Annotated in this window: 96 protein-coding genes, 9 pseudogenes and 2 other annotated features (1 of these 107 only partly in view); of the genes and pseudogenes, 50 read left to right on the top strand and 55 right to left on the bottom strand. The window is 61.4% G+C overall.

Annotated features, from left to right (window positions below):
• The 4 genes from FOB47_RS24370 to FOB47_RS24355 form a co-directional block, all read right to left on the bottom strand.
• Positions 1–1,056, bottom strand: partial view of a TolC family protein gene (locus FOB47_RS24370; RefSeq protein ID WP_151023068.1) — the 5' portion only. 252 nt of this gene lie to the left of the window's left edge; 1,056 of the gene's 1,308 nt are visible here — the first part of the coding sequence; it begins with the start codon at positions 1,054–1,056; its stop codon lies off the left edge, out of view.
• Positions 1,057–1,128: 72 nt separating this feature from the next.
• Positions 1,129–1,527, bottom strand: coding sequence for a copper resistance protein (locus tag FOB47_RS24365; protein WP_115737209.1), 399 nt, complete (start codon positions 1,525–1,527; stop codon positions 1,129–1,131).
• 161 nt (positions 1,528–1,688) lie between these two features.
• Positions 1,689–1,910 (bottom strand): hypothetical protein, encoded by a 222-nt coding sequence (locus tag FOB47_RS24360; protein ID WP_062799422.1) that lies wholly within the window; start codon positions 1,908–1,910, stop codon positions 1,689–1,691.
• Positions 1,911–2,504: 594 nt separating this feature from the next.
• Positions 2,505–2,753 (bottom strand): hypothetical protein, encoded by a 249-nt coding sequence (locus tag FOB47_RS24355; RefSeq protein ID WP_151023066.1) that lies wholly within the window; start codon positions 2,751–2,753, stop codon positions 2,505–2,507.
• Positions 2,754–3,706: 953 nt separating this feature from the next.
• On the opposite strand from FOB47_RS24355, the gene FOB47_RS24350 reads away from it, so the two are divergent.
• The 7 genes from FOB47_RS24350 (at position 3,707) to FOB47_RS24320 (ending at position 9,756) form a co-directional block, all read left to right on the top strand.
• Positions 3,707–4,009 (top strand): hypothetical protein, encoded by a 303-nt coding sequence (locus FOB47_RS24350; protein ID WP_115737208.1) that lies wholly within the window; start codon positions 3,707–3,709, stop codon positions 4,007–4,009.
• A 249-nt stretch (positions 4,010–4,258) separates the two neighbouring features.
• A complete protein-coding gene (locus FOB47_RS24345; RefSeq protein WP_115737207.1) occupies positions 4,259–4,657 on the top strand; it encodes a hypothetical protein in 399 nt (132 codons plus the stop codon).
• 274 nt (positions 4,658–4,931) lie between these two features.
• The gene (locus FOB47_RS24340) at positions 4,932–5,699 is read left to right on the top strand and encodes a class I SAM-dependent methyltransferase (RefSeq protein ID WP_232348068.1); all 768 of its coding nucleotides are present in this window, start codon (positions 4,932–4,934) and stop codon (positions 5,697–5,699) included.
• Between the two features lie 347 nt (positions 5,700–6,046).
• Positions 6,047–6,532 carry a CzcE family metal-binding protein gene (locus FOB47_RS24335; protein WP_115737295.1) on the top strand — a complete coding sequence of 162 codons (486 nt, stop codon included), beginning with the start codon at positions 6,047–6,049 and terminating at the stop codon, positions 6,530–6,532.
• A gap of 129 nt (positions 6,533–6,661) precedes the next feature.
• Positions 6,662–6,898, top strand: coding sequence for a hypothetical protein (locus FOB47_RS24330; RefSeq protein ID WP_115737205.1), 237 nt, complete (start codon positions 6,662–6,664; stop codon positions 6,896–6,898).
• A 301-nt stretch (positions 6,899–7,199) separates the two neighbouring features.
• Positions 7,200–8,936 carry a phosphoethanolamine transferase gene (locus FOB47_RS24325; RefSeq protein ID WP_151023064.1) on the top strand — a complete coding sequence of 579 codons (1,737 nt, stop codon included), beginning with the start codon at positions 7,200–7,202 and terminating at the stop codon, positions 8,934–8,936.
• A 7-nt stretch (positions 8,937–8,943) separates the two neighbouring features.
• Positions 8,944–9,756 carry a phosphatase PAP2 family protein gene (locus tag FOB47_RS24320; RefSeq protein ID WP_082371458.1) on the top strand — a complete coding sequence of 271 codons (813 nt, stop codon included), beginning with the start codon at positions 8,944–8,946 and terminating at the stop codon, positions 9,754–9,756.
• On the opposite strand, the gene FOB47_RS24315 is transcribed toward FOB47_RS24320, so the two are convergent.
• Entirely contained in the window at positions 9,721–10,986 is a 1,266-nt protein-coding gene (locus FOB47_RS24315; protein ID WP_151023062.1) for a type II restriction endonuclease, read from the bottom strand. The genes FOB47_RS24320 and FOB47_RS24315 overlap by 36 nt on opposite strands.
• Positions 10,987–11,155: 169 nt before the next feature.
• Between FOB47_RS24315 and FOB47_RS24310 the strand changes: the two genes are divergently transcribed.
• From FOB47_RS24310 to FOB47_RS24290, 5 genes are all read left to right on the top strand, one after another.
• Positions 11,156–11,431 (top strand): DUF2933 domain-containing protein, encoded by a 276-nt coding sequence (locus tag FOB47_RS24310; RefSeq protein ID WP_115737203.1) that lies wholly within the window; start codon positions 11,156–11,158, stop codon positions 11,429–11,431.
• Positions 11,432–11,612: 181 nt separating this feature from the next.
• Positions 11,613–13,886 (top strand): heavy metal translocating P-type ATPase, encoded by a 2,274-nt coding sequence (locus FOB47_RS24305; RefSeq protein ID WP_244258754.1) that lies wholly within the window; start codon positions 11,613–11,615, stop codon positions 13,884–13,886.
• 64 nt (positions 13,887–13,950) lie between these two features.
• The gene (locus tag FOB47_RS24300) at positions 13,951–14,367 is read left to right on the top strand and encodes a DUF411 domain-containing protein (protein ID WP_053823085.1); all 417 of its coding nucleotides are present in this window, start codon (positions 13,951–13,953) and stop codon (positions 14,365–14,367) included.
• A 61-nt stretch (positions 14,368–14,428) separates the two neighbouring features.
• On the top strand, positions 14,429–14,959 hold the full coding sequence (locus tag FOB47_RS24295) for a c-type cytochrome (RefSeq protein ID WP_053821772.1): 531 nt from the start codon (positions 14,429–14,431) through the stop codon (positions 14,957–14,959).
• 620 nt (positions 14,960–15,579) lie between these two features.
• Entirely contained in the window at positions 15,580–15,777 is a 198-nt protein-coding gene (locus FOB47_RS24290) for a hypothetical protein (protein ID WP_082371627.1), read from the top strand.
• Positions 15,778–15,991: 214 nt separating this feature from the next.
• On the opposite strand, the gene FOB47_RS24285 is transcribed toward FOB47_RS24290, so the two are convergent.
• The 6 genes from FOB47_RS24285 to FOB47_RS24260 all read right to left on the bottom strand — a co-directional run bounded on the left by FOB47_RS24285 (position 15,992) and on the right by FOB47_RS24260 (position 21,852).
• Positions 15,992–16,339, bottom strand: a complete 348-nt coding sequence (locus FOB47_RS24285) for a CzcE family metal-binding protein (RefSeq protein WP_174782258.1) — start codon at positions 16,337–16,339, stop codon at positions 15,992–15,994.
• A gap of 385 nt (positions 16,340–16,724) precedes the next feature.
• On the bottom strand, positions 16,725–17,201 hold the full coding sequence (locus FOB47_RS24280; RefSeq protein WP_053821774.1) for a cupredoxin domain-containing protein: 477 nt from the start codon (positions 17,199–17,201) through the stop codon (positions 16,725–16,727).
• Between the two features lie 68 nt (positions 17,202–17,269).
• A complete protein-coding gene (gene copD / locus FOB47_RS24275; protein WP_174782257.1) occupies positions 17,270–18,187 on the bottom strand; it encodes a copper homeostasis membrane protein CopD in 918 nt (305 codons plus the stop codon).
• A 7-nt stretch (positions 18,188–18,194) separates the two neighbouring features.
• Positions 18,195–18,581 (bottom strand): copper homeostasis periplasmic binding protein CopC, encoded by a 387-nt coding sequence (gene copC / locus FOB47_RS24270; protein ID WP_053823086.1) that lies wholly within the window; start codon positions 18,579–18,581, stop codon positions 18,195–18,197.
• A 38-nt stretch (positions 18,582–18,619) separates the two neighbouring features.
• A complete protein-coding gene (locus FOB47_RS24265) occupies positions 18,620–19,948 on the bottom strand; it encodes a copper resistance protein B (protein ID WP_455550984.1) in 1,329 nt (442 codons plus the stop codon).
• Positions 19,949–19,965: 17 nt separating this feature from the next.
• The gene (locus FOB47_RS24260) at positions 19,966–21,852 is read right to left on the bottom strand and encodes a copper resistance system multicopper oxidase (RefSeq protein WP_053821776.1); all 1,887 of its coding nucleotides are present in this window, start codon (positions 21,850–21,852) and stop codon (positions 19,966–19,968) included.
• A gap of 202 nt (positions 21,853–22,054) precedes the next feature.
• Between FOB47_RS24260 and FOB47_RS24255 the strand changes: the two genes are divergently transcribed.
• Positions 22,055–22,741, top strand: coding sequence for a heavy metal response regulator transcription factor (locus tag FOB47_RS24255; RefSeq protein WP_053821777.1), 687 nt, complete (start codon positions 22,055–22,057; stop codon positions 22,739–22,741).
• Entirely contained in the window at positions 22,738–24,132 is a 1,395-nt protein-coding gene (locus FOB47_RS24250; protein WP_151023058.1) for a heavy metal sensor histidine kinase, read from the top strand. Before FOB47_RS24255 ends, FOB47_RS24250 begins: the two co-directional genes overlap by 4 nt.
• Positions 24,133–24,250: 118 nt before the next feature.
• Here FOB47_RS24250 and FOB47_RS24245 read toward each other — a convergent pair.
• The 6 genes and pseudogenes from FOB47_RS24245 to FOB47_RS24220 form a co-directional block, all read right to left on the bottom strand.
• A pseudogene (locus FOB47_RS24245) lies at positions 24,251–25,287 on the bottom strand (IS630 family transposase).
• A gap of 70 nt (positions 25,288–25,357) precedes the next feature.
• Entirely contained in the window at positions 25,358–26,431 is a 1,074-nt protein-coding gene (locus FOB47_RS24240) for a porin (protein ID WP_053821779.1), read from the bottom strand.
• Positions 26,432–27,349: 918 nt separating this feature from the next.
• Positions 27,350–27,634, bottom strand: coding sequence for a periplasmic Cu(I)/Cu(II)-binding protein CopK (copK, locus tag FOB47_RS24235; protein WP_053821780.1), 285 nt, complete (start codon positions 27,632–27,634; stop codon positions 27,350–27,352).
• 89 nt (positions 27,635–27,723) lie between these two features.
• A complete protein-coding gene (locus FOB47_RS24230; RefSeq protein ID WP_116322066.1) occupies positions 27,724–28,110 on the bottom strand; it encodes a hypothetical protein in 387 nt (128 codons plus the stop codon).
• Positions 28,111–28,348: 238 nt separating this feature from the next.
• The gene (locus FOB47_RS24225; RefSeq protein ID WP_223819835.1) at positions 28,349–29,341 is read right to left on the bottom strand and encodes a copper resistance protein B; all 993 of its coding nucleotides are present in this window, start codon (positions 29,339–29,341) and stop codon (positions 28,349–28,351) included.
• Entirely contained in the window at positions 29,338–31,275 is a 1,938-nt protein-coding gene (locus tag FOB47_RS24220; RefSeq protein WP_053821781.1) for a copper resistance system multicopper oxidase, read from the bottom strand. The genes FOB47_RS24225 and FOB47_RS24220 overlap by 4 nt, the downstream gene beginning before the upstream one ends.
• A 265-nt stretch (positions 31,276–31,540) precedes the next feature.
• On the opposite strand from FOB47_RS24220, the gene FOB47_RS24215 reads away from it, so the two are divergent.
• The 5 genes and pseudogenes from FOB47_RS24215 to FOB47_RS24195 all read left to right on the top strand — a co-directional run.
• Complete coding sequence (locus FOB47_RS24215) at positions 31,541–31,867, top strand: four-helix bundle copper-binding protein (RefSeq protein WP_062799392.1); 327 nt, start codon at positions 31,541–31,543, stop codon at positions 31,865–31,867.
• Positions 31,868–32,064: 197 nt separating this feature from the next.
• The gene (locus FOB47_RS24210; protein WP_053821782.1) at positions 32,065–33,879 is read left to right on the top strand and encodes a glycoside hydrolase family 15 protein; all 1,815 of its coding nucleotides are present in this window, start codon (positions 32,065–32,067) and stop codon (positions 33,877–33,879) included.
• Positions 33,880–34,875, top strand: a complete 996-nt coding sequence (locus FOB47_RS24205) for an SDR family oxidoreductase (RefSeq protein ID WP_062799390.1) — start codon at positions 33,880–33,882, stop codon at positions 34,873–34,875.
• Positions 34,876–34,896: 21 nt separating this feature from the next.
• Positions 34,897–37,575, top strand: coding sequence for a vitamin K epoxide reductase family protein (locus FOB47_RS24200; RefSeq protein WP_174782256.1), 2,679 nt, complete (start codon positions 34,897–34,899; stop codon positions 37,573–37,575).
• Positions 37,576–37,824: 249 nt separating this feature from the next.
• Positions 37,825–39,576 (top strand): annotated as a pseudogene (locus tag FOB47_RS24195) (Tn3 family transposase); the annotation flags it as partial.
• A gap of 346 nt (positions 39,577–39,922) precedes the next feature.
• On the opposite strand, the gene merR reads toward FOB47_RS24195, so the two are convergent.
• Entirely contained in the window at positions 39,923–40,330 is a 408-nt protein-coding gene (gene merR / locus FOB47_RS24190; protein WP_062799388.1) for an Hg(II)-responsive transcriptional regulator, read from the bottom strand.
• A gap of 71 nt (positions 40,331–40,401) precedes the next feature.
• Here merR and merT point away from each other — a divergent pair, with 71 nt between their 5' ends.
• From merT to FOB47_RS24160, 6 genes and pseudogenes are all read left to right on the top strand, one after another.
• On the top strand, positions 40,402–40,752 hold the full coding sequence (merT, locus tag FOB47_RS24185; protein WP_062799386.1) for a mercuric ion transporter MerT: 351 nt from the start codon (positions 40,402–40,404) through the stop codon (positions 40,750–40,752).
• Between the two features lie 13 nt (positions 40,753–40,765).
• The gene (gene merP, locus FOB47_RS24180) at positions 40,766–41,038 is read left to right on the top strand and encodes a mercury resistance system periplasmic binding protein MerP (RefSeq protein WP_062799383.1); all 273 of its coding nucleotides are present in this window, start codon (positions 40,766–40,768) and stop codon (positions 41,036–41,038) included.
• A gap of 28 nt (positions 41,039–41,066) precedes the next feature.
• Positions 41,067–41,486 (top strand): organomercurial transporter MerC, encoded by a 420-nt coding sequence (merC, locus tag FOB47_RS24175; RefSeq protein ID WP_062799381.1) that lies wholly within the window; start codon positions 41,067–41,069, stop codon positions 41,484–41,486.
• A 40-nt stretch (positions 41,487–41,526) separates the two neighbouring features.
• The gene (gene merA, locus FOB47_RS24170; protein WP_062799379.1) at positions 41,527–43,212 is read left to right on the top strand and encodes a mercury(II) reductase; all 1,686 of its coding nucleotides are present in this window, start codon (positions 41,527–41,529) and stop codon (positions 43,210–43,212) included.
• Positions 43,172–43,435: pseudogene (locus tag FOB47_RS24165) on the top strand (DoxX family membrane protein); the annotation flags it as partial. The gene merA and the pseudogene FOB47_RS24165, both read left to right, overlap by 41 nt.
• Before the next feature lie 218 nt (positions 43,436–43,653).
• Positions 43,654–46,591: pseudogene (locus tag FOB47_RS24160) on the top strand (Tn3 family transposase).
• A gap of 58 nt (positions 46,592–46,649) precedes the next feature.
• Here the strand turns inward: FOB47_RS24160 and dsbD are convergent.
• The 8 genes and pseudogenes from dsbD to cueR form a co-directional block, all read right to left on the bottom strand.
• A pseudogene (dsbD, locus tag FOB47_RS24155) lies at positions 46,650–48,586 on the bottom strand (protein-disulfide reductase DsbD).
• A 580-nt stretch (positions 48,587–49,166) separates the two neighbouring features.
• Positions 49,167–49,772, bottom strand: a complete 606-nt coding sequence (petA, locus tag FOB47_RS24145) for a ubiquinol-cytochrome c reductase iron-sulfur subunit (RefSeq protein ID WP_062799377.1) — start codon at positions 49,770–49,772, stop codon at positions 49,167–49,169.
• A 494-nt stretch (positions 49,773–50,266) separates the two neighbouring features.
• Positions 50,267–50,515 carry a DUF2933 domain-containing protein gene (locus FOB47_RS24140; RefSeq protein WP_062799375.1) on the bottom strand — a complete coding sequence of 83 codons (249 nt, stop codon included), beginning with the start codon at positions 50,513–50,515 and terminating at the stop codon, positions 50,267–50,269.
• A 45-nt stretch (positions 50,516–50,560) separates the two neighbouring features.
• On the bottom strand, positions 50,561–50,863 hold the full coding sequence (locus tag FOB47_RS24135) for a hypothetical protein (protein WP_062799373.1): 303 nt from the start codon (positions 50,861–50,863) through the stop codon (positions 50,561–50,563).
• 155 nt (positions 50,864–51,018) lie between these two features.
• Positions 51,019–51,261, bottom strand: a complete 243-nt coding sequence (locus FOB47_RS24130; protein WP_116359830.1) for a hypothetical protein — start codon at positions 51,259–51,261, stop codon at positions 51,019–51,021.
• A gap of 120 nt (positions 51,262–51,381) precedes the next feature.
• Positions 51,382–51,639: a hypothetical protein gene (locus FOB47_RS24125; protein WP_062799371.1), complete on the bottom strand. Its 258-nt coding sequence runs from the start codon at positions 51,637–51,639 to the stop codon at positions 51,382–51,384.
• Between the two features lie 96 nt (positions 51,640–51,735).
• A complete protein-coding gene (locus tag FOB47_RS24120) occupies positions 51,736–53,979 on the bottom strand; it encodes a heavy metal translocating P-type ATPase (RefSeq protein ID WP_420839248.1) in 2,244 nt (747 codons plus the stop codon).
• 197 nt (positions 53,980–54,176) lie between these two features.
• Entirely contained in the window at positions 54,177–54,605 is a 429-nt protein-coding gene (gene cueR / locus FOB47_RS24115; protein ID WP_062799367.1) for a Cu(I)-responsive transcriptional regulator, read from the bottom strand.
• Positions 54,606–54,843: 238 nt separating this feature from the next.
• On the opposite strand from cueR, the pseudogene FOB47_RS26245 reads away from it, so the two are divergent.
• The 3 genes and pseudogenes from FOB47_RS26245 (at position 54,844) to FOB47_RS24100 (ending at position 56,547) form a co-directional block, all read left to right on the top strand.
• Positions 54,844–55,244: pseudogene (locus FOB47_RS26245) on the top strand (hypothetical protein).
• Positions 55,245–55,314: 70 nt separating this feature from the next.
• Positions 55,315–55,632, top strand: coding sequence for a hypothetical protein (locus FOB47_RS24105; RefSeq protein ID WP_276512690.1), 318 nt, complete (start codon positions 55,315–55,317; stop codon positions 55,630–55,632).
• 339 nt (positions 55,633–55,971) lie between these two features.
• Positions 55,972–56,547: a hypothetical protein gene (locus FOB47_RS24100; RefSeq protein ID WP_174782254.1), complete on the top strand. Its 576-nt coding sequence runs from the start codon at positions 55,972–55,974 to the stop codon at positions 56,545–56,547.
• 42 nt (positions 56,548–56,589) lie between these two features.
• Here FOB47_RS24100 and FOB47_RS24095 read toward each other — a convergent pair whose 3' ends face one another.
• The 6 genes from FOB47_RS24095 to FOB47_RS24070 form a co-directional block, all read right to left on the bottom strand.
• Positions 56,590–57,210, bottom strand: a complete 621-nt coding sequence (locus tag FOB47_RS24095; protein ID WP_174782253.1) for a hypothetical protein — start codon at positions 57,208–57,210, stop codon at positions 56,590–56,592.
• A gap of 279 nt (positions 57,211–57,489) precedes the next feature.
• Positions 57,490–57,666 (bottom strand): DoxX family protein, encoded by a 177-nt coding sequence (locus FOB47_RS24090; protein WP_338031319.1) that lies wholly within the window; start codon positions 57,664–57,666, stop codon positions 57,490–57,492.
• Between the two features lie 751 nt (positions 57,667–58,417).
• The gene (locus tag FOB47_RS24085) at positions 58,418–58,624 is read right to left on the bottom strand and encodes a DUF6494 family protein (RefSeq protein WP_174782252.1); all 207 of its coding nucleotides are present in this window, start codon (positions 58,622–58,624) and stop codon (positions 58,418–58,420) included.
• A gap of 444 nt (positions 58,625–59,068) precedes the next feature.
• On the bottom strand, positions 59,069–59,446 hold the full coding sequence (locus FOB47_RS24080; RefSeq protein WP_244959379.1) for a hypothetical protein: 378 nt from the start codon (positions 59,444–59,446) through the stop codon (positions 59,069–59,071).
• A 24-nt stretch (positions 59,447–59,470) separates the two neighbouring features.
• Positions 59,471–60,148: a hypothetical protein gene (locus FOB47_RS24075; RefSeq protein WP_244959378.1), complete on the bottom strand. Its 678-nt coding sequence runs from the start codon at positions 60,146–60,148 to the stop codon at positions 59,471–59,473.
• A gap of 51 nt (positions 60,149–60,199) precedes the next feature.
• Positions 60,200–60,910: a TetR/AcrR family transcriptional regulator gene (locus FOB47_RS24070; protein ID WP_105793860.1), complete on the bottom strand. Its 711-nt coding sequence runs from the start codon at positions 60,908–60,910 to the stop codon at positions 60,200–60,202.
• 358 nt (positions 60,911–61,268) lie between these two features.
• Between FOB47_RS24070 and FOB47_RS24065 the strand changes: the two genes are divergently transcribed.
• A complete protein-coding gene (locus FOB47_RS24065) occupies positions 61,269–62,213 on the top strand; it encodes an NAD(P)H-dependent flavin oxidoreductase (RefSeq protein ID WP_012248129.1) in 945 nt (314 codons plus the stop codon).
• 22 nt (positions 62,214–62,235) lie between these two features.
• On the opposite strand, the gene FOB47_RS24060 is transcribed toward FOB47_RS24065, so the two are convergent.
• From FOB47_RS24060 to FOB47_RS24005, 12 genes are all read right to left on the bottom strand, one after another.
• Entirely contained in the window at positions 62,236–63,000 is a 765-nt protein-coding gene (locus FOB47_RS24060) for an SDR family NAD(P)-dependent oxidoreductase (protein ID WP_105793861.1), read from the bottom strand.
• Between the two features lie 54 nt (positions 63,001–63,054).
• The gene (locus FOB47_RS24055) at positions 63,055–63,852 is read right to left on the bottom strand and encodes an enoyl-CoA hydratase (RefSeq protein ID WP_041862737.1); all 798 of its coding nucleotides are present in this window, start codon (positions 63,850–63,852) and stop codon (positions 63,055–63,057) included.
• 26 nt (positions 63,853–63,878) lie between these two features.
• Positions 63,879–64,667 (bottom strand): ABC transporter ATP-binding protein, encoded by a 789-nt coding sequence (locus FOB47_RS24050; protein ID WP_041862736.1) that lies wholly within the window; start codon positions 64,665–64,667, stop codon positions 63,879–63,881.
• 57 nt (positions 64,668–64,724) lie between these two features.
• Entirely contained in the window at positions 64,725–65,987 is a 1,263-nt protein-coding gene (locus tag FOB47_RS24045) for an ABC transporter substrate-binding protein (protein WP_012248125.1), read from the bottom strand.
• A 74-nt stretch (positions 65,988–66,061) separates the two neighbouring features.
• Positions 66,062–67,114: a branched-chain amino acid ABC transporter permease gene (locus FOB47_RS24040; protein ID WP_012248124.1), complete on the bottom strand. Its 1,053-nt coding sequence runs from the start codon at positions 67,112–67,114 to the stop codon at positions 66,062–66,064.
• A gap of 3 nt (positions 67,115–67,117) precedes the next feature.
• Positions 67,118–68,002: a branched-chain amino acid ABC transporter permease gene (locus tag FOB47_RS24035; protein WP_012248123.1), complete on the bottom strand. Its 885-nt coding sequence runs from the start codon at positions 68,000–68,002 to the stop codon at positions 67,118–67,120.
• On the bottom strand, positions 67,999–69,954 hold the full coding sequence (locus tag FOB47_RS24030; RefSeq protein ID WP_205609868.1) for an AMP-dependent synthetase/ligase: 1,956 nt from the start codon (positions 69,952–69,954) through the stop codon (positions 67,999–68,001). Before FOB47_RS24030 ends, FOB47_RS24035 begins: the two co-directional genes overlap by 4 nt.
• A gap of 8 nt (positions 69,955–69,962) precedes the next feature.
• Complete coding sequence (locus FOB47_RS24025) at positions 69,963–70,763, bottom strand: ABC transporter ATP-binding protein (protein WP_012248120.1); 801 nt, start codon at positions 70,761–70,763, stop codon at positions 69,963–69,965.
• 134 nt (positions 70,764–70,897) lie between these two features.
• Positions 70,898–71,659 (bottom strand): SDR family NAD(P)-dependent oxidoreductase, encoded by a 762-nt coding sequence (locus FOB47_RS24020; RefSeq protein ID WP_105793864.1) that lies wholly within the window; start codon positions 71,657–71,659, stop codon positions 70,898–70,900.
• 90 nt (positions 71,660–71,749) lie between these two features.
• Entirely contained in the window at positions 71,750–73,303 is a 1,554-nt protein-coding gene (locus FOB47_RS24015) for a class I adenylate-forming enzyme family protein (protein WP_012248118.1), read from the bottom strand.
• Between the two features lie 64 nt (positions 73,304–73,367).
• Positions 73,368–74,606: a thiolase family protein gene (locus tag FOB47_RS24010; RefSeq protein ID WP_105793865.1), complete on the bottom strand. Its 1,239-nt coding sequence runs from the start codon at positions 74,604–74,606 to the stop codon at positions 73,368–73,370.
• A 123-nt stretch (positions 74,607–74,729) separates the two neighbouring features.
• Positions 74,730–75,827: a CaiB/BaiF CoA transferase family protein gene (locus FOB47_RS24005; protein WP_105793866.1), complete on the bottom strand. Its 1,098-nt coding sequence runs from the start codon at positions 75,825–75,827 to the stop codon at positions 74,730–74,732.
• A 185-nt stretch (positions 75,828–76,012) separates the two neighbouring features.
• Here FOB47_RS24005 and FOB47_RS24000 point away from each other — a divergent pair, with 185 nt between their 5' ends.
• Both FOB47_RS24000 and FOB47_RS23995 read left to right on the top strand, forming a co-directional pair.
• Positions 76,013–76,801 (top strand): enoyl-CoA hydratase/isomerase family protein, encoded by a 789-nt coding sequence (locus tag FOB47_RS24000; RefSeq protein WP_012248115.1) that lies wholly within the window; start codon positions 76,013–76,015, stop codon positions 76,799–76,801.
• A gap of 27 nt (positions 76,802–76,828) precedes the next feature.
• Positions 76,829–78,049 carry a phenylacetate--CoA ligase family protein gene (locus FOB47_RS23995; protein WP_105793867.1) on the top strand — a complete coding sequence of 407 codons (1,221 nt, stop codon included), beginning with the start codon at positions 76,829–76,831 and terminating at the stop codon, positions 78,047–78,049.
• Positions 78,050–78,059: 10 nt separating this feature from the next.
• Here FOB47_RS23995 and FOB47_RS23990 read toward each other — a convergent pair whose 3' ends face one another.
• From FOB47_RS23990 to FOB47_RS23960, 7 genes are all read right to left on the bottom strand, one after another.
• Positions 78,060–79,127: an MBL fold metallo-hydrolase gene (locus FOB47_RS23990; protein ID WP_105793868.1), complete on the bottom strand. Its 1,068-nt coding sequence runs from the start codon at positions 79,125–79,127 to the stop codon at positions 78,060–78,062.
• A 51-nt stretch (positions 79,128–79,178) separates the two neighbouring features.
• Positions 79,179–80,324 carry an acyl-CoA dehydrogenase family protein gene (locus tag FOB47_RS23985; RefSeq protein ID WP_041863569.1) on the bottom strand — a complete coding sequence of 382 codons (1,146 nt, stop codon included), beginning with the start codon at positions 80,322–80,324 and terminating at the stop codon, positions 79,179–79,181.
• Positions 80,325–81,680: 1,356 nt separating this feature from the next.
• Positions 81,681–82,184 carry a hypothetical protein gene (locus FOB47_RS23980; protein ID WP_105793869.1) on the bottom strand — a complete coding sequence of 168 codons (504 nt, stop codon included), beginning with the start codon at positions 82,182–82,184 and terminating at the stop codon, positions 81,681–81,683.
• 162 nt (positions 82,185–82,346) lie between these two features.
• Positions 82,347–84,191 (bottom strand): TniQ family protein, encoded by a 1,845-nt coding sequence (locus FOB47_RS23975; RefSeq protein ID WP_105793870.1) that lies wholly within the window; start codon positions 84,189–84,191, stop codon positions 82,347–82,349.
• Positions 84,188–85,174: a TniB family NTP-binding protein gene (locus FOB47_RS23970; RefSeq protein ID WP_244959377.1), complete on the bottom strand. Its 987-nt coding sequence runs from the start codon at positions 85,172–85,174 to the stop codon at positions 84,188–84,190. Before FOB47_RS23970 ends, FOB47_RS23975 begins: the two co-directional genes overlap by 4 nt.
• Positions 85,171–87,198, bottom strand: coding sequence for a transposase (locus tag FOB47_RS23965; RefSeq protein WP_174782251.1), 2,028 nt, complete (start codon positions 87,196–87,198; stop codon positions 85,171–85,173). The genes FOB47_RS23970 and FOB47_RS23965 overlap by 4 nt, the downstream gene beginning before the upstream one ends.
• The gene (locus FOB47_RS23960; RefSeq protein WP_174782250.1) at positions 87,195–87,965 is read right to left on the bottom strand and encodes a hypothetical protein; all 771 of its coding nucleotides are present in this window, start codon (positions 87,963–87,965) and stop codon (positions 87,195–87,197) included. The genes FOB47_RS23965 and FOB47_RS23960 overlap by 4 nt, the downstream gene beginning before the upstream one ends.
• A 242-nt stretch (positions 87,966–88,207) precedes the next feature.
• On the opposite strand from FOB47_RS23960, the gene FOB47_RS23955 reads away from it, so the two are divergent.
• Entirely contained in the window at positions 88,208–88,465 is a 258-nt protein-coding gene (locus FOB47_RS23955; protein WP_174782249.1) for a DUF6471 domain-containing protein, read from the top strand.
• A gap of 785 nt (positions 88,466–89,250) precedes the next feature.
• Here FOB47_RS23955 and FOB47_RS23950 read toward each other — a convergent pair.
• Together FOB47_RS23950 and FOB47_RS23945 are read right to left on the bottom strand one after the other, a co-directional pair.
• Positions 89,251–90,132 (bottom strand): IS3 family transposase, encoded by an 882-nt coding sequence (locus FOB47_RS23950; protein WP_174782248.1) that lies wholly within the window; start codon positions 90,130–90,132, stop codon positions 89,251–89,253.
• Positions 90,129–90,422: a transposase gene (locus tag FOB47_RS23945; protein ID WP_174782247.1), complete on the bottom strand. Its 294-nt coding sequence runs from the start codon at positions 90,420–90,422 to the stop codon at positions 90,129–90,131. Before FOB47_RS23945 ends, FOB47_RS23950 begins: the two co-directional genes overlap by 4 nt.
• A 394-nt stretch (positions 90,423–90,816) precedes the next feature.
• Here FOB47_RS23945 and qatA point away from each other — a divergent pair, with 394 nt between their 5' ends.
• The 10 genes from qatA to FOB47_RS23895 all read left to right on the top strand — a co-directional run bounded on the left by qatA (position 90,817) and on the right by FOB47_RS23895 (position 104,945).
• Positions 90,817–92,787 (top strand): Qat anti-phage system ATPase QatA, encoded by a 1,971-nt coding sequence (qatA, locus tag FOB47_RS23940; protein ID WP_174782246.1) that lies wholly within the window; start codon positions 90,817–90,819, stop codon positions 92,785–92,787.
• Positions 92,788–92,794: 7 nt separating this feature from the next.
• A complete protein-coding gene (gene qatB / locus FOB47_RS26335) occupies positions 92,795–93,670 on the top strand; it encodes a Qat anti-phage system associated protein QatB (RefSeq protein WP_315904125.1) in 876 nt (291 codons plus the stop codon).
• Positions 93,667–95,040 (top strand): Qat anti-phage system QueC-like protein QatC, encoded by a 1,374-nt coding sequence (gene qatC / locus FOB47_RS23930; RefSeq protein ID WP_174782244.1) that lies wholly within the window; start codon positions 93,667–93,669, stop codon positions 95,038–95,040. The genes qatB and qatC overlap by 4 nt, the downstream gene beginning before the upstream one ends.
• Positions 95,037–95,801 (top strand): Qat anti-phage system TatD family nuclease QatD, encoded by a 765-nt coding sequence (gene qatD, locus FOB47_RS23925; protein WP_174782243.1) that lies wholly within the window; start codon positions 95,037–95,039, stop codon positions 95,799–95,801. The genes qatC and qatD overlap by 4 nt, the downstream gene beginning before the upstream one ends.
• A gap of 959 nt (positions 95,802–96,760) precedes the next feature.
• The gene (locus FOB47_RS23920) at positions 96,761–97,141 is read left to right on the top strand and encodes an HIT family protein (RefSeq protein ID WP_244959376.1); all 381 of its coding nucleotides are present in this window, start codon (positions 96,761–96,763) and stop codon (positions 97,139–97,141) included.
• Between the two features lie 2 nt (positions 97,142–97,143).
• Positions 97,144–98,187: an HNH endonuclease gene (locus tag FOB47_RS23915; RefSeq protein WP_174782241.1), complete on the top strand. Its 1,044-nt coding sequence runs from the start codon at positions 97,144–97,146 to the stop codon at positions 98,185–98,187.
• Positions 98,188–98,771: 584 nt separating this feature from the next.
• Positions 98,772–99,890: a TolC family protein gene (locus FOB47_RS23910; protein WP_244959375.1), complete on the top strand. Its 1,119-nt coding sequence runs from the start codon at positions 98,772–98,774 to the stop codon at positions 99,888–99,890.
• Complete coding sequence (locus FOB47_RS23905; protein WP_062799361.1) at positions 99,887–101,428, top strand: efflux RND transporter periplasmic adaptor subunit; 1,542 nt, start codon at positions 99,887–99,889, stop codon at positions 101,426–101,428. The genes FOB47_RS23910 and FOB47_RS23905 overlap by 4 nt, the downstream gene beginning before the upstream one ends.
• Positions 101,425–104,595 (top strand): efflux RND transporter permease subunit, encoded by a 3,171-nt coding sequence (locus FOB47_RS23900; protein ID WP_062799358.1) that lies wholly within the window; start codon positions 101,425–101,427, stop codon positions 104,593–104,595. The genes FOB47_RS23905 and FOB47_RS23900 overlap by 4 nt, the downstream gene beginning before the upstream one ends.
• Positions 104,592–104,945 carry a copper-binding protein gene (locus FOB47_RS23895; RefSeq protein ID WP_053821791.1) on the top strand — a complete coding sequence of 118 codons (354 nt, stop codon included), beginning with the start codon at positions 104,592–104,594 and terminating at the stop codon, positions 104,943–104,945. The genes FOB47_RS23900 and FOB47_RS23895 overlap by 4 nt, the downstream gene beginning before the upstream one ends.
• 399 nt (positions 104,946–105,344) lie before the next feature.
• Here the strand turns inward: FOB47_RS23895 and FOB47_RS23890 are convergent, their stop codons facing one another.
• The gene (locus tag FOB47_RS23890; RefSeq protein ID WP_082371464.1) at positions 105,345–106,241 is read right to left on the bottom strand and encodes a sterol desaturase family protein; all 897 of its coding nucleotides are present in this window, start codon (positions 106,239–106,241) and stop codon (positions 105,345–105,347) included.
• A gap of 160 nt (positions 106,242–106,401) precedes the next feature.
• Here FOB47_RS23890 and FOB47_RS23885 point away from each other — a divergent pair, with 160 nt between their 5' ends.
• The 7 genes and pseudogenes from FOB47_RS23885 to FOB47_RS23855 form a co-directional block, all read left to right on the top strand.
• Positions 106,402–107,034 carry a cation efflux transmembrane domain-containing protein gene (locus FOB47_RS23885; RefSeq protein ID WP_053821792.1) on the top strand — a complete coding sequence of 211 codons (633 nt, stop codon included), beginning with the start codon at positions 106,402–106,404 and terminating at the stop codon, positions 107,032–107,034.
• Positions 107,035–107,112: 78 nt separating this feature from the next.
• Positions 107,113–110,148 (top strand): heavy metal translocating P-type ATPase, encoded by a 3,036-nt coding sequence (locus FOB47_RS23880; protein ID WP_170265910.1) that lies wholly within the window; start codon positions 107,113–107,115, stop codon positions 110,146–110,148.
• Positions 110,138–110,632 carry a signal peptidase II gene (lspA, locus tag FOB47_RS23875; RefSeq protein ID WP_053821794.1) on the top strand — a complete coding sequence of 165 codons (495 nt, stop codon included), beginning with the start codon at positions 110,138–110,140 and terminating at the stop codon, positions 110,630–110,632. Before FOB47_RS23880 ends, lspA begins: the two co-directional genes overlap by 11 nt.
• Positions 110,589–111,452, top strand: coding sequence for a helix-turn-helix transcriptional regulator (locus FOB47_RS23870; RefSeq protein ID WP_082371465.1), 864 nt, complete (start codon positions 110,589–110,591; stop codon positions 111,450–111,452). The genes lspA and FOB47_RS23870 overlap by 44 nt, the downstream gene beginning before the upstream one ends.
• On the top strand, positions 111,449–111,874 hold the full coding sequence (cadR, locus tag FOB47_RS23865) for a Cd(II)/Pb(II)-responsive transcriptional regulator (protein ID WP_053821795.1): 426 nt from the start codon (positions 111,449–111,451) through the stop codon (positions 111,872–111,874). Before FOB47_RS23870 ends, cadR begins: the two co-directional genes overlap by 4 nt.
• Positions 111,875–112,554: 680 nt before the next feature.
• Positions 112,555–112,932 (top strand): annotated as a pseudogene (locus tag FOB47_RS23860) (OmpH/Skp family outer membrane protein); the annotation flags it as partial.
• A gap of 40 nt (positions 112,933–112,972) precedes the next feature.
• Positions 112,973–113,673: pseudogene (locus FOB47_RS23855) on the top strand (IS3-like element ISRme15 family transposase); the annotation flags it as partial.
• Positions 113,266–113,382, top strand: a sequence feature (AL1L pseudoknot). (Overlaps the previous pseudogene by 117 nt.)
• Before the next feature lie 40 nt (positions 113,674–113,713).
• On the opposite strand, the gene FOB47_RS23850 reads toward FOB47_RS23855, so the two are convergent.
• A protein-coding gene (locus FOB47_RS23850; protein ID WP_109842673.1) for an IS3 family transposase occupies positions 113,714–114,939 on the bottom strand; the annotation gives its coding sequence in 2 pieces (ribosomal slippage) (positions 113,714–114,654 and positions 114,654–114,939; 1,227 coding nt in all).
• Positions 114,545–114,661, bottom strand: a sequence feature (AL1L pseudoknot). (Overlaps the previous gene by 117 nt.)
• 38 nt (positions 114,940–114,977) lie before the next feature.
• Here FOB47_RS23850 and FOB47_RS23845 point away from each other — a divergent pair.
• A pseudogene (locus tag FOB47_RS23845) lies at positions 114,978–115,139 on the top strand (OmpH family outer membrane protein); the annotation flags it as partial.
• Between the last annotated feature and the right edge of the window lie 204 nt (positions 115,140–115,343).

Here is a 115,343-nt window from a genome sequence, read left to right as displayed (position 1 = left end):
CTGGCTGAGCGCCAGCTCTGCCTGCTTGCCGCGCAACTGCCCGAGCAAGCCGCGGCGTACGACTTCGGCTTGCGCGCGCGCGGCGTCGGCCTGCGCAAGCTTTGCGGCCAGTTCCCGATCCTGGCGATGCTTCTGGTCCCAGGGAAGCGGCAGTGAGACGTTGAGCGAAACCATGTTGGAGTAGGCGGGGCCGCGCTGGCTGTACATCAGTTCCACGCTCACATCCGGGATCTTGTTCTCCCGAGCGACCCGGCTTTCCGCCTCGGCGACGCCAACCTGTGCCTCGGCCGCCGCCACCTCCGGCAGTTGCGCCACGCCGCCGGCATCCAAGGTATTGAGCCAGGCCGGCGCCTCAAAGCCAGGGCGTTCGGCCAGGGGAAGTTCTGCAGCCTCGCCCACCCAGCGTCGCAGCATCGCTCGGGCTGATACCAGTGCGGCGCGGGCCTCGTCTTCGCGATCTTGCAGTTGACGGAGCTCCAGTTCGGCGGCCAGGATGTCGGCACGGGAGCCGCGGTTGCCGCGATAGGCGGCCTGCGCCGCGTCTACCATCAACTGGATGGAGTGCGCCTGTTCGGAGAGCACACTGTAGGCGCGCTCGGCATACCAGCGGTCCAGCCAGGCCGTCGCGGCGCCGCGCTGCACCGTGGCGAGCGCCGCCGTACGCTGGGCCTCGGCCGACGACGCCTCGGCTTCGAAGCGCTGGGCGCGAGCCTCACGCTTGGCCGATCTCGTGAACTCCTGCATCAGGCTGATCGAGCGCATCGTCATCGATTCCGTGCCGAGGGAAAACCGGTCGGGTCCGTTCGCCGGTACGTTATTGACACCGACTTTGAGCACCGGATCCGGCAATTGCCGGCCAACGACCGCCATCTCGATGGCGGACTGGACCGCCGAGCGCGATGTTTCGGCGTCCGACGAGCCGGAAGACGCGAGGGCTACCGCTTCCTGCAAGGAGAGTGCGGCCGCCGGTTGTGCCCATCCGGGATGGGCAGCGGCCAACAGCGTAAGGGCGAGCGTCAGCCGGCACCCATACGCAAAGGGAGAACGCAAATGCATAAAGCCTCCGCAAAGCAACGACCACCCTGAACACCATGGTTCAGGGCACGATAGTAGGCGTTGCTGCGGAGGCTAGTTTCGGAAACAGCAGTGGAGGATGGGCAGCGGGCGAGGGGGCCCGCGTGGCACCGCGTCGGCGTAGGCGGCTCGCTGGCTGACGACTACCGGCACCAACGCCGGCTCAACCAGATTGACGAGCACGGGCTGGAACGCTGGAATCTGCGGGCTGGGGTGGTCGGCCGATTTGGAGCCAAGCTGGCAGTGCTCCAGGCACAAGCCGTCATGGGCAGCCGGCGCTTCGGCCTTCTGCGTCATGTCGGGACAGGACTCGGTCATACTGGCCATGTCCGTCATACCGTCCATCGAATACCGGCTGCCCGCGCAGGCGTAGGCCGCCGCTGCCAGCTGAACTGTCAGGAAGGTACTCAGCAGGAAGGCGGCAAGGCAAAGCCGGCGAAAGCGGATACGCACGTGGGAAACTCGGTTTGAGCCAAATGGTAGCAGCGTTTGGCCGCTTTCGGCACTTTGCCCTCGCGGCCGTTTGCCACAGATCAAATGCGACCCACTTGTGGCATCGCCCAATCGAGGCGCTCCGATGCGCCACGCCAACGCAGCGCATCGGAGTATGCCGGTTACTTGGGCTGACCCATCATTTCGCGGCACTTTTGCATCATGGCGGCATGGTCACGCCTCATCGCGGTGTGGTCCTCTGCCTGCTGCGCCTTCAATTGTTGCGCCTCAGCCCGCTTGGCGTTGCGAGCCTTTTCGATCACATACCAGTCCGGACCGGCGACTGCTGACAGCGAGAGCCCAAGGGCGACGGCGCCCCCTAGCGCGTGAAAAAAGAATTTCATGATGTTCCTCGTTCTGGGTATGCAGCGCGCGGCCTAAACCCACCAGCGAGCGGCAGGCGACACTGCAAATGTCGAAATCAGACGAGCACGTTGGTGCGATGGCACCAAGTGCGGCACCCTCGCCGTGCGAGACCGCCCTACAGACAGTACCGTTTGGGCGGGCGCTCGAGGCGAGGCGGAACGACGGAGCGATATGCGAACTCCGGATGCGCGACCAACACGCTGGTCCATGCATCCGTGGGGGCGGCGGTGGCCAACGGCGTGCCCGCGAGGATTGCACAAGCGGAAATCGTGCAGGGAAGACGAGACGGGCCGCTGACATGTCGGTCACCGGCGCAACCGAATTGACTGACGCAGTCATGGGGACTGCCGGTCTCGACACTGGCTTGCGCCGCTTGAGCAGGTCCGTGTGCTGGCATTTGAGCGATGCCAGCGATACAGCAGTTGTCCAACGGTCCGGCCTGAGCTCGTAGAGGCAAAGCCAGCGCCAGGGTCAGGAGCACGACGAGACGCCAAAGGCGATTCATAGGCTTACGCATTGGACCTCTCCGAGCCGAGTAGCGCCGTCGCGGGAACCATATTGAGTATAGAACTTCATCTTGCGCGCGGCACGGTTGAGTCCGACAGCGCGTTGCCTGCAGGGCAGGTCGACGCGAACGACAGGTAGACCTCGTCGAGCATGCGATGGTTGTCGCCGGCCAATTGTTCCAGGGCAGCCAGCAGGTGCTCGGCCACGCTGTACTGCTGCTGTGCGCAGGCCAGACGGAACGCAGCGAACACGTCATCAAATAACGTGGCGTTGCAGTCGTCATGCTTTCCCCGCTGGATGCGTGGTACGGCCAAGGCGTGATCGCCGCGATGCCGTCCTCATTTGCACTATGGACCTTCCCACGGGGGTAAGGTCAAGCAGTGCGCAGGCTGGCGTCGCGCTTCGATTGAAAACGACCGGTAAGCGCCACCCATCCGCAGCCGCTAGGCGTCGGGTGTAGAGAACGAACTCGCCGCGAATTGCCCCGCCATACGCGGGGCATGCGTTTCAAAACCGTCGATGCATACACGGTCCACTTCCGGCACTGAGGCGTAACACGCAGTCACGCCACGGATCCGAGTCTTTCTGATAGCCGAGCTTTTCGCAAGCGGGGCCCTCAACGCGTAATGAGGTCTCCATATCGCGCTCGGCGTGCGCGGTACGTTCTGCGACGGTCGCGCACCCGGCCAACATGACGGTAATGAGTAATAAGACACGCATGATTTCTCCTTTGCCCTAGATGACGAGAGTCCGTTGCGGTGGTTCAGGGCGCGACACGACCGGGAAGCCAGCGAAGCGGTGTGCAAACGGCAATGCCGTTATCGTGAATCTAGGTTCTGATTGCTTTTGCACCAAGATCTGCCTTTGCAGAAGGGCCCCGCAGCGTGCCATCTTTCAGCGACCTTACTTCACATTGCTATGCGATGACCCAACCATTACATGCTGGCCATCCATGTTCGGTTGGGCTTTCGTCCTAGTGATGTTCATCGGCAGGAGATTGCGACATTCACGACCAGCTAGTATTACGCGACCATTACGTGCAGGAATTTTTTCTGTGTTGTCTTGGCCCGGGAATGGCAGCAAGCGTTCCCGTTTGGAAATTGCCGCCATCATTACCCAACCATTACGCGGCAGTCATCGAGTTCGACTCGCGCGTCATTGCTGGGGTAATGCCGTTACAACCGCTCACATTTGTAGGGAAACGCGAACACTGCCGGCAATGTAGAAGTCGTATGCTCCCACCCTCTACGCACGCAAAGGAGAAAATATGAAAAAGCTTCCCATCCTAGTCGGCACCGCGCTGGTCATCGGGTTCAGTTACGCCAATGCGCAGACGCATGGCTACACGCATGAGGGCTATGGTCGGGCAGGCCTCTACCCGTCACGGCCGGCGCCTGCCGCTGTGCACGTCGTGCCCGCGGTTGCGGTGGTACATGATGCGCAGCCCTCGTACGGGCATGGCACTGCGCCGCGCGAGTCGCATCGCCAGCCGCGCCACGGCATCGAACATGGGCGACGTGAGCCTGAGCGCCGCTGGCACAATGCCGCTCACGGTTCACGCGACCACTGACGCACTCGCCTGTTATTGATTGCCCGCTGGCGTGCCGACACCGGTAGCCGGAGCGGGGGACTCCCGCATGATACGGATGCTTTCATCAGAGGCATCGCTTCTAGGCTTTGTTCGTTACCGTGACGCCGGCGTCCGTTGAAAAAATCAGGAGAAGCGCCGCGTCTGTCATGTCCACGTCATTCTACTGACAGGCGGCTCGTATAGACTCCCGACTCAATTGATGCTTGATGCCGCCGGATGAGAAGGCTGTTGCGCCACCTATCGCTTTGGCTCGTTGTATTGGTATTGCCGATTCAGAACGTTGGCGCAGCGGCTACTCTTTCGTGCGGCGAGCTGACCGAGTTGCGGCAGGGCGCCGGTCTCTTCGCCATCCTTGCCACCATCGACGTCGCTGACGAGGCGAGCGCCGACCAGGCCGACGCACACTGCGATCCGAGGTCGCATCACTGTCCGGCAAGCAAAGAGCGCGGCAAGGGGCGCGGTTGTCATGCGTGTTCTGCCTGCTCGGCCGCCTCGACACTTGCCATCTTTGCCTTCTCGGGGACCCAAGCATTGTCCATGAACAGCATGCTACCGGCGTCTCTGCTGTGGATATTTGCCAGCACAACGCCTGAAACGCTGCTGCGCCCGCCTTCCCCCCATCTCTGACGCCGCCCAAGCAACTCCTGGGCTGGCTACCTCCACCTTCCTAGATCTCGTCCTTGACCGAAGACGAAACAAGCCTGCCTGCGCTCGTTCCTGTGCGAGAGCAAGGTAGGGCAATTATGGTGCGGCGTGCGATGTCGCGCGCGCGCACATATTGGAGACAGCGATGCGCATCTGTAATCAATGTAAGGCCCCGCTCAAAATTGACGTGTGGGCGTGCAGCGCGTGCGGTTGGCAGCCCCGTGTTCTGGCTGGCGTGCTCTGCCTAGCACCTGCCATGATGGTCGACCATGATGGCTTTCACGAACCGCTCTTTGTCGAGTACGAGAAGCTCGAAGCGACGCACTTCTGGTTCGTCTATCGCCGCAAACTGATCCTGGACGCGCTGCAGCGCTACTTTCCGGCCTTGCGCTCTTTCATGGACGTCGGTTGCGGAACCGCGGAGAACCTGCGCGCGATCCAGGCCCGCTTCCCGCGTGCACGCTTGGTCGGCGGCGAGGCATCGTTGCGCGCCCTGATGCAGGGACAGCGCAAATGCAAAGCTCAATTGTTGCAAATGGATGCCCGTGCCATTCCCTTTGCCCAAGCCTTCGATGTCATGGGGGCGTTTGACGTCATCGAACACGTCGACGACGACGCTCAAGTATTAGCGGAGATGTACCGGGCCTGCAGGAATGATGGGGGAATCGTATTGACAGTGCCCCAGCATCCGTCGCTGTGGAGCCATATGGACGATGCGGCCAAGCATAAGCGGCGCTATACGCGCCAAGAACTGGTGAAGAAAGTGGAGGCGGCCGGGTTCGAAATCGTGGACGTCACCTCCTTCATGACGCTGCTGCTGCCTGCGATGGCCATCTCCCGGGTGTGGCAGCGCGCCAAGCCGCCCGGCGATGCCATGGACGACGGGTTTCGCATTGGGGCGGCCATGAACGGCATGCTCGGGGGTGTTTGCACCCTCGAGCACAACCTAATACGGGCCGGTTTGCGTTTCCCGGCAGGCGGCTCGCTGCTGCTGGTGGCCAGGAAGAAGGGCTGGACTTTGTAGAGGACGCAGTCACGCGTGGGCCCATCGCGGCGTTTAACGTCAATGACGAGGACGCCGCGGGCCGCGTCTCAAGCCTTCGCCAGGCTCGTCTGTGGCGCAAGAGCGGACGCGTCGGCTTGGGTTCTTCCCAAATGCCTCGGTTCGCGCGGCCGTCAGGGCAGCGTCGCAGGCGCGGCCCTCGCGCCTGGCTATCCAGGTCGTTCACCTCGCCGAAGTACCCATTTCTGCGGCGCAGATGGATGCGGGAAAGCTTACGGGGATGTAATTCGCGAGTAACGTCCGCGTGAGTGCCGGTTGCCTACCATGACACTTAAGAGGTTACGCCTCGAAACGTTATGGAGCGCATCATGAACACCAAGAAGACCGCTTTGACCGCTTTGACCGCATTGGCGCTGGCGGCCGTTTCCGTCCTATCCAGTTCACCGGCGTGGAGTGCGGACCAGACCAGAACCAATGCGGGCGACAACTGGGCGGAGCACGTGCGGCGGCAAGCCGCCGACCAAGCCAGCTCATCGGCATCGCTCACAGTGCCCAGCGCAATGGCTACGGCGCAGGCTGCTACCCCATTGGGGCCGCAGGCGACGCTCTTCGGTAGCCTGGCGCCGGCGAACACGGCCGCACGCGCGGTGACTCTCGCTCCCGGCCTGAAGTCTGTCAATGTGGCCTCCGGCGACACCGTTACCTTCCGCAGCGGCGCGCAGCAGGCCACCTGGACGTTCGCCGAATTTGTTCAAGGAAAATCCGTGGATCTTGGCGTCCTATTCCCGGCAATGCCCAACGCCCAAGGCGTGCGCGTCTATATCGAGCGCAGCAAGCTCTTTACCGGTGGCTAAGAATGGCCGGTTTGCCGGGAGTGACAACATGACACATTTGTAATTTTGTCGTCAGGCCCTGGTGGGGTACATCTTTCTACACTGCAAATGCAGGCTCACTGAGCCACTATCGAAACAAGGAGAAATAGAATGCGTACATTGAAGAAGACTGCCTTGGTGGCATTGACCGTGGCAACCCTTGGTGGCGTCGCGGGCATCGCGAACGCTGGCGTCAATTCGCCGCGCGATCCCTTTACCGATGGAGCGCATGCCATGGGCACGCGCGATCCGTTCACCGATGGCAGTCACGCCATGGGCACGCGGGACCCGTTCACAGACGGTAGCCACGCCGTAGGCCCTCGCGACACGTTCAGCGACGGCGCCTAAATCTCGGCAACGCGCCGACTCGCCGGGGCGATGGGCCGCTCGGTGGGCCGGTGCGTTGACGCGGGGCGGGTATCGGGGAAACTGTCCCGATACCCGTTATCGTGCTTGCGCACGCGCCGAGATTCAGCCTTGCCGATGCGCCGGCTCGGGTCGGACCAGGCCCTGATCTAGGCAGACGGCATAGGCTGCAGCGGTCGGACCGCACCCAGCCCAGCGAGTCATCATCGCGCCTTCGGCGCGATTCTTTTTGTCCACCACTGGCTCAACACAGCGTTGCGTACTGCAACGCCTGGGGCTGGTAATGTCCCGCCTTTCGCGCCATGCGCCAATGATGGAACCGAATCTAAACCGGTCGCGCCGTGACCCGGCTTCGCCCGACACACCACCAAGCGGCGCGCGCGCAAAGGTGGGTCGCCCCTGGCGTCTGGAGGTCGGCGTCGAGACCTTGCTACTCGGCTTCTGCCTATACTTTGTTCTCGTCCTGAACGGTCCGTTCTGGCGGGCGCTATTCGCCGAACGGACGTTGAGCGGGCTCCGTGATCTGGGCTACGGCGTGGCAGTGGGCACCGCGCTGGTCACGGCGCATTTTGTGCTGCTGGCGCCGTTCATAAACCGCTGGACGGCCAAACCGTTGCTGACAATTTTGGTCGTAGTGGCCGCCGGTGCCAGCTATTTCATGGGTCAATACGGCATCTACCTTGACCCCAGCATGGCCCGCAATGTGCTGCGCACCGACGTGGCGGAAGCTCGCGAGTTGCTAACGCTGCGTATGATGTGCAGCATCGCGCTCTTGGCACTACCACCATTGTTGTTGTTGCCCTGGGTGACGCTGCGCCAGCGTTCACTGACGCGAAGCGTTGGCCTGCGCGTGGTCGCGATGTTGGTGGCCGTTGTTGTCGGCGTGGGGACGCTGTCCTTGGTGTTTAAGGATTTCGCAGCCCAGATGCGCAATCATAAGGAGATCCGCTATCTGCTCGCGCCGGTCAATGTAGTGTACGCCTTTAGCGGGGCGCTGGCACGCGATGCCAGTATCGCGAACCGGCCGCGCCAGCCGGTGGGCACCGATGCCCGGCTCGGCGCTAGCTGGGGCGAGCACAACAAGCCCCTGCTCTTCGTGATGGTCGTGGGAGAAACCGCACGAGCGGCGAACTGGGGGCTCAGTGGCAGGTCGCCTCATGACACGACGCCGAACCTGGCGCAGCGCGCTGTGATCAATTTCGCTCAAGTCACCAGTTGCGGCACCAATACCGAGGTCTCTCTGCCCTGTATGTTCTCGTCCCAGGGACGTCGCAATTACGACGAAGATGCCATCAAGGCCAGCGAGTCATTGCTACACGTCATCGGACGAGCGGGACTGAAGGTGGGGTGGGCAGACAATCAATCGGGATGCAAAGGCGTCTGTGCAGGCCTGCCCACGTGGCAGCCGGATCCTCAGGCTATGTCGGCGTTATGCGATCGCGACCGCTGCCTGGATGAAGTGTTGTTAGCCGGGGCGGAAGCATTGCGGCACCAGCTACCTGGCAGCTTGGTCGTGGTCCTGCACCAACTTGGCAATCATGGTCCCGCGTACTACCGGCGGTATCCGGCCCGATTCGCGCAGTTCGGTCCGACTTGCGACACCGATGATCTCTCGCGCTGTACCCCAGAGCAAATTCGCAACGCGTACGACAATGCATTGCTGTACACCGATCATGTGCTCGCACGCACCATCGACTGGCTCGAACAACTCGAGGCGCGCTATGACACGGCCATGATCTATGTATCAGACCATGGCGAGTCGCTGGGAGAGCGCGGACTGTTCTTGCATGGCATGCCTTACGCGATTGCTCCGCGGGAGCAGACCGAGGTACCGATGGTGATGTGGTTCTCCGCCTCATTCGCCCAGCGCATGCGGCTCGATGTCTCCTGCCTGCGGGCGCGTGCGCGCGAACCCGCCACGCATGACCACTTATTCTCCACGGTCTTGGGCCTGCTGGATATCCGCACCCAGACCCGGGATGCCACCATGGATTTGTCGGCACGCTGCCGCAACGGATAATGCCCCCATGAGAGAAATGCCGTTGGTTCAGACGCCCGCCAGTCAGCGTTGGCTGCGCCAGCAATGGTGGATGCTGGCATCGGCCGCGCTGGTGCTGGCCTACGTGTTCCAGCGCACCGAACTCGACCTCTGGCTCGAGGGCCGTTTCTACGATGTCGGTCGGACGGTCTTCCCGTTGCGCCAGCACTGGCTATTTGAAGCGGTGCTCCACAAGGGCGCGAAGTGGCTCACTTACGTCGCCGTAGCCGCGGCCATGGGTGTCTGCTGGCTGGGCTGGCGGGGGCGTCTGCCTTGGCTGCCGCGTCGCAATGCGTTGCTTGCCGGTGCGGGCATGGTGGTGATCCCGTTGAGCGTCACGCTCCTGAAGCTCATGACGGGACGCCACTGTCCCTGGGACATGGCTCAATTCGGCGGCAGCTTGCCCTATATGCGGTTGCTGGATCCGCTGCCGGCAGACGTCAAGCCGGGACAATGCTTTCCTGCCGGTCATGCGGCCACCGGCTTTCTCTGGGTCGTCTGGGGGATCGCATTGCGTCCTGCCGGCCGTCGCTGGGCGTGGGTTGGGCTGGCTGGCGGACTGCTGCTGGGCGGCACGCTTGGCGCGGCGCGCATGGCGCAGGGCGCGCACTTCCTGTCGCACACGCTCGCAACCCTCTGGGTGGCGTGGGCGGTCAGCTTGCTACTCGCGTGGGGGCTGCGGGCCGACGTGCGGCTAGGCAGCGCCGCGCCGCACCAGGGCCCGAAAGCTTGCTCGCGCCGTCGCCGACCACCGCCAGGACCGGACTCACAACTGTCTCGCGATGGCCTCGATCGGCTTTAAGCCACTGCCAAAGCGCGCAATGCTTTCGCGATGCTCGCGCAGGCTGGAATAGGGGACATAGCGGATATTGAGTGCCGAGACGCGGCTAAAAGCCGGGCGGCTCAATTGCGCGCGCACGTCGTCTTCGCGATCATCCGGCGCGACCAGGAACAGATGCTTGCGGGCGGACGGGTCGGAGCCGAGGGCCAGATCCAGCAAGCGCACGATACCGGAATAGATCGAGGTGGTATGTTCGACTTCAAAGGCGGCTTCGACCTCAAGGGTGGTGGCATTTAGCCAGACGGTGTCAATCCATGGAACGGTATCGCCTCCCGCCACCAGCAGCGCCGGCGGCAACGTTGAGAGACAGCCCTGGCTCAAGGGCTCGCCGTTGTACAGCCGACTTCGGTCGTTGGTGGCAATCCAAACGGCAAAGCCGAGCGACTTGCCGAGATCGCGCAGCCATCCCTGCACTTCGGTATGGGTGGCGTCTTCGGCCTGCCCCAGCTGAATCTGCCTGGCAAGCGCGGCAGCCTGCTCGCGCACCTTGGCCAGTTCCTGCTGCCAGACGGCCACATCGTGGGCCTGCGCTTGCCGCGGTGGCAGCGGATAGCGCTGCATGCCGATGTCAAACAGCAGGCCCGCGATCGCGCCAAGGTCATTGGAGAGCAAATCCCGATAACGCTGATTCAGGGCGAGCACCCCCTCGCGCATCGCCAGATAGTGATCCCATTTGCCAAGCTTGACCGACGAGCCTGTCAGGGCGTTATAGCCATTGACAATCGCGGTATTGAATGGCATCACCAGCGTGGGATGAATGAAATACAGCAGGTTGGCCGCCGCCGGCCCGAGACCCTTGATGCCGAGGCTGCTCAGCTGGCGAATCGCATCAAGGACTTCGGATTCGGTGTCACAGCAGTTGCAGGTATGGAGCAGTCTGGCAAAAGCACGCTGATTGTCGGCATGCTCATAGATATCTGGAATGCGCAGTTTTGGCTTCCACAGAAAGGCGTGATCCGCGCCTTTGAAAATCTGCCGTTGCTCTGCGATTGAAGACACCACGGTCTCGAGCGATGAGCCCCGATACGCGTTGCCGAATGTACCGGCCTGGATCTCGTCGACCACCGCGCCGATGCCACGCCGAATCGAGCGGAAATTCTTCAGCCGCTCCGGCCAAAGAAACCAGGTTTGATAGGCGCCGGCGGGATCGGTCTTCCAGCGCTCAATGAGGATGCGGATGGTGTCGGTCATGGTGTGCATTTTGCCGGGCAGTGTATCACCGTGAGGCCTTTTGACCTGGCGCATTGTTGACGCGAACCGGCTTGACCTTCCCATTATCGGAAGCTCTACCGTTATCACAAGAAAGCTGAGTGCGGCGATTGGCTGCCGGTCAGCTTCCCGTCATGGTAAGGAGTCTGTCATGAAAGCATGTCATGCCCAATCGACGCATCATGGCGCCAACGCCGGCCAAATCCGTCGGTTTCGCTGGTCGCTGCGTTGGGGGATCGTCCTTGCCGCCGTGGCGATCGTCATCGCCATCGCGCTCGGGATGCCGCGTTGGAGTGCGGTTGCTTCCTGGCTGCCATTTGCGCTAGTGTTATTGTGCCCGTTGATGCATCTATTCCATGGCGGCCACGGGCGCAGCGCGCCTTCAAAAGAAGGCGGCGACCCGGTGGACGGACAGCGCCACGACTAACAGGAGGCCTTCCATGAATGAACCCAGCAGCCAGCGCCACCCACCGAAAGCGGGGCACCCTGACAAGGCAACAAGCCCCGGTCCTGGCGCGCATGCTGACCAGCACCATTCCCATCGCCACGGTGCGCCGCACGACAGCCCAGTGTCGGGCGTCGGCACCGCCAAAGATCCGGTTTGTGGCATGGTGGTGTCGGCCGACTCGGCATTCCAGACCCAACACGCTGGCATTCCCTATTACTTTTGCAGTGCATCGTGTCAGCGCAAGTTCGAGGCGGACCCGGCCAAGCACGCCGCGGCTGCGGCAGCTCCTGCCGCGGCCCCTTCAGCCGCCCCGGATGCGGAATCGGGGCCGCCGGGCACGATCTACACCTGTCCGATGCACCCCGAGATCCGGCAGGATCATCCCGGCAACTGCCCGAAATGCGGCATGGCGCTGGAGCCGCTGTTGCCAGACCTGGACGAGACCGAGAATCCGGAGCTGGTGGATTTTCGGCACCGTTTTTGGTGGACGCTGCCGTTGACGGTGGTGACCACGGTGTTGGCCATGCTCGGCCATCGATTCGGGTGGATGCAGGCGGCGACGCAGAGCTGGGTCGAATTGGTCCTGTCGACGCCGGTGGTGCTTTGGGCGGGTTGGCCTTTTTTCGTGCGGTGCGCCCAGTCGTTCCTGCATCGCAGCCCCAATATGTGGACGCTGATCGGTCTGGGGACCGGTGCGGCCTATGCCTATAGCGTGGTGGCAACCGTGGCACCGGATGCGTTCCCTCAGACCTTTGCCGCCCACGGCCGCATCGGCGTGTACTTTGAGGCCGCGGCCGTCATCATCTCGTTGACGCTGCTCGGCCAGCTGCTTGAACTCAAGGCGCGATCGCAAACCTCCGCGGCGATCAAATCGTTGCTCGGGCTCGCGCCCAAGACGGCGCGCCGCATCGGGCGCGATGGCGCCGAGGAGGATGTGCCTCTCACTCATGTGCATGTCGGCGATTTATTGCGCGTCAGGCCCGGGGAAAAGGTGCCAGTCGACGGCATCGTGACCGAAGGCAGCAGTTCGGTGGACGAATCGATGATCACCGGTGAACCGATGCCGGTCACCAAGCGCGAAGGCGACCGCGTTATTGGCGCCACCATGAATACCTCAGGCAGCCTGATCATCCGGTCGGAGAAGGTTGGCGCACAAACGGTGCTCTCCCAGATCGTGCAGATGGTGGCGCAGGCGCAGCGCTCAAAGGCGCCGATGCAACGCATGGCCGATAAGGTCGCGGGCGTGTTCGTGCTCGGCGTCATCGGCGTCGCCGTGGTGACGTTCTTTGCCTGGGGCCTGTTCGGTCCACCGCCGAGTTGGGTGTTCGGTCTGATCAATGCAGTTGCGGTCTTGATTATCGCCTGTCCCTGTGCATTGGGGCTGGCCACGCCGATGTCGATCATGGTTGCCAGCGGCAAGGGCGCCACCAACGGCGTGCTGTTCCGCGATGCCGCCGCGATCGAGAACCTGCGCAAGGTCGACACCCTGATCGTCGACAAGACCGGTACGCTGACCGAGGGGCGGCCAGCCTTCGAGCGTGCAATTGGCGCCAATGGCTATGCCGACGACGAGGTCCTGCGGCTGGCGGCGAGCCTGGACCAGGGCAGCGAACATCCGCTGGCCGCGGCGCTGGTGGAGGCGGCCCGCATTCGTGGCTTGGCGCTGGAGAAGCCACAGGACTTTGAATCGAGCACGGGCATCGGTGTGCGCGGTACGGTCGGTGGGAAGACACTCGCCATTGGGAACACGGCGCTGATGCAAGCCGACGGCATCGACACCGAGGCGCTGCGCGCCCAAGCCGATACGCTGCGCGTACAAGGCGCGAGCGTTATGTATCTTGGCGTCGATGGCCGTCTGGCCGGGCTGCTGGCGGTGTCGGATCCCGTCAAAGGCTCAACGCCCGAAGCGCTGGCGGCCCTGAAGGCCGAGGGCATCCGCGTGGTCATGGCCACCGGCGACGGCGTGGCCACGGCAAAGGCGGTGGCCGCAAGGCTGGACATTGCGGAGTTCCACGGCGAAGTGAAGCCTGCGGACAAGCTTCAGCTGGTGAGCCAACTGCAGCAAAGCGGGGCGGTGGTCGCCATGGCCGGTGACGGCATCAATGATGCCCCGGCGCTGGCCAAGTCGGATGTGGGCATCGCCATGGGCACGGGCACCGATGTGGCGATGAACAGTGCTCAGGTGACGCTGGTCAAAGGCGACCTGCGTGGCATTGCGCGCGCACGCGAGCTATCCGAGGCAACCATTCGCAACATGAAACAAAACCTTGGCTTCGCGTTTATCTATAACGCGCTCGGGGTACCGTTAGCGGCAGGGGTGCTGTACCCGTTCACCGGTTTGCTGCTTTCGCCTATGATTGCCGCGTTGGCAATGAGCCTGAGCTCGGCCTCGGTGATCTCCAATGCGCTACGCCTGCGGCAGGCAGAGATTTAAGCTGGCGATGAGGCACTCGACCGGTGCTGACTTGTCTATTGACATGATGTTTTTCGGAGAATCCATGAAGTATTTCTTGGCCACTGCCGCATTGCTCGCGGCCGCCACCGGCGCGCAAGCGGCCTCGCCGACGCTAACGGTGTACAAGGATCCCAGTTGTGGCTGCTGTGCAGAATGGGTCAAACACGTGAACCAGGCCGGCATCCAGACCAAGGTCATTGATTCGTCCGACATGACGGCGGTCAAAGCCAGGCTCGGCGTCCCGACCCAGTTCGGCTCCTGCCATACCGCGGTGATCGATGGCAGCGCGCAGGTGGTGGAGGGGCACGTGCCGGCAGCAGCGGTGCGCAAGCTCGCTGCGAAGCCGACCTTGAAAGGGGTCGCAGTGCCCGGCATGCCGGCAAACTCGCCAGGCATGGGGCAGATGGACGGAAAGCTTGTGACAGTGGATTTTAGCGGCAAGCCATTCTCGAAAGACTAGGACTGCAGCGGGGCTGCGCGGGTAAGCGTTGCCAGAACTTCAGAACTGCCAGACAAAGGACATGGAAGAGTCAACTCAGTCGCGCTGGATCGTGGCCTGCGTGTTGGTGGTGGCCGCCGCGGCGGCCACCGGGGTCGCGCTCAAGGCGAAACGCTATCTGGAGCCACCCTCCGGTGGACCGCAGACGCTCAGGGAAGGGCGCCAACTGCGCATCGATGCCACGGATGCCGCGCAGCTCGGTCGCGGCAGGCAGCTGTACGCACAGGCCTGCGCGTCGTGCCATGGCGTCAAGCTCGAAGGCCAGCCTAACTGGCGCGAGCGGCTCGCAAATGGCCGGATGCCGGCGCCCCCGCATGATGCATCGGGTCATACCTGGCACCATGCGGACGCGGTGCTGTTTGCCATCACCAAGAACGGGCTCGTTGCCGGCGTGACCGCGCCGAGAGGCTATGTCAGTGACATGCCAGCCTTCGGCCAGTCGATGTCGGATGACGACATCATTGCCGTGCTCGCGTACATCAAGAGCACTTGGCCTGAGAAAATGGCAGTAGCGCAGCGCGAAGCGACCGCGCAGTATGCGAGCCCGAAGTAGCGACCCAAGCAAACACCGCAAGCAGGCGCTCCGGTCAGCGATGGCGCCTACGTCCGTTTCGAGCCTAGCCTGGGCTGCTGCAGTGACCCTGCACGAGCTGTCGCGGTGTGTACGCCACAGCTGACGAACATGTCGCGTTGAGCGGCCGGCTTGCTGGTATTCAGGCGCTTGGATCGCGCCTGGTAATTTCTGTCTCTTGCCTGCCTGCCCGCTCGCGCGTGGCACACAGCTGTATGCGAGCAGCGGTCGCGCGCCGTCGAAACGGCTCGAACACGCGTGCCGCTACGCCGATGACTCGTCGTGGGCGAAGATCGGCGAACGCTGCGCCGCACTAATCCCCTTACGTCGTCCAGAAGAGATACAAAAGCCCAAGCACGACCAGCGCCGCCCCAATGATCGAGTAGTAGCGCATGCCATGCAGGGGCTGGTCTGGATGGCCTCGCCGGTGAAAGACGAGTCTCATAGCCGTTATGGAAAGTCGAGCATTGCCATATGGTAGACCCAGCGCCGGTGATTTACCTTGACGTGTCTGCACGGCGGTCATTGAATGAATGCTGAAACGCGTCGCCACGAGAGCGGAACCATCCGCCGATTCACTTCTAGGGGTCCTGGAGACTACGATGCTGACACCACATGAAGTGGCCACCCTTATGCTGATCGACGACGCAGCCCCCAATCTCGCCGACCTCGATCACGCGTCGATCGAGGCATTGATTGAGCGGCAGCTGGTGCATCTGGAAAAATTGGCTTACGGCGATCGTCTGCACATCACGCCGCGGGGCAGTGACTTTTTGCATGCTCTCGCTAAATTGCATTAGGCTGGTCTGCAAACGCACTTGCGCACTGAAGGCTATGCGTTGCGCGTTGCGCAGTATGCCGCGATATGGCTAGACCCGGCGGTGCCCCTCGGGTCTGCAAGCGCCAAGTCAGCGGACCAAGGCGGACGTTCCACCGCCTACTGGTCCGGATGCGGCGTGGGGGAGGGCTGTCGAAGTGGTCGTCTGGCACAGCGTCCAGTAAGCAACCAATACGTCATGAGCTGCCCCGATAGAGCGGGCTTGGCGCGATGATGGCCGTGATGCCTTTGGCTTCCGGCAGATCCGGCAAAAGGAAGTTCAGCGCAACTGCCGATCGTCCACTACTTGTGGTCATAAAGGTCCAAGCCACCGTGCGGTTGGCGCCCCGGAAAGCAACGGTTTCTCCAGAGGTGACATTAACGTATCGCGCACCTGGCCGCAGCGTGATCGACCGAGTCGCCGTCTCGCCGGCAGCGACGGTACCATACAAATCGGCCCTAGCAGGTGGCAAAGGCGCACACGCCGACGCCATGCCGAAGGCAGAGAGTGCCAGTGCGATCCGTAAAGCCTGCGTGGTAGTCATAATGAGACTCCCTGTCGATGTGCGGCAAGGTCTAACGGACCCGCCTTTGCGACAACCCGACTTCCACCCGCGCCAAGGACGCACGCAGCTTGGTGCTGCGCTGATCTGTGGGCAACTGGCAAGGCTACCGGCACCCAAACGCGAGTTGCCGCACGATCTAGTCTAATCAGGGCATTCCAACGATAACGTTGCCCAAACGTTACATTCTGGACAGGTAACAATGTGGTCCACGTCATGCCCCACAAGTCAACGCTTCCAAGTGGGGAGGATCACGCGCAAGAAAACGGGTCCGCCACGGCGGCACCATGACCCAACCTACGCTGTCGAACCCTCAGCATCGGTGCGCCGTTTTGTTCGCCGCCGGACGCACCCGTCGTCGCGCTTTTTACTTGACGGCCACCTTGCCGACCATGCCGGCTTCGAAATGGCCCGGCACCAGACAAGCGAAGTCGACGGTCCCAGGACCGTCGAACTGCCACACCAGTGTGCCTTGTTTGCCAGGTGCGAGCATAATCTGGTTCGGGATAGAGTGCTTAGCATCAGGCATGCTGCGCATCATCTGCGCGTGCTCTTTCAACTCAGCGGCGGTACCGATCACCATTTCGTGCTCCACTTTGCCGACATTCCGCACGACAAAACGCACGGTTTCACCGCGCTTGACCTGAATCGAGTCGGGCGCGAACCGCATCGTGTCGCTCATGGTCACGTTAACCGTGCGTGAGACCTTGGCCGGCTTGCCCGGCTGACCGGCAGCGGACTTACTGGCGCTAGCTGGGCTCGCATGCCCCTCCATGCTGCCGGCAGCCCACACCAGCATTGGCGACAGCCCCAACACCAGCAGCAACGACTTGAGCGTCTTCATGGCATCTCCTTGGCGGTTGTTTGAGAGCAAAACAAGCGCAGCCTAGCTGCGCGGTTCGTGAAACGTGGCTACATGCCCGCGGGGGATAGGATGCCGAGCGAGGCGACAAGAGCCAGAATGAGCGTTGCCGCACTGGTCTCGAACATCAGGCTGCGCCGCAAGGTACGAACGGCGACGGCATAGTCGCTCGTCCGTACGGCATGCTCCAGGCGCGGGCTCAGATGAAAACGGTTAGCCGCGGCAAGGGCGAGCATGGTACCGAACAGCGCCAGCTTGGACGCCAGCAGTCCACCGTATGAGTTCAGCGACAGTTCTGGCAAGACCGGACCGACAATCAACCAATAGTTCACTGCGCCGGTAATGACCAAGGTTACGACAACGATCGTACCCACCTGAGCGAAGCCGTTCGAGGTGCGGCTCAGTAGGGCAACCTTGGCAGGTGTGGCAGAGGGATGCGACAACAACACGAACGCGAGCAGAGCGCCGACCCATGCGCCGGCGGCCATTAGATGCGCGATATCCGAGGCAAGGTGAATGTAGCGTCGAATGCCATCATCCATGGCGCCATGGCCGCCCCAGGCAAGCGTGGACAGCGCGACGCCGCCCGCTGCAGCCAGAACCCAGAATTGAAGTTCTGGCCGTTTGCGGACAAACAACGCGACCAGCACGCAGAGGACCAGGGCAACGAGTCGCACGACCCAGGCCGCGCCAAACGCGGTGCCTGTCACAATCATTTCGAAGACATGGCCTTGCAGTTCGGCGTAGGATGCGGCACCGGTCATGCCCTTGGCCATGATGGTGATATTGGCCAGCGACAGGACGATGCCCAGGGCCGCGACCGCCGCGCCAAGCGTCAAAAAGCGCGCACCCGTTGGCGACGCCATTTCCTCACGGCGCAGTGCGTACAAGCCAAACAGCGGCAGACCAAACAGTGCAGTCAGGTCGAAATAGAGTGCGAAACGCACTGCAACAGTTGCCCAGTCCATCGGCGGATCACTTCACGGTGAACGCGATGTTGCCATTAATCGGGTGCGTGTCGGACGACACTGCACGCCAATCGACGCGGTAGCTGCCAGGCGCCAGCGTCTGGGCCGGGGTGATCACCATGGTCTTGGGGTCGTCGCTGCCGGCAACCTTGGCGGCAATTTTCATCGGCGCATGGTTGGCCATGCCGGGCATGCTGGTCATGACGAGGCTGGCCCCGGAGAATTGGGTCGCGAGGTTCTCTGAAAACTTCAGCTCGATCTTCTGCGGCGCCGCCACCTCGGCCTTGTCGGCGGGCATGGACGATACCAGCTTTGGATGGGCGAAGGCTGCAGTACTAGCCAGCACAGCGGCGGCTGCCAGAGCGGCACGAATGGTGAAGCGGGGCGCTTGCATGGTGAACTCCAAATATGAGTGTGGATTGAAATACGTGGTTAGAACCACATGCGAACACCCGCTACAAAACGGGTTTCGCCACTTCGGCCGCCGGCGGTGCGAACCATGTCGGCGGTATTGCCAAAGGTTTGGTACCGTTCAATGCCGATATAGGGAGCGAACTGACGGCTGAACTCATAGCGCAGGCGCAGACCCACGGCACCGCTGGAAAGCCCGCTGCCCACGCCGACCTCGGGATCGTTCTTGCCATAAAGATTGGCCTCGATTCGGGGTTGCAGGATCAGGCGCTGGGTAATTAGCAATTCATACTCGGCTGACAGGCGCAGCGCAGTGCGACCTTCGGTGCCGATATAGCCAGTAGCGTCGACCTCGAACCAGTATGGCGCCAGGCCCTGGATACCGAAGGCCAGCCAGTTTCGGGTTGGCCGGCCATAGCCGGCATCGTTGCGGATACCCAGCTGCGTGTCCCAATAGGTGGCAATGGCATGACCCCACAGCAATTCGGTCCGCGCCTCGTGGATCTTGCGCCTCTCGGATTCGCCTTCGGCCTTGATCACGAGGCGGTTAAAGCTGCTGCCAATCCACGCTTGCGCCTCATAGGCAGCGGCATTGCTCTCATTTCCCTTGACCCATTCCAGCCGGTCAACGAGTACCGAGGCAAATAGGTGTTCGTCTGCCATGTGCAGCGAACGGTGCGGACCAATGGCGTATTGACCCACGCCGAGCTGATAGCCCCCTGAGTAACCGTGCGGGTCGCGCGCATCCGCGGGCGCGCTCCCCCCTTGCATCTGCATGTCGCCATGATCCATGCCTTGCATCGAACCCGTGCCTTGCATCTGGCTGTGGTCCATGCCCTGCATCGAACCCATGCCCTGCATCTGGCTGTGGTCCATGCCCTGCATCGAACCCATGCCCTGCATCTGGCTGTGGTCCATGCCCTGCATCGAACCCATGCCCTGCATCTGGCTGTGGTCCATGCCCTGCATCGAGTCCATGCCCTGCATCTGGCTGTGGTCCATGCCCTGCATCGAGTCCATGCCTTGCATCTGGCTGTGGTCCATGCCCTGCATCGAGTCCATGCCTTGCATCTGGCTGTGGTCCATGCCCTGCATCGAGTCCATGCCTTGCATCTGGCTGTGGTCCATGCCCTGCATCGAGTCCATGCCTTGCATCTGGCCGTCGGTGGCAGCGGTGCCGCCAACCTTGCCCGAAGACTTTGCTTTCGGAATGGACTTCGCCTTTTCCGCGACGGCGGGCGACGAAGTTTGCGTTGGAACCGCTTCGGTGTGGGCGTGCTGGGCCCAAGCTGCGCTCATGCCAGCGGAAGCAAGCACGGCGGCAAGTACTGTTCTTGTTGGTTTTTCCATGTGCATATCGGTTAGGGTCAGGCCACCACCACTTCGCGGAACATCCCGGCGTCCATGTGCAACATCAGGTGGCAATGCCAGGCCCACCGGCCCAAGGCGTCGGCGGTGACGAGGAAGCTGATGCGTTGCGCCGGTTGCACCGCGATCGTGTGTCGACGCGCGAGGAAGGCGCCATCCGGCGATTCGAGTTCGCTCCACATGCCATGCATGTGCATTGGGTGCGTCATCATGGTGTCGTTGTGCAAAATGACGCGCAGCCGCTCGCCATACTTAAAGTGCACCGGCGTCGAATTTCCGAACTCCACCCCGTCGATGGACCACGAGTAACGCTCCATATTACCGGTCAAGTGCAGTTCCACTTCGCGCCCGGGACCGCGTTTGTCCAACGGACCGCCAATGGTGTGCTGATCGGCCAGTGTCAGGACGCGGCGCCCGGTGTCGCGCAAACCGATGCCCGGGTCGTCCAAGTTGGTGCGCGCCATGTCAACGCGCATATCGGTGGTGGCGCCATACTCGGTCTTGGCGTGGCGCGCCTTGGTGCTGGGCACCTTCAGCGACGCATCGGTCGCCATGCCCCCCGACATGCTACCCATGGCATGCTGGCTGTGATCCATGGCCATAGCGCCATGGTTCATGCCTTGCATGCCCATCGAGCCGTGGTCCATGCCTTGCATGGCCATGCCGCCATGGCTCATTCCGCCCATGGCGCTGTGATCCATGCCGCCCATGCCTCCCATACTGCCCATCATGTCGGCCATGGTGAGCCACTGCGGCTTATCCACGGCGGGCACCGGTGCCGCCAGCCCGGCTCGAGTTGCCAGGGTGCCGCGGGCATAGCCGGTGCGATCCATCGACTGCGAGAAAATGGTATAGGCCTCGTCGCGCGGCTCGACCAGCACGTCACAGGTCTCGCCCGGGCCGAAGCGGAACTCATCGACGGTTACCGGTTCGATGTTCTGTCCATCGACTTGGATGACCTTAAGCTTGAGGCCGGGAATGCGCACATCGTAGAACGTGTTGCCTGCGCCGTTGATAAACCGCAGACGAACCTTCTCGCCCGGCTTAAACACGCCGGTCCAGTTGCCGGCCGGTGTGACGCCGTTCATCAAGTAAGTCAGCGTGGCGCCCGAGAGATCCGCCAGATCGGTCGGGCTCATCCGCATCTCGTTCCACATCTTGCGCTTAGCGAGCGCGCTCTTCATCCCTTCACTGGAGACGTCGCGGAAAAAATCGATAACCGTCGGCTGGTTATAGTTGTAGTAGTCGCTCTGAACCTTCAGTTTCGAGAGCACGCGCATCGGATCTTCGTCGGTCCAATCCGAGAGCAGCACGGTATAATCGCGATCGGCTCGCACGCCATCCACGCCGGTGGCTGGATCGATGACAATGCCGCCATACACGCCGGTCATCTCCTGGAAGCCCGAATGCGAGTGATACCAATAGCTACCAATCTGGTCGACCTTGAAGCGGTAGGTGAAGGTCTCGCCCGGCGCAATGCCCGCAAAGCTGATCCCCGGCACGCCGTCCATCTCGAACGGCAGAATGATCCCGTGCCAATGAATCGACGTGTGCTCGCGCAACCGGTTCGTGACCCGAATCGTCACCGTTTCGCCTTGACGCCAGCGCAGCGTCGGCCCCGGCAACATGCCATTGATGGTGGTCGCGACGCGTGGCGTCCCGGTGAAGTTGACCACCGACTCGCCGATCACGAGGTCGAAGTCGGTCCCGCGCAGCACTGGTGCTGTGCCGGATAAGACATCTGCCGGTCGGCCTGACGGCTGAGCCCAGGCCGCACCGCCCAAGCCAGACAGCCCCGCCATCACGCCACCGGCGGCCAGACCCTGTACAAAACGGCGGCGCGGCAGATTAGGCAGCACAAGGCCAGACGGTCGATCACGTCGCATGAAATAGTCCTTTTTGCTTGAATGGCCGCGTCGGAAGGCGGCAGCAAGAGAGTAACGACAGCGAGGCTACCGTCAACTTACCCAAACATTACATTCCGGTAAGGTCTGGGTTACCCACAGAGCGTCTCGGTAGACTACCCCGTATTAGAGCCGGTCCAACAGGCGGGCACATAATCCGAAAGACGAGGGGGAGGGCACGAAGATGAAGCTGCTGGTGGTAGAAGATGAATCCAAGACCGGCGAGTACCTGCGCCAGGGGCTGACCGAGGCAGGATTCGTGGTCGACTTGGTCGCCAACGGGCTGGACGGACAGCACTTGGCGCTTAACGAAGCGTACGACCTGATTATCCTCGACGTCATGCTACCCGATCTCGATGGCTGGCGTATTTTGCAGACGATCCGCGCCGCGGACAACCCGGTTCCGGTGTTATTTCTGACCGCCCGCGACAGCGTGGCCGATCGGGTCAGGGGGTTGGAGTTGGGCGCTGACGACTATCTGGTCAAGCCATTCGCGTTCTCGGAACTACTGGCGCGCGTACGTACGCTATTGCGGCGCGGTACTGTACAGCTAGCGATGGACCGCATTCAGGTGGGCGATCTGGTGCTGGATTTGGGCAGGCGCCGGGCGTCGCGGGCCGGGCGCCGCATCACGCTGACCAGCAAGGAGTTTGCGCTGCTGGAGTTGCTCGCTCGCCGGCGCGGCGAGGTGCTGCCACGCTCGTTGATTGCCTCCCAGGTCTGGGACATGAACTTTGACAGCGATAGCAACGTGATCGATGTGGCCATTCGCCGCTTGCGGGCGAAGATCGACGATGACTTTGATATTAAGCTGATTCAGACCGTGCGCGGCATGGGCTACGTGCTGGAAGCGCCGGAGGAGCAGGCATGACGCATCGCCTGTCCCTGACGATGCGTCTGACCATCCTGTTTTCGCTCTGCTCTGCCGTGGTGCTGCTGGGCTTGGGCGTTCTCATCTGGCTGGCGATGGACCGCCACTTCGCCACCGAGGATTATGTGGTGCTCGGCGACAATATTCGCCTGATCGAAAAGATCGCGCAGGAAACGCCGGCCGAGCGCTTGCCCCAGCGGCTTCGGGAAATGGTCGATCACCATCCTGGCTTCGTCGCGCAGGTGCAGACCGCACAAGGCCACAAGCTGTATGCGACCAAGGACTTCGATTTTGCGATTGCTTTCGAGGCGATTCCGCGCGAATTGGCGCGTGACAATACCTTCGTCTGGCAGCAAGGCGAGCAGGAGTATCGCGGCATGCGCGCGCAGGTTGGTGCGGCTGACCCGCGCATTGCACCTTTGCGCGTCGTGGTCGGCATGGACACGGAAATCCACGCGCACTTCATGCATGCATTTCGTCGTTCGCTGGCCTTCTATACCACATTGGCGGTGCTCGCCAGCGGTCTCTTTGGTTGGTGGGCGGCGCGACGCGGGCTCGCACCCCTGCGCATGATGGTCTCACGCGCCAAGGGCGTCACCGCGAACAAACTGGATGCGCGCATGCCGGTCGAAGCCGTGCCGGTCGAGATGGCAGATCTGGCGATCACGTTAAACGCGATGCTGGAGCGACTGCAGGATGATTTTCGGCGGCTCTCGGAATTCTCCTCCGATTTGGCGCATGAGCTGCGCACGCCCATCACCAACCTGATGACGCAGACGCATGTCGTGCTATCGCAGCCGCGAGATGCCGCCAAATATCGAGAGGTCCTGGCCTCGAATGCCGAGGAATTGCAGCGGCTTGGGCGCATGGTGTCCGATATGCTGTACTTGGCCAAGATGGAGCACGGCATCACACTGCCGAATGAGGAAGCGATCAACGTGGCTGATGAAGTACAGGCGCTGTTCGAATTCTACGACGCGCTGGCAGAGGACAAGGGCGTCAATCTACGGCTTGATGGGCAGGCGAAAATTACCGGCGACCGTCTGATGTTACGCCGAGCGCTCAGCAATCTGCTCTCGAACGCTCTACGCTATACGCCGTCCGGCAAAGAGATCCGGGTCGAGACGCGCGAGCAGGGCGGCAGCACGTCGATCGTAGTCGAGAATGAGGGCGAGGAAATCAGTCCCGAGTTGCTGCCATCGCTATTCGACCGCTTTTTCCGTGCCGACAAATCAAGGACCCGTGCGGAGTCCGAAAGCGTGGGACTGGGTCTCTCCATCACGCAAGCCATCATGTTTGCGCACGGGGGCCAGATTTCGGCGGAATCGTCGGAAGGCACTACGCGCTTCATTTTGACGTTTCCCCGCCAGCGAAACGCCGCCCGGAGCTAGACGGTTGGCCTCCAGCGCGTCGCCGCATAAAAATAGCCACGGCGTTGCGGCGCCGTGGCTAGTGGTCCTTCGGTAAAAGGACCGTTCAACCTATTGATCCGGCATTGTATCTAGAATCTCATGCGGCATCACGAAGCGGTTTGGGCTCGAAACTCGCTTTTGGTCCGCTCGGGCTGTCGTTGACACCTTCACAGGTACATGGACGTCGCCTTGACCAGTTGCAGCTTGGTGCGCGCCGGCGCCAGCGTTGTGACGGCCGGCTTGAGGTCGGCGAAGGCCCTCTCGTCCGGGGTTGAGTTCGGGTCTGTAGCTTGGCCGGTAGAAGACTTCGATTTCGTGCTTGTGCTCGGCCAACCACGCCTTTACGGGCTTGCTGTGATGCACGCGCAGATTGTCCAGGATCAGGTAGACCTTGCGCTTAATACCCTTGACCAGCCGTTTCACGAACTTGATCAGGATGTCGGAATTGAGCGCGCCGTCGAATATCTTCCAGCGCATCGTTCCCTGGTTGGTAACGCTGGAGATGACCGACAAGCCATGGCACTCGTTGTTCGCCCGTACCACCGCCGCCTGGCCTTGCGCAGCATGGCCGCGCATGCGTACGTCGTTGCTGCGCAAGCCGGTCTCATCGCCCCAATGGATCTCGGCGCCTTCTGCCTTGGCGCTCGCTAAAATGACCGGATACTCCTCATCGAGCCACTTCTTCACTGCCGCTGGCGGCTCGTAGGCCTTCTGGATCGGCCTCTGCGGCGTGAAGCCCCAGCGTTCGTGGTAAAGACCTAGGGTGCGTGCAGCGAGTTCGATGCCGTAGCGATCGCGGATCAGTTTTGCCACCGCCTGGCGCTGCCACAGCGGGTACCCCATCTTCATCTGATCGGGCGTACGGTCGCGAATCAGGCGCAGCACTTCACTCTCCTGCTCGGCCGTCAGCGTGCGTCCAATGCCGCGGGGTCGTCCCGGCCGCGTAGTGTCCACCGCCTTCCAGCCGCCCGCTTCATACGCCTTGAATGCCGCACTCACCGTCGCGCGCGTCAGCTCGCACTGCGCCGCCGCCTCGTTCACGCTCACGCCTTGAAGCCGCATTCTCACCGCTCGCCGTCGCCGCTCGTTCAACGCGTCGACCGACAGCGTCCTCGAGTCGATTTTGTCATGCATCATCTGACTAACCCTCTCGAGAACGTCCCCTATTTGTGTGCCGGATCAACAGGTATTCAGGCGGCTTTGCTTAAAACTTATGGCGTAGACCCAGCACGACACCGGTCTGGTTGTCGCCCGGCACGACATTGACCGGCGCGCCACTGCTGGCGTTAAAGCCGTTCAAGCCCAACTGTGAGCCACCTTTGTTACGGACATAGCCGACATTGAAGTACATGTCGGTGCGTTTGGAAAACGCGTAATCGGTCGAGGCCACGAACATCAGCGGATCGGCGCCGGAACCCCGCACATCGGTATAGTACGCTGCGCCGGTGAGCGACAGCGCCGAGGTCAGCTGATAACGCAGGCCTGCCCAATACAAGTTGGAGCGCATTGCGCTTACCGCGCTCGAGATATTTCCGTTGAGCCAACGATATCCGGCATACAGCTTTGCTGGTCCGATCCCATAGCTGATCCCCACTAACGCGCGCCGGTCCTTTTGCCCCTGCGATGCAACGGTTGACCCCTGGTACTCGTCGTACAGGGCGCCCAGGGAAAGCGGTCCAGTCGAATACACCAGACCCGCACTCATCTCCCGGTCCACCTTCAGCTCGCCGGGGACTTCGCCGCCGCCAGTGCGGCCGAAGCTGTACAGTGCCATGGCGGTCACGCCGCCAAACGTGCCCTTGTACTTGACGGAATTGTCCGCGCGACCGGCAATGGTATCGTCGCTCTTGAAAAGCGAGTATCGCGGCGCGAAACCCATCGGATCAAACTGAATGGCGGTGTCGTATAGCACCGTGGTCTGGCGACCAAGGGTCAGCTGACCATATGGGCTGGACAGCCCGACCAGTGCGCCCCGGTCAAATAACCGGCCGGCGCTACTCGACTGCGCGGTATCAAGGGCGAAGCCGCTCTCCAGTTCGAACACCGCTTTGAGGCCACCGCCGAGATCTTCCGTACCCCGCAAGCCCCAACGCGAGGTCGACATATTGCCGGCCGACATGCGCACCTGGTTGGTGCCGCCGCTCGACGATGGCACATTCGATAAATATTCGATGCCGACATCGGCGACGCCGTATAGCGTGACACTCGTCTGCGCATAAGCCCCCAATGACAGCGACCCCAGCAGCATGCCAGCGGCGGTCATCTTTCTTCTTTTCATAGCGTCTCCAGTTCGCCACGTTATTGGTATTCGATAGGCACTGAAGTCTAGTGAGACCAAGCTTACTGCGACATTGCAAGCCGGTTACATTGTTGGGGCGGATGCAACTTGTGCAGCGCGCAGCGGTCGCCCATTCCCACGGAGTTAGCAGGCATGCGCTCGCGCTGGGCTAATGGGAAGTAGACGACAGGAGAGTGCGCGATGGCGGGATGATGTCTTGTCATGTTCTCGTAATCTCTGTGACAGACCGGCCGCCCTAGAATCAATCGCGTTGCCGCCTTGGGTCAACAGGAGCGCCCCGTTCTTTCCAGGTGCCAGGTGGCATGCCGCGTCATGATGCTGGCCGTCAGATCCCACGAAGACAGCCTGCGTCCAGTTCTTTTTTAGGGAGACTTCGATTGAATCTGATCCGAACCGGCTTATCGGCGTTGCTTGTTAGTCTTAGCGCTTCTGCGTTGGCGCACGCCCCCATTTTGGATCTTGATCGGGGTCCTGCCGCTTTCGTGCCCGGTGGCCTGGCCGAGCCGCGCCCTACGGAGTGGCTGATCGACGTCGGGGCGCGGGTCAACGCGACCTGGCGCCGAACACTTGGTGCGGGGGAGGGGTGTGTGCTGGTTTTGGACAATCCCCGCAACGAGCCAGCCGAGGTCACCGTAGTGATTTCCCAGGATGACGCCGGACACGCGATGCCCGGAACGCGCCCGGTATCGCTGCGCATCCCTGCTCATGGTCGCCATGCCCTGACACTGCAGGCCTCTCGGTCGCTTAGCGTGTCCGTGTACGCTGAGAAATAATGCAGCGCTCGCTCATCGCTCGGGCCGCGTGGGTGACGCTGAGCATGGCAAGCGGCCCGGACGGGCTCCGAGCAAGGGCACTGCACGGCGCCCGCTTGCTCAGAGCCCGTGTCAGGTCGCCCGCTTAGCCGCCTTCGCGGTGACCTTTGATGAGGGCGTCGTCCAGACGGAACACCTCATTGCCCTTCATCAGGATCTTGCTACCGTCTTTGGTCTCCATGACCTTGCCTTCTGGCATGCTGACGGACTTGCCGTACTTGTTCTCCATGCCCATCTTGCCGTCTTTGAAAACGTGGACTTTTGATCCGTCTTTGAGCTCATAGGTTTTCACGACCGTGCTCAAATCGGTCGCGGCGGCAGTAAGCGATACCGCGGCAATCAGGCTTGCAACGACAAGTTTGCTTTTCATCTTCGAGATCTCCTTTGGCTCGGTGGCACAGGTTGAGACTGCGTTGGCACACGCGGAAAGCGCGTACCGAAAAAGGGGGAACGTCTAGACTATTGCGGTGGCGCCGGTCGGGGCTGGCCGCAGTCACGGTTTTGTCGCTTCGCCTCTCGCGACGGCTTAGATTTGGCAGTATTCGATGGCGCCGCGGCGCCGTTGCCGTGCTTGAATAAGCGGTGCCGGGGGTTCACGGCAAGCGCATACTGCGGGGTTTCCTTGTCCCGCTGCGCTGTACAGTCCAGCGACCTGCTTTCCCATTCATGGTCCACGGCAGGCCACATCGCGGGCGCGGCAGGAGCCGGCACGCCACCGCACTGCAGCCACCAGTTACTGCTGAGCTCTTGCCTGGGCTCCCAGCCGATTTGAATGGCGCCAATCGCACCGGGCGCGATGCCCATTGCCGCGCCACCGAGCAGGACCAGCAGCTTTCCGACTTTCATGGGTCCTTTCCTGAGTTGGCCGGCGACGTGTGCCACGCGCGCCAGCATGGCACGCGGAGAGGACGCAGACTAATGCCCCATCAAACGGGGCCCCCCTATGGCTGCTTGCACGTGCGTCATAATGACCATTCTATTTTCCCGCGCGCGGCCTTCGCAGGCGTGATACGAAATGTAATCGCACAGTAAGTTGGCGGTTAACCAGCAGCGGGCTTGAACCTGGCCGGCGTCTCAAATGGGTTCAGAACCAGATTCGCACGCCGGCAACGATTTGCTTGTCGGTGGTCCGCTCTCCGGCAGCACGCGCAAAATCCGCGGTATTGCCCAGCTTCTTGCCCCACACCACGCCTAGGTAGGGGGCGAACTGGCGACGGATCTCGTATCGCAGTCGCAAGCCAAGCTTGAACTCGGACACGCCGCTGCCAATGCCTCGCGCCTCATCTGCCTTGCTATAGGCGTTCGCCTCGAACTCCGGCGTCAACAGCAGACGTTGGGTGAAGCGAATATCGTAGGTAGCCCGCACTCGGGCGGCAGCGCGTCCCGACGACCCCAGATAAGCCGTGGCTTCGATATCAAACCAATAAGGCGCCAGGCCTTGCACGCCAAAGGCGCCCCAGGTCCGCGGCGGCCCATTGCCGAAATCCTGGCGCACGCCCAGTTGCCAATCCCAGAACGGCGCAAAGGCGTGTCCCCACAGTGCCTCAGCTCTGGCATCCTCTGTGTTGCCATACAGACGCGTGCCTTCCGACTTGACCCATAACCGGTTCAGATCCCGTCCTACCCAGGCGAGCATGTCCCAGGCCAGTCCAGAGCCGCCGGGTGCCTTGACGTACTCGAGGCGATCGAATAGCACCTGATAGTAGATATCGTTATCGGCCATCGTATCCCCAGGCATGGGAATGCCTCGGTTCGGATCTGCCATCGGCACCGGGGCCTCATTCACCTGGATGATCGCATTCGCGCCGCCGGGCACTGAGGCAGATTCTGTCGGACTGACTGCGGGATGGCTTGGCGCTGGCTTCCCGGCTGGAGCTGCGGTCTTTGGTGGCATCGGGGCATCGTGCGCCATGCCTGGCATCGGCGTATCGTGTGTCATACTTGGCATCGGCGCCATCGTCTGCGCCGCCACGCTGTGGCACTGCACGCTGGCCAAGAGAGCCAGGCTTGCGAGAAGGATGAGACGGTGGTTGGGCACGTCAATCTCCCTGGCGTTGGCGAGGTTCAACCCGCTCATGCGACCACGACCTTGCGGAACATGCCGGCTTCCATGTGGTAAAGCAAGTGACAATGAAAGGCCCATTGTCCCGGCGCATCGGCCGTCACCAGGAAGCTGACTTGTTTGGACGGCTGGACGTTGATCGTGTGCTTTCTGACCAGCGCCTGGCCTTCGTGATTTTCCAGCTCGCTGAACATCCCGTGCAGGTGCATCGGGTGGTTCATCATGGTGTCGTTGATCAGCGTGATGCGCAGGCGCTCCCCGTAGTAGAGCCGGATCGGTTCGGCTTGGGAAAACTTCTTGCCGTCGAGGCCCCAGATGAAACGGCGCATATTGCCGGTCAAGTGCAGTTCCAACTCCCGGCTGGGCGGGCGCTTGTCGATCACCGGGCCGAGCGTTTTAAGGTCCGCGTAGGTCAACACTCGCCTGCCGTTGTTGCGCAGTCTTGGCCCCGGATCCGACAGCGAGCGGGAAGGGTTCATCGAGCGCATGTCGACCTGTGGCCCCATGCCAGGCATATTGCCCATCTTGCCCATGTCATGCCCCATCTCGCCACCGGTTTTCTGCATCCCCGGCTTCGCGTCGGACTTGCCGTGGTCCATGCCGGCCATTCCGGCATGGGCGTCCTTCGCTGGCCCGGACATGGTCGACATGTCATGCCCCCCCATGCCCCCCATGGCGCCCATGCCCGCCTCCGGCGTCATTGGTTGCATCGTGGGTGCGCCACCCATGGACTCCATCCCCATGCGATCCATGGCCATGGATGGTTTCTGATCCATCTTCATGGCCCCCATTTCCATGCTGCCCATATCCATGTCCGCCATGTCGCCCATGCCCATATCGGCCATGGTGAGCCAGGTCTTCGGATCGAGCTTGGGCACGTCGGCTTCCATCCCGACTTCCGGTGCAAGTGTCGCCCTGGCGTAGCCGCTGCGATCGATCGACTGAGCAAAGATGGTGTGCGCCTTATCGTCCGGCATCTGCACCACTACGTCGTAAGTCTCGGCGACGGCAATGCGGATTTCATCCACCGGTACCGGTTCGACATCCTGCCCATCAGCCGATACCACCGTCATCTTCACGCCGGGAATTCGGACGTCAAAGTTGCTGGTCGCCGAGCCGTTGATAAAGCGCAACCGCACGCGCTCCCCGGCTTTAGCGATCGCTGTCCAATTTTTATCTGCGGGCGTGCCGTTGATCAGGTAGGTAAAAGTGGCTCCCGAAACATCGGCCAAATCGGTCGGATTCATTCGCATCTGGTTCCACATCGCGCGCTTAGCCAAGGCCTCGGACAGCCCCATTTCGGACACATCTCGGGCAAAGTCGCCCACCGTCGGCATCTGAAAGTTATAGACGTCGCTCATCTTCTTGAGCTTCGCGAACACCATTTCCGGGTTTTCATCCGTCCATTCGCTGAGCATCACGACATAGTCGCGATCGACCTTGATCGGGTCTGGATGCATTGGCTCGATGACCAGCGGTCCGTACAAGCCGGTCTGCTCCTGAAAACGGGTATGCGCGTGGTACCAATAGGTGCCGGCTTGCCGCACTTGAAAGCGATACACGAACGTCTCGCCCGGCCCGATGCCGGGAAAGGAGATACCGGGCACGCCGTCCATCTGAAACGGCAGCAAGATGCCGTGCCAGTGAATCGATGTTTGGGTATCGAGCAAGTTGGTCACGCGCAGCGTGACCTCGGTGCCTTGCTTCCAATGCAGAATCGGCGCGGGGATGGAGCCGTTCACACTGGTGGTAGGCCGGATACGGCCGGTAAACGACATGGGCGTCGCGCCAATGGCCAGGTCAAACGTGGTCCCTGTCAGCACGACCGGATAGCCTTGGCTCTTCAAGGCCCAAACGGCGCGTGGATACGCGCCCAGGCTCGCCAAGCCGCCTCCGGCGATCAGACTTCCCAGCAGTCGGCGGCGGCTCAGTGAGACGGGGCGAAGCATGGCATCGCTAGGGCGTTCGAACACGTTGTCTCCTCGCGCAATGGTGAAACGTCCACTTAGCATAGTGCGCGCCACGTCGAAGCAAAAGCTCCTTTAGCGTCATCAGCCTGGCCAAAACATGTGCTGTCACCGGTTTCGTCATCGTCGCGTAATGCTCCTGTAAGGCAGTCGCTCCCATGCTGTCGTCTGCTTCCTGTGGCGCGCGAATTGCTCTCAATTTGGCGGCGTCTCGCAACGCTGGTCGAATTTCTTTAGGAGCTTTGCCATGCCACATGAAAACTATCTATCTTGTATTGAAGCCTGTCACGCCTGCACAGTCGCCTGTCATCACTGTGCTGCGTCTTGTCTGCGTGAGCCAGAGGTTGAGGCCATGAAACGCTGCATCGCACTCGACCTGGACTGTGCCGAAACATGTGCCTATGCCGCGGCGATGATGGCGCGCGACAGCCAGTACGCGCGCGCGATATGCGCGCTGTGCGCGAAGGTCTGTGAAGAGTGTGGGACGGAGTGCGCCAAGCACGAAGCGCAGCATTGCCAAGAGTGCGCACGTGCCTGTCAGGAGTGCGCGCAGGTCTGTCGCGCCATGGCGTAGATCCAGGTAGCCCAACGACTCGATCTTGGACGGCAACGCGCGGCTCGGGTGGTGAAGCCATGGCACGCCGCGAACTTGAGCCGTGTAACGGCAGGCATAGCGCGTTGTAGTTCTTTCCCGCGCTAGCGCCAGATGTAAGCCAGGATCCCGACCTCGGCAACGCGTGTTGCCAGCGTGGCGAGGGTCAAGGAGACGGAGTGTTCACCAACCCCAGGTATCCGCCCATTGCCGACTATGCCGTCATTGGCAACACGCATAGCGTGGCGTTGGTGAGCACGTCGGGATCCATCGACTGGTGCTGTATGCCGCACTTTGACGCCGGCGCCGTATTTTGCAGATTGCTCGATGCTAACCGAGGAGGCTACTTTCAAATCCGGCCGACGGGTCGTGCGATCAGTTCGCGCTATTACCGGGTCCCAGGGGGCGTACTGGAAACCATGTTTGAAGCCAGCGGCGGGATCCTTCGCCTGACCGACTTCATGCATAGCGAGCGTCTCGCACGCAGTCGGCTGGACCATGACTCACCCGAGTGCCATCGGCTGTTGCGGCGCATTGAGGCGACCGTTGGCGAGGTGAGGGTGGAACTAGTGTTCAGTCCGAGCTTTGACTATGCGCGCAAGCCCCACCAATGGGAAGTCGGTTCGCATGGCGTGACCGCTGTATGCGAACACCAACGTCTCAGCCTGGTATGTTCGCCGCCGCTGCCGCTGGCGACCGAAGCGCACCGCGCCAAAGGCGTGGCCATCGTGCGGCCCGGCGCGCCGCTGTGGGCGATTGCGTCCTTCCAACAAGACGGGCCGGACCGGCCTGTGCACGACCCCCAGGCGGTCCTTGATGAGACCCTACGACATTGGGGCGAGTGGCAGCAGCAATGCACCTATCGCGGTCCCTTCGAACGAGAAGTGCGCACCAGCGCCTGTGTTCTCAAGTTGCTGACGTTTGGCCCGACCGGAGCACTGGTGGCGGCGCCAACCACCTCGCTGCCGGAGTGGATCGGTAGCAGCCGCAATTGGGACTATCGGTTTTGTTGGCTGCGCGACTCGGCCATGGTGCTGCGCGCGTTGATGGCGCTGGGCCATCACGAGGCCGCAATGGACTTCTTTCGTTGGATCGAGCGATTTTGCGATCTCAAACGACTGCAGATCATGTACCGGATCGATGGCAGCCCGAACCTGCCTGAGCAGGAGCTTCGCCATCTTGACGGGTACCGTGCGTCCCGTCCGGTGCGTATCGGCAATGCGGCGGCGGAACAGGTGCAACTGGATGTCTATGGGCATGTCCTCGACGCGGCCTGGGTGTGCCAACAGGGCATGCCAATGACACTGTCCGCCCCAATGCGGCGCGTGCTCGCCCGGCTAGCCGACGCCGCCGCGGCGCGCTGGCGTGAGCCGGACCAAGGATTCTGGGAAACGCGCGGGGTGCCCCAGCATTTCGTATCATCCAAGCTGATGTGCTGGGTCGCGTTGGACCGTGCCATTGCGCTGGCACAGGCTGGGCAACTCGACGGAAACGTTGCTGTCTGGAAGCTCGAACGGGACGCGCTGCGTCGCGTCATCGAGGGGCAGGGGTTTCACCACGGGACTGGCGCGTTCACGCAAAGTTTCGGATCGCCAGCTTTGGATGCGAGCGCGCTACTGATCCCGCTGACCGGCTTTCTCCCCCCAACTGACGCGCGCGTGAAAGCAACCGTGGCCCGCATTCAGCGGGATCTCACCAAGGATTCGCTGGTCTATCGGTACCGCATCCACGATGGCGTGCCAGGAGAAGAGGCGACCCTCGCCATCTGCAGCTTCTGGCTGGTACAAGTCCTGGCCCGACAAGGCCGGGCCAAGGAGGCGATCAAACTCTTTCGGCACATCTGCTCGTTTGCCAGCGATCTCGGCTTATTCGCGGAAGAGATCGACCCGGATAGCAAGGCGCTGCTGGGCAACTATCCGCAAGGCTATACCCATCTGGCACTGATCCAGGCTGCGCTGGACATTCAGCAAGCGCAGCAACGCGGGGAGGCCTGAATGCATCCGCCCAACGTTGTTGTCGTCACCGGTGGCACCGCAGGCGTGGGGCTCGCTGCCGTGCGGGCCTTTGCGCAGCGCGGGGACTGGATCGCAATCCTGGCAAGAGAGCCGGATCGCCTGGCCCGGGTCTGTAGCGAATTGCGCGACCTGGGGATCCTGGCGCTGGGCATCCCCGTCGATGTCGCCGATGCCCAGCAGGTGGAGGCAGCAGCGTCGCGCATTGAGCTCGAACTGGGACTGATCACGATTTGGGTGAACAATGTCTCGACGACCGTGTTTGCGCCGGTCGCCGAAACAACGGCGGCCGAGTATCGCCGCGTCACGGAAGTGGTCTATCTGGGCGCGGTGCATGGCACGTTGGCCGCGCTGAAACGCATGTCGGCGCGCAATCATGGCTGTATTGTGCAGACCGGCTCGGCGCTGGCCTATCGGTCCATCCCGCTACAGTCAGCATACTGTGGGGCGAAGGCGGCGATCCGTGGCTTTACCGATTCCCTGCGTTCGGAACTCGTTCACGATCATTCGTCGGTGAGACTGACGATGGTGCATTTATCGGCGTTCAATACGCCGCAATTCGATTGGTGCCGCAGCAAGTTGCCACGCCGTGCCCAACCAGTGCCGCCAATATTCCAGCCGGAAATCGCCGGCGAGGCCATTGTCTGGGCAGCCACGCACGGCCCTCGCGAGGTATGGGTGGGCTGGCCAGCCGCCAAAACCATTCTGTCCAGTCGATTTTTCCCAGGCCTGGGTGATCGTGTGGCGGCCAGACAGGCCTATGAGGCACAGCAGACCCAGGAACCCGCCCACCCCGATCGGCCCGATAACCTGTTTGTACCGGTCGTGGGCTTGTTTGCAGCACATGGCCGCTTTGACAATCAAGCGAAGTCAACCAGTGCGCAGTGGTGGATCTGCGTGCATCGCTGGCAAGTGTCCGCAGCGATCGGTGTGGCCGCCGTGGCTGGCCTGCTCGGTCTCTTCATGATAGTCAGATAACACCCCGGCAAGGAGTCGGCGTTGGCACATAGCACGGACACGATTTTGGTAGTGGGGGCAGGATCGCTGCTCGGCCGCGCCGTAGTGGCGCGCCTGTTGCAGCAATACCGTGTGGTCGCGCTCGATGGCGAAGACCTTGCCGCAGCGTTCCCCAGTGCGCTAGCGCTTCGCATCGACGCGACACGTGAAAAAGATATGGCGCAGGCATTCGATGCGGTGATAGCCGGTCACGGCGAGCTTATAACGTCGGTCGTCTATGTGGTCAGCGAGATGGAAGACGCGCCCAATGCGGACGGCAGCGTGCAGCGGATCGCGGCGGAACTCGACCTTGTCGGCAACCTGCAACGCATCATTGTTGAATTGCTGCGGTGCGCGGTGGGTCAATTCGTGCTGGCCGGCACCTTGCTAGTCCATGCCCCGTCGCAACCCGGCAATCCGATCAATGAAGCCTCGCCCATCGATCCCAAATCGCCATTGCGGGCGATGATGATCAGGGCGGAGCACCTGCTCCAGCACGAACTCGGCGCCGTACCGCGGTTGATGCTGCGGCTCGCGCCGCTCTACGACGATCTCGGTCATAACGCTTTCCTGGTGCAGCAGATCGCGGCAAGCTACGAGTCCAGCCTTGTCGCCCGGGCCGACGCACATCCGGACACCGCCCATGTGTTCCTGCACGTCGATGACGCGGCAGCGGCGGTCGCGCACGCTGTCGCAGCGCGCGGCCAGTTGCCTTGCAAGTTGTCGTTAGTGCTTGCCGAGGAGGAGGCAGTGACACCAAGGCAACTGCGGGCAGCAATTTTGCACGCACTGGATGGCCCGGGCGAAGCGATGCGGCCGCAGGCCGGCGTCGGGGCGCGCCTTTACTCACGCTGCCAGCATGCGCGAAATGTCGGTGACGCCTCTGACCCGGAACTGCGATGCCTGGCAAGCGATCATTATGAAGTGGACAGCGCCAGCGCGCGCGAGAGGCTAAATTGGCGGCCTGAGCGCCGAATTCTAGAAACGATGCCTCGCATCATCGCGGCGCTGAAGCAGGACCCGGTCAGTTGGTATCGCGCTAACCGGCTAAACACGGCCATCATCGCCGACCATCACCCCGTGGTGCGACACGGCAGCGTGACCGTCAAGGGCGCGCCGGAAATCAGCGGCTCCGCCGCTAAGCACGAGCACGAGCACGAGCACGAGCACGCGCAGCATATGCGCGACGCCCATTACAGCCTGTTATGGGCGCATTATCTCAACATCTTGCTTGGTGCCTGGTTACTCACAAGCCCTTTTGTCTTGGGCGCCTTTGATACTCGGGAGTTTGGCACGCTGGTAATGCAAGTGACCGCAGAACGCGGTCTTGCGCCCCCTGCGTTGCGCATGACGTGGCTGGGCTGGAGCGACATGGCCAGCGGCAGCCTGATCATGGGCTTCGCCACATTGTCTCTTTCGCGTCGCTTTTCATGGGCGCAGTGGGGCAACGCCTGTGTCGGGCTCTGGTTGCTGTTCGCGCCACTGGTGTTCTGGGCGCCGTCCCCGGCCGTCTACAACAACGATGTGATCGTCGGCGGCTTCCTCATCGCCTTTGCCATCCTCGTACCCATGATGCCAGGCATGAGCATGGCGTCGATGAAGGACCAGTCCGATCTGCCGGTCGGGTGGACGTACTCGCCGTCCACCTATTTGCAGCGGCTGCCCATTATCGGGCTGGCCCTGTTCGGGTTCCTGATCGCACGCCAGCTCACGGCGTATCAACTCGGCCATGCGGCGGCGGTTTGGGAGCCGTTCTTTTCTCCTGACGCGCAAAAAAACGGGACGGAAACCATTATTACCTCCGCCGTGTCCCGGTCCTGGCCGATTCCGGACGGTGGCCTTGGCGCGGTCAGTTATCTGCTGGAGGTGTTGATGGGCGCGATGGGTGGGCGCCAGCGTTGGCGCACCATGCCTTGGATGGTGGCGGCATTTGGGATCGTCGTCGTGCCCCTTGGCGTGGTGAGCATCTATTTCATCATTATCCAGCCAATCGTGATCGGGACCTGGTGCACGTTGTGCCTGATCGCTGCGGGCGCAATGACGCTGATGATCCCTTATACGTTGGATGAACTGGTTGCAATGGGTCAGTTTCTGGGACAAGCGCATCGGCGCGGCGAGCCGGTACTTCGCCTCTTCTTCGTGGGCGGCGCCTCGCCAGGAAGCCAGCGCGACCGGCGTCCCGGTTTCGATAGCGCATTGTCCGACGCGATGGCGTCGGCGTTGCGTGGTGTGCAATGGCCCTGGACACTGGTTGCGTGTGTCGGAGTTGGCATCGCGCTGATGTTCACGCGCCTGTTGTTTGGCACCATTCCGCCGTTAGCGGACAGCGATCATTTGATCGGTGCGCTCGTAATTGTTGTCGCTGTGGCCGCGCTCGCAGAGGTAGCAAGGTTACTGCGCTGGATCAATGTCGGCTTTGGCGCTTGGTTGGTCATCGCACCGTGGGTGCTCAGCGGCGGAAATTCCGCGGCGGCGGCATTTGGGGCCGTCGCAGGGCTTGCGTTGATCGGATTGAGCCTGCCGCGCGGCTGGCGCAGCCGGGAGCACTATGGTAGCTGGGTCGGCTCATTCGGTAGCGGAATGCGGCGAACTGGCGGCGGAGTCGCCGCCAGTTTGACCGTCGGCCAGCGTGCCTTTGTTATCGGACCTCGCCTTCATGCATCATGCCTAACAATCATCTAGCCATCATTAACCTCTCCCGCCTTGACATCCTGATTGCGTCGCTTCAGGCAAACGCCGCCTTGCAACGTCGCCGACTTGTGCGCAGTCGGCCAGCAGCAGCGAAGGACGGCCGGGCGCAAAACTTGCTGGAAGTACAACTCGCAGCGCTCACCGCCCTACGGGCGATACGCTTTAATCTAGTAGAGTCGGCACCAGCGCCACGCAATGTTGATGGCGCCGCAATATTTGATCAGGCCGCACGGCGGCAGTCTGGCTGCCATCGATACGATCCGGACGATGAACGTCAACGATGTGCGCAAAGTCCCGGCCGACGCGCCGACCTCCTTCATCAAGAAGCGCTGGGAGCCACTGGTACGCACCAAGAACGGCATCGATCGTCGCTACTATGAGCTGTGCGCGCTGTCCGAACTCAGAAACCGCCTGCGCTCCGGCGACATCTGGGTCCAGGGCTCGCGCCAGTTCAAGGATTTCGATGAGTACCTGCTGCCCGCCGAGAAATTCGTCGCACTCAGACAGAGCCGCTTGCTGCCCCTGCCCATCGCCACCGATTGCGAGCGCTACTTGAGCGAGCGGCGCGGGCTGCTTGAACTGAAGCTGGCCACCGCCAACCGGTTGGCCGCCGCCAACAAGCTGCCGGACGCGATCATCACTCAGTCGGGCCTGAAGATCTCGCCGCTCGATGCGGCCGTCCCGATGGAAGCGCAGACCCTGATCGATCAGACCGCGCTCATGCTGCCGCGCGTCAAGATTACGGAACTGCTGATGGAAGTCGACGGCTGGACCGGCTTTACCCGGCATTTCACGCACCTGAAGACCAGTGAGCCTGCCGCCGACAAGACGCTGCTGCTCACGACCATTCTTGCCGACGCCATTAACCTCGGGCTAACGAAGATGGCGGAATCCTGCCCGGGCACCAGTTACGCCAAGCTCTCCTGGCTGCAGGCCTGGCATATTCGGGACGAGACCTATGCTCAGGGCCTGGCGGATCTGGTCAACGCGCAGTCCGCCCATGCGTTCGCTGCCCATTGGGGCGATGGCAGCACCTCATCGTCGGATGGCCAGCGATTCAAGGCGGGCGGCCGTGCCGAAAGCACCGGCCACGTCAACCCAAAGTATGGCTCGGAGCCCGGCCGGATGATCTACACGCACATCTCGGATCAGTACGCGCCGTATCACTCCAAGCTGGTGAACGTCGGCGTCCGTGACTCCACCTATGTGCTCGACGGCCTGCTGTACCACGAGTCGGACCTGCGGGTCCAGGAGCACTACACGGACACCAACGGCTTCACGGACCACGTCTTCGCCCTGATGCATCTGCTCGGGTTCCGGTTCTCCCCGCGCATTCGCGACCTCGCGGACTCAAGGCTGTACATCCCCGGCAATCCTGACGACTATCCGGCATTGGCCCCTATGATCGGCGGCGCGTACAAAGAGAGACTGATTCGCACGCACTGGGACGAGGTGCTGCGCCTCGCGACGTCGATCCGGCAGGGCACGGTCACCGCCTCGCTGATGCTGCGCAAGCTCGGCAGCTACCCGCGACAGAACGGACTGGCGGTCGCCCTCCGCGAGCTCGGCCGCATCGAGCGGACGATATTCACCTTGGACTGGCTGCAGGACCTGGAACTGCGTCGGCGCTCCCATGCGGGGCTCAACAAGGGGGAAGCGCGCAACGCCTTGGCACGGTCCGTGTTCTTCTACCGGCTTGGCGAGATCCGCGATCGCAACTTCGAACAGCAGCGCTACCGTGCCAGCGGACTGAACCTGGTCACCGCGGCCATCGTCCTGTGGAACACGGTCTACCTTGAACGTGCCGTGCAGGCGCTGGTGGAGCGCGGCATGCCCATCGATCCGTCCCTGTTTTCGTACCTGTCGCCGCTCGGCTGGGAACACATCAACCTGACCGGCGACTACGTGTGGCGTCAGAGCCAAAAGCTCCAAGATGGAAAATTCCGCCCGCTGCGATCGCTTCCGGAGGTGCGTTGGCCTAGCGCTGCCTGAACCCGCAATTCACCGGCGTTACGACTTCACGACCGTTCTCGGGCAGGGCCAACACCGGCATGGCACTTACACGGCGCCACATTGTCGTATCCAACCACTGGGCCGCCCCTCGTTGGCCAAGCCGAGGGCGTCGTAGAGGAATGTACGACTGGATCTTACAGCACAAGCGCGCCTTGCAAGCGCTGCGCCCGCTGGTGCCGCTTTGTCCCCCCGACGATGTCTGACTCGACTAGGTCGCTTGCCCCTCGATACGGGGCATATGAGGCTGGCTGCGCCGAAGCCGTACAAAAGAAGCCGGAACGAACTGGGGCAGCGTAGCCCGCGTCCACTACGTCCTTTGGCGCACTTATCCCGCTTGCAGCGCTGCGATCAGCGGGCAGGATACGTTACCCTGGCTGGCATGACAGGCGCCCACCAGTTCGGACAGCACGGCCTCCATGCGTCTCAGGTCGGCCAGCTTTGCGCGCACGTCATTGAGCTTGCGCTCGGCTAGGCTGCTCGCTTCCTCGCAATGGGTGCCGTCCTCCAGGCGAAGCAGTTCACCGATTTCTTCCAGACTGAATCCCAGCCGCTGCGCCGATTTCATGAAGCGCACCCGGACCACATCCGTTTCGCCATAGCGACGAATCCCGCCGGCGGGCTTATCTGGCTCTGGCAGCAGCCCCTTGCGCTGGTAGAACCGGATCGTTTCCACGTTGACACCAGCCGCCTTGGCGAAGGCGCCGATGGTCAGGCTCTCCAATCCGCTCCGCATATCGCTTGACTCCGTACATAAGTACGGAAGTAAGGTTACGCTATCCCTACCTACTAAGAAAGGAAAAACGCATGTCACGACTGCAAGCCGGGCGCCGTGCGCTCTTTGCCGGTGGCATCGCCGCAATCCTCGCCTCCACCTGCTGCTTGGGGCCGCTGCTCCTGATCGCGCTCGGTTTCAGCGGGGCCTGGATCGGGAATTTAACGGCGCTGGAGCCATATCGGCCGCTGTTTCTCGGCACCGCAGTGCTGGCTCTGTTCGTCGCCTGGCGGCGCGTTTTACGCCCGGCGCAAGTCTGCAAGCCGGGCGAGGCCTGCGCTATCCCGCGGGTACGCGCCACCTACAAGCTCATTTTCTGGGTCGTCGCCCTGCTGGTTCTGGTTGCGCTCGGCTTTCCCTACGTGATGCCATGGTTCTACTGATCAGGAGTTCGCCATGAAGAAGCTGTTTGCCGCCCTCGCTCTCGCCGCCGTTGCTCCGGCGTGGGCCGCCATGCAAGCCGTCACGCTGTCCGTGCCGGGCATGACTTGCGAAACCTGCCCGATCACGGTCAAAAAGGCGCTCTCCAAGGTCGACGGCGTGACCAAGACCGAAGTGAGCTTCGAGAAGCGCCAGGCCGTCGTCACCTTCGACGATGCCAAGACCAGCGTGCAGAAACTGACCAAGGCGACCGAGGACGCGGGCTATCCGTCCAGCGTCAAGCGGTAAGCCCCGGATCGAACATGGGAGTGACCGCATGGGACGGATCACGCGCGTGACCAACAAGGCAGGGGCGCTCGGCGGTATCGTCTCGGCGATGGGTTGCGCGAGTTGCTTTCCCGCCATCGCCGGCTTGGGCGCGGCTATTGGCCTAGGCTTCCTGAGCCAGTACGAAGGGCTGTTCATTAGCGTTCTGCTGCGGGTGTTCGCTGGTATCGCGCTACTCGCCAATGCGACTGCCTGGTTTAGCCATCGGCAGTGGCAACGGACCGCACTCGGCGTGATCGGCCCACTCCTGGTACTGACGGCGGTGTATTTGACGGTTGGCCGGCGCAGCGAGGCGCTGCTCTATGTCGGCCTGAGTTTCATGGTCGGCGTATCGATCTGGGACTTCATCTCGCCGGCAAAGCGCTGCGGGGCACCGAACGCCTGTGAACCCCCGGTCAAGCGCGGCTGACCGCATTGGCCGCTGCCGAAGTGAACATTGGAACTGTGGTATGACCCACTTGAAGATTACTGGAATGACCTGCGACTCGTGCGCCGTCCACGTCAAGGATGCCTTGGAGAAGGTGCCGGGCGTGCGGTCTGCGGTCGTGTCCTACCCGAAGGGGACGGCGCAAATCGCCGCCGAACCCGGCACGTCGCCAGATGCGCTGACTGGCGCCGTGGCCGGACTCGGCTACCGGGCCATGCTCGCCGAGGCCCCGCCGGCGGAAAAGCGCGGCAGCCTGCTCGACAAGGCGTTCGGCTGGCTGGGCCGCGGTGAGAAATCCGCAGGCGAAGGCTGCGGGCTTCGCATCGCCGTCATCGGCAGCGGCGGCGCCGCGATGGCGGCGGCCCTCAAGGCCGTCGAGCAAGGCGCCGAGGTGACCCTGATCGAGCGCGGCACCATCGGCGGCACCTGCGTCAACGTTGGCTGTGTGCCGTCCAAGATCATGATCCGCGCGGCCCACATTGCCCATCTACGCCGCGCAAGCCCGTTCGACGGGGGCATCCAGGCCACGCCACCGGCGATCCTGCGCGAGCGCCTGCTCGCCCAGCAGCAGGGGCGTGTCGATGAGCTGCGCCACGCCAAGTACGAGGGCATCCTCGCGAGCACGCCGGCCATCACGGTGCTGCGCGGCGAGGCCTGCTTCCAGAACGGACACACCTTGAGCGTGCGCCTGGCCGAAGGCGGCGAGCGCGAGGTGGCGTTTGACCGCTGCCTGATCGCTACTGGTGCCAGTCCGGCTGTGCCGCCGATCCCCGGTCTGAAGGACACCCCGTACTGGACCTCGAACGAGGCGCTGGCCAGCAACATCCTTCCTAAGCGGCTGGCCGTGATCGGCTCGTCGGTGGTGGCCGTGGAGCTGGCGCAGGCCTTCGCCCGGCTCGGCAGTCAGGTCACGATCCTGGCCCGCAGCACGCTGTTCTTCCGCGAGGATCCGGCCATCGGCGAGGCCGTCACGGCCGCCTTCCGTGTCGAGGACATCACGGTGCTGGAACACACGCAGGCCAGCCAAGTGGCCTACGCGAACGGCGAATTCGTGCTCACTACCGGGCACGGCGAAATCCGCGCCGACCAGTTGCTGATCGCCACCGGCCGCGCGCCGAACACGCGTGAGCTGGCACTGGAGGCGGCGGGGGTGACGGTCAACGCGCAGGGCGCCATCGTCATCGACAACGGCATGCGAACCACCGCGCAACACATCTACGCCGCCGGCGACTGCACCGACCAGCCGCAGTTCGTTTACGTGGCCGCGGCGGCCGGCACCCGCGCGGCGATTAATATGACCGGAGGCGATGCCGCGCTTGATCTGAGCGCCGTGCCGGCGGTCGTGTTCACCGACCCGCAGGTCGCCACCGTGGGCTACAGCGAGGCGGAAGCGCACCACGACGGCATCGAGACCGATAGCCGCCTGCTCACGCTCGACAATGTGCCGCGCGCGTTGGCCAACTTCGACACGCGCGGCTTCATCAAGCTGGTTGCCGAGGCAGGATCGGACCGCCTGATCGGCGTGCAGGCGGTGGCGCCTGAAGCGGGTGAGCTGATCCAGACGGCGGCGCTGGCGATCCGGGCGCGGATGACCGTGCAAGAGCTGGCCGACCACTTGTTCCCATACCTGACGATGGTCGAGGGGCTGAAGCTCGCGGCGCAGACCTTTGCCAAGGACGTCACGCAACTGTCTTGCTGTGCGGGTTGAGAAAAAGCCAACCGTCTGGAACTCGGCGATGGCCAAGCTGGCCAACTGGAATACCGCCCTCGAACTGTTCCGCGGGGACTACCGGGTGCCGCTGGTGCCCTCGAAGTCTGCGGCCTACCTGGCGGTGTCAATCGAGCTGACCGCCCCAGCTCTGCTGTTGCTGGGACTAGCGACCCGCGCCGTGGGGATGGTCCTGCTCGGCATGACGGCGGTGATCGGCGTCCCCTTGATTTCGGTGCAATTTACCGGGGTAGCCACCCTTAGCATTCACGCGGGTTTCCGGGCGGCGTCCGGGAAAATACCCCAGTAAATCAATAAGTTGCTGTCTACTGTCGCCAGTTGGGCGCGATTGCCTCATAGCGCACTTATTGTGTCGAAACGTTGCGTCCCGGTCTCATTGCCGATAACCTCAGCGGTCCGTCTTACGCTTGGGAGAGCGCGATGGATCACTGGCAACTGGCGTATCTGGGCATGCGGCAGATTCCGCGCGAACTCAGCGAGTTTGAGCTTACCACGTTCTTCACCTTCTCCGCCAAAGAGCGGGCCCTGATCCATGCGCGGCGCAGCCATTTGTACCGCTTGGCCTGTGCCGTTCACATTGGCTTTGTCCGCATGACGGGGCGCACCCTCGATGCCTACAAGCAGGTGCCAAAATTCCTCTGGGCCTTTGTGGGCGCGCAACTCGGCATCACGCCGCCGGACATGGGCACGCTGAGCGCGCTGTATGACGGGCGCACCGATACCTTGGTGGACCATCAGATGCTGGCCTACCAAGCCCTGGGGTTCAGCCCGATGGCAGAGCATCAGCGACGTTACGTGACGCGCTGGCTCAAGGAGCGGCTGGCAGGGCAACCGAGCCGCAGTGACCTGCTGCACGAGTTGAAGCGCTGGCTCTACGAGCATCGCATCCTGATTCCGCATGACCGAGCGCTGAAGCGGCTGATCAGCCAGGCCGGAGAGGCATTCGAGTCGGCCCTGGCTGACGCGCTGGTGCAGGCCTACGGCGAGGTTTCCCTCGATGCGTGGGGTGCCCTGCTACCGCGGCCAGAAAACGACCGGCCGAGCCTACAACAATGGCTGTGGGCTGTCCCGCTACGCAATTCGACCCATCAGATGGGCGAGTTGTTCGACAAGATCGACCGCCTGTACAAGCTGGGCATCCACAGCGGTTGGCCGGCAGCCTGCAATGAGGCGGTGGTGCGGCACTATGCGCGGCGCTGTGCCAACCGCCCGGCGTCGGTCAGCAAGCGGGTCGCGCAACAGTCCCGCCGCCTGGAATCGGCTTGCTTTTTACGCTATGCCTTATGCGCGGCCACGGATCAATTGTCGTCCATGCTGCGGCACTGGATTCGCAAATGCGTCAACGATGCCGGACGCCTAATTGACGCGGGCCGACCGGACCCAGGTACCAAGTTGGGGGAATTCGCTGCCGCCGTCAAAGCGCTGGTCGCAGACGAGACGCAGACAAGGGATGCCCTCTGTCAGCAACTGAGCAATCTGGCTGACGAGGCAGCTGGTCAGCATCTAGCGAGCCGTGCCAGCCTCATCCGCGCGCAACTCCTGTCGCGACACAGGCTATCCCGTGCCTTGCTGGGCAGACTGGTTCATCTGCCATTTGCGGCACAGTCGGCCCACCCGGTGATCGAGGCAATGGAGGTACTGCGCAAGCTCTATGCGCGCAGGGCCGACTGGCTCCCTGATCGGGTGATGGTTCGATTGGGACGCGCCTGGCAGCCAGCACTAGAGGGCTTGGATCGCAAGCGGGCCCTGGCCGCCTTCGAGTGGGGGACGCTGTTTGCCCTGCGGGTGGCGCTGCGCAATGGCTCGGTCTTCCTGGACCACAGCTTCGCCTTCCGCAGTCAGGCGGCCCTACTCATCTCCAAAGAGGATTGGCAAGCCCGGCGTAACCATTTCTACGGTCATCTCAAGCTGCCGCAGGACGCCAAGGCGTTCCTCGATCCTGTGGTGGCGCACCTGGACGCGGGGCTCGCCAGGTTGCGCGATGCAGTCCAGCGTGGGGAGCTGAACATTGATAGCGCCATCCATATCGATCCGCTCACGGCAAAGAAACCGGAAGCCTCTGTGGAGGCGCTGCGACGCGCGCTGTTCGAGCGGCACCCCGGTGGACAATTGCCCGAAATCCTGCTGGAGATTGACAGCAGCACCCACTTCAGCTGGCTCCTGCTGGGTCGGGAACCGCATTCGCGCAGCGAGCTGCTGATGATCTACGCTGCAGTGCTGGCGCACGGCACCTCAATGTCGGCGGCGGACCTCGCACGGATGGTGCCGGAGTTGTCGCCCAGCGCGATCCGGCAAATGATGCATCGCATCGCGGACGAGCGCAAACTGCGCCAGGCCGCCGATGCCGTCCTGATCTTCATGCATCAGCACCCGATCGCCCAGCACTGGGGGCGCGCCGATCTGGCGTCGTCGGACATGATGTCGCTGGAGACCACGCGCACAGTCTGGCGGGCACGGGCTGATCCGCGCCGGCGCACGGCATCGATCGGTATGTACACGCATGTCCGGGACCGCTGGGGCATCTTCTATGACCAGCCGATCCTACTGAACGAGCGGCAGGCCGGTGTCGCCATTGAGGGCGTCATCCGCCAGAGCGGATCGGAAGACGTGGCACAACTAGCGGTCGATACCCATGGCTACACCGATTTCGCCATGAGCCTGTCCCGGCTACTTGGCTTCGATCTCTGCCCGCGGCTTGCCCACCTGCGCGATCGCCGCCTGCATGTGCCCAGGGATCACGAGATACCGGCGGAATTGGCTGCGGTGGCGGACGCGGATGTCCGGCTGGTCTTGATCGAACGTGCCTGGGACGAACTGGTCCGGATCGCGGCATCGGTGCAAAGCGGGGCAATGTACGGCAGTGCAGGCCCTGATGCGTTTCGGTGCAGCGGCGAAAGGTCAACCCATCTATGAGGCTGGCGTGCATCTCGGGCGGCTGTTTCGCACGATCTTCCTCATCGACTATTTCACCAATCCCGCGTTCCGCCATGAGATGCAGCATGCCTTGAACCGCGGCGAGGCGGTCCACACGGTGCAGCGGGCCATCCACTATGGCAAGATTCCGTTGGAATTGACCCGGCACGATGCGTCGCTGGCGGCGGTGTCGTCGGCTCTGACCTTGTTGTCCAATGCCGTGATGGCCTGGAACACGCTGCACATGCAGCGCGCGCTGGACGCGATTGAGGCCATCGGCGGCGAATCCATGCGTGCCGAGGATTTGCGCCAGATTGCGCCGACTCGTCTGGAAGGCATCAATTTGCGTGGTACTTTCGATTTTCCGATTGCACGTTACGCCCATCGGCTGCTGCCGAGTGCGACGAGCACGCCGGACTCACCATCGCAGTGGCGCACTGCATAGCCCATTTTTTTTCGGATTGTGCCGTTATCCTCGCGGGTTGGAGTCGGTGATGTCATCCTTAGGGCCTGCCTTCCTTACCGAAGGCGCGCTCGAGGCTATCAAGGAAACGCGATGCGGATTGATAGCCGATGACCCGCACCGGGCTCTCTCGCCCATCGGCGCCGAACAAGATGATGCCGGGCGGCCCGAATAGGCCGAAGCGCTTTAGCAACGCCTTGTCGTCGGCGTTGTTTTGTGTCACATCAGCTCGAAGTACGACAACCCCGGCCAACTGCGTCTGAACTCCGGGATCGCTGAAAGTCGTCTCCATCTCCTTACAGCTGACACACCAGTCGGCATAGAAATCGAGCAGTACCGGCTTGCGGGCCGCAACGGCCTGCGCCAGACGTGCGTCGAGCTCGGCCACCGAGCGGATCCGCGCGAAGTGCACCACCGCGTGGTCGGCGGCGGTGGCTGGCGACGACTGGCGAGTGCGCAGGTGCGACAGAGGCTGCAGCAGATCCCGCCCGCCCGACGCCAGCCCGACCAACAGGATGGTTCCCGCCAGCGCGGCGATCAGGCCCAGGCCCTTGCCCAGCCGGGCCACGCCATGCGGTTTGGGGCCAAGCGAATCGAAGGCGCCCAGGAAAACTGCGGCGATCAGCAGCAGAGCGGCCCACGTTGCCATCACGGCCCAGGGTGGCAATAGCGGGGTGATCACCCAAGTTCGCCTCGCCCAGCAGCAGAAAGCCAAGGCAACGCTTGGTCACCTCCAGCCAGTGCCCGGCGCGCGGCGGGAGATTGCCGGCGGCGACGCCGGCCAGCACCAGCGACAACCCCATGCCGATCGCCAATGCGAATAACGCACCGCCTCCGGTCATGGCATCACCGGTTCGTGCGAGATAGGCGAGCGTGCTCGATAGCGGCGCCGGCATGATGCGCGCGACGGCCAACGCGGACATCGCCCCCAGTGCTGCGGCAGCCCGACGATCCAGCTGCTGTGCGGATGTCGTCGATCGGGGCTGCCGCAGCAGCGCGCGGAGCCCGAACATCGATAGCGCCAGGGCCACGAGCAACGTGGCGAAGGCCCCGAGCGCCCAGGGCGTCAGCAGCCCTGTCAAGACCCTCTCACCGAGCCACCCGGTGGCCATGCCGACGCCGGCATAGGCTACCGCCGAGCCGAGCACGTAGTCTAGCGAGATGATCAGCGCACGGCTGCGTGTCACGTGCTCGCCCACGACGATGGACCAAAGGATCGGCACCATCGGCAGCACGCTCGACGTGACCGTCAGCAGCAGGCCGAAGCCGAGGAAGAGCAGCGCGATTGCCCCAAGCTGGTGGCTGGTCAGCGCGCGAATGATGCGGTCGCCGTCATCGCCATGTGGCACGATCTCCGGTATCGCATGCCCGCCCTGGTATTCGCCCGCTCCGGGAGAGGTTACTGCAGTCGGTGGCACAAGCATCGCCATTGGCGTGCCACCCTCGCGCTTATCAAATAGGCCCGCCGAGCGGGCTGCCGCCCACCTTGTATACGCTCTCCATCGGTGGATAACAGATTCCCTTGTCGGCGCAGCCTTGCGATGTCACGACCAGCGTCCATTCGCCATCCGCAGGAGTGACCTCCACTGGCACGCGAATCTTGACGCCACCATGGTAGATCTCCATCTCCTTGCCAAACGCCTCGTCGTACTTAACCTGCCCTGGTGGAAGCACAGGTGTACCGAGCTTCACCCCTGCCGGCCGGGCAGCAAAGGCGAATCGCTCACGGTAGAGGTGATAGCCGTCCGCGATGTCGAAGTGCACCTCGATGGCGTGTTCGTCGAGTTGCCGGGCCGCAAAGCGCAAGGCCCGCTCAGGCGGCAGAAGATCTTCCTCGCCCACGGCGCGGGAAACGCCAGCGGCGCCCGCGATACAGAGCCACGTGACGAGGAGCAGCCCCAGGAGGAATTGCCCCGGAGCCAAGCGCCATACTCGCCCGGTGTCGCCCGTACGCGCCACTGCCATGCCAGTTTGCATAGCCCACCTCTGGAACTGAATTACCGGCCACGCAATGCCGCGGCTCGTGCCACTTGCATTCCGACCGGTGCCACGTGCCGCCGCAACTCCGTTCAACGGGCATCGTTATCTGGCCCTGCGGCCGATCTGTGCCTCGCCGCATTCATGGGCGCTCATCCCCGCCGGCACCCAACGCACCAGCCGATTCGGGTCATTCGGCTGTATCCACTGACGCTCCCGGGGGAACGTGTAGATGCAAGAACCTCTCGACGGCGATTACCGCCACAATCCCGGCGCCTGGCACGGTGGATTGTCCTACCTCGATGATCGCTTTGGTGATGGCCTCGACGTCGCTTTCCTCCGCGAAGATCTCGATCTTGGTGTGCACGGGTGGTCAGATCGCTCGAGAAGAAATTCCGATACTCGCCGTACCCCTTGACTTTCGTTGCGGTCAATCCGGGCGCGTGGACGGTTGCGAGGCGCTTCTCCAGCTTCTCCAAAAGCTCAGAGGGCACGATGGCAATAACACATATGGTACTCATGGGCGCCTCCTTGACAACGCAGGGTTGGACGATCAGCAGTGCACTGTCGGGGTAAGTCATCATCCGGTTCCATTGCGATCCTGGCCGATCACCAGACGGGTTTCGCCTTGATACGCGTGCGGTGGGATCTCCAGATTGAGCGGCGCTGGGACGTTGCGGAACACGCGGCCGGCCAGGTCAAACTTGGAACCATGGCAAGGGCAAAAAAAGCCACCAGGCCAGTCATCCCCCAAGTCCGCCGCGCCGACGTCCGGGCGATAGGTCGGTACGCATCCCAGATGGGTACAGATGCCTACCGCCACAAAGAAGTCCGGGCGGAGCGAGCGTGTCGCATTACTCGCATACGCGGGCTGCTGGTCCTTCTGGGACAGGGGATCGCTCAACAGGCGATCGTGCCTGCCCAGACGCGCCAGCATGTCGCGGGTCCGGTGCAGTATCCAGACGGGCTTGCCGCGCCAGGCGACGGTGACGAGTCCCCCTGGCTCCACGGCGCCGAGCCTCACATCGACGGGCGCGCCCCGCGACCTTGCGGCGTCGCTTGGCGCCATGCTGGCCACGAATGGCACCATGGCGCCGACCAGGCCTACGCCTCCCATGGCGCCGGTGGCCAGCAGAAGCAATCGGCGCTGGCGTGCGCTCTGTGTGTCTGCCGTCGGATTGTTCATGGCGATTTACTCCAATCCCGGGGGGGCATGTGGCCAGCAACGTGACTGGCTGCCCAACCGCTCACTCCCAGAGCTTGCCCAATAGCTGCGCCCATTGGCAGCGGCCCGGCAAGAACACGGGCACCCGCTTGCGATACGCCTCATAGTCCGCCGCGAAGCGGTGGGCCAGGTCTTGCTCTTCCTGCCTTGCAAGCATCAATTTCCCACAAGGTTGCCGAGTCCCCTTGCTTCGCCATGGCAGGAGGGCACGCACTTGCCCGTCTACTTCAGGCGCTGCTCCCCAGCTTGCACCCGGGCTAGCAAAGACTGAACCCGCCCATCATGCGTTGATGCATCACGAGCATGCCTACCGCGCCAAAGGATGCAGCACGCCGATGATGGCGAACACGATCAAGAGGACTCTCCATATCAACGATTTGTTCACGTGTTACCTCTCTCTTCGTTGGCGGCCCGGGTACGCGTCCGCCATGCGTGCCAATTGCTCTGCCGTCCTGTCACTCCTTGATTCGAAATGGATGGGGCTTCTGCTTTGGCGCTTGCTCGGTCATTCCGCCCACTTGATCGTCCTGCGCGCTCATGCTCTTCATCATCAGCCACATCGACAATGGGCAGATCAAGAGCAGGAGATACGGCCCAATACCCAGGACAAGCGCTCGGACCGGCGGCAATAGGGCATAGGCGGCTGCCAGCATTGCCGCCAGAGCGATGCCTGCGGTGATCATTGCTTTCGGATTGCATTTCATGGTGGTGGTACTCCTTTTCAAATGGTTCGGATCTGGACAGCGTCCTTACTTCGTCGGTGGCGTCTGGATCTTGTCCGCGTACTTGCGCATGATCTCGCCCATCGCCTGCATCATGTCCGCATGCATCTGCATCGAAAGCTTCTCGTTGCCAGGTGGCAGGCCCATCATCGGGCAGCTTCCCATCATGCCGCCGCCCATCATGTGGTCCATCATCATGTCGTGCCCCTTGTCCTGTGCACCCGTCTTGGCGCTTTCGGCGCCACGGGTTGCACCGGCCGCTGCGGACCAGCCGCTGGCGCCAAGCATCACCACGGCTAGGGTTGCGGCTACTAGTGATTTCGTATTCATGGCGATCTCCTTATCGATCGCGATTCAATGACCACGCGCCAATCCAGTACCAGACAAGTGGGCGGGCAGACAGTCAGTCCGGCTCCCTCAGGGCGGATGCCAGAGGCCGGATTGCACGGATGCATGCTTTGCCTGGTCGGCCGAAGCACCCTCAGTCACTTGGACTCGGAAGGCCCCATCGGGCTGCCGCCGCCGGTCGACTGGGAATCCATTTGTTTCATCATTGCATTGCAGCGCGCCAACATCGATGCCTGAGAGGCTGATGTACTGGAGGTCGCCGCAGGGTGTTGCGCTGCAGTGCGCGCGCGATTGATGACGTCCCAGTCGGGACCCGCGAGCGCCTGCGCGGTCGCGACGGCGAGTGAAATGAGAACGAGAGTCTTGAGAGTGGAATGCATGATGATCTTCCCCAGTATTCGGTTTTGTCTGGCTCAACCGCAACGGGTCAGAGCACCCACGCTCGGGTAGAGCCACCAAAGTCAAGCACGTGGCCGAAGTGGGCCACGCGTAGGGATAGATCAGATGCGCAAGCGGGCCGTTGCGAGATAGACCGGACCAGGCGAGTTGTTCGCGCTGTCAGCCGTGTGGAAGATGCGGAAGGTGTATGGCGTGGGCGGCAGAACGTGTTCAAGCCCAGCCATAGTCGGCAAGACACCGAGATCGGGCCCGTGACCGTTGCTGTCGGCCCAGTGCCGACCGTCCTGTTGATGGTCAGCGCACAAGGCCAACAACAGCAGCGCAAGCAAGCGAGTGAAGGGGCTGCGGCTATGCTTCATGAATCACGCCAGCATTTGTCCTAGTCTAGCCCCCCGATCTGGGCAGCAAGGCAAGGAGACACGGGTTGGTAGAGTCGAATTCACACATGACAATAGCTACGCCACGCGGCGTCTGAGTCGTAGCGCATTGGAGATCACTGAAACGGAACTCAGGCTCATGGCCAATGCCGCGATCATCGGCGACAGCAACCAGCCGGTGAACGGGTACAGCAACCCCGCCGCCAGCGGGATACCCAGCGCGTTATAGATAAAGGCGAAGCCCAGGTTCTGCCGCATGTTGGCGATAGTGGCCTCGGAGAGTTCGCGTGCTCGGGCGATACCGCGCAGATCGCCCTTGACGAGGGTCATCTGGGCGCTGTGCATCGCCACATCTGTGCCGGTTCCCATCGCAACGCCCACATCGGCCTTTGCCAATGCCGGCGCGTCGTTGATGCCGTCGCCCGCCATCGCAACCACGCGGCCTTCCCCTTGCAGCTTCTCGACGAGCGCCAGCTTGTCGGCCGGCTTCACTTCGTCATGAAACTCGTCGATGCCCAGGCGACCGGCTACCGCCTTCGCCGTGACAGCGCCGTCACCTGTCGCCATCACCACGCGGACCCCGGCTTGCCTGAGCGTCATCAGAGCCTCGGGCGTGCTGGCCTTGACGGGGTCGGAGACGGCAAGCAGACCGGCCAATGTTCGATCTGCCGCCAGATACATGACACTGGCGCCTTGCTGCCGCAGGGTATCCGCCTGAGACGCCAGTGGTGCAACGTCGACCTGTTCCTGCTGCATCAGGGCGGTGTTGCCCAGCACGAGCTGGTGGCCACCGACGCGGCCGCGTACCCCCATGCCCGTGTCCGAGGCGAAATCCTCCGCCTTCGCCAGGGCCAGGCCGCGCTCACGCGCGGCGGTGACGAGGGTCGCGGCTAGCGGATGTTCGCTGCCCTGGTCGAGGCTCGCGGCCAAACGAAGCACCTCGGTTTCCGTGAACGGATCGACACGATAGGCCCGTTCAAAACTCGGACGGCCTTCTGTCAGCGTGCCGGTCTTGTCCACGATCAGGGTGTCGACCTTGCGGAATTGCTCGATGGCCGCCGCGTCCCGGAACAGAATGCCCTTGGTCGCGCCATTCCCGCTGGCCACCATGATGGATGGGGTGGCCAATCCCAGCGCGCAGGGACAGGCAATGATCAGTACAGCCACCGCATTGACCAGGCCAAAGACCCAGCTCGGCTCGGGGCCGAAGACGCCCCAGGCGAAGAACGTGAGCAAGGCGATGGTTACGACCACCACCACGAACACGCCGGCGACCCGGTCCGCCATCCGCTGCATCGGCGCCTTGGAGCGCTGTGCCTGGGCCACCATCTGCACGATCTGCGACAGCACCGTCTGGGCGCCGACCTTTTCTGAGCGCATCACCAGGCTGCCCGAGGTGTTGATGGTGGCGCCGATCACGTGGTCGCCGACGCGCTTGGAGACGGGCAGAGGCTCACCGGTGATCATCGATTCGTCGATGGCGCTGGCCCCTTCGTTCACGACGCCATCCGTGGGCACCTTTTCGTCGGGCCGGACCCTCAGGAGATCGCCGACATGCACGTGCGTGAGCGGAATATCGGCCTCGCTGCCGTCCGGATTGAGGCGGCGTGCCGTCTTGGGGGCCAGGCCGAGCAGCGACTTGATGGCTGCCGAGGTCTGCGAGCGCGCCCGCAACTCGAAGATCTGGCCGAGCAACGTCAGCGAAATGATGACGGCCGCGGCTTCGAAGTAGACCGCGATCCGGCCGTGCATGAGAAAGGCGCGGGGAAACAGCTCTGGGGCAACGGTGGCGGCGACGCTGTAGACGAACGCCGTACCCGTACCCAGACCGATCAGCGTCCACATGTTCGGGCTGCGGTTTCGGAACGACTGGAGGCAGCGGACGTAGATGGGCCAGCCTGCCCAGAGGACCACCGGTGCGGACAAGACGAGTTCCACCCAGCTTTGCGTCGCGGGCTCCAGCACCCCGAGGCGGTCCCCAAGCATCACCAGCGACACGACGGCGATCGTCAGCGGCAAGGTCCACCAGAAGCGATGGCGAAACGCCGCGAGTTCGGGATTCTGGTCGTCGTCGAGGCTTGGCATGAGCGGCTCGAGTGCCATGCCGCACTTTGGGCACGTCCCGGGATGGTCCTCGCGGATTTCGGGGTGCATCGGGCACGTATAGGTCGTGCCCGGCGCCGTCTCGCCTTCATCGGGCGCCGAAACGCTTGGTGTCTCGACATAGCGCGTCGGCTCGGCCTCGAACCGCTTCTGGCAGCCGGCACTGCAGAAGAAGTATTGTGCCCCGGCATAGCTTGCCTGGTATGGCACATCCCGCATGACCGTCATTCCACACACAGGATCGCGTGCACTGGCCCCACAGACGGCAGCGCCGTGACTGGTGGAATCATGGTCTCGTCGATTCGGCGCATTTCCGCTGCCGTGCCCTACGTGCTCATCGTCTCGCGCTGCTGCCATCGCGTGATGTGAGGCAGGGTCGAGAGATTGCCGTTGTCGATCGCTCGTGGTCATCGCGCTCACTGCCTGGTTGCACGTACTGCCGCTCGATGTTTCGGCGGTTCGCCGCTGAACTCATCCAGGATCGGGCATTCGGGGCGGTCATCGCCTTCGCAATGTCGCGACAAGTACAGGAGCGTGTCACGCATGCTGGACAGTGAGGCAATGCGGGCGTCCAGCTCCTGGATTCGCTGTTCCGCAATCGCCTTTACCGTTGCACTCGCGCGCCGTTTGTTTTGCCACAACCCGAGCAACTCGCGGATCTGGGCCATCGAGAAGCCCATCGCCCGCGCTCGCCCAATGAAGCGCAGGGTATGAATGTCAGCTTGACCATACACCCGGTAGTTCCCCGCGCTGCGTGCGGCTGAAGTCACAAGACCAACGCTTTCGTAGTAGCGGATCATCTTGGCCGAGACGCCGGATGCGCCGGCGGCTTGTCCAATATTCATGATGTGCTCCTTACCTTCAATCCCTGTTGTCTCGGACACGCAACTTGAGCAAGCTGCGGGGTGGATGGCATCCAGGGTTCGATGACTCAACGATAGACCTTGCCCCGGTGGGAAGGTCAAGGACACGATCCTTCGGAAACTTGGGCCACGTTGCGAGAAGACCCGGGGCGAAAGGTCCGGTTGCATTACCCGCAAAAGACAGTATCCTTGCGACTATCACGCCCACCGCAAAGAACTCTTGCGTCACTCGGTCCGCCGGCATCCCTGGTTCGCCGGCCTCCTTCTCGTTGTGTTTCTGACAGTCCAACTGGCAGCGGCCGCGTACGCCTGTACCGGTAGCCGCTATCAGGTGGAAGGCAGCGGCACGACGGCGGCAATGACCGAATCCTGTGCCGATATGGCGGCTGGCGGTAGCGACCAAGCACTGACCAGAGTGCGCTCTGCTTGGCGCACTGCCAGGCAGATTCCAAGAGCGCGGACCATGTTTCACCGCAGCTTCCGGCCTTCCTGCCAGTGCTGAAGAGCGTCGTGGAACCCACGCGCGTGGTCACGGCCGAGGTTCGCATCGCGCTGCGCGCCGAGGTCGAGGCGCGCGGCCCGCCGCCCCTGAACATCCTTCACTGCAGTTTTCAAACGTAGCCTCCAGATCGACGCCCATTCGGTGCTGCCCAGCTAGACTCGGGTAGCTGTCGTCGTTCATGGAGGCTTTATGCTTTTTCCTCGTCGCCTGACGCTGGCGCTGCTTTGCGCGCCTGCCTTCAGCATGGCGGTGTCGCATGCCGCGGCTGCGCAATCTGCCCCTTCTCTTTCCCTCGAGGAGACCGTCGCGCTCGCGACCACTCACGCCGGCGATGCCGAATCCTCGCGAGGCGCCGTCGAGGCAGCCGTGCAAATGGCGGTTTCCGCCGGCCAATTGCCGGACCCGGTGCTCAAATGTAGCAGGACCCATAACCTAAGATTTTCCTCCCTTAAAAATCAAGACCTTACGGACGGCGGGAAGCATCCTGTGAGATTTTGGGAAGCATAACGTGAGATTTTTCCTCTCACGGTAGCGGCCACCTAGCCGCCGGTTGCCATCTTGACGAACCTCACCCATCACCATCGCCCATCAATGCGCGCACAAACGAACTATGTTTGAAGATTTTTGGATAACGGGAAATAGCGCCGAGCCGAGTCTCAATCAGCGAAGCCTACGCCTATAATCCAGCCTTCGGCCCGAACCGCAGTTCGCTTAGCGATCTGATGCCAAACAGCTTTGCAGAGAGTTTTCTACCGCAACCCTATGTCGATTTCGGACCAGATTTGGTAGCAAGTTAAGGTCTTAAGCGAACATTGGAGTTGACCCGGCCCAATAACGCAAGCGTCGATGCCAAAACAAGCCTCGTTTCACTACCCTTTTGAAGGGCGCCCCACGCATATTCAACGCCAAGGTCCCATATTGGGTGCGGTGCGCCTCGTCGCTGATGACGATGACGTCGCCGCGGCGCGAATACGGATTAACCATTCCGGCAGCGACGCCGACCGACTCATCAACGCTCAAGTCCAGAACGCCGATGAGCTCGCCAGACTGTATGGAGCACTGGCCCTCGAAGAGCGCCATACGCAACGCTGGGCGATTGCATCCCACCTCATATCTCTGGTTGGAAAAAAGGTTGACGAAGCCCAGCAGGCGGCACTGCTAGAGGTAGCCATTGACCACGTCAGGCAAATCGTGGGCGACGCCTCACCGGCGTCGTTCGCATACATCGGCAACTTTGCGGCTGGTGCTGCGTCTGAGGCTCTCCTCGAACTCTTGCTTTGGACACTTGACCATCCAGCTTGGGAGCGCCATGACAGCGGAGCGGCCATGGTGCTGTGGGTTGCACGTACGAACGGAGATTGGCTCTCAAAACTCGCCCGTCTTGCTGTCTCGATGGAGAGGCGAAACCGGGCAGATAGCTAGCCCGAACAAATTTCACAGGACGAATAAGGTTGACCGTGGTTTTTACTCACCGACCCTTTTCATTTTGTCGCCAGTTACGCCTGCTTCAGCACTGCCTACCATCTCCGTACTAACCTCACTTTCAGTCTTCTTAGCGACTACGCCCCTAGTAGCCATCTCCGCTGCAAATTCTTGAGCGGCGATGTTGTGAGATGCTTCTTCCTGAATTGTCTTCAAGACCTGAGGCATCCACTTTGGACGAAATTCTTCCTTCTGACTTGCATAATCAACGGCATCCATTCGGTTACCCTCTCGGATGACATATTTGCCCCGGCCAAATAACGGCGAAAAGTATCTTGCGTCAGTACTAAAAATACTTTTTTCAGTTTTTCCGGGGCATTTCTCTTTTGTCAGAATCAGAGCATGACCAATTGGCTTATCGGGAGCCGGAGGCAGAACCACGCCAGTGGACTCCTGAATTTCCTCCCAGTCTTGCGCGAATTCAACCATCACGCCCCCGTATTGACACTTGTCTACCCAGAGCGGCGCTTGTTGACGCATAGAGATGGCGTACACGCGAACATTCTCTTTGATTGCAATATCTGAGTCGGCGTTGGCCACGATATTGATCGCTTGGCTTCCTACGGTTACAGCTAGATAGAAGATATTTAAAGCGTCAAGCATCACGCCTCCGCATCGTCGACAGGACGTTGCTTTGCTTTTCTATTTGCGCGCGAATCTCCCTCTGTCCGGCAAAGGAAAGAGAAATATGTGACAAAGAGGAAATGCATTTCATAAGACATAAGACCCAAGAATTTTCTGTTTATTACGCGGCGCCTTGCCTCGAAAGCAAGCGTTTTCCCCTTGGCCTACTTCAACGTTTAATTATCTACGCCCCTCATTTCTATTTTAAACAATATTTCCATATGGAAATTCTACAAATCGGATTATTTATCAGAAGTATCAGTGCGGCTTGGAACGTACTTCGTCGAGTCGAGGGCATCCAACAAACGATAGCGTAAAGAACTCGGCGGTATGCACGAGGAGTACCGCGACAATCATGTTGGCCACCAACACCAAGGCCGCAGCGCGGGTCCAGATGCCAGCCAGAATCAATAACGGCGCGACGACTTCGCCGATGTCAACCAGGTAGCCACGCAGCGGGCCGCTGCGCCCGCCGACTATCTCGTACGACTTCTCTGCTCATCACGAATTACAAGCAGTGCCTCGCCATCGCGACAGGGCCGATGGGTGCGCTCGGGTCGCTCGACCTGCAAAAACGTTGGTCTATAAGGACATTTCAGGGTGGTATTCGCCAACGTTGATGCAATCTACCCATGCGAAGAAGGTGGGCCAGGTGAGCACCGAAGCCCAGTTCCACCAATAGGGTGAGCGGGTGTTCGAGTTCGATGGGTTGGACCTCAAGTAGCCCTGATCGAGCGGTAGCCGCGGTGCGGGGCCTGCCGTCAATGGAATTGCTCGTCCGCGCCAGGCCGTGGTCGGCGGCGTCAGCGGTCGGGCGTCTCCTGGGGAGCCCGGGCGTTCCGTGGTCCTCCCTTGGCCCGTCCCCGCTGCCGGGGCGTCGCGGTCTTCGTTATGGTCACCGGGCTGATGGTGGCGATCGGCGCGACCGTGTTTACCCTCGATGTCTGAAAAGCACTCGATCACCCAGCGATGCTGGGTAAAAATGTCTGAAAAGTAGTTGATTACCGCTTGTTTTGTCTGAAAAGTAGCGGATTACTGCCTGCTATGTCTGAACACTAGAGCCTGTTATGGGCTTATCGGAGTGCCACAGTGTGGGTGGAAATCATGGTGGCCAACGGCTTGCCCCGTGGCTCATGGTTTTTCAGCAAACCTACCTACTGGGCGCGCCGTCACGGACACTCCCTGTCTACTCCAGAGCGATAGTGCCCTCGAATGTCACATTCAATTTGACGCCGGCAATCTCAAGCGTCATCGTGGCAGGGAGCTTTTCATTCCCGGTTATGGCCTTCTCGGCCAGCGCGCTGGCGACCGCTTTCTCGATTTCGTTCTGGGAGCGGACGCCCACCATCTTCAGAAATTTGCGCAGACTCAGGTTGAATGTTTCTTCGTTCATGATTCCCTCTTCCAAATGCCCCTTAGCACGCTCCCCCTTCCCTACCGTACGTGATTCGTATGGGTTGCAGCGGTTGGCCATTTGTCCCGCTGCGCCCGACACACCTCGAGCTCTCGGGCCAACGAGTCGATTTGCGACTGCATGCTAGCGGCCCGCCTAAGCAACTGGCCGACTTGGTCCCAGTATTCATAACCTAGGTCGCCGTCTGCCAGTGCGAGTTCATGGAGCTTGCGAAGGGCGACGTCCAAGTCGATGTGATTGTCTGATGACATCATTTGCGTCCCCCGGGTTTGTCCGCACCATCATTTATTCGAAACCCAAAACGACCGCGCCTTTTCTCGCTTAGTGTAAGCGCTTTCTCGCGCGGGTCGTAGTTCGAGTCAGCTTGAGCAGATTGATGGTCGAAGTTAGAGCAACGGTTTCTGCCAGTCAATCCAGAATCCGCTAATCGCTTGGCTCGCCGGCAGCGCGGAAGTCTGCATCCTTCAGAATTTGCCGTGTGCGTGACATGCGCCACGAACTCTCTGCGGCAGAGAAATCCCACGCGCCGGAGCGAACCTTGTTCTCGACGCCCAACTCGACCCGGCGCAAGCCCTCATCGAAGCCCCCTCCTTTGGTGTCGATTTTGCGCTGGGTGTAGACCGCAAGCTGTTGCGCCAGGTCTTTGCCCGCGGCATACCGCTGGTACAACTCATCAGGCGTCAAACCAGCAAAGTACTTATTGCCAACTTTGCGCAGCAGCAGTTTCGGACCCGAGCCTGCAAGCGCGCCCGCCTGCGTCTCCCGCAGGAAATCTTCCGGCATAGCATGTTCATTCGTCATGGCAGCCTCCTGCTGGACAAGGAACTACGGCGCGGGCACGAACAGGTCATGTCCGGCTCTCGCGCCGATAACCGCCAGCCGGCCGAGGTCGGCGATTCGAATCAGTCCGCCGCGCATGGCACCATCTGGCAACTGTTTCGCACCGACCAGTTTGATGCCGGGCAGCAAGCGAGACAGCGCTGACGCCTTCTTGTCCATGGCGCGCGCGAGGTCTGCCAGCGGGATATAGCTCTGGCGGAACGCCAGCAACTGACGCGGCAACACGACACGGCAAGGCTGGCCACGGCGTTGAATCGACTCGGACGCCAGCAGCCCTTCGTCCACCCAGTGCGCGATGGACTCCCATTTCCAGCCTGTCGCTTTGGCCAGTTGCTGAATCGACATGCCGGCCTCGAGCAGCGGCGTGCCGAAATACCGTGACACGTCCGCCCTCAGAAAGGACATTTCGCCCAGTGTTCGAGCATGTGCGACGGCTTTCACAGCGCCGTTCGCAATGGCCTGCATCAGCGACTCGATGGCTTGCTTCTCGCCCATGCGCCGGCTGGTCAGTTCCGCCCAGGTGAGTGTCGCATCGTCGGCGACCGCAACGGGTGCGGTCCACCGGTCCACACGCGCATATAAATCCAGCACGGATTGGCGCTCGACCGGGCCGCCTTTCAGGAGGTCTTCGCGCCAGCGGATGTCGGACCGGATATCGGACACGGCTCGACCATTTCTTCATATATCGGCCACCTCTTTCCATGTCCGCTCAATTCAGGTACTGCACTCACCACCGTCAAATAACCCCTGACCTTGAATTCCCTTCACGAGAAAGTGAACGAAAGTTTGAGCGATGTCGGCGCCGGAGAGATCGCCGTCGAGTCTGTACCAGCGTGGAATGCTGGTGATCGCGCCCATGAACCAGAATACGGCGAGTTTCGGGTTGCACTCGGCAATAGTTTTGTCGTCTATACCTTCCTGTATTAAGTCGCGCAGGCGAAGATCGAATTGCCGACGGCGCGCCATGATCTGCTTGCGGTCGTTAGGTGTCATCCCGCTGTATTCGTGAAGGACGGCGGAAGCTCCCAGTTCGCTGGCAAAGTCTCGAATGTATTTCGACACAAACTTCTCAAGTTTTTCGAGGCCATTTTTCCCTGTTGTCATCGCCTCCTCAAGCGCCATATCGCCGATCTCCATCGAGAGATTGTGGCATTCGTATAGCAACTCCTGCTTACTCTTGAAGTAGTGATACAAGGCCGGCTTGGTCACATTTAGGCTTTTCGCGATCTCGTCCAGCGAGACGTTGTGGTAACCACGATGTCCGAACGCGCGCGAGGCCTCTGCGATCACCGCCTGCCGTTTCAACTGGTATTGCTCGTCTTGGCTCTTGACCAAATTGTTCCATCGTCTGGGCGCTATTGCCTTCCTCTTGGTACCCGCCTTCTTCGCCTCAGCGCGTTCGATGATGCTTTCAACCTTTTTCATTTTTTCCCTCGTCGCTGTGCGGTGACAGTCTACTTGCCGATAAAAGGCCCTACCAAAGATTCAATTATAAGACCCGGGCTCGCTGCGCCCTATTACGAGAGGCGCTTTCCACTACGTTGCAGTTGCATTTCCACATCAACACCAATGATGAGCGAAACCTGTACCCTACCGTCGCGCTCAGACTAGAAAGTCGCTGTGGACGGATGTCTAACCGAATAGTAATATTATTGACTAATAAGTAGATTTTATACCAGTGCACGCTGACGCTCATGCCAGGCAGATTTTGGATGACTGCCGCGTACCCAGGAAGTCAGCAGCCGCTGGATTCATTGACAGACTGAGTAATGGCAGCTCATCCATGATATTCAATCGCTCCTCGTATGTTCCTCGACCGCATGCCGTGCCCGTCATCGTGGCGCCGATGTTTCTCATCTCTGGTCCCGAACTAGTAACCGCCTGCTGCAAGGCTGGAGTGATCGGCTCCTTCCCATCGATTAATGCCCGCACGCCAGAATTACTGGAAGATTGGCTCGTGGACATAGAGACATCGCTCGCCGCTGCCCGCGCGGCAAAGCCTGAACAAATCGTGGCCCCCTACGCAGTCAATCTCATCATGCATGCAAGCAACAGCAGGCGTGACACCGATCTCGCCATCCTTGTGCGGCATCGTGTACCGCTGGTCATTGCGAGCGTCGGGAACCCGGGGCCGGCAGTCAGAGCAATACACGACTATGGCGGCAAGGTGTATTGCGACGTGGCGACGGTCAAGCACGCACGCCGAGCCATCGAGGCGGGGGTAGATGGCCTGATCCTATTGTGCGCCGGCGCCGGGGGACACACGGGGTGGATCAATCCCTTCGCCTTTCTTCGGGAAGTACGCAGCTTTTTCGATGGCCCCGTCGTCCTGGCCGGGGGCATCACGGATGGCCGGGCAATACGGGCCGCGCAATTACTCGGCGCTGATGGCGTCTACATGGGAACGCGTTTCCTAGCGGCCCAGGAAAGTCTCGCCTCGGAAGACTATAAACGCACGTTGGCAGCTAGCAGTGCGGACGACATCGTCCTGACCACGGCGGTGACCGGCATGCCTGGTAATTTCCTGCGTAGCAGCTTGGAACGCTACGGCCTGTATCCAGAGCACGACAACGACCAAATTTTTCGCATCCCTGGTCAGGAAAGCGAAGGCAAGCGCTGGCGCGATATCTGGAGCGCCGGCCATGGAGTGGGCACGGTGCGCACCGTCGAGCCGGCCGCCGAGATTGTGAGGACGCTGATCAAGGAGTTCAACCAATCCGCCGTCTGAGTAGTCGCACCCCCGCCCTTTTTCACATCCAGGCCAGCGCCTGCCCACCGTCCACCGGTATCGCCGCACCTACAATGTAGCGGCCTGCATCGGACGCCAGCAACAAAGACACGCCGTCCAGGTCGTCCTGCCTGCCGAAGCGCCGCAGTGGTGTGCGCTTGAGCAAACCCTCTTGGAAATCGCTCAAGGCATCGTGCATGTCACTCTCGATCGTGCCGGGGCAAATCGCGTTGACACGAATCCCCTTCGCCGCCAGTTCGAGCGCCATCACCTTAGTCAAGTGGATCAACGCCGCCTTCGACGCTGCATAGCTCGCGAGCCAGCCGCCAGCGCGCATGCCGGCCACCGAGGCGATGTTGACGATTGCTCCCGCGCGCTGCGGCAGCATGCGACGTGCTGCCTCTTGTGCGACCAGCATGGCGCCCTTTAAGTTGGTATCGAAGATGCGCGCTATTTCCTCTTCCTTTTGCTCGACGAAGGGGCTGACGTGGATGACACCCGAGTTGTTGTAGAGGATATCGATGGGGGCTCCGCACTGCTGCTCCGCACGATCAAAGGCCGCCGCGATCGTCTCTGTCCGGGTGACATCGAGATAAACCCCATGGGCGGCGTGGCCTTGCTCACGCAAGGCGGCGACTGCCGCCTCGATGCGATCCATGCGCCGCGCAGCCAAAACCACCGTGGCGCCGGCACGCGCAAAAACGCCAGCGACATGCTGGCCGATCCCGCTCGAGGCTCCGGTGATGAGAGCCGTTTTGCCGTGCAGGCTAAACAGGTTTTCCATCATATTTTTCCATGATTGAAGGGGCGCCGGCTACCGCGGCGAGCGCCTCGGGATGATTCAGGGCTGCCGGCCGATCCACTGCGGAGCGCGCTTTTCCACGAAGGCGCGGATGCCTTCCTTGGCGTCGGCATGCGCCATGTTGCGTGCCACCACTTCACCGCAGTACTCATAGGCATCCGCCAGCGGCATCGGCAACTGCCGATAAAACGCCTGCTTGCCGAGCGCCAGCGTATATGTGGACTTGCTGCCAATCTCGTTTGCCAGTGCCGCAACCGCTGCATCCAGCTCGGCTGCTGGCACCACCTGGTTAACCAGGCCAGCGCGCAAGGCAAACTCGGCATCATGCAGACGGCCGGTGGCGAGCATTTGCATGGCGTGCTTGGGCAGGAGGCCACGCCCGAGCGCCACCATCGGTGTCAGGCACCACAGGCCGATGTTTACGCCCGGCGTGCCAAATCGGGCGTCGCTGGCGGCGATCGCCAAGTCGGCACTGGCTACCAGTTGGCAGCCCGCGGCCGTGGCGACGCCTTCCACGCGCGCGATTACGATTTGCGGCTGCTCGCGCATCGCTTGCATCATGGCCGAGCAGCGCACAGAAACGGCCTTGAAGAATTCAGGGTCCGTTTCATCGTTGAACTCGGTCAGGTCGTGCCCGGCGCAAAAAATTCTTTGCCCGACACCGCTCAGAACGATCACGCCGATGCCGGTTTCTGAGCGCAGCTCGAGCAGGCGCCGGTGCAGTGCATCGATCATCGCCACCGACAGGCTGTTGCCGCGCTGCGGCCGGTTCAGGGCTAGAAAGCTCACCGCGCCACGGTCCGAGCGGGTAACCAGTTCCTCCTGCGAATCAGTCATGCTTTCCTCCTCCATGGTTTCCCAGCTCAGCCGAGCCAGCGCTTGCGACGACGGTAATGCTTCATGTCACGATAACTCTTGCGTTCGCCATCCATGGTGAGGCCGAGGTAGAACTCGCGCACATCCTCGTTCGCCTTTAGGTAGGCGGCGGCGCCTTCAAGCACGATGCGGCCGTTTTCCATAACGTAGCCGTAATCCGCCAAGTCGAGCGCAACGCGCGTGTTCTGTTCCACGATCAATAGCGTGAGGCCGCTCGCCTTCAATTGCGCCAGCAAGGCATACACTTCTTCGATCATCAGCGGCGCCAGGCCTAGCGAAGGCTCGTCAATCATCATCAGCTTGGGGTCAGCCATCATGGCGCGGCCAATCACCAGCAACTGCTGTTCGCCGCCCGACAGATAGCCCGCGGTACGCCCGCGCAAAGCTGCGAGGCGGCCGATGCGCTGGTACACCTGGTCCAGGCGCCGGCGCGCCTCGGCGCCGCCCACCATGTGACCGCCGACGATAAGGTTCTGCTCGACCGTCATGTGTCGCAGCACCTGCCGACCTTCGGCCACATGCACGATGCCGTGCCGGACGATGTGCGCCGGCTCCTGATTGGTCAGCGGCGCACCATCGAAGGAAATGCCGCCACCTGAAACCCGGCCGTCCTCGCAACTGATCAGGTTCGAAATGGCCTTCAGGGTCGTGCTTTTACCAGCCCCGTTGGCGCCTAGCAAGGTTACGCATTTCCCTTTCGGAACCTTAGCCGAAATTCCTTTCACGGCGAGGATGACGTCGCTGTACAGCGCTTCCACGTTATTCAATTCAAGCAAGTGTCTCTCCCAAGCAGTTCACGCGCCCCGCAAGGAGCGGGGCGCGTCACGCAGGTCTTACCATTTGTTCAGGACAGGAACGGCCACGTTTTGGTCCACGATCGTGTACTTGCCGCCTTGCACCGTGCCGATGTTCACCGTCAGGCCGCGCGTTGGAAACGGCGCGTCTTCGGAATAGGTCAACGTCGGCAGTACGCCGAAGCTTTGCTCGGCTGTGATCGGGGTCGTCACCAGCGTCTTGCGCACGACTTCGCCGGTCAGCTTGGTCGGACCCACCGCCTTTGCCGCGTTTTCGATCGTGCGCACCGCCACGATCGCCTGGTTCAGGCCCATCAGGCAGGGAACGTTGTAGCCGGCGGTGACCTTGTACTTGTCGCGCAGCTTTTCATAAAAGCCGCGCGCCGTGGTCTTGTCCTCGGTCGGGATCGCCATGCCGTAGGCTTCGTAATTGCCTTCCATTTGCGCGAGACCGCCGATGGCCTTGCCGGACGCCAGCAGGCTGTTATGGGCACTCATCATGATGGGGATGTTGGTCTTGCCCAGGCTTTGCAGTGCGCGCCGGGTCGCTACCACCGCCGCCGTGTTGGTCTGGATCTGGATGACTTCCACGCCTTTGCGCACCAGGCGTGCCACCTGGGGTGTCAAGTCCGTCGGCTGCACTTCGGTGTAGATGGTTTCAACCACTTCCAACAGCTTCGGGTTTTCCTTGGCGTACTTCTCCATGCCCTTATGGATATCCACGTAGGCGGGCGAAGCTTCCGAGGAGATGATGCCCAGCTTCAGGGCACCGTCGCCGCCGCGTTTCTTGCGGAACCACTCCATGAAGGCTGTCGCTTCGTGCGGATAGGTGGGACGCGCATTAAAAACCCAGGGATTTGGCTTCCAGCCGTAGCCGTAGCCGGCGGTGGCCATGATCATCGGCACCTTGTCATTAGGCAGGCGCTCCTGCAACGCCGCGGCATCCGGTCCGCCGATGCCGAACACCAGGATCGGATTCAATTCCGATTTGGCCCCTGGCCACAGGCTCGCCACCTGCGCCACGTCGTAGCGGGTGTCGTAATCCTTAATCTTCAGCGCCACGCCCAGTTCCTTCCCGACCTCGGAGTTCCACCAGTCGACGACCCCGCGGCGACAGCCAGTGACGTCCTTCATGATGTCGGCGTAGGGGCCGGTGAAATCGGCCAGCCCGGCGAGGTTGTAGGTGGTCTGGGCCTGCGCTCCGGCGGCGGCAAACAACATGCTTAACCCTCCAGCCGCGGCGAACATCCAAGCACGCGACTGGACCGGACGTTTGTTAAATTTTTTATTGAAAGCACCCATTTTTCATCTCCTTGATAGTTATTGAACAAACGCACCGACAAGGGAGACGGCGTATCTTGCCGCTCCCATTTTCTTCAATAGGGAAATGGCCACAAGCGGTAGGAGCGCTTGATGGTTTGCCATCTGTGCATCAGGCCGCGCGGCTCGAAAATCAAGAAGCCGGCGATCATCGCCCCCAGGAAGATGTTCATGGCGGCGAATACGATGTCACCACCCAGGAACGGCACAAGCTCCACGATGGTGGAACCGGCCGAACTGATGATTTCCTGCGACAGCTTGATCACCAGCACACCAATCAGGGCGCCGGTGATTGAGCCGACGCCGCCGACGATGATCATGGCGATTAGCCAGATTGAGTGAAACAGCGTGAATTGATCGACCGCGACGAAGCGCACGTAATACGCCCATAAGCCACCGCCAATGCCGGCATAAAAGGCGCCCAGCAGAAATGCCACGGCCTTGGTTCGCACCACGTTGATGCCCATCATCCCGGAAGCGACATCGTCGTCGCGTACCGCCAGAAAGGCGCGTCCGTGCCGGCTTCGCGCCACGCTGTAGGCCCCGAACAGCATAAGCGCCGCCACCGCTAAGCAGAGGTAGTAGATCGAGCGGTCCGAATCGAAACGGAACCCCAGAATCTCCGCCGGCTGTACTGTGATGCCGGCCGAACCACCGAGCCAGGAAGCGGGCAGGTTGAGCACCAGGAAATGGAACAGAATCTGAGCCGCGATCGTTGTCAGGGCCAGGTAGAAGCCCTTGATGCGGACCGCCGACATGCCGAAGATAAAGCCGAATACGGCCGCCGCCACGCCGCCCACCGGCAACGCTGCCCAGATCGGCCATCCGGCCTTGCTGGCCAGGATTGCTGTGGTGTAGGCGCCGACGCCCATGAACGCGGCTTGCCCGAGGTTGATCTGTCCCGCCAGGCCGGTGTTAATCTGGAGGCCGAGCACCACCACCACGGTGATGAGCATGGTGGTCACGATGGCGACGATGCGCGGCTCGAACAGCAGCGGCATGGCCATCATGAACAGCGCGAACAAAACCAGGGTCCAGCGCTGCTTGGAAGTGCGGATCAGCGCCTGATCCCCGGCAAAGCTGGTTGCGAATACGCCTGCTGGATCCATGATTTATACCCTCTCGATAGTCTTCCAGCCGAACATGCCGGTTGGCCTGATCAGCAGCACTAAAAGCATGATGACGAACGGCAGCACGGAACCGACCGCACCGCCCACCAAGGGATCGAGGTAGGCCATGGCCAGCCCTTGGACGATGCCGACCAGCAGCCCCGCCAGCAACAGACCGCCGATCGATTCGAGGCCGGCCAAGAGTGCGACCGGCAAAGCGGCCATGCCGATTTCCGAGGTCAGCAGGTTGAGCGATTTCCCGCTCAAGTAAACGATCGCACCCAAGGTCGAGAGCACTGAACCCAGGGCCCAGGCGAATGCCACCGAGCGCCGCACCGAGATTCCCATCGACATCGCGACCTGGTGGTCTTCCGCCACTGCGGTCATGCGCAGGCCGGCCCGTGTCTTGTTGAAGAACCAGGACAGGCTGAAACCGATGACGATGGTCAGAAGTCCCCCATAGAACAATGAGCGCGGAATCAGCAGGTCGCCGACCATGATTGGCGCCAGGGGAAACACGATGGGGAACGGCCGCACCTGGGGACCAAAGGCAACCAGGATGACGCCGCGGATCAGGATCAGCAGGCCAATGGTTACCATCACCATCGAGAAGACCGATTCCCCGACTAAGCGCGAGAAAAACAGACGCTCGATCAGAAGGCCGAATGCGGCGGCGGCCGCAAATGCCAAGGGCAGGCCGGTCCACATCGGCAGGCCGAGCTCCATGACCATCCACCAGACCAGGAAGCCACCGAACACGACCAGCTCGCCCTGGGCAAAATTGAACACTTTGGAAGCGCGGTAAATCACCACGAAACCCATGGCGATCAGCGCATACAGCAAGCCGATCAGTGCGCCGTTGATCAGGTAATTCAGAAACTCAATCATGCTACCCTCCGCTGAACGACAGCTTTCCCGTGCCGCTGCGCGGGTGTCTCGCTGTCGTGAATGGCTACCTGGGCGGCCAGGCTGCCTTGGCGCCCGTCCTGATAAGTGACGGGGATCTTGATATCGACCGCATCGGCCCCGGCGTACAAACCGTCAATCACGGCGGCGTAACGCTGCTCCAGGAATTCGCGCCGCAGTTTGCGCGTACGCGTCAACTCCCCCTCGTCCGGGTCTAGCTCCTTGGGGAAATTGGCGAAACGGCGAACCCGCGCATGGGCCGGCAGGAAGGAATTGACACGCTGTATCTCGGTGCGCAGCAAGTCCGCCACTTCGGGCTTTTGTGACAAGTCAGTGAAGGTGGAAAAGCTGAGATTCTTTTCCTCGGCCCAGCGCGACACCACGTTCATGTCGATATTGATCAGTGCCACCACGAACTCGCGCGTGGCGTCGCCGACCGTCATGATGTCCTTGATGAACGGACTGAAGCGTAGCCGCGTTTCGACGAATTGCGGTGGAAAGCTTTCCCCCGACGCCAAGCGCCGTAGATCGCTCATGCGCTCCAAGAACACCAATTCGTCGCGTCCGCTGCGCGTGACCGCGTCGCCGGTGCAGAACCAGCCGTCGACGATCTTTTCGGCGGAGGCGTCGGGACGCCGGTAGTACCCGCGGAAGTGCGTGCCACCTCGGAGCTGCAACTCGCCTTCCTTCGTCAGTTGCCATTCCAGCGGCGCATCGGCATCGGGATGAGCGCGCAGCCAGTGCCCAACCGTTTCCAGGTCGTAGCAGTCGCCCTGATGCATGGTCAGCAGGCCGGTTTCTGTTGATCCGTAGATGTTACGCAAAGGCACGCCGATCGCATGGAACATGCGAAACACGTCCGGCGCCATGGTCGAACCACCGCAGCCGGCAATCCGGAGGCGGGTCAGACCCAGTTGATCGCGCAACGGCCGCAGCACTAGCGCCTCGGCCAGCGGGAATGCCAGCCGCGCTCGCGTGCTGATCGGCCGCCCCTCCAGGCGTGCGACATTGACTTCGTGGCCCACGCTTAGGCCCCACTCGTAGACGCGGCGGCTGATCTTGCCGGCATCAAGCATGCGCGCCTGCATGGTCGATGCCAGGCTTTCCCACTGGCGCGGCGCGAACACCATCGCTTCCACTGCCAGTTCGCGGATATTGCTCAGCACCTGTTCCGGCCCCTCCGGAAAATTCACCACGAAGGGCAGGCCTACGCCGAGCGTGATGCCGATGATCTGCTCGGTCGCCCAGGCTGGAGCGATATAAGTGAGATATTCCATGCCCGGCTTGGCGCCGGTGGCGTCGATGACGCGCTGCGCATTGTCGATCAGGTACTTGTGGCTCAGGATCACGCCCTTGGGCTTGCCGGTTGTCCCTGAAGTGTACGAAAGCACCGCGATGTCGTCGGGCTTGCCCTCTTGCAAAAAGGCACGGTACAGCTCAGGCTGTTCGCGATGCAGGCGCCGGCCCTCCTCCTGCAATCCGGCCACCGTGCGCAGCACATCCTCGCGATAGGACCACATGCCGGTATCGTCCCAATAGGCGATCCCTCGCAGGAGCGGTAGACGGTCCCTGATAGCCAAGCCCTTGTCGACCTGCTCCTGGTCCTGGGCGAATAGGTACACCGTTTCGCTGTCTTCCAGAACGTAGGCAACCTCCTCCGCTGTCAGGTCGGGGTAAAGTGAGACGACCTTGCAACCCAGTGCCTGAGCCGCGAATTCAGCCCAGAAGTGCTCGGGTTCGTTTTCACCGATGATGGCAATCGTTTCACCGCGCTGCATACCGAGTCGATGCAGGCCGAGTGCCAGCTCGCGCACGTTTTCCTGGACCTTGGCGAAGCTGAACTCACGCCAGATACCGCGATATTTGTGACGCTGCGACAGGCGCTCCGGCGTCCGGTCCGCATGCTGCTGGAGCAGTTGCGGAAGCGTTGACATGGGTAACATCATTTTCCTCCGTCGCCAAGATAGGCCTTCAAGACCGCCGGATCGACCTGGATCTCGGCGGGCGTACCATCCGCGATCTTGCGGCCGAAATCGAGCACCGCGATGCGATCGGCCAGATCCATGACGACACCCATGTCGTGTTCGACCAGCACGACTGGAATGCGCTTTGCCTCCCGCACATCGAGGATGAAGCGGGCGAGGTCCTCCTTCTCTTCCGAGTTCATGCCCGCCATCGGCTCGTCCATCAGCAAGATCTTCGGTTCCTGCGCCAGGGCGCGACCAAGATCGACCCGCTTGCGCAAGCCGTAACCCAGGCTTCCAACCGGCTGGTGCCGGATCGACTGAATTTCCAGCAGCTCGATGATTTCTTCGACGATTTCGCGATGCGCGAACTCTTCGCGCTGGGTGCGGTTGAAATAGAAAAACGCTTCGGGCAATGTGGCGCGCATGTGGATGTGGCGGCCCACCATGATGTTGTCCACCACGCTCATGCCGGAAAAAATGTGTGTACCCTGGAACGTCCGGGCCAGCCCTGATCGCGCGATCTCGTGGACTGGCTTGCCTTTGATGTCCTGCTGGTTGAGCAGGATCCGCCCCTGCTGCGGGCGATAGAATCCGCTCAGGCAATTCATCAGGGAAGTCTTGCCGGCACCATTTGGGCCGATGATGGCGAACAGCTCGTCGGCGCGGACTTCGACCGACACATTGTCGAGCGCAACGATGCCACCGAATGCCATGCGGATTCCCTCCGCGGCCAGCACCACGGGCGCACCTTGCGTCGCGGCCCGGGGCGCGCTCATGCCGCCCCCGCTGCGTTGATACCTTGTCTCATCTCGTCTCCTGTCGTTTTATTCGCAGCGCCGGCGCGTAGCCCACGTGCCGCAGTTCCTTCTCTGCCGGCGCTCCTCCCAGCGCCTCCGGCGTGGCGACCCCGCTAACGGGTGCCGACGCGACCGCCGCCGTCGATGCTGATGGTAGTGGCGTTGATATAAGAGTTTTCCACGACATGGCGCACCAGGCCGGCGAACTCCTCCGGCTGCCCCATGCGCGCCGGATACAGCACCATGTTATTGATGAGCTTGTCCGCCACCTTAGGCGGCATGCCCGCCGCCATGCCGGTATCGAATAGGCCTGGCGCGATCGCCACCATGCGGATGCCATGCTCGGCCAGGTCGCGTGCGATAGGCAGGGTCATGCCAATGACGCCGGCCTTGCTGGCGCTGTATGCAGCCTGCCCCATTTGGCCCTGCCAGGCGGCGCCGGACGCGGTGTTGACGATGACCCCGCGGTCGCCGCTCTCATCCGGTTCGTTGCGCGACATGGCAAGCGCCGCATGGCGGATCATGTTGAAGGTGCCGCTCAGGTTCACAGCGATAACGCGTTCCCACAATTCGGTCGGGAACATCTGGCCTTTCGACAATGTCTTGCAAGGGCCGAGGATGCCGGCGCAATTGACCACGATATGGATGGCGCCGTGCAGCTCCAGAACGGTGTCGATACCAGTCTTTATATCGGCCTCGTTGGCGACATCGACCGCCAGTCCTCTGATATCCGGAGCCAGCGCGGCCTGCACAGTCTCGGCATCCAGGTCGAAGCCCACCACCCTGGCGCCCGCTGCGGCCAAGGCCTTGCAGGTGGCCAATCCTAGGCCAGAAGCGGCTCCCGTGACGACGGCGACTTTGTTGTTGACGTTCATGTACTAATTTCCTTGTTGTCTGAAGTAAATGTCTATGAAACGGCCTCTCGGGTCGGGCGCGCCTTTCCTATTGAAGTGGCGCTCGATCAGTTACACTGAGCGCCACTGGCCCTGCCAGTACTTTTCCCGTATGTCGCGCTTGAGCACTTTGCCGACAGCGCTGCGTGGCAGTTCGTCCCAGAATTCAATGCTTTTCGGTGTTTTGACGCTGCCGAGCTCGCGCTTGCAGAGAGAAATGAGTTCATCGCCGCTAGCCTGATGGCCAGGTTTCAGCTGGATTACCGCCTTCACCGCCTCACCCCATTTCTCGTCGGGCACGCCGACAACGGCGCAGTCCAAAACAGCAGGATGAGTGTTGATCACCGCTTCGATCTCGCTCGGAAAGACGTTGAACCCTCCACTGACGATCATGTCTTTCTTGCGGTCGACAATGGTGATTAGCCCGCGCGCATCCTTGATGCCGACGTCAGTGGTGTGATGCCAGCCGAATCCAGACACTTCTGCCGTTTCCTCCGGCTTCTTGTAATAGCCCTTCATCACCATCGAAGATCGCACCACAATCTCGCCCTTTTCGCCGGGAGCGAGCAGCTTGCCGTCGTCGTCCATGATTTCGACGCGGGCATAGGGAACGGCGCGCCCGGCTGAGCGTAGCGCCTCCTCATCGAAGCTGCCGTCTGCACGGATGTAGTCCTCCGGCTGCTTGGCCACTACCGGAAACAGACATTCACTCTGGCCGTACACCTCATAAATCACTGGCCCGAACACCCGCACCGCTTCCTTCAGCTTTTCCGGCGCAATCGGGGCGGCGCCGACTGCCAGGCAACGTAGCGGGCTTAGGTCCGTCATCGCGACTTGCGGCGTCGCGAGCAGGGCGTACACGACGGTAGGCGGCATGAATAGATGGGTGATGCGCTCGCGCTCGATCGTGGCCAGAACCGCTTGCGCGTCGAAGCCGGGCAGCACCACCGTGCAAGCGCCGCGGGCGGCGCCGGCCAAGGTGATCATGGCGGCGGCATGCGTCAGAGGCGCGACGGCCAGAATACGAGAGCCCGAGTCAATCTTCAGCATATCGAAGATGGAAATCAGGGTCATTTCCAGCGAGCGGTGGGAATGTAGCGCACCCTTTGACGGGCCAGTCGTGCCACCGGTCGGCTGTAGTACCGTCGCTCGCTGGGGGTCTTCCGGCATAGCGACGTACGGCTCGCGATGTGCGGCAATCCAGGTGTCCAGGAACTCCCCGTGCTCGGACGGCCGATCGATGCAGATGAAGCGCTGCACTTGCGACAGGTCAGCCTTCCAGGACGGCACAAGATGCTCGAAGCTGCTATGGAAAAAAATCAGGTCGCAGTCGGCGTATCCCAGCATCGCCAGATTGGTGGCGGGTGAATTTCGCGTATGCAATGCGACCCATACCATGTCCGCCCGGTTGACCGCAGTCTGTAGCAAACTTATGCGGTAATCGTTGGGCGCATAGATCGCGATATGAGCACCGTCGCGTAGCCCCGGCTCACGGGTCAGAGCGTGCGCCGTGGCGTGCACCATTGCCTGTGCCTCTTTGTAGACTAGGCGTGTTCGCCCATCCACGAAGGCTTCATGGCGCGGAAAGTTCGCCGCGGCCGCGTCGAAATAATCTGCTAAACGCAATTTTCGTCTCCTCGTCCAAGCTGCGTCGCCGGTCTGCGCCAACTTGCAGCTTGCGATTGATGTTTTAGCGACCCAGGATGGTGACGCAGGCGACCGCCTCTTCGATGCCCTGAAGCCCACCACCGTTTTCAGCCAGCGCCAGTCGCGCGCCGGCCACCTGCCGGACGCCGGCCTCGTTGCGTAACTGGGTCACCAACTCATGCACCTGGGCGATACCGGTGGCGCCTACAGGGTGTCCCTTGGACTCCAGGCCGCCGGAGGGATTGACCGGAATCCGACCGCCAATGCTGGTTTCACCGCGCTCCGAAAATGGGCCGCCTTCACCGAACTCGCAGAAACCGAGATTCTCGATCTGAATGATTTCTCCCATCGCGGTGGCGTCATGAACTTCGGCCACCGAGATGTCGCGCGGCCCCACGCCGGCCAGCTCGTATGCGCGGCGCGCAGCCAGGGCGGTGCAGTGATTGCGGTATTCGGCATCGTCACGGTCTGACCCGGTATGGACGATCGAGGCCAGTACACGGATCGCGCGCGACGGGTCGATATTCCAGCGCTTGAGGCCCGCTGCGGTGCAAACGACGGCGGCGGCAGATCCGTCGGAAATCGGCGAGCACATCGGCAAGGTCAGCGGATAGGTAATTGGAGGGGCCGCCAGAACCTCGTCGGTCGTATATGAATTGCGATATTGCGAGAGAGGGTTGTGAACGGAGTGAGCGTGATTCTTAGCTGACACCGCGGCAAGCTGTCTTTGCGTTGTGCCAAAGCGCTTCATGTGCGCGCGGGAGAACGCAGCATACACATCCATGAAAACGCTGTACGGCTTGGACGAGACGCTCCCCTCTGGGACCGCGACACCCGCACCAAGTTGCAGCAAGCGCTCGCGGATCTGCTCGGCCTCGTGCACGTCCCAGGCGCTGTCAAACACCGAGAACATGCGGTCGCGGTCCGCTGAGTACATCTTTTCAGTGCCGACTGCCAGCGCCACATCGGCGGCTCCGGCGCGCAGGTGGTTAACCGCAAGAGTGAAAGCGCTGCTTCCGCTGGCGCAAGCATTCTCTACGTTGACAACCGGGATGCCACCCAACCCCATCGCGCGCAGTGCCACCTGACCGCGAATCATGTGTTGGCCTTCCATGTGGCCCTGCGACGCATTGGCGAAAAAAGCCGCTTCCAGCGCCTCCTTGCCAAGTCCCGCATCGGCCAACGCCGCTTCGACCGCCTGTCGGGTCAGGGCCTTCATGCTGACATCCAGGTGGCGTCCAAACGGCGTCATGCCAACGCCCACCACATAAATCTGTTCCATGTGTCACTCCTCCATCATCCAGATTGTTTTCTTTGTCTGCACAACGGCCTTGCAGACACCATACACATTTTTTACCGCAGAGTAAATAACATACCTAACGGGTAATTAGTATTAACTTATGAGTTATCTTTTGTGATTGGCCAGCACGGCATCCGTGTCCGCGCCCAAGGGAGAAACGTCGGTCAGCGGCCCCGGGTGGAAGCCTCCGAATACCAACGGCTGTGCCACGTGCCAAGAAGAACCGCCGTCGTTACGCGCCACTTGCCTGAACATGCCGCGATGCCGGAAATGCTCGTCGGCGACCACTTCCTCCAGGGAATTGACCGCCCCCCACGGAATGCCGGCCCGGTCTAGCTCGGCGCCCCATTCTTCTCGCGATCGGTGCTTCAAAGCGGCTGTGATTCGCGCTCGCAATACGGTCTGCTCGGCGACGCGCTCTGGATGCCGCAACGCGGCCACGTCGTCCATACCCAACAGCGGGCACAGCGGTTGCCAGAACCAGTCCTCATGCGCGATTGACAGCGTCAGTAACTTTCCATCCGCGCATTCGAACGTGCCGTAACCTGGCTCATCGTTGACGAAACCCTCATTCATGCCGTTCATGCGCGGCGCCAGCATGGTGGTCATCAATGAAACCAAGCAGTCCGTCATGGAAACGTCAATATATGCACCCTGGCCGGTGCGCTCGCGGCGCAGCAGGGCCGACAGCATGCCGGTCAATGCGAACATTGCGGATGACAGGTCGCCGATTGCAAGGTCCGGCGGTGCTTCGATTCGGCCGGTTTTCGCCTGGCGAGACAGGAGGCCGGCCAGCGCCTGATATGACAAGTCGTGTGCCGGCCGATCGCGGTAAGGGCCGGTTTGCCCGAATCCCGAGATCGACAGATAGACAATGCGTGGATTGATTGTGGCTGCGGCGGCGTAATCGAATCCGAGGCGAGCCATAGTCCCGGGCCGATATCCCTCCATCAGGACGTCGGCGTCACGTATCAGACTACGCAGACTTTCCTTGCCCTGCTCCGTCTTCAGATCCAGCACCACCGACTTCTTGTTCCGGTTCAGTGACGCGTGAAAGCCAGGATATTGGCGCGCCGGGTCTCCGGAGCTTCGTTCAACGATGATTACCTCGGCGCCGAGATCGGCAGCCACCAGAGTGGCGAACGGCCCGGGATACTGTTCGGCCAGGGTAAGAATACGTATGCCTTCAAGCGGGAGAATCATTGCTTTCCTCTCATGCGAAACAAAAAAGCCACCGATCCGAACTTGTGAACTCCACAGCACGGTAGAGAATTCGAGTTTTGATTCTACCGACTGGTAAGATAAATTACCACATAATTATTTGACTTTCCAACTGGAAGAAAATAGTTCAAGATAAGACACTCAATCCAAACCAGAGGAGACAGCCCATGAATGAGGAAGAGATCATTTCCGAGGTGCGCGACGGCGCCATGTGGATCACCCTAAACCGTCCTGAAGCAATGAACTCATTGACGCCACGGGTGCTGGCCGGAATTTCCCGAGCCTTGGATCAGGCGCAGAACACTGACGGCGTACGTGCCGTGGTACTGACCGGCAATGGACGCGCTTTTTGCGCCGGCGCCGATTTGAAGTACGTGCAAAGCCAGGTCGGCGACACCGACAATGGAACACGGCACTTCCTGAGCGAGGTACTGGCCCTCATGAACCGCGTGGAGAGCTTTCCGATGCCGGTCATTGCCGCAATCAACGGCTTGGCGCTAGCCGGCGGCCTCGAGCTGGTACTGTGCTGTGATTTGGTCATCGCGGCCCGCTCGGCCAAGCTGGGCGACGCGCACGCCAACTACGGCTTGCTTCCGGGCGGCGGCGGATCGGTACGACTGCCGCGAAAGATAGGACCGAGTCGTGCGAAGTATCTGCTCTATACGGGAGAATTCCTGCCGGCCGAGGAATTGCTGGCCGCCGGCCTGGTGAACAAGGTGGTGGAAGATGCGGAGCTGCTTTCCGCTACCGGCGAGCTGGTCGCCACGTTAGCCCGGAAGAGCCCTCTTGGCTTGCGCCGAATGAAGGCACTGGTTGATGATGGACTGGCCCAGCCGATCGAATCGGCCTTGCGGCTAGAACTGCTGGCTTCCGAGGTGCATGCCCATAGCGCGGACATGAAGGAAGGCCTGGCCGCATTCAACGAGAAAAGAGCGCCGGTGTTCACCGGTCGCTAGGAACGCCTGTTTGTGAGGAGAGAGACCATGACACCCCTCGACCGCTTCGCCCGCCTGCGTGCCACGCAGGAAACCGCTTGGCAGATGGCGCCGGCCATACGGGCAATCTATGAAAGAGCCGGGATGACGCCAGCCCACCTGCGCACCGCCCAGGATATGACACGTCTGCCGGTCACCAGCAAGGACGAACTGCTAGCGCTTCAGCAATCACATCCGCCGTTCGGCGGGTTCCTCGCCGCTCGGGAAGAGGATATCGCGCACATCTTTGTCTCGCCCGGCCCCCTGAACGAACCGCACCTGCGCTCCGACCGGGATGGACATGGTTTTGCACGGGTGTTTCAGGCTGCCGGTGTAGGGCCGGGCGACCGCGTTCTGAACACCTGGTCCTATCACCTCGTTCCCGCCGGCCTTCTGCTTGACCAGGGCATTGTCGCCTGCGGCGCCACCGTCATTCCTGCCGGGACCGGCGGCGCCGAATTGCAGGCAAAGATTGTGCTCGACTTGGGTGTCACCTGCATCTGCGCTTCCACCGCTTTTTTCATGACCTTGGTCGAGACACTGGAGGGCCTCGGTCACGAGCTGCCGCGAGCTTGGAAAGTGCGCTCTGCTCTACTGGGCGGCGAGATGGGAGATTGGATGGGCAAGCGCCGCCGCCTCGAGGAGCGCTATGGCATTCGAACCTTCTCCACCTACGCCACCGGCGATTTTGGATTGATTGGCTACGAACAGAAGGGCCAAGAAGGTTATGCAATCCACGAAGACCGTCTGGTGCAGATTTGCGACCCAGTCACCGGCTTGCCAGTCGCTGCGGGCACGCCGGGCCAAATCGTCGTTACCACGCTTTCGCCCGGTTGGCCGCTGATTCGCTTCGGCACCGGCGACGTCGCTTGCGCCCTCGAAATCGGTGATGACGGATGTGTTAGCAGGATCGGCCAAATACAGGGCCGGGTCGGGCAGGCGGTCAAGGCCAGGGAAATTTTCATTTATCCTCGGCAACTGGAGGAGTTGGCCATCCGCATTCCTGGAGTGCGCGCCGCTCAGGCGGTGATCACCTGCCCCGGTAACCGCGAGGAAGTCACACTACGCCTGGCGGTCGAACCCTCGGCACGACAGGATTCGTTGGCGCAGACGGTGGCCCAGGAATTCCAGACCCTGTCCCGGCTCAAGCCCGATCACTTCGAATGGCTAGCGGCCGATGCCCTGGCGGCGGAAACCGTACTAGTGGTAGATCGCAAGAGCGGTACTTAGCGAATCGCTGTTAGGCGGCGGCCATCTGATACCAGGCGCAGCCGTCGTCTCCGATTCGCACCGAAGCTTCACCTCGAGCTACGAGATAGTTGAGATGGGCCAAACTTTCTCCCGTCGCCATGCTCATCAAATGGTGGTCCGAGGTGATGGCCCGGGCGAACAGTGCCCCGTATACGTCGATCACACGCCGCGGTTCGCACAGAGCTTTCCGCAGCCGCTCGAGCGCGCGCTGCTGGCTCTGCAAAAGAGAGTCGATCCGATGATGCAAGCCATGAAACGGCTCATTATGTGAAGGAAGCACCAGTACGTCGTCCGGGACTTCGCGCCTCAGTTTTTCAAGCGAATCCAGCCAGTCTGAGAGTGGGTTAGCTTCCGGCTCAGTGGGAAATACCGAGACGTTGGATGATATGCGGGGCAATATCTGGTCGCCCGAGATCAGCTGCTTTAGCTCAGGGCAGTACAGGCAAACATGCTCTGGCGAATGCCCCGTGCCCACCACGACGCGCCAGAGCCGTCCGCCGATATGAAGCTCTTCGCCATCCCGCAGGCGCCGATAACTGTCGGGCAAAGCATAGATCATCTTACCGAAGGCGCCGAACCGCGTGCGGTAGTTTTCGATGTCTTCGTCATTCCAGCCGGCCCGACGATAGAATTGCACGGCGTCCTCCGGCGCTTCACGACCGGTATCGGCGCCTAGCACGCGACAGCTCAGGTACTCCAGGCGACTGATCCATAGCTTGCAGCCAAACTTCCGGGTCAGCCAGCCCGCCATGCCGATATGGTCGGGATGCATATGGGTGACGAAGACGCGCGTCACAGGATCCCCGAGCACACCGGAAAACAACCGGCGCCAAGCCGCCGCCGTATCGGGCGACCAGATGCCGGTATCCACCAGCGACCAGCCGGCCCCATCACGGATTGCCCACATGTTGATATGGTCGAGTTGGAACGGCAGGGGCATGCGTATCCACTGCACCCCCTGCGCGATTTCCCTGGCGGTTCCCGCCTCTGGAACCTCTCCGCACGGATATGTCAGGCCAGGCTTGGCAGCTGTGCTACCTTCGTCTTCAGTGTTCATGGCGGACTCCTCACGATACGCCGGCCTTATTACATCCGCCCGGCGTTATTCCTAGGCCAGACTACGCGCAATGATGAGCTTCTGAATATGGCTCGTGCCTTCATAGATCTTGCAGACACGGACGTCCCGGCAATAGCGTTCGACCGGGAAATCTTTGAGGTAGCCGTACCCACCATGGAGTTGTAGCGCGGTAGAGCACACCTTCTCCGCCATCTCGCTAGCGAACAGCTTCGCCATCGACGCTTCCTTCGCGCATGGAACGTTCGCATCGACCAAGCGTGCGGCATGCAACACATACTGATGGGCAATCTCTACATGCATCGCCATGTCTGCCAAGTCGAAGCTGACCGCCTGCAAGTTGATGATCGGGGCGCCATACGCTTCCCGGTCCTTGGCGTACCGCAAGGCCGCCTCCAGCGCGGCACGAGCGACCCCAACGGCCTGCGCCGCAATGGCGACACGGCCGTGCGACAGTAATGCCATCGTTTGCTGATAGCCTGCGCCTTCGGCACCAATGAGATTTCCGGCTGGGACGCGACAATCCTTCAATTCGATCTGCGCGAGATGTGCGGTGTGTTGACCATATTTACTTTCGACACGTGCGACCTCGTATCCGGGCTGCTTCGGGTCGACTAGGAACAAGCTTTTTCCGCGCTTGCCGGCGGTTGGATCGGTGACCGCAAGCACGATCGCCAAGCCTGCCTCGCTGCCGTTCGAAATGAATTGCTTGCTGCCGTTCAGGACGTATTCAGTGCCATCTCGTCGCGCGGAGGTGCGAAATGCCGCGGTGTCGGATCCGGCGTGAGGCTCGGTAAGCAAGAAGGCGCCAATGTGCTCACCGCTGGCAAGCTTTGGCAAGTATTTACGCTTCTGTTCTTCGCTAGCCGACCACATCAGCGTCAGACCCAGACTGTTGTGGACATGAACGATAGTCGCAAATCCAGCATCCGCCGCCGCGAACTCTTCAATGGCCAGACAGTATTCGACAAAGCTTGCGCCCGACCCGCCATACTCGTCTGGCACCAACATACCCATAAAGCCGAGTTCACCCACAGATTTCAGCTCGTCATGTGGCCAAGCTTGCGACTGATCGCGCGCGGCCGCGGTCGTTGCGACGACTTCGTTGGCCACCTTTCTGGCGGAATCGCGGATCATGACTTCCTGTTCGCTCAGGAAGACTGCGGAAGTATCGGACATCATATCTCCTTGAATGGAGCCTTGCGGCGCCTTGTTGTAGTGATCAATGCGTGCCATATGCTGCCGGGCTTTCCGGAGCACTTTTCTCACCAATTTTCGACTTATTGGAAGATCGTTTTACCTATTGAACATGAATTCTACTCTTCGGTCAATTATGTTCCCGCCTCTTACCCTTGTCAATCATGTCATCGGCCCCTCTACTCGTCTTTTGATGAGCGCGCACATTGCGGTGGTGGGTAATACCACCTCTCGAAGTTTTTTGGTTGGATTCACCACTGCCAGTACCCTTGGCCGGCGCCAGCGAAGGGGCCGTACGGCCGCCGCCACTCCTCGGCGTTTCCTCTCTCGTGGTGCCAAGACAGGTCATGAGTGTCTACATGTGGGCAATTTGACCGACAGCTGCGAAAAAATAGCCACCGTACCTCGAGCGCTGTATTAAGCAAAAAGTCCTTAATGTCATGGCACTAAGTGAAGCTTCACGCTTTGAGTGCACCTGTTAGCGTCACCATCTGAGAACTGTGTGCAGTTGCAAGTTGAATCGCTCCCTGTGTCCTAGACACTGACGAGTCTCTCGAAATACTGTTGCTCGCAGTTTACCGGCGCGAGCCGGTTGTTGTATCTGCCGCAAAGTTAGCACTTTTGGCGAATCAAACAAAATTCAGACAAGACTCGGGGAGTCATGCATTTTTCAGACATTTTTCCAAATTTCCTGATGCAATCAAGCATAAATCAGACACCCTGGATTAGGGATGGGTTTCCCGTCTTCTGACGGCTCGCTGCCTATTCGAATCAGCCCATCTCGAGCGCAAAATTTTTCAAGCTTATTCGATTCGCGTGGCATGCCCTCCAGCGACACATATACTGTGATGCAAGAACCTGCATGCCACCCGCCGCGCGCCATGCCGCCGGGTCGAAGAACCGCCCCATCCCATTGGTGGGCTTCGGTGATGTGGTAATTGCCGCCGGCGTGGACGAGGTGCCGACCACCAGCACGCCGGGGAAACCGATTCTGGGGGGAAGTTCTGAGAAATCGGCGCGCTGGCGAAGGCAGAGGCGTGGAACGAAAGTCTGCCGGGCGAGGCCGGCTCCATACCGTAGCAGTGGGGGTGACGGCTGAGTGAAGGCGCATCCGGGCAAATCTGCCAGGGAGGGCTGGGCTCAGCCTCACCACCCGTAGCAAGGCTGTGAAGGTGTTCACCTGCTTTTAGGCTGAGCCATTTGGGTAAGCATGAGAATGGCGAATCCATTTATCAGTTGGGGGGATGTGTTCAGAAGCGCCAATAGAGGTACCGGGTGGGTATTGGGATGTAGTCACATTCGAGTACCCAACGACAAGGCCAGATGCATGGATGCATGTTAGCGAGTGATTTTCTTCGACTTGCGGTGGCTACGAAAATCTCCCATCAGCACGCGCACGATTGAACGGTTAGCCTCCGTGAGGTGCGCGAGCTCCACCTGGTAACCATAGAGCTGATGGAGAGCGAGGGCGATGGCGCATGAGCGCGAATAGCCTCCTTCACAGTGGATAACCAATGAACATATCTCATCGGGCAGTGCTTCGACGAAGGAGCGAATGGCTTCTGCCTGCTCTTCGGTGAAGGCGTGAGCCAGCTTTCCCCGAGCGCGCTCGGATAGGTCCGGATTGAGGAAATCGACGTCGGCAAAGCTCAGGCGCAGCACGTGAGCGAAGTCGCCAATGGCAGCTGGTGGGCGCTCCGGTGCAGTGATTGAGATGACAGCAATCGATGGCAAAACAGGCAGCTTTTCTGCATCAGGCCGCGACAATGCGAAAACTTGGCGCGTCCCGTCAGTCGGCGGCCTGTAAAGTTTATGGAGAATGTCTTGCAAGCGTTGTGCCATTTCATGTCTCTCAAAAGCCTGGTTGGGTAAAGTGTTGCTTGCTACCGCGCAGTGCCCAAATGACTATCGTCCTCTCTTTACCCGTAGCAGCGGTTTCACGACACTTGAGAAGTTTCAAAAGTAATGGCACCGCGCGATACCCGAAGAGCTGGGTAACCATCATCACTCCTGCGCTAATGGAACAAACAGGTCTTGCCCTGCCCTTGCTCCGAGAACTGCCAGGCGCCCCAGCTCTGCCATGCGAATCAGCCCGCCGCGAATGGCTCCGTCTCGGAGATGCCGCGCACCGACCAGTTCGATGCCAGACAACAGTCTCGACAGCGCAGATGACTTGGTACCCATGCCACGCGCCAAGTCGGCAAGAGGCACGTAGGCTTGTCGGAATGCCAACAGCTGATGCGGCAACACGACGCGGCAGTGCTGGCCGCGGCGTTGAATCGACTCGGACGCCAGCAACCCTTCGTCTATCCAGTGCGCGATGGACTCCCATTTCCAGCCGGTCGCTTTGGCCAGCTGCTGAATCGACATGCCCGCCTCGAGCAATGGCGTGCCAAAATACTGTGCCACGTCCGCCCTCAGGAAGGACATTTCGCCCAGCGTTCGAGCGCGCGTGACGGCTTTCACATCGCCATTCGCGATGGCTTTCATCAGCGACTCGATGGCCTGTTTCTCCCCCAGGCGACGGCTGGTCAGTTCCGCCCAAGTGAGTGTCGCCTCATCGGCGACCGCAGCAGGTTCGGCCCACCGGTCCACCAACGCATATAAATCCAGCAGGGATTGGTGCGCGACCGGGCCGCCTTTCAGGAGATCTTCGCGCCAGCGGATGTCTGACCGGATAACGCCGGCCGCTTTCATGCGTTCGAGCACGACGGGGGGAATCTTTGCCAGCTCGCAGGCCGCGGCGTCGGAAATCCACCCGGCACGTTGCTGCTGGATGCGCTCAACCTCGGCGCAGGGAATTTCATACACCTGGCCCCGCGTGCCGGTACGCCGCGTGCGGTGTGCGCATTCGCCCGCCTGAATCGAGTCGTGCAGACGCGAGACGCTCACGCCGATGGCTTTGGCGGCATCCGGCGCCCGCAGGTATCCCGTCGCCTCCTCGGCCATGGCCTTGGCCGAATCCAGGCCCAGTACGCAATCGGATTTTTCGGCGGCGACGTCGAGGATGATGTGCAGGAGCGGCTCGAGCGTCGTGCCCTGGCACAGCTTGCGCAGGCGGATATACCAGTCCCCCAGCAATGTGTTCAGCGTGCGGGCATCCTGGCGGCCGGCGGCAATGCGTTGCGCAACATGGGCCCGGAAACCCGTTGGCCAGTCGGCCAGCAAGGCGTCGAGCGGCGCGAGGAATTCGACCGCTTCCGCGACCGATTTTGGCACGACTGCGCCACGCGACAACCCGGGCTGCTTCGGGCCTGCATACAGGCAGAGCGTCCGAATGACCTTCACCAGCACGTTGGTGTCGACGCCATGCAGCACCGGTTTCATGCTGCCCGATTGCCGGCCATTGCGCGCAATGAGCGTCGACAACCACAGCTGTGCCTGGGTCGCCGGCACCCGCGGCAGGCTGCCCAAGTCATGGCCACACGAGCACAATCCGATATAGAGTCGCTCCGGCGACAGGTGTTTGCCACAGGCGTTGCACTGGTCGACCAGGCGCAGGCGGTGCTGCGGACAGGCGGTGACATAGGTGTGTTCCCACGTGTGTCGCAGGTACGGCGATTCAGCCAGGCACGCCGGACACACCGCGTCCGATTGCGCCCGATGCAGTCGGCCCCAGTCGCGGCAGAGGTCTTCTTTCTGCCTGGCGGATTCGGTCCACGCCGGCTCCAGGCCGAGATTGCGCGCTACCTCGTCCGTGCGCATCAGCAATGCGCGGCGCTTACGTTCGACGCCCGCCGTATCCGTCAGGTTACGCCAGCTGAACAGCGCATTGTCGGCGGACAGTCGACGGTAGTACCCCATGCCGGACTCATCGTCCCGAGGCGCAGAGGGGACGATGAGGCTCATTGCTTAACTCCTGATTTTTTACGAACCGGGACGGACGCCAGGTTGCTGGTCAAAACATGGACGTAGGCCTGCTTCAGGGCTGCCGGCTCGACGTCCACGTCGTCGATGCCCGAATCCCGGAAGGCCAATCTGTGCGGTGACCCGGCGTGGTTGACGTCTTCCAGTGCCTTCTGGCAGTCTGCGTAGGTGATGGCGCGCGGCGTTTGGTACGCCATTAACTTGGCCAACTCACGCATGAAGTCGGCGAGTACCCCAATCAGGCCACCGGTGAGCAGATAGCTTTGCTGCGTCAGCACGCGGGGGCGCACGTCAATGGGATAGCCCGCCGCAGCGAACAGGCGGGCATAATTGGTGACGCATGCAATGTATGCCGCCATCTGCTTGGCATCGCTGGCGTCATACGGCAAAAAATGGCGCGCGGGATAAGCCCGGCGACGCAGTTGTTCATTCGCTGAAAAAAGTCGTTCGAGGCGCGGAATACCGAACAGAATCAGCGTCATGTCGAGTGTGTCGGCCAGAGCCTTGAGCCAGTCGCTGGAGGCGCGCGGGGGCACCCGTGATCCTTCATCCACGAGGTGGGATATCTCGTCAAAAATAATCACCCGCGTGCCGGCCAGGCGCAGCTGCGTCACCATGAAATCGAACAACGCTCCCGCCGTCATGCGGGCAGGGACCCCGATGCCCAACGCGCGCAGGACACTTTGGGGAAGCAGCTTGGCCGTTGCGGATTGGGGCACCGCCACCACCAGTACGGGCACATGGCGCCGCCCATCGATACGGGTTTCCGGGTAGTCGCGCGACAGGGTGGCAATGAGCGAAGATTTGCCCACGCCGCTCGGACCGGGGACGCGAACGATTTTGGGTGCAAAGCCAGCGAGGGCGTCATCGATGCGCCGTTTGAGCGTAGCGAGGTGCTCCACGAACATGGGGTGCGGCAGTTCGCAGGTCTCGATATCTCGGCGCAATTGTTGGGCTGGGGTCACAGCAGTTTTTCTCCAGTGGTTCTGTTTACAATGGGCATCAGCGGCGCATCGTCGTACGAGATGGCAACCGGCTGAAGGTCTTCCGTGGGCAATGAGGGATTGGTCGAAGGGGCAGGCCCAAACGGCCCAGTCGACAAAAGCGGCCGGTCGATGCTGCGCTGGAGGGCCGAGTGGTCTTTGGCCCGGCGTACGGTTTCCTGGTTTTCTGCGCGCTTGCCGCGCGGTTTCCGTGCCTTGCCATGTCCAGTGACCGCAGCGTCCAGGTCGCGCAGGAATTGCACCTTGTCGTCCGGGACCGTCCAGTCCTCCATGCCCGAATCGAAGCGGGCTTTGGCTTCCGCAAACGTCCAGGCCGGCGTTTGCGGGCGGACGTGTTCGTGCGTCAGCGTGACGAGCGGAAGGGCATCGTCCTCGTACACGTACGCCTGGCGGAAATCGTCGGGGTTGTAGACGACGTGGAGCTGCGCGTGGTCGCCGTACTTGGTCAGCAGATAGGACATGGCTTCGCCCTTGTAACGGAAGCCATGCTCAAGCGTGATGCCGGTCTTGGCGCTCAGCGTGCACCGCTTGTGCTCGAAGAGCGCGGCCATCCATTGCTGACGGGGTGGTGGCATGGTGATCGGATGTCCCCTCTCTTCGGTCAGGTAATTCAGACGCGCAAGCGGCGTCTTGCCCTTGACCGCATCGACCAATAATTCGTCCCAGCGCAGACGCTCGAGCGGCGTGTTGACCCAGTCCTCGTACAGCCACCGGACGATCCACGTCTCGAGCGCGTCGACGGTCATCAGCGCGTCGCCCAGCGCCTCCGGGTCACGCTTGCCATCCTTTCCTTCGAAACGCGTGCAGCCCGGCAGGCGCTGCAACGCCTCCTTGAGCGCCCGGTTCAGGCGCTCGATGAAGGGCTTGCCTTGCGCTTCCTTCGCCTTGCAATGCTTGACGTCCATCGCCAGCAACTCAAGGCGAACGATGCGGCCCCCCTTGGTTTCCGGACCATTATCAAAAATGACCTGGGCAGGCGTGCCATATAGATTCCGTGCATGGGCGATGGCCAGCTCCTTGAAGCGGGTCGCCTTGGCCGGCGTCAGATACATTTCGAGGCACCGCAGCGAATCCATCTCGCGCGGCGCGCCAATGACCAGATGCCATCCCACCGGATACCCGGTGCAGACATCAATCGCCAGCACCAGATAGACGGTCCGAGCGACGCCATGGGGTGTGCGCACGACGAAGGGCAGATGCAGGGCATCCTGCTCGATGCGGGCGAAAGGAAATGCCGCCCGGATACGCCTCTTTGCGAACGACTTGCCGGCGACCCGGTTGAGCGGGTCCATCCGGTCGTATTCGGCATCGACGCTCAGGCGATGAATCGTGGCGACGACGAATTTGCGGCTGATAGCGTGCTTGGCAACATGCAGGCCGCGACGGCGGGCTTCCCGGTTGATATATCCCGTCAGGTCCAGGACCGTCCACTTGGATTCCGTGACCAAGTACCGGTCCTGGATGACCCCCTCGGCGAATTCCACCAGGTCCCTCGCATACCTGGGCGTCGCGTTGCCTTTGTTTTTGTCGCCTTTGAGCACCGGCAAGCCGAGCAGTTGCTTCTTGTGCGCCCGGAACAGGGTCGGACGAGATGGAAACGCGCAGACCACCAATCCGTCTGCGTTCTCGCTCACGTAGGCCTCACGGGCCAGAGGGATCGCGGCGTCAAACGACAGACCCCGTTGCGCCCGGAGGGCATCGATGCGCCGCAGGGCGTCGTGCAGAAAACGGTCCCTGGCGTGCAGTGCCGGGTTGTCGTACTGGGCGACGAGGCCGACGCGCGGCATCCCCTTGCGATGCAGCATCAGACTGCCGGCCGCAATTCCGGCCCGGATGGCGGCTTCATCGACATACCGGGCTTCGCGCTTCTCGGCATCGAAAATTTGGATAGTGCCGGCATGGACACGACCGTCCAGCACCTCGAAGTAGCGGTCCGGCTCGCCAGATGGCGCCAATTTGTCTCCGACGCGCAGGTCGGACATCATGACCGCAGCTCCTCAAGCAGGCAGAGGTGGCCCAGGTCACCATAGGCGGCGGACAGCTCCAGCGTGGCGCAGATGCGGTGATGCGCCACGTCTGCTTGCAACACACCGATCGCCAGCAGGGGTGGAATCAGGCCCGTCGGAATCTGGAGGTCGGCACACAGGTCGCCTTGCAGCACCGGGCCGGATTCACAATAGCGCTGGACGCGGTCGATGATGTCCGGCGTCAGGTATTCCTGGGCGCGCACGAGCGCGGGCTTCAGCAGTTGGGCATTGACGACGACCGGGTGCCGTTCGTCCGCTGGCACAACCAGCGTGGAGAGCGGATAGCAGTACGCCGTCATGATTTCGCGGGCGCGCTCGATTTTCGCCCAGTAGCGGTCGTCGCCCTCGTAGCCCTCGAGTTTGACTTCGTACGCGCATTGCAGGCCATCGAGCTGAACCGTGGCGAAGTCGGGTGTGTATTCCACCTCTCCGGTGCGGCCGCCCCGCATCCGGCGTGCCTCGGAGACTTCTTCGCGCGTCAACAGCAGCCGTTCGCCGACCAGGTCGACGGTGAACGGTTGTGGCTGGAAGGAGCGCACGCGCGGGTCGACGCTCAGCATGTGCGCCACCAGGCGTTCGGCGTCGGAATCGACGGTGATGTGGCCACCGGCCTTTTCGGCATAGGTGCCGATGCGGGCTTTGCCGTACGTCCGGGCCGTGAACCGGACGCCGGCGTTCGCCATCGTCCGGCGGCTGCGCACGCCATAGGATGGCGCGCTTCTCATTGCGCACCTCCGAGGCTCGGCAATTGGAGGGTGGCTCGGTCGGTTGCCAAGAGCACAACGGCCATCTGCCGGAGCGGCGGGGTGGTAGGTAAAGGTTTTGCCAACAATTGGTCCTCAAAAAAATGACTGCCTGAGAACATGTAATGCTGGCGGTTGGGTATCAGTCGTATACGACTGAAAATAGCCGTGAGAGAATACTGGCAGGAAATGAGCAAAAGCCTCTTGAAGGCCGAGGGAGAGTGATGGAGAGACTGCCACGCCATGGTGGCCAGCAGACTCAGCCTTACGAGGCTTGGGAGCAGACCGCGAAAGAGTTGATAGAAATCGAGATGCTGCGGCGCGGGATTCGCTACAAACAGCTTTCGCGCCTGCTCGCGGAGCTGGGAATCGACGAGTCGCCCGACCAGATCAACCGCAAGATCAATCGCAAGCGGTTCAGCGCGGCATTTCTGGTCGCCTGTCTGCGCGCCATGGGGGTGGAAACCCTCCCACTTAAATAGGGACAGAGTCGCGCGACCTGAGCCGCATGCCCTCCCTTGCGCCCGATTCGCCCCCAGCCAGACCTGTTTCATCGCCCGCTCCCGCGTCGTACCCTCTCATAAATAGGGGGCACGACCGGACAGGCGGTCAGCAAGGCGACAACTGGCTCATCGTGGCGTTACTACGTGCCGGCGTTGCACCGACGTAAATTTGCAAAATAGACAATAGTCGTGGGATTTTCAAGCTCGACGGTGCCGAACTGTGAGCTACAGCAATAAGTCCCTGCCAGACAGCGAATATTCCCCGAAACCCATCGAGTCGCGACTAAACGCGGCAGGTACTGGTCAAGAACGGCTTGTTCTGACAGGTGGCTACGTTTTCCCGTTTTCGATTCAACTGCCTTAGCAGCAAGCTGCCGGGCCAAGGTTGGTAGAACCGCCCGGCAAACTTCACCACGCGGAGCTTCGGTACCAGGCCTGACACAGCACCGGGTACCGGTGTCCTTGGAAAATCCGTAGGCACTTGCGCAAACTTCTCCAGTATCTCTTGGGCGACGGCGTCGGGTAATTCGTGGGCATCATCGGACATGGCATCCCCTTTTGAATTGAGGTGCAGCGATTTACCGCAAAGGGAGCCTACTGAAATAGTCGAGCCAGCCAGGGAACTGTGGACGGTGCCAGCGGTGGCTTCTGCATGTGGCCTCCTAAAATCGTTCGAGCATGATCCGAATGGCGTTTTGAATATCGGGAGCGCTGATACCAAAGCAGCCGTTTGTCTGAAAGTGCGCCAAGGGCGGCTTCTGATCTTACCCACGAACGGTGGACGAATTGAATCGGGCGTTGGTTGATCCCTCGAAGGCCAGCGGCGCCTCATACCCATTCGTCGAGTGGCGCCGCTGGCGGTTGTAAAACACTTCCATGTATTCGAACAGGCTGGCGCGAGCTTCGTCACGGCTCTGGTAGTCACAATGCATGACCAGTTCGGTCTTCAACGTGTGGAAGAAGCTCTCCATCGGCGCATTGTCCCAACAGTTTCCTTTGCGACTCATACTCTGGCGGATCGCATACCGGCCCAGCAGTGCGCAATATTCGGCCGCCGCGTACGTCGATCCCTGATCTGAGTGCAAGACCGTAGGACTCGATCCCCGTCGCCTGATCGCCATCTCAAGCGCGCTGATGGCGAGCTGGCAATCAAGCGTCTTGCTCATACCCCAACCGACTATCGCACGTGAATACACGTCCAGGATGGCCGCCAGGTAGAGCCAACCCTCGCGCGTCGGGATGTAGGTAATGTCGCTCAACCAGCAAGCGTTTGGTTCATCGACCTGGAAGACGCGGCCCACCAGATTTGGGGCCGCCTTGGTGTTTCGAGAGTCGGTGGTCACCCGAAACCACCGGATGGCTTTCGGTATGAGCTTTGCCTGCCGCATCAGTTTGGCCACGGTGTTCAGGCTGCACGCAATCCCCTGCGCACCAAGCTCGGCATGCACGCGCGGCGCGCCGTACGTACGGCGGCTTGCCACGTGAACGGCTCGAATCTGCGCTGTCAACAGCGTCTGCCGCTCGCTGCGCATGCTGGGCGCTCGAGTACGAGCCGCATAGTAGCCGCTGGACGAAACCTGCAATGCCCGGCACATTGCCCGCACCGGGTAGCGATGCGCATGCGTGGCAATGAACTGATGCTTCACGTTGATCCCCGCGCGAAGTAGATGGCCGCTTTTTTTAAAAGCTCATTCTCCCCCTTGAGTCGAGCGTTCTCACGTCGCAGCAGGGCGATGTCCTCCTGTTGCACCGGAGCACGCTTGGGCGCGCCGGTCCGGTCCTCTGCTTCGAACTCCAGTCGCCACTTGCGCAACTGATTCACACGAATCCCCAGCTCGCGGGCGATCTGCGCTTTGGGCCTCTCCCCCAGTGCTGCCAACCGCACCGCCTCTAGCTTGAACTCGCGACTATATCGTGTGTATTCCTTGCGTTCCATAAGGCACCTCTCTCAGAACTAGTATGGCCCTTTCAAGGTGTCCATCAAACGTGGGTAAGATCATTCCGACCCGAAGCTGTCGATGCACCTATTATTTCAGAGGTCCGCTATGCAGCGATAGCCGACAGCTATGGATGCACCAAATCTGACTGCTACGCAACCGACTAAGGTCCCTTGGGTGAGCAAACATGCCGCGCGATAGTCGACGTTGCACGCGGCCCAGTTGGTGGCGTGCTTCACTGCCTCAGATTCCGTTGAACCTCGACGTGTATTAATGTAACGTGGTGATTCATTCCTTGAGAACTGTCGCGCCCGGCCGGTTTCCTACCTCGCTTGATCGGGGGGCGGCTAAGCTCCCTATCGACCACATAGTTTCCCAAAAACAGATACGCCAATGTTTCTCAACGACCGCGAGACAGCGACAGATCTCTTGTACTACGAAGCCATCGCGAGAACGGTAGTCCGTTTCATTCGCGAGACCCCAGTCGCCCCGATCACCATCGGAGTCCATGGAGACTGGGGAGCCGGAAAATCTAGCGTCCTGAAGATGACGGAGGCCGCGTTCAAGGATGAGGAGCGTGTCCTCTGCCTGTGGTTCAACGGCTGGACTTTCGAAGGTTTCGAAGATGCCAAGACGGTCGTCATCGAGACAATCGTAGAAGAGCTTCGTCGCGCCCGGCCAGCCTCGACGAAGGTGGCCGATGCAGCCAAGAAAGTCCTACGGCGCGTGGACTGGCTCAAGATGGCGCACAGGGCTGGTGGCCTTGTATTCACTGCCGCCACAGGTATCCCAACCCTGGATCAGGTACGGGGTGTTGTCGACACGGTTACGGCCTTTCTGGCAAAGCCCCAGGACCACATCTCTGTCGAGGATTTGAAGGGCGTGGCGGCCCATGCCAAGGAGTTCGTCAAGGATGCTCCGGAAGACGCCGATCGCCTGCCTGCCCATATGCACGAGTTCCGTAAGGAATTCGAGGAGTTGCTCAAGGCGGCCGAGCTGGATCGACTGGTCGTGATCGTCGATGACCTCGACCGATGCCTCCCAAAGACGGCCATCGCGACTCTCGAGGCGATCCGCCTTTTCCTGATGGTGGATCGCACGGCCTTTGTGATCGGCGCCGACGAACTCATGATCGAGTACGCGGTGAAGGAGCATTTCCCAGATCTCCCGCCCAGCACCGGCCCAGTCAGTTACCCAAGGAACTACCTCGAAAAACTGATCCAGGTTCCATTTCGGGTCCCCGCGCTGGGCGTGGCCGAGACACGGGTGTACATCACGCTCCTACTTGCCGAGCTCGCGCTCACGTCCGAGGACCCGCGCTTCAAGAAGCTGCTGGCAGTCGCTCGCGAGGATATGAAGCGACCATGGCAAAGCCGCGGGCTGGATGCCAGGGCGGTGGCGGAAGCTGTAGGCGAGCCGGTGCCGACGGAGGTGAGGCAAGCTCAGTTGATCAGCACGCATCTGACGAGATTGCTGACGGAAGGAACGCATGGCAATCCACGACAGATCAAGAGATTCCTGAATTCGATGATGCTCCGCCAGGCCATCGCCGAGGAGCGCGGCTTCGGTGGTGACGTCAAGCTCATCGTCCTTGGAAAGATCATGCTCGCGGAGCGTTTCTATCCTGACTTCTACAAGCAACTCGCCCAGTTGGCGACGGCGGAAGGCGGCAAGCCCGAAGCCCTTGCGCAGTTCGAGCAAAGCATTAAGAACAGCAGAGGGGAGCCTGCTGTAGAGGCCCAAAGTTCGGAAGCAACGCCTGAATCCGTCGGCAAGAAGTCGGCAACGAAGGCTGCCGCACCGAAAGCCCAGGCACCAGAAGTTGCCGACTGGTCGAAGAACGAATGGATCAAGGGCTGGGCTACGATCGATCCTCCGCTCGCGGGCGTCGATCTCCTTCCCTACGTGTTTGTCACTCGGGACAAGCGGGGATCGCTCGGCGGGATCACCGCGTCAGCGCATCTCGAAAGCTTGGTCGCGAGACTCATGGGCGGCAAAATGGCGGCACGAGGTTGCGTGACCGACGTCGCGAATCTCTCGCCACAGGAAGTTGATGAAGTCTTCAACGCGGTCAGTGACCAGATCCTGCAAGCCGATGACATGCGTTCCGAGCCGAAGGGGATGCATGGGCTTCTCGTTCTTTCCGAGCGCGGCCCAGAGACGGGACGGCGCGTTCTGGAATTTGCGAAGTCGTTGGACCTCTCCAAGGTAGGGGTATGGCCACTGAACCTCGTGTCGGGCATCAAGGCTGCTGCCCTTGTGAACAACGTCAACGCCCTGCGGAAGAGTTGGGGCGAGCAGGACGAAAACCCGCAACTGAAGAAGGCTGCGACCCTGATGGAGTCGTTGGGTAAGAAGAACTGAGGAATCGATGGGTACATCAAAGGGATATGGCGGCCCACCCAATGGGCTGGTTCCTTCATGGCTTGAATCGCCTGCGGGCGGATCGGGAGGCGGCAATGGAGATGCCGAGGACAACGGTGACGCAGGTGGAGACGGCGCAGACGGTTCCACCGATGGAAGTTCGGTGTCCCAGGCACCCGGCAGCGGCGCTCTCACCGGGGCAAGGACGGCCTTCACCCGCTTCTCGAAGAATGGCAGTAGCAGCACGCTCGGCGCTGCACTGGCCGGGTATGTACGGGGCGGCAACGGTCGCGGGAGTGGAGGCGGTAGCGGTGGCGCTCGCAGGGCGGCGCAACGAATGGGGGCGTCCCGAGCGACCGGGTCGAGACTTCTGGGCGTCGTCAGGGACTTCCAGCGGATCGGCGCATTGGACACTCTGCGTCGCCTCGATCTTGATCGCATGGTCGACCGGCCGGCCACCGAAGTCTTCCTCTCCATGCTGGAGTTCCTTTGCCCACCGGGTGGAGCCATCGATGAAGCCATTTCGAGGCAAGCGATGCTTGAGGCGATTGGCCACCTCGACGGTGCAGGCCCGGCTGAATTTGGTCAGCTCACGCCCGAGCAGTTGCGCGAATTCTTCCTGGATTTCGTCTCGCTATCGATCGAAGGGCGGGTGATTGCCGACATCGGATCTCGCGGCATCACGCTCGCCGCCGACGTGGAGTCGGTTGAGCGAACCCACGAACAACTTCGGGACTTCATCAACGGTTGTTGCAGGGCCCATCTTTCCGGGTTGTTGACAGGTGTCGATCGGTTGACGGACCGGGAGGTCGAGCAGAGATCCAATGAGATCTATGAGGCTGCTTTTCAATTGATCGCCGACGCAGGAGAGGATGCGCAATGAGGCAACATACCTTGGTGAGCAGACTGGGGGCGTCCGACGATGCACCCGTTACACCCGCTCGCCCTGAGGCTCACGTCACAGAGATCGACTTCCTCGATAGCTATGAGCGGTTGGGCTTCGGCCTTGGGCAAGCGCTTGAACAGCTCGATGCGCTTGGCCTGTCACCGAGCGAGCGAGCTGTTGATTTCGCCTTGCTCGCAGCGACCGTCACCGCGGCGGACACGCGAATTTCTCGCGAAACAGAAGCACAGGACGGCTGGACGCGAGAGATCGAAATCAGCGTGCCGGTGGTGGAGCCGACACTCTGGGAGGCCGTCACGCCTCTCCTGCATACGACGCTTGATTTTTTGACCGGTGACAAATGGACCCTTCGATTCCGAGCGCGACCAAGCTCACGAGGAATTCTTGTGCCGCCAACCGAAAGCCTTCGAACAGCGAATCCCACTTGCGTGTGTCTTTTTTCGGGAGGGCTCGACAGCTTCATCGGCGCGGTCGACTTGTTCGAAGCGGACGAAACGCCTTTGCTAGTGAGTCACTACTGGGATGGCATTACCAGTCAGCACCAGACGATCTGCGCCGAGGCTCTCAAGGCCAAATATGCGGAAGCCGAATTCAGCCACATTCGGGCCCGAGTCGGCTTCCCCAAGGATACCGTCGACGAGTCTCCGGTCGAGGACACGCTCCGCGGCCGCTCCTTCATGTTCTTTGCGCTGGCTGCCCTTGCCGCCGATGCAGTGGGTGACGACGTGACGATCCACGTGCCGGAGAACGGCCTGATTTCATTGAACGTTCCACTCGACCCTCTTCGGCTCGGGGCGCTGAGTACCCGGACCACGCATCCCTTCTACATGGCGCGCGTGAACGAACTTATAAGTAGGCTTGGTCTTCGCTCACGTTTGCACAACCGGTACGGTCTGATGACCAAGGGCCAAATGGCGCTTGGATGCGCTGAGCGCGAATTTCTGGCAACGCAGGCGAAGAACACCATGTCCTGCTCGTCGCCGGGGAAGACACGGTTCGCAAAAGAAGAGAGTCAACGCCAGCCCAAGCATTGTGGATACTGCGTGCCGTGCCTGATCCGTCGAGCTTCGCTCCTAGAAGGCAGAATCGACGATGACACGCCATATCAAGTTCCGGATCTACATGCGCAGGTCCTCGATTCGGAGCGGGCCGAGGGCAACCATGTCCGGTCGTTCCAACTCGCAATCTCGCGGTTGCGCTCACGGCCGGAACGTGCGCGCTTCGACATTCATAGGCCGGGGCCGCTTTCCGATCACCCCAACGAGCTTCCCGCCTATATGAATGTCTATGCCGCGGGTCTCGAGGAGGTTGCCCGGCTCCTCGAAGGCGTGAGGGCAGAGCCTCTGTGAACGCGACGGCCCCTGTAAAGCCCAATTGGGTCGATTTCCACTGTCACCTTGACCTTTACCCAGACCATGCCGCACTGATCGAGGAATGCGATCGGGAGGGCGTCGCGACGTTGACCGTTACGACCACGCCGAAGGCGTGGGCTCGGAATCGGGACATGGCCGCGCACGCCAAGCACGTTCGCGTTGCCTTGGGGCTGCACCCACAACTCGTTGGCGAGCGAGAATCGGAAATCGCGCTTTTTGAGAGCCTCTTGAGCGAGACCAGGTACGTCGGAGAAGTCGGCCTAGATGCGAGTCCGCGGTTCTACAAGAGTTTTGCGGCACAGGAGCGCGTATTTGAGCGTGTGCTGAGGGCGTGTGCCGAACACGGTGACAAGGTTTTGACCGTACACAGCGTTCGATCAGTGTCGAAGGTGCTGGGACATGTCGAGAAAAGTCTACCGCTCGGACGAGGCCGGGTAGTGCTGCATTGGTTTACAGGTTCCCTGTCCGAGGCGAGGCGTGCGATCGACCTCGGCTGCTATTTTTCGGTTAACTCGGAAATGCTTAAGGGACCTCGGCACCGTGCGTTGGTCGAGCAATTGCCCGTTGAACGCATTCTGACCGAGACTGATGGCCCCTTTGTGCAGAGCAATGGAGTAGCCGTGCGTCCTCAAGCAGTCGCTGACACGGTGATCAATTTGGCTTTGATCAAAGGACTCAATCCATCAGTAATGGCGGCCCTGATTTTGCGCAATCTTTCTGGACTATTGAGTCGCTGAGGGACACGGACTGGACGACGGCTCCCGCCCTGAAGCAGATATAGAGGCGATGAGTTGAACGACCGCTTTTGGCCGATTTTGTTGAAAATCTCGGAAGCAATATCTTTTAGAGATGAAAACGGCGGAATTAGGTTGAAAAAGCATGACAATTGCCAGCTTTTCGGCTCCACTAATTTATTCTGCGAATCGCTGTAGCGACACTTAAATTTTTTTCATATTGCTGGGCGGCTTTTTCAACACAATCGGCCGAGACCGGAAGTTTGGCAAGGGCTGTTTCCGACCCGTTGCGAAGGGTGATGCGTACGTCATCACCGGCCTGGTATTTGATGGACGCCGAAGACGATTGCTCCGGGAAAGGCCTGAGTACCGAAATATTTATATAAGCTTGTTTATGACGCGACGACAGGTCGAGCCTGGGCCCATTGGATTGAAAACACGAACGAGGGCCGTGCTGGACGTCCCATTCCATATGACGAGCTAGTTCACCGCACCGAAATTGAGTTTCTTCCGGGCGTTAATGTTAAAAATTAGCGCTGGACGTTTTATCGGTAACCGCCGTGCTCAGGCGGCGAACCACGAAATTCGGTGTTCGTAAACCGTCACTCAAGAAAATGATTTCTGCTCGAACGTTATCCCGCGGTGGACAGGGCCGGCTGCGACAAGCTCGCTGAAGCGCCGGTCATGTCCACCATCAAATAGCGCTATCCCTTGGCATGAATCATGGAGTGCCATTCCGCAGCTCGTTCGATAGCTCGGGTGGGCGCGTTTCGAATCAACGTAGTACCGGACAATGTGGAACGAGTCAAGGAATCTGTGAAAGCATTGCCGTAGTTATACTTGCTCGTAAGAGGGACTGCGCTTTATAGAAGTTGTGGTGCAGGAAGGAGTTCTATCCTCGCCAATGAGAAAATGCAATTGTTTGCCAGTAACTTATCAGCTCCTCCAACCAAATGCATGCCATGCCTTGCGTCTTTTGCACCCTGCCTGCGGCAAGAATCATCGCTGAGAACGAATTCGCAATTGCAATCCGGGATGGATTTCCTGTAAGCCCTGGACACACATTGATTATTCCGCGCAGGCATATCGGGTCTTTTTTTGACACGACTTTGGAAGAGCGAAGCGCGCTCCTTGCGCTGCTCGATAAAACAAAAGTCGATTTGGATAAAGAATTTGCCCCGGCGGGCTACAACATTGGCATCAATGATGGCCAAGCCGCGGGCCAAACTGTCATGCACCTCCACATGCATTTGATTCCCCGGTACGCAGGCGACTTACCCGACCCACGAGGCGGGGTCCGCTGGGTAATTGCGGAAAAGGCCAATTATTGGAGCAATCGCTAACCATGCCGGCAATCCCGTCTCCGGAGGAGCAGCTGTCCTTCCTTGACCATATCCAGCGCCTGTTCGAAGAAGGCGAATTCGTTGCCACCTACAAGTTTGCGCTACTGCTGGCACTGACTGAGTTGGCTGTGGAACATGGCACTGATTCCGGTGACACACTTGACCTTTCGTATGCGGCCATTGCCGATAAATTTCTGGAGTTGTATTGGCCTCAAGTGATGCCGTATACCGCCGGCGCTCAGGTTGGCGTACTCATGCAAAACAATGGTCGTCAGGCGGCCACGGTTTTACTCCTTCACGACATCCGTAGCCGCCATGGCACGCTCCCAAAAGCGCGCGCCTCAACGGAATGGCCGAACGCTCTCCGGAAAACGGTCGCCCTGCTAAAGGAGATGCCGCTGTGGCGCCTACAAATCTTGCGGCGGCAAGAAGTGAATTTTCTGTATGTCCCTGGACCAAGCGCGAGTATCCGCCTGTTGCCGGGTGTGATGTACAACTTACGGCGTTTTCAGGGACTGGTACAGCAATTAGCGCGCAGCGCGTGGATTAACCATATTCGAGCCAATCCGAACAACGCCACAGTCATCGGCGAGGCGTCAGACCTGGAGCAGGCGCTGTTTGGGACGAGTCGCGCCAATTTGGCGACTGCGCGGCCGGTGCTAAGGGAGATTCAGTCGGACACCTGCTTCTACTGCCAAGGCGCACTGCGCAATACGGGCGAGGTAGACCATTTCATCCCTTGGGCTCGTTATCCGAGGGACTTGGGACATAACTTCGTTCTGGCCCATAAGACTTGCAATAACGATAAGCGAGATTTGCTGGCGGCCACCGTGCATTTGGAAAAATGGTGCGACAGGAACGAGCGTCAAGGAACGGTGTTGGCGAACGAGCTGGGTAGTCATTTCGTATGTGACAGTTCTACGATGGCTCGCGTAGCCCATTGGGCATATCACCATGCCTTCGTGACGGCATCCCAATCCTGGTTCGGACGAGCACAGGTAATTCCGCTTACGGCCGATTATCAACGCATTCTGCCAGCTCAGTAACCTACGGCGGAGAAGGACTACAAGCCACGGTCTGTAGGTTTTCGGCAATCTTATTCGGTGTTGCTGCATCTAGGTAATGCGTTCAGCGCCTGCTCGAGAAATCGCGATAGCCTGCGTGCCTTGTGCCGGCCTATATAACTTCGCGATGACGTCTTTGACCTTGGCGTTCAGCCCTAATATCTGTTCTCACCTAAGCTTGGCGGTCAAACAGGCGGCAAAGCTTCTAATCACCGTAAGCGGCACATTTCCGCCCCTTGGCCCCAAATTCCGTACGAAGAGGCGCATTTCTGCCGCTTATGGAAATCAAATATTTTTGGACCTGGCCGTTACAGCAAGTCATTTCGGACCTGTACCGAGACCATCGATTCCGAAGAGTGCTTAGAGAAACACGCACTCCGAAGCTTGTGAACGAGCGTCCAAATGCAGTCCAGACTATTGTGACGTGTGCGGTCAGGATTGTTTCGTGGCTTGAAAGAACGACGGCCACCTCAATGAGGCGGCCGTCATTATTTACGGAGTGGCGGTGGGCTAGACGCCATCAATCTGAGCTATCGAGGCACATCCGCCGATAAATGTCTCAATGGATGCTTCCCAAAATCTCACATTATGGTTCCCGCTACATCAAACTTGGACTCAACAACGTCCCCGTGACCGGGCCGGACCAGTTCTCGCTCACGCGGGATTTCATGACCATGCGGTCCATCAGCGTGATGCAGGAATTCACGCGCTCGGACAAGCGCCGCGCCAAGGCGGCGCGCTTTGAAGCCGAGGCGACTGCCGCCGAGGCGCAGCGCGCGGTCGGACTGGCCAACGTGCAACGGAATGCCGTCGGTGCCTGGCTCGATCGGTGGTATGCCGAGCAGACCGGTGTCCTGCTAGGCCATCACGGCCATCCCCTGGACCTGGCGCTCCAGGCGGCGACCGCCGCCTATCGCAGCGGGCGTGGCACGCGTGCGGATGTCTTGGCGATGGAGCTGGAAGTCCAGAAGCTGCATGACCGCCTCGACGAAAACCGGGCCGCCGTAGCCACCGCCATGCTTAATCTGCAGCGCTGGGTCGGGCCTGCGGCTAACCGCACACTGTCGCAGCGCCCGCCGCTCGACGTACCCCAGAGCATTCAGCAACTGGCGAAAGACGAATTCGACGCGGTTCCCGAGATCGCGGCGGCACGGCGCGACGTGGCCCTGGCCGAGTCGGAGATCCAGGTGGCAACGGAGGCCAGGACACCAGATGTGACGGTCGAGCTGATGTACAGCCAGCGCGGCCCAGCCTTCTCCAACATGGGGTCGATCAACGTCAGCTTCCCGGTGCCCTGGGACCGGGGCAATCGCCAAGACCGCGACGTCGCTGCCCGGCTGGCACAGGCCAATGAAGCGCGTGCCAAGTCCGAAATCATCCGGCGCAATACCCAGGCCATGGTAGGCGCCAAACTTGCCGAGCTGCAGCGCAACCTTGAGCGGCTCCAACGCTACGACGAGAAGACCTTACCGCTCGCCAATCAGCAGGCGGAGGCAGCGCTCACGGCATACCGGGCCAATACCGGATCGCTGCTTGCCGTCGCCGAGGCCAACCATCGCGCCATCGACACAGCGGTGGAGCGGCTGACGCTGGAGGCCAGGACGGCAAAGCTGTGGGCCGACTTGACCTTCCTGATCCCGCTGCCTACCGCGCAGACCGAGCCAGCCACCAAGGAACGCAAATGAAGAAACCAGTCATTGCCGCGGTCGCCGGCGTCGTTGTCATCGGTGCCGCCCTCTATGGCGCCTACCACCTCGGCGTCATGCGCGGCACACAATCTGCGCAGACGGCCGCGCCAGGCGCGGCGTCTGCGCTCAAAGCAGGCGACACCGATCCGAACACTGGCAAGAAGATCCTGTACTGGCACGATCCGATGGTACCCGGCCAGCGTTTCGACAAGCCAGGCAAGTCCCCTTTCATGGACATGCAGCTCGTGCCCGTTTATGCGGATGGGGATGCCGGAGGCAGCGGAGGCAGCGGCGTCACGGTCGACAGCCGTGTCGCGCAGAATTTGGGCATCCGCACGACTGAGGTCAAGGCGAGCCGGATGAGCGCCGTGCTCGAGGCACCTGGCAATGTCGCCATTGACGAGCGCAGTGTCCAGGTGATCCAGGCGCGGACGAATGCCTTCGTCCAGCACGTAGCGGTCAAAGCGACCCTCGACCCGGTCCGGCGCGGCCAAGCACTGGTGACGCTGTACTCGCCCGATTGGGTGGCCGCGCAAGAGGAATATCTTGCCGTGTCCCGCATGGCCGCGGGTGGCCAATCCGACCTGCGCAGCGCGGCCAAGGCCCGCATGCTGCAGGCTGGCATGACCCCCGGCCAGGTCAGCACCGTCGAATCATCCGGCAAGCTCCAGCCTACTCTTGGCATTGTGAGCCCCGTCGACGGCCTTGTGACAGAGGTTGCGGTCCGGGAGGGCATGACTGTGTCTCCTGGCATGACCCTGTTTCGCCTGGCCGACCTGAGCCAGGTCTGGGTGATTGCCGAGGTACCGGAGGGACAAGCCCACGCCATCGCTCCGGGCCGGGCGGTCAAGGTGTCGCCGACCGGCGCAACCGAGTCAATCGTTGGCAAGGTCGATACCGTCCTGCCCGATGTCAATCCGGCCACGCGAACCATCAAGGTGCGCATTGTCCTGCCCAACAAGGGCAGGCACCTGTTGCCGGGGATGTTCGTGACGGTCCGGTTTGACAGCGGTGATCAGAAGGAATTGCTGATGATTCCGCTGGAGTCCGTCATCCGCACCGGCCAGCGCAGCATCGTCATGGTCGATGCGGGCAAGGCCGGCTTTGTGGCAACCGAAGTCAAGACCGGGCGCGAGGCCGCCGGCATGGTCGAGGTGCTGGACGGGCTGAAAGCGGGGCAGAAAGTGGTCACCTCCGGGCAGTTCCTCATCGATTCGGAAGCCAGCTTGCGTGGCACGGCCGAACGCATGAGCGCCACGACAGCGGCTTCCGCGCCGGCTGCGGCTGCGCCCGAGCACGAGGGCGTCGGGCGCATCGAGGCCGTGACGCGCGAAGGCCTGACCATCTCGCACGGGCCGATTCCCTCGGCACAGTGGGGCGCGATGACCATGGATTTCGCCGCGCCGCCTGCCGGCCTGCCGAAGGGGCTCAAGACCGGCGACCGCATCCGGTTCCGCTTCCACCTGGACAAGGATGGCCTGGCGATCCTGTCCGCAGTCGAGCCGGCCGGCACCACCCAGGGGGCCAAGCCATGATCGCCCGGCTCATTCTTGCTTCCATCCGCAACCGTTTCCTGGTCCTGCTGGTCACGGTCATGCTGACCGCCTGGGGACTGTGGGCCGTGCGCAGCACGCCGCTCGACGCGTTGCCGGACTTGTCCGATGTGCAAGTGATCATCCGCACGCCGTTTCCCGGCCAGGCGCCACAGATTGTCGAGAACCAGGTCACCTATCCACTGACCACGACCATGCTGTCGGTCCCGGGCGCCAAGACCGTACGCGGCTACTCGTTCTTCGGTGACTCGTTTGTCTATGTGCTATTCGAGGACGGCACCGACCTGTATTGGGCGCGCTCCCGCGTGCTGGAATATCTGAACCAGGTGCAATCCCGCCTGCCCGGCGCCGCCAAGCCGGCGCTGGGGCCGGACGCCACCGGCGTCGGCTGGATCTACGAGTACACGCTGGTGGACAAGACCGGCCAGCACGACCTCAGTCAACTGCGTGCGCTCCAGGACTGGTTCTTGCGCTTCGAGCTGAAATCGCTGCCCAATGTTGCCGAGGTCGCGTCCCTCGGCGGCATGGTGAAGCAGTTCCAGGTCGTCCTGATGCCGGACCGGCTACGCGCCTACAACCTGTCGCAGGGCAAGGTGCTTACGGCGCTCAAGGGCGCCAACCAGGAAACCGGCGGCTCGGTGCTGGAATTGGGCGAGGCGGAGTACATGGTCCGGGCCAGCGGCTACCTGAAGACGCTCGATGATTTCCGGCAGATCCCGCTGGTGACCAGCGACGCCGGCATCCCGGTGCGGCTGGGCGATGTCGCCACCGTCCAGCTTGGTCCCGAGATGCGGCGCGGCATCGCCGAGCTCGACGGCCAGGGAGAGGTCGCCGGCGGTGTCATCGTGATGCGCTCGGGCAAGAACGCGCTGGAAACCATCGAAGCGGTCAAAGCCAAACTCGCCACGCTGCAGAAGAGCCTGCCGGCAGGCGTCCAGATCGTCACCACGTACGATCGCTCCGCCCTGATCAACCGGGCGGTGGAAAACCTGACCCACAAGCTGATCGAAGAGTTTATCGTCGTCGCGGTGGTCTGCCTGGTTTTCCTGTTCCACCTGCGCTCCGCGCTGGTTGCCATCGTTTCATTGCCGCTGGGTGTGCTGGCCGCGTTTCTGGTCATGCGATACCAGGGTGTCAATGCCAACATCATGTCGCTGGGCGGCATCGCCATTGCCATCGGCGCCATGGTCGATGCCGCGGTCGTCATGATCGAGAACGCGCACAAGCATCTCGAGCATTGGCATGCGGATAAGCCCGGCCTGGATCTCACCGGCCATGAACGCTGGAGCGTGATCGGCGAGTCGGCGGCTGAGGTTGGACCGGCGCTGTTCTTCTCGCTGCTGATCATCACGCTGTCATTCATTCCGGTGTTCACGCTGGAGGCGCAGGAGGGCCGACTGTTTTCGCCGCTGGCCTTTACCAAGACCTACTCCATGGCCGCGGCGGCGGGCCTCTCCGTCACCCTGGTGCCGGTCCTGATGGGCTACATGATCCGTGGCAGGATCCCCACGGAGCAGTCCAATCCCCTCAGTCGGTGGCTGATTCGCGCCTATCAGCCAGTGTTGGCCAAGGTGCTCACCTACCCGAAGACCACTGTAGCGATCGCGGCAATTCTGCTCGTCGCGACCGCCTGGCCGATCATGCGAATTGGCGGCGAGTTCATGCCGCCTCTCGATGAGGGTGACCTACTCTACATGCCGTCGGCGCTCCCGGGGCTGTCCACCGGCAAGGCAGCGCAGTTGCTGCAGCAGACCGACCGCCTAATCAAGACCGTTCCCGAGGTAGCCACCGTGTTTGGCAAGGCCGGCCGCGCCGACACGGCGACCGACCCGGCGCCCATCGAGATGTTCGAAACCACCATCCAGTTCAAGCCGCGCGACCAGTGGCGTTCCGGCATGACGACGGACAAGCTGGTGGAGGAGCTCGACCGCGTGGTGAAGGTGCCCGGCCTGTCCAATATCTGGGTGCCGCCGATCCGCAACCGCATCGACATGCTCGCCACCGGCATCAAGAGCCCGGTCGGCATTAAGGTGGCGGGCACCGACCTGAAGGAAATTGACCGACTGGCCACGAGGATCGAGGATGCTGTCAAGGCGGTGCCGGGCGTCACCTCTGCACTCGCCGAACGCCTGTCCGGCGGGCGCTACGTCGATGTCGACATAGACCGGATGGCCGCCGGGCGATATGGGCTCAACATCGAGGATGTCCAGAGCATCGTGTCCTCGGCCATCGGTGGCGACAACGTCGGGGAAGTGGTCGACGGGCTGGCGCGCTTTCCGATCAATGTGCGTTATCCACGGGACTACCGCGACTCGGTGGAACAACTGCGCAGCCTGCCCATTGTCACCGACCGTGGCCAGCATATCACGCTGTCCGACGTGGCGCGCCTCCAGGTGGTGCAAGGACCGCCGATGCTGCGCAGCGAAAACGCCCGCCTGTCGGGCTGGGTGTACGTCGATATTCGCGGACGTGACCTGCGTTCGGCCGTCCAGGACATGCAGGCCGCCGTGGCCAAGGCGGTCCCGATGCCAGCGGGCTATTCCCTCAGTTGGTCGGGTCAGTTCGAGTATCTGGAGCGGGCCACCGCGAAGCTGAAGGTGGTGGTGCCGTTCACGCTGCTGATCATCTTCGTGTTGCTGTACCTGGTGTTCGGCCGTCTCGATGAAGCGCTACTGATCATGGGCACGCTGCCGCTGGCGCTCATCGGCGGATTCTGGCTGCTTTACTTGCTGGGCTACAACCTTTCGGTAGCGGGGGTTGTCGGCTTTATCGCCCTTGCCGGCGTGGCAGCCGAGTTCGGCGTCATCATGCTGCTCTACCTGAAGCAAGCCTGGAGCGAACGCGAGGGCCGAGGCGAAACCAGCGTGTCCGCATTGCTGGACGCCATTCAGGAAGGGGCAGTGCTGCGGGTCCGCCCCAAGGCCATGACCGTCGCTGTCATTCTTGCCGGCCTGATTCCCATCATGTGGTCGCATGGCACCGGCTCGGAGGTCATGCAGCGCATTGCGGCTCCGATGGTTGGCGGCATGGTCACCGCGCCATTGCTTTCCCTGTTTGTTGTGCCGGCGGTGTACTTGCTGATACGCAGACGGCAGGCCGAATCTGTCTCACTTTCCACCCACCCCTCACTCCCGGAGGAATCACAATGAAATACGTCAAAACTCTTGCCATCATGGCTGCTCTCGCTGCCACACCGGCTGCGTTCGCGGCAGGGTCGATGGACGGCATGGATATGAAGGGCATGGACATGAAGCCGTCAGCCGAAACGAAGCAGGCCCCCCACCCGGTTGCGGCAGAGGTAAAGAAGATCGATGCGAAGGCAGGGAAAGTTACCCTCAAGCACGGCCCGATCGAAAATCTCGGCATGTCCGCCATGACCATGGCGTTCCCGGTCAAGGATCGCGCTTCGTTGAAGGACTTCAAGGAAGGTGATGCGGTTACCGCCGTATTCGACACGGTCGACGGCAAGCCGACAGTCGTGGACATGCAGCGCAAGTAAAACTCAGGCGGCACCACCGCTCGCATCGGGGCAGTGTGCCGCCTGCCATGGCCAAAATCCTCCGTCACGCCGCTTCGGTAGACCTCCGAATGGCGTCGTCGGGATCGAAACCGCTTTCCATGAACGTTCGGCCACAGTGAGCCGCCCACCCTTCGACCTGCCACGTGAAGTCATCGTTGTCATCGTGTTTGCCGTGGCGTTCACGGTGTGTGCTACAGGTTCGCTTGCCTGGCATTTTCGTCGCCAGATGCGCATCAAGCGCGGCCTCGAGAATGACAGATCAGGTTCGTCCACGCGACGTCGCATAACTTCAAGACGGCGCAAATAGTCCTGTCAGATCCCACCTGAGCATTCATGCTGGATGCAGCTTGCGAGCCGGTTTCACCAACGAGAGCGGCTTTAGACATCAGCATCGCGGCCCTGCGAGACGTCTTCGGTGGCCAGACGAACTTGCGGATCCGGTCGTTCAAACGGATAAATCAGTTGCTCGCCGTAGCGGTGCGGCACCGGGTCGCCTTCGATGCCGATTGCGCCCAGTGGCGCCTGCGGTTGATAGAAGGTACCGAAGAGGTGGTCCCATACCAGCCAGAACTCCCCGAAATTGACCTGCGCGTCCGCGAAGCGCTCCCGATGGTGCCAGCGATGGAGTTCTGCCACGCCTAACATATACCGCACCGGCCCCAGGCTATAGTCCAGGTTGGCATGCTGGAATGCCAGATGGACCGCCAGGATTGCGAACCAGCCGGCCACTACCTCGGCCGGCGCGCCTAGTATGCCCAGGACCAGTAAGCCCGGACCCGCCATCAGGGCTGCATGCAGCGGGTGGCGGCGTTCCCCGTTTAGCCAGTAGAGCCGCCGCGACGAATGATGAATGCTGTGCAGCCGCCACAGAAAGCCGTAGTGGTGGCTGAGCCGATGGACGGCATACAGCGACAGGTCCAGTGGCGCCCCTGCGAGTAATACCTGCAACAAGTATGGCCATTCCGCAGGCCACCATAGCTTGGGCCAACCCGTTCCTTCCCGCAGCACCACGAACCCCAGCACGGCACCGTGCATCACGGCCAAATTCACAACGGCATGGGCGACATCCGCCGGAAAGTCGAGATCCCGCTTTTGCCACCGTGCATCGAACGGGACAATGCGCTCCAGCCAAGCAACAAGAAATAGCCCGGCGGCGGCCCACAACGCCAGCCAAGCCAGCGGCGTGCCGTGGGATGGGGCGACCGAAACCCCTGTGATTACCAGGGCCATGATGGTCGGATAGGCGCCGTACCGCACCACAGAACGCGCTGTCATTGCGACTCCAGAGTTCAATTTCCTCCAGTTTCTCCAAGCGACAGACAGCTAGCTTGAATAAACATGCTGTGTGCGGGCGACGTCTTGACTCTATAGCAGGTACGGGGTGTGAAATTACTCAGATCTTCTGTGGAAACAGGCGGGTTAACAAAGGAGTTGCATGAACGACCACTTCCCCGACAAAGAACGCCTTGACCTCGACGCGAGTCAGGCGGCCGACCGCCGGATTCTGTGGCTGGTACTACTGATTAATGTCAGCCAATGTCTGGCAGGTATGGGCGTGGGCCTTTGGGCGGCGTCCACGGCGGTGCTTGGTGCGGCTCTGGACAACCTTGCCGACGCGTTGGTGTATGGCGTCAGCCTGTACGCCGTCGGCCGATCGCGAGCCATCAAGGTGCGGGCAGCGCGGCTATCGGGGTGGCTTTTGATTGGGCTGGCCCTGATGCTATGCGTGGAAGTCCTGCGCCGGTTCTTTGGCGGCGAGGCGCCATTGGGGCCGGCGATGATGGTCATGGCAGCGATCAATGCGGCGCTGAACATTATTTGCTTGCGCTTACTGAAACGCCACCGCGGGGAAGACGTCAACTTCAAGGCTTCCGCCATATTCACCAGCAACGACTCGATTGTGAATCTGGCCATTGTGTTGTCCGGAGCGCTCGTGATGTGGTCGGGCTCCAACCTGCCAGACCTGGTTCTGGGTCTGGTGGTATCTGCGATCGCCGCTAACGGAGGTCGTGAAATCCTGGTTGACGCGACAGAACATGAGGAAAAGGCCCGTTCCGAGGCAACTTAACCTCCGACCAGGAGGCAGAGCCCTTGACTCTGTATCTACTTTAGGGTGTGAAATTCTGACATATACAGAAAGAGGCGAATGATGAAACTCGACCAAGCCCATGCCGAAAGTGATGCGAGATCAACTCAAGAAAGGAAGAAGGCGGAGGACCTGAACGGCGCGACATCCGTCTTCCGCATTCCCAACATGGATTGCCGCAACGAAGAAGCGGCAATCCGTGCACGGCTTGCCAAATTGCCAGCGGTAGAGTCCCTTTCGTTCGACCTTCCCCAGCGCCGCCTCACCGTCCGGCATGGGCTACCGAACCCGGGGCCGTTGCTGGAGGCCCTCCATGAGATCGGCATGCAAGCATCGATGGAGGACGACGGCGAAGCCGCGGGCAACGCCGCTTGCGGATCCGCGTGCGCTGGATCCTGCGCCGGCAGCCAGAGCGCTGCGTTAGAAGAGTCAAAAGACACATTCACGATTCCAAACATGGATTGCCGCTCCGAAGAGGCGGCGATCCGCGCGCGGCTGGAGCCGTTGGCCGGCGTCCGGTCGCTCGAGTTCGACCTACCCGCACGCCAGCTGTCTGTCGTCCACACCTTGTCCTCGGTGGAACCCCTGCTGACGGCGTTGCAATCGATCGGCATGCAGGCAAGGCTGGGCGAAGACACAACTCCTCCGGGCGCGAATTGCGCAGCGACAACGGAGACTGCCTGCGGTCCCTGCGGCACGCCCCCCGTCTCCTTCGTCCCTGCAGCCACGGGCAATACCACGCAGTTCCTGATCACAAACATGGACTGCCCCACCGAGGAAGCTTTGATCCGCAAGCGCCTAGGCAAGGTGGAGGGCATCGAACGCCTCGACTTCGACCTGATGAATCGCCGACTGGAGGTGCAACACCGCCTGCCCGATCCGGCACCGGTCCTCGGCGCACTGCGCGAGATCGGCATGCATGCCACGGTCGAGCGCGAGGCAGGGGCAAGTTCCAAGGGACGAGCCACCTACTTGATCGAAAAGATGGACTGCCCGACCGAAGAGGCGCTGCTGCGCAAGGCGTTGGAAGGCATGCCGGGTGTCAGCAGCCTGCAGTTCAACCTGATGAGCCGGACCCTGACCGTCAGCCATTCGCTGAAGGACGAGGTGCCAATCACAGCGGCCATTGAGCGACTTGGCATGCAGCCGGTGCTGCGCGACCATAGTCGGCCTGCCCCCGCAGTCACGAGGGACTTTGGCACCGGCATTTCGAAGGCGGAGTGGCTGCGCATGGGGGCCGCCGGCGTGCTGGCGGTTGGCGCGGAAGTCCTCACATTCGCCGGGATGGGTGAATCGGCATGGCCGGTGGTGGCCGCGTCGCTGGCGGCCATTGCGTTGGGCGGTATCGAGACCCTGAAGAAAGGCTGGATCGCGCTGCGCACGCTGTCACTGAACATGAACCTCCTGATGACGATTGCCGTCATCGGTGCCGCTTTGATCGGCCAGTGGCCGGAAGCCGCCGTGGTGATCTGGCTGTTCGCCATCGCGGAGATGATCGAAGCGCTAAGCCTGGACCGGGCGCGCAACGCGATTCGCAAGCTGATGGACCTGGCGCCGGAAACCGCACTCGTCCGCCAGGACGACGGTCGCTGGCAAGAGGTCAAGGCCGAGACAGTGCCGCTTGGAGCCGTCGTGCGCGTTCGTCCCGGCGAACGTATCGCCTTGGATGGGGTCGTGGTGTCGGGCGCATCAGCCATCAACCAGGCGCCCATCACCGGCGAAAGCATGCCCGTGGAAAAGAACCCCGGCGACACGGTGTTCGCGGGCACGATCAATGAGCGCGGCACATTGGAATTCGAAGTGCACTCGCGCAAGGGAGAGACCACGCTCGACCGTATCGCGCGCTCGGTCCAGGAAGCCCAAGGCCAGCGCGCGCCGACGCAGCGTTTCGTTGATCGTTTCGCGAGCGTCTATACCCCCTCTGTCTTTGCGCTGGCGATCGCCATTGCCGTGATCCCGCCGCTGTTCTTTGGGGCGCCTTGGTTCGAATGGGTCTACAAGGCGCTGGTGATGCTGGTGATTGCTTGTCCCTGCGCCCTGGTGATCTCGACACCGGTGACGGTCGTCAGCGGCCTGGCTGCGGCCGCGCGGCGTGGCATCCTCGTCAAGGGTGGCCTGTACCTGGAGCAAGGGCGTCTGCTGCGCGCGGTGGCACTGGACAAGACTGGCACCCTTACGCACGGCCGCCCGGCGCTGACCGATACGGTACCGACGGGCGCGCTCTCGGAGACGGAAGTGCTGCGCATTGCCGCCAGCCTGGATGCGTTGTCCGAACATCCAGTGGCCACAGCTATCGTCAACGCCTACGGCGACAAGCCGCACGCCTCAGTGCAACGCTTCGAGGCTCTGGCTGGCCGTGGCGTCAAGGGCGACATCGACGGCCAGACCTACTACGTCGGCAACCACCGCCTGGCAAATGAGCTTGGCGTGGCCAGCGAGCAGGTCCGCAAGCTGCTGGAGAGCCTGGAAGCGCAGGCCAAGACAGCAGTGGTGCTTGCCACCGATAAGCAGGCACTGGGTGTCCTGGCAGTTGCCGACACGGTCCGGGACAGCAGCAAGCGTGCGGTAGCGGCGCTCAAGCAGTTGGGCGTAGAGCCGGTGATGCTTACCGGCGACAACCGCAAGACCGCGGAAGCGGTGGCCGCCCAGGTGGGCATCACCGACGCGCGCGGCGACCTGCTGCCGCACGACAAGTTGGCTGCGATCGCAGAGCTTGGCGCGAAGGCGCCGGTAGGCATGGTCGGGGATGGCGTCAACGATGCGCCCGCGCTGGCCAAATCGAACATCGGCTTTGCGATGGGCGCTGCTGGCACCGACACCGCGATCGAGACCGCCGACGTGGCGCTGATGCAGGACGACCTGCGCAAGCTGCCTGAGTTCATCAAGCTGTCGCGCCGGGTGGGTGGCGTGCTGAAGGCAAACATCGCCTTCGCGATCGGTACCAAGGCGGTCTTCATGGTGCTGGCCTTCACCGGCCATGCCAGCCTGTGGCTCGCGATTCTTGCCGACATGGGCGCAAGCCTGGCCGTGGTGTTCAACGGACTGCGCCTGCTGGGGACCAGCCCCTCCACTGAGAGTGACCACCATGCGGGCTGATCGCAGCATTGGCCTGGGTTTCGTATTGGCGGCCCTTATCGTGGCGATGGATATCGGGACGAAAGTAGCCATCGTGGCCTGGGTCGACTACGGTGCAAGCCTCGACTGGCTGCCCGTCCTCAACGTCGTGCATGTGCTGAACCGAGGTGCCGCCTTCAGTTTTCTGCACGGCGCGGGGGGCTGGCAGCGATATTTTTTCATTGGAATTGCCTTGGCGGCCTCCGCGTTCCTTGTGTACATGATTCGGCGTACTGGTACCACCGATACCGAGCGGATCAGCTACGGACTGATCTTGGGCGGCGCGTTGGCCAATATGATCGACCGGGTCGCACGCGGAGCGGTGGTCGACTGGATCGATCTTCATTGGGGTTCGTACCATTGGCCGGCCTTCAATGTGGCTGACATCGGCATCACACTCGGTGCTGCCTTGATCGTGTTCCATGAGCTCTTCGGCAGAATGCAGGCACGCCCAGCCCGCGGATGAACACGAAGCATCCGACAGGCAGCCGCTGCTGACCATCGGCCGCGGCTGGGCCATTTACATCGGACCGATAGAGGCCGGTCGGTTGCACCGACATCAAGCAGCTCAGTTGGCATGGAGCAAACAGGGGATGTTGCTCCTCGAAGGGGCCTGGGGCGGATTGCAGGCCCCGGGACATTTTCTTGCGGCCGGGGTGCCGCATCGTCTCGTAGCGGCCGGCCCGGTGCGCATGGTGTTTCTCGACCCGACCATGCACAGCGTTTGCCCTACTGGCCGTCGGCCCGCAGCCACGATGGCGCCGAGCCCCGTGCAGGCGGATATGCTGGAACATGAGCTGGACCGCTGGCTGCGAGGCGCAATGCCGTCTGAAACAGCGAATGTGTCACAACCTGCCACGGAGGCTTCGCGTTGGGCTGCGGTCCTCCAGTGGCTGGAAACGTCGCTGGAGGGACCCGTGCATGTCGCACATGCCGCCGACGCCGTAGGCCTGTCGTCCTCCCGTTTCATGCATTGGTTCGCGGAGGCGAGCGGACTGTCGTTCCGGGCGTACGTGCGTTGGTTGCGCCTGCAGCGTGCGGTGCGCACCCTCTCCGATGGTTGTACGCTCACCGAGGCTGCTCATCTCGCCGGCTTCGCCGACAGCGCGCACCTGACGCGCACCTTCGTGTCCACATTCGGAGTCCGGCCAGCGCCGCTGCGTGGCGCTCGGATTGTCTGTACGGCACAGTCCAAACCTCCATTCACACTGCACGGACTTGAATTTGTCGACACCATCCGGCATGGAGGGCGTCAGACAGGAGCCCAACAAAGGGGAAAAGCATGAAGATCGGCAAACTTGCTCAAACCGCCGGCACCACGGTGGAGACTATTCGCTTCTACGAGCATGAAGGCTTACTGCCGGCGCCGGCTCGTTCCTCTGGAAACTACCGACTCTACGCTTCCCAGCACCTTGAGCGGTTGGCGTTCATCCGCCATTGCCGCTCGTTGGACATGACCCTGAACGAGATTCGGTCCTTGCTGCGTCTCAAGGATGCGCCCCACGAGGACTGTGGAGAGGTCAACGTCCTGCTAGAAGGCCACATTCGACACGTGGCGCGCCGCATACAAGAGTTGATGGCATTGGAACGTGACCTGAAGCAATTGCGCAGTCAATGCGGTCTGTCGCGAGAGGCCAAGGACTGCGGCATTCTGGAGGGCCTTACGAAAACAGCCCATCAGACACCACAGCTGTTGGGAGAAGAGTAGGGACGCGGATCCCACGAAGGACTACAGGCAGATCCGCCTTCAGCGAACGCTTTCCTGTCGCCGGCGCTAAGCGGCATGTGCGCCACCCCAAACAGCGCAGGCGGAAGCGTTCCCGACGCGCAAGGCAGCCTCTGCCATAGCCCCGCAGAAAGGCACAGACTCCCAAGTGCGCCTCCCAAGCCGCCAAAACGTCTGCCGGGAAATGCATGCCTGCGACCAGACGCGACCAGCCAACAAGGTCCACGCCAGTTTGGGCTAGCCCCTTCTAGTGCTTCATCTAGCACTGTGTAGCTGCCATAGGGTCAAGGAAAACGCTACGCGTTTGCCGAACTTTTCTCCTGAAGTGCGGCGCGGGTGCTTTGTTCGTAGCAGGCGGCATATATGCGTGCAGCCTTGTCTTGACCCTGTAGCCACTACATGGTGTCAAATCGCACCGACATATCAGCTGACAGGCTGCCAATGAGAGGCGCTGGGCTAAAGGCGACCGGCCATATCATTGGGGCATGCCTCGGCACTGCTCTATAACCTGCCGAGCGCGGGATCCAAGCCGACCGATCCAATGTGCTGCAACATCTTCGATTTCACTACACTCGAGCCCATGAATTTCTGCATGCCAAACGCCACTCCGAGAAGTAACCGGTAACCGCCATACACTCACAAAAGGTACGGCTCCGTCGCTCATGCAAACGCCAACCCCACATCCGAAAACTCTGATAGCGGCGGCGCTGTCCGCCGCCATGCTGTGCGCGGTAGGACCGGTGCTAGCGCAGCCAGCGCGCATTGCCGTAGTCAATTCCGAACTTATTCTGCCGGACTCGTTGCCAGCCAAGCAGGCCCACAACAGGCTTGCACAGGAGTTTTCCACGCGCGACCGTGAACTGCAGGACATGGACCGGAAGACCAGGGCCTTGGCTGACAAGCTCGAGAAGGAAGCGGCCGTGCTCACAGATCTTGACCATCAGCGCCGCCAGCACGAAGTGGCCGAGCTGACCCACGAATTCCAGCGCAAGCAGCGTGGATTCCGAGAGGACTTGCAACAGCGCCGCAACGAGGAACTGAATCGCCCCGGGTTTTGCGGAGGCTCTCACTCTTGAGAGAATGCGAGCCATGAGCAAGAACAACGCAAACAAGTTTTCCCCGGAAGTGCGCGAGCGCGCCGTGCGCCTGGTGCAGGAGTCGCGCGGCGAGTACCCGTCGCTGTGGGTGGCGGTCGAGTCCATCGCGCCCAAGATCGGCTGCTCGGCGCAGACGCTGCTGACCTGGGTCAAGCGCCACGAAGTCGACAGCGGACAGCGCGAAGGCGTCACCACCAGCGAGCGAGAACGCATCAAGGAGTTGGAGCGGGAGAACCGAGAGCTGCGCCGCGCCAACGACATCCTGCGCACTGCCAGCGCTTTTTTCGCGCAGGCGGAGCTCGACCGCAAGCTGAAGTCGTAAACACCTACATCGACCGGCACCGGGAGGTTTACGGGGTCGAGCCGATCTGCAAGGTGTTGCAGGTTGCCTCGTCGGCCTATCGGCGCCATGCCGCACGGCTGCGTGATCCGTCACGGCGCAGCGACCGTGCGCGTCGTGATGAACGGCTCATGCCGCAAGTCCAGCGAGTGTGGCAGGAGAACCATCGCGTCTACGGCGCCGACAAGGTCTGGCGGCAACTGAACCGCGAGGGCGTGACGGTTGCCCGCTGCACGGTCGAGCGATTGATGCGCGCCCAGGGACTGCAAGGTGTGCGGCGCGGCAAGCGGCTGCGAACGACCATCGCTGACGACGCCGCCAGTCGCCCGGTGGATCGCGTCAACCTGAACCGCCCCGGGTTTCCCGGAGACTCCTTGGGTTGAGTCACGCCGACATGACGGACTCGTTGGGTTGCGAATAGTAGTTGGCTTCGGCTTCGGCCGGCGGGATATTACCGATCGGTTCAAGCAATCGGCGGTTGTTGAACCAGTCGACCCAATGGAGCGTGGCCCACTCGACTTCGTCGCGCGTGCGCCAGGATGACTTCCGATGGATCACCTCGGCCTTGTAGAGGCCGTTGATGGTCTCGGCCAGTGCGTTGTCGAACGAGTCGCCCACGCTGCCCACAGAGGGCTCCAGGCCCGCCTCGGCCAGCCGCTCGGTGTATCGGATCGACACGTACTGGACGCCTCGGTCGCTGTGGTGGATCAGGCGATCCGGGCCGACCGGCTTCCTCGCGTACAACGCCTGCTCGAGCGCGTCGAGCACGAAGTCCGTCTGCATCGAGCAGGAGGCCTTCCAGCCCACGATGCGACGGGCGAACACGTCGATGACGAAAGCGACGTAGACCCATCCTTGCCAAGTCGAGACGTACGTGAAGTCGCTGACCCACAGCGCGTTCGGCCGATCGGCCTTGAATTGCCGCTTCACGTGATCGAGCGGGCACGGCGCCTTCGGATCGCTCACCGTCGTGCGCACGGCCTTGCCTCGAACAACGCCCCTCAGCCCAAGCCGCTTCATCAGCCGCTGCACGGTACAGCGCGCAACGTCGACTCGCTCGCGCCGCAGCTGCCGCCAGACCTTGCGTACCCCGTAGACCTGGTAGTTGTCGTCCCACACGCGCTGCACCTCGGGTATCAGTATCTCGTCGGTCTTCACCCGCTGCGATCGCAGCTCCGGATCGGCCTGCCTGGCCGCATGCGCGTAGTACGTCGACGGGGCGATCTGCAGCACCTTGCAGATCGGCTCGACCCCGTGAACGTCTCGCTGCTCATCGACGAATCGCTTCATCGTTTGAAGGGGCGGTCGAGCTCCGCCTGGGCAAAATACGCCGACGCCTTGCGTAGGATCTCGTTGGCCTGGCGCAGCTCGCGCACCTCGCGTTCGAGCGCCCTGATGCGCTCCTTCTCGGCCGTCGTTACGCCGTCACGCTTGCCCGTGTCGCGCTCGTGCTGGCGAAGCCAGCCTCGCAGCGTCTCGGCCGTGCAGCCAACCTTGGCCGCCACCGACACGATCGCCGCCCACTGCGACTCGTACTCGTCTTGGTGCTCCAGCACCATCTTCACCGACCGTTCCCGGACTTCCGGGGAGAACTTGCTTGCTCTGCTCATAGCTCCATCTTCTCAAGGAATGGAGCCTCCAGATTTTCCGGGGCGGTTCACTGGCACGGGTGCAAGAGCGCGCCCAGCAGGCGATTCGCCAGCTTGCCGAGCAGCGCGGGTACGACCTTGTCATACAGGCAGTCTATGTGAATCCGCGCATTGACATCACTGAAGACGTCATGAAAGCGCTGGACGCCAGCAGCAAGTAGGAAACCTTCATGGGAGGTCGCAGCAGGCTGCGCGGAGATGCTTGGCCCCGCTCTGTAGGTAATTCATGTTCACTCACGCGATGTGACCCTTCAAGGCATAGAAGCATCATCCACTTTGTCTGACATGGTGCAATGCTGGGTTCATTCCATCGAGGCCGGCTGAGGTCCCTGCGGCACTGCCATCTCGCTCGTCCCTGCAGCCAC

The sequence above is a fragment of the Cupriavidus gilardii genome, assembly GCF_013347325.1.
In the GTDB taxonomy this organism is placed as follows: domain Bacteria; phylum Pseudomonadota; class Gammaproteobacteria; order Burkholderiales; family Burkholderiaceae; genus Cupriavidus; species Cupriavidus gilardii.
Note: the sequence above shows the minus strand (reverse complement) of the source record. Positions and strands in the feature narration are given on the sequence as shown.

Bases quoted from the DNA above. Each gene is read 5' to 3' on its own strand.
- FOB47_RS23965 (WP_174782251.1), bottom strand. From the start codon at position 87,198: ATGATGTCCGACCTGCGCGTCGGAGACAAATTGGCGCCATCTGGCGAG.
- FOB47_RS24240 (WP_053821779.1), bottom strand. From the start codon at position 26,431: ATGAAAAGAAGAAAGATGACCGCCGCTGGCATGCTGCTGGGGTCGCTG.
- FOB47_RS24325 (WP_151023064.1), top strand. From the start codon at position 7,200: ATGTCCCGCCTTTCGCGCCATGCGCCAATGATGGAACCGAATCTAAAC.
- FOB47_RS23910 (WP_244959375.1), top strand. From the start codon at position 98,772: ATGCTTCCCAAAATCTCACATTATGGTTCCCGCTACATCAAACTTGGA.
- FOB47_RS24055 (WP_041862737.1), bottom strand. From the start codon at position 63,852: ATGACTGATTCGCAGGAGGAACTGGTTACCCGCTCGGACCGTGGCGCG.
- FOB47_RS24335 (WP_115737295.1), top strand. From the start codon at position 6,047: ATGAACACCAAGAAGACCGCTTTGACCGCTTTGACCGCATTGGCGCTG.
- merR (WP_062799388.1), bottom strand. From the start codon at position 40,330: ATGCGGAGCGGATTGGAGAGCCTGACCATCGGCGCCTTCGCCAAGGCG.
- FOB47_RS24320 (WP_082371458.1), top strand. From the start codon at position 8,944: ATGAGAGAAATGCCGTTGGTTCAGACGCCCGCCAGTCAGCGTTGGCTG.
- FOB47_RS24085 (WP_174782252.1), bottom strand. From the start codon at position 58,624: ATGAACGAAGAAACATTCAACCTGAGTCTGCGCAAATTTCTGAAGATG.
- FOB47_RS24285 (WP_174782258.1), bottom strand. From the start codon at position 16,339: ATGACTACCACGCAGGCTTTACGGATCGCACTGGCACTCTCTGCCTTC.
- FOB47_RS24330 (WP_115737205.1), top strand. From the start codon at position 6,662: ATGCGTACATTGAAGAAGACTGCCTTGGTGGCATTGACCGTGGCAACC.
- FOB47_RS24020 (WP_105793864.1), bottom strand. From the start codon at position 71,659: ATGAACGTCAACAACAAAGTCGCCGTCGTCACGGGAGCCGCTTCTGGC.
- FOB47_RS24030 (WP_205609868.1), bottom strand. From the start codon at position 69,954: ATGTCAACGCTTCCGCAACTGCTCCAGCAGCATGCGGACCGGACGCCG.
- FOB47_RS23880 (WP_170265910.1), top strand. From the start codon at position 107,113: ATGATGAAACTCGACCAAGCCCATGCCGAAAGTGATGCGAGATCAACT.
- merC (WP_062799381.1), top strand. From the start codon at position 41,067: ATGGGACGGATCACGCGCGTGACCAACAAGGCAGGGGCGCTCGGCGGT.
- FOB47_RS24220 (WP_053821781.1), bottom strand. From the start codon at position 31,275: ATGCTTCGCCCCGTCTCACTGAGCCGCCGCCGACTGCTGGGAAGTCTG.
- FOB47_RS24140 (WP_062799375.1), bottom strand. From the start codon at position 50,515: ATGAAATGCAATCCGAAAGCAATGATCACCGCAGGCATCGCTCTGGCG.
- qatB (WP_315904125.1), top strand. From the start codon at position 92,795: ATGGGTACATCAAAGGGATATGGCGGCCCACCCAATGGGCTGGTTCCT.
- FOB47_RS24125 (WP_062799371.1), bottom strand. From the start codon at position 51,639: ATGAAGCATAGCCGCAGCCCCTTCACTCGCTTGCTTGCGCTGCTGTTG.
- FOB47_RS24295 (WP_053821772.1), top strand. From the start codon at position 14,429: ATGGAAGAGTCAACTCAGTCGCGCTGGATCGTGGCCTGCGTGTTGGTG.
- FOB47_RS24120 (WP_420839248.1), bottom strand. From the start codon at position 53,979: ATGCGGGATGTGCCATACCAGGCAAGCTATGCCGGGGCACAATACTTC.
- FOB47_RS24340 (WP_232348068.1), top strand. From the start codon at position 4,932: ATGATGGTCGACCATGATGGCTTTCACGAACCGCTCTTTGTCGAGTAC.
- FOB47_RS24135 (WP_062799373.1), bottom strand. From the start codon at position 50,863: ATGAATACGAAATCACTAGTAGCCGCAACCCTAGCCGTGGTGATGCTT.
- FOB47_RS24225 (WP_223819835.1), bottom strand. From the start codon at position 29,341: ATGAGCGGGTTGAACCTCGCCAACGCCAGGGAGATTGACGTGCCCAAC.
- FOB47_RS23885 (WP_053821792.1), top strand. From the start codon at position 106,402: ATGAACGACCACTTCCCCGACAAAGAACGCCTTGACCTCGACGCGAGT.
- FOB47_RS24265 (WP_455550984.1), bottom strand. From the start codon at position 19,948: ATGGAAAAACCAACAAGAACAGTACTTGCCGCCGTGCTTGCTTCCGCT.
- petA (WP_062799377.1), bottom strand. From the start codon at position 49,772: ATGAACAATCCGACGGCAGACACACAGAGCGCACGCCAGCGCCGATTG.
- FOB47_RS24010 (WP_105793865.1), bottom strand. From the start codon at position 74,606: ATGGAACAGATTTATGTGGTGGGCGTTGGCATGACGCCGTTTGGACGC.
- qatA (WP_174782246.1), top strand. From the start codon at position 90,817: ATGTTTCTCAACGACCGCGAGACAGCGACAGATCTCTTGTACTACGAA.
- qatC (WP_174782244.1), top strand. From the start codon at position 93,667: ATGAGGCAACATACCTTGGTGAGCAGACTGGGGGCGTCCGACGATGCA.
- FOB47_RS24095 (WP_174782253.1), bottom strand. From the start codon at position 57,210: ATGCTTGACGCTTTAAATATCTTCTATCTAGCTGTAACCGTAGGAAGC.
- FOB47_RS23960 (WP_174782250.1), bottom strand. From the start codon at position 87,965: ATGAGAAGCGCGCCATCCTATGGCGTGCGCAGCCGCCGGACGATGGCG.
- FOB47_RS24310 (WP_115737203.1), top strand. From the start codon at position 11,156: ATGAAAGCATGTCATGCCCAATCGACGCATCATGGCGCCAACGCCGGC.
- copK (WP_053821780.1), bottom strand. From the start codon at position 27,634: ATGAAAAGCAAACTTGTCGTTGCAAGCCTGATTGCCGCGGTATCGCTT.
- FOB47_RS24000 (WP_012248115.1), top strand. From the start codon at position 76,013: ATGAATGAGGAAGAGATCATTTCCGAGGTGCGCGACGGCGCCATGTGG.
- FOB47_RS24300 (WP_053823085.1), top strand. From the start codon at position 13,951: ATGAAGTATTTCTTGGCCACTGCCGCATTGCTCGCGGCCGCCACCGGC.
- FOB47_RS23990 (WP_105793868.1), bottom strand. From the start codon at position 79,127: ATGAACACTGAAGACGAAGGTAGCACAGCTGCCAAGCCTGGCCTGACA.
- FOB47_RS24130 (WP_116359830.1), bottom strand. From the start codon at position 51,261: ATGCATTCCACTCTCAAGACTCTCGTTCTCATTTCACTCGCCGTCGCG.
- FOB47_RS23955 (WP_174782249.1), top strand. From the start codon at position 88,208: ATGGAGAGACTGCCACGCCATGGTGGCCAGCAGACTCAGCCTTACGAG.
- FOB47_RS24280 (WP_053821774.1), bottom strand. From the start codon at position 17,201: ATGAAGACGCTCAAGTCGTTGCTGCTGGTGTTGGGGCTGTCGCCAATG.
- merA (WP_062799379.1), top strand. From the start codon at position 41,527: ATGACCCACTTGAAGATTACTGGAATGACCTGCGACTCGTGCGCCGTC.
- FOB47_RS24315 (WP_151023062.1), bottom strand. From the start codon at position 10,986: ATGACCGACACCATCCGCATCCTCATTGAGCGCTGGAAGACCGATCCC.
- FOB47_RS24100 (WP_174782254.1), top strand. From the start codon at position 55,972: ATGCCAAAACAAGCCTCGTTTCACTACCCTTTTGAAGGGCGCCCCACG.
- cadR (WP_053821795.1), top strand. From the start codon at position 111,449: ATGAAGATCGGCAAACTTGCTCAAACCGCCGGCACCACGGTGGAGACT.
- FOB47_RS24105 (WP_276512690.1), top strand. From the start codon at position 55,315: ATGCTTTTTCCTCGTCGCCTGACGCTGGCGCTGCTTTGCGCGCCTGCC.
- FOB47_RS24005 (WP_105793866.1), bottom strand. From the start codon at position 75,827: ATGATTCTCCCGCTTGAAGGCATACGTATTCTTACCCTGGCCGAACAG.
- FOB47_RS23975 (WP_105793870.1), bottom strand. From the start codon at position 84,191: ATGAGCCTCATCGTCCCCTCTGCGCCTCGGGACGATGAGTCCGGCATG.
- FOB47_RS24035 (WP_012248123.1), bottom strand. From the start codon at position 68,002: ATGATTGAGTTTCTGAATTACCTGATCAACGGCGCACTGATCGGCTTG.
- FOB47_RS24060 (WP_105793861.1), bottom strand. From the start codon at position 63,000: ATGATGGAAAACCTGTTTAGCCTGCACGGCAAAACGGCTCTCATCACC.
- FOB47_RS23945 (WP_174782247.1), bottom strand. From the start codon at position 90,422: ATGGAACGCAAGGAATACACACGATATAGTCGCGAGTTCAAGCTAGAG.
- FOB47_RS23895 (WP_053821791.1), top strand. From the start codon at position 104,592: ATGAAATACGTCAAAACTCTTGCCATCATGGCTGCTCTCGCTGCCACA.
- FOB47_RS24305 (WP_244258754.1), top strand. From the start codon at position 11,613: ATGGTGGTGTCGGCCGACTCGGCATTCCAGACCCAACACGCTGGCATT.
- FOB47_RS23905 (WP_062799361.1), top strand. From the start codon at position 99,887: ATGAAGAAACCAGTCATTGCCGCGGTCGCCGGCGTCGTTGTCATCGGT.
- FOB47_RS23985 (WP_041863569.1), bottom strand. From the start codon at position 80,324: ATGTCCGATACTTCCGCAGTCTTCCTGAGCGAACAGGAAGTCATGATC.
- FOB47_RS24215 (WP_062799392.1), top strand. From the start codon at position 31,541: ATGCCACATGAAAACTATCTATCTTGTATTGAAGCCTGTCACGCCTGC.
- FOB47_RS24360 (WP_062799422.1), bottom strand. From the start codon at position 1,910: ATGAAATTCTTTTTTCACGCGCTAGGGGGCGCCGTCGCCCTTGGGCTC.
- FOB47_RS24025 (WP_012248120.1), bottom strand. From the start codon at position 70,763: ATGAGCGCGCCCCGGGCCGCGACGCAAGGTGCGCCCGTGGTGCTGGCC.
- merP (WP_062799383.1), top strand. From the start codon at position 40,766: ATGAAGAAGCTGTTTGCCGCCCTCGCTCTCGCCGCCGTTGCTCCGGCG.
- copD (WP_174782257.1), bottom strand. From the start codon at position 18,187: ATGGACTGGGCAACTGTTGCAGTGCGTTTCGCACTCTATTTCGACCTG.
- FOB47_RS24255 (WP_053821777.1), top strand. From the start codon at position 22,055: ATGAAGCTGCTGGTGGTAGAAGATGAATCCAAGACCGGCGAGTACCTG.
- FOB47_RS23890 (WP_082371464.1), bottom strand. From the start codon at position 106,241: ATGACAGCGCGTTCTGTGGTGCGGTACGGCGCCTATCCGACCATCATG.
- FOB47_RS24045 (WP_012248125.1), bottom strand. From the start codon at position 65,987: ATGGGTGCTTTCAATAAAAAATTTAACAAACGTCCGGTCCAGTCGCGT.
- copC (WP_053823086.1), bottom strand. From the start codon at position 18,581: ATGCAAGCGCCCCGCTTCACCATTCGTGCCGCTCTGGCAGCCGCCGCT.
- FOB47_RS23915 (WP_174782241.1), top strand. From the start codon at position 97,144: ATGCCGGCAATCCCGTCTCCGGAGGAGCAGCTGTCCTTCCTTGACCAT.
- FOB47_RS23920 (WP_244959376.1), top strand. From the start codon at position 96,761: ATGCCTTGCGTCTTTTGCACCCTGCCTGCGGCAAGAATCATCGCTGAG.
- FOB47_RS24205 (WP_062799390.1), top strand. From the start codon at position 33,880: ATGCATCCGCCCAACGTTGTTGTCGTCACCGGTGGCACCGCAGGCGTG.
- cueR (WP_062799367.1), bottom strand. From the start codon at position 54,605: ATGAATATTGGACAAGCCGCCGGCGCATCCGGCGTCTCGGCCAAGATG.
- FOB47_RS24230 (WP_116322066.1), bottom strand. From the start codon at position 28,110: ATGAAAGTCGGAAAGCTGCTGGTCCTGCTCGGTGGCGCGGCAATGGGC.
- FOB47_RS24260 (WP_053821776.1), bottom strand. From the start codon at position 21,852: ATGCGACGTGATCGACCGTCTGGCCTTGTGCTGCCTAATCTGCCGCGC.
- FOB47_RS24350 (WP_115737208.1), top strand. From the start codon at position 3,707: ATGAAAAAGCTTCCCATCCTAGTCGGCACCGCGCTGGTCATCGGGTTC.
- lspA (WP_053821794.1), top strand. From the start codon at position 110,138: ATGCGGGCTGATCGCAGCATTGGCCTGGGTTTCGTATTGGCGGCCCTT.
- FOB47_RS23995 (WP_105793867.1), top strand. From the start codon at position 76,829: ATGACACCCCTCGACCGCTTCGCCCGCCTGCGTGCCACGCAGGAAACC.
- FOB47_RS23900 (WP_062799358.1), top strand. From the start codon at position 101,425: ATGATCGCCCGGCTCATTCTTGCTTCCATCCGCAACCGTTTCCTGGTC.
- FOB47_RS24065 (WP_012248129.1), top strand. From the start codon at position 61,269: ATGATATTCAATCGCTCCTCGTATGTTCCTCGACCGCATGCCGTGCCC.
- FOB47_RS24290 (WP_082371627.1), top strand. From the start codon at position 15,580: ATGCTGACACCACATGAAGTGGCCACCCTTATGCTGATCGACGACGCA.
- FOB47_RS24080 (WP_244959379.1), bottom strand. From the start codon at position 59,446: ATGACGAATGAACATGCTATGCCGGAAGATTTCCTGCGGGAGACGCAG.
- FOB47_RS23870 (WP_082371465.1), top strand. From the start codon at position 110,589: ATGAGCTCTTCGGCAGAATGCAGGCACGCCCAGCCCGCGGATGAACAC.
- FOB47_RS24070 (WP_105793860.1), bottom strand. From the start codon at position 60,910: ATGAAAAAGGTTGAAAGCATCATCGAACGCGCTGAGGCGAAGAAGGCG.
- FOB47_RS24250 (WP_151023058.1), top strand. From the start codon at position 22,738: ATGACGCATCGCCTGTCCCTGACGATGCGTCTGACCATCCTGTTTTCG.
- merT (WP_062799386.1), top strand. From the start codon at position 40,402: ATGTCACGACTGCAAGCCGGGCGCCGTGCGCTCTTTGCCGGTGGCATC.
- FOB47_RS24040 (WP_012248124.1), bottom strand. From the start codon at position 67,114: ATGGATCCAGCAGGCGTATTCGCAACCAGCTTTGCCGGGGATCAGGCG.
- FOB47_RS23980 (WP_105793869.1), bottom strand. From the start codon at position 82,184: ATGGCACAACGCTTGCAAGACATTCTCCATAAACTTTACAGGCCGCCG.